Annotated in this window: 102 protein-coding genes, 2 tRNA genes, 1 other RNA gene and 2 riboswitches (2 of these 107 only partly in view); of the genes, 32 read left to right on the forward strand and 73 right to left on the reverse strand. The window is 72.5% G+C overall.

Going from position 1 to position 114,055, the window contains the following annotated elements:
• Positions 1–1,748 carry the 5' portion of an ATP-dependent chaperone ClpB gene (gene clpB / locus Q5722_RS06120; protein WP_305027321.1) on the reverse strand. Its footprint begins 862 nt before the window's first position, so only the first 1,748 of its 2,610 coding nucleotides appear in the window; the start codon lies at positions 1,746–1,748; the stop codon falls past the left edge of the window.
• A 328-nt stretch (positions 1,749–2,076) separates the two neighbouring features.
• Between clpB and Q5722_RS06125 the strand changes: the two genes are divergently transcribed.
• Entirely contained in the window at positions 2,077–4,299 is a 2,223-nt protein-coding gene (locus Q5722_RS06125; RefSeq protein WP_305027322.1) for a S8 family serine peptidase, read from the forward strand.
• A 64-nt stretch (positions 4,300–4,363) separates the two neighbouring features.
• Here Q5722_RS06125 and Q5722_RS06130 read toward each other — a convergent pair whose 3' ends face one another.
• From Q5722_RS06130 to Q5722_RS06165, 8 genes are all read right to left on the reverse strand, one after another.
• Positions 4,364–5,263, reverse strand: coding sequence for an Abi-alpha family protein (locus tag Q5722_RS06130; protein WP_305027323.1), 900 nt, complete (start codon positions 5,261–5,263; stop codon positions 4,364–4,366).
• Entirely contained in the window at positions 5,260–6,606 is a 1,347-nt protein-coding gene (locus Q5722_RS06135; RefSeq protein WP_305027324.1) for a DUF445 domain-containing protein, read from the reverse strand. Before Q5722_RS06135 ends, Q5722_RS06130 begins: the two co-directional genes overlap by 4 nt.
• 148 nt (positions 6,607–6,754) lie before the next feature.
• Positions 6,755–7,393 (reverse strand): DUF6230 family protein, encoded by a 639-nt coding sequence (locus tag Q5722_RS06140; protein ID WP_305027325.1) that lies wholly within the window; start codon positions 7,391–7,393, stop codon positions 6,755–6,757.
• A 62-nt stretch (positions 7,394–7,455) separates the two neighbouring features.
• On the reverse strand, positions 7,456–8,193 hold the full coding sequence (locus tag Q5722_RS06145; RefSeq protein WP_305027326.1) for a hypothetical protein: 738 nt from the start codon (positions 8,191–8,193) through the stop codon (positions 7,456–7,458).
• Entirely contained in the window at positions 8,190–8,630 is a 441-nt protein-coding gene (locus Q5722_RS06150) for a DUF6114 domain-containing protein (RefSeq protein ID WP_305027327.1), read from the reverse strand. The genes Q5722_RS06145 and Q5722_RS06150 overlap by 4 nt, the downstream gene beginning before the upstream one ends.
• Positions 8,627–9,391 (reverse strand): DUF6230 family protein, encoded by a 765-nt coding sequence (locus Q5722_RS06155; RefSeq protein ID WP_305027328.1) that lies wholly within the window; start codon positions 9,389–9,391, stop codon positions 8,627–8,629. The genes Q5722_RS06150 and Q5722_RS06155 overlap by 4 nt, the downstream gene beginning before the upstream one ends.
• Positions 9,388–9,852 (reverse strand): DUF6114 domain-containing protein, encoded by a 465-nt coding sequence (locus Q5722_RS06160; protein WP_305027329.1) that lies wholly within the window; start codon positions 9,850–9,852, stop codon positions 9,388–9,390. Before Q5722_RS06160 ends, Q5722_RS06155 begins: the two co-directional genes overlap by 4 nt.
• A 112-nt stretch (positions 9,853–9,964) precedes the next feature.
• Positions 9,965–10,621, reverse strand: coding sequence for a DUF6230 family protein (locus tag Q5722_RS06165; protein WP_305027330.1), 657 nt, complete (start codon positions 10,619–10,621; stop codon positions 9,965–9,967).
• A 259-nt stretch (positions 10,622–10,880) separates the two neighbouring features.
• Between Q5722_RS06165 and lepB the strand changes: the two genes are divergently transcribed.
• Entirely contained in the window at positions 10,881–11,504 is a 624-nt protein-coding gene (gene lepB / locus Q5722_RS06170; RefSeq protein ID WP_305027331.1) for a signal peptidase I, read from the forward strand.
• Between the two features lie 48 nt (positions 11,505–11,552).
• Positions 11,553–12,215, forward strand: coding sequence for a hypothetical protein (locus tag Q5722_RS06175; RefSeq protein WP_305027332.1), 663 nt, complete (start codon positions 11,553–11,555; stop codon positions 12,213–12,215).
• Between the two features lie 14 nt (positions 12,216–12,229).
• Here Q5722_RS06175 and Q5722_RS06180 read toward each other — a convergent pair whose 3' ends face one another.
• From Q5722_RS06180 to Q5722_RS06200, 5 genes are all read right to left on the reverse strand, one after another.
• A complete protein-coding gene (locus tag Q5722_RS06180) occupies positions 12,230–12,691 on the reverse strand; it encodes a heat shock protein transcriptional repressor HspR (protein ID WP_305028340.1) in 462 nt (153 codons plus the stop codon).
• 5 nt (positions 12,692–12,696) lie between these two features.
• A complete protein-coding gene (dnaJ, locus tag Q5722_RS06185) occupies positions 12,697–13,863 on the reverse strand; it encodes a molecular chaperone DnaJ (RefSeq protein WP_305027333.1) in 1,167 nt (388 codons plus the stop codon).
• Positions 13,864–13,896: 33 nt separating this feature from the next.
• On the reverse strand, positions 13,897–14,514 hold the full coding sequence (gene grpE, locus Q5722_RS06190) for a nucleotide exchange factor GrpE (RefSeq protein ID WP_305027334.1): 618 nt from the start codon (positions 14,512–14,514) through the stop codon (positions 13,897–13,899).
• Positions 14,511–16,352, reverse strand: a complete 1,842-nt coding sequence (gene dnaK, locus Q5722_RS06195) for a molecular chaperone DnaK (protein ID WP_305027335.1) — start codon at positions 16,350–16,352, stop codon at positions 14,511–14,513. Before dnaK ends, grpE begins: the two co-directional genes overlap by 4 nt.
• A 248-nt stretch (positions 16,353–16,600) precedes the next feature.
• Positions 16,601–17,209, reverse strand: coding sequence for a hypothetical protein (locus Q5722_RS06200; RefSeq protein WP_305027336.1), 609 nt, complete (start codon positions 17,207–17,209; stop codon positions 16,601–16,603).
• Positions 17,210–17,311: 102 nt separating this feature from the next.
• Here Q5722_RS06200 and Q5722_RS06205 point away from each other — a divergent pair, with 102 nt between their 5' ends.
• Positions 17,312–17,968: a hypothetical protein gene (locus tag Q5722_RS06205; RefSeq protein ID WP_305027337.1), complete on the forward strand. Its 657-nt coding sequence runs from the start codon at positions 17,312–17,314 to the stop codon at positions 17,966–17,968.
• Here Q5722_RS06205 and Q5722_RS06210 read toward each other — a convergent pair.
• Positions 17,943–18,833 (reverse strand): ferredoxin family protein, encoded by an 891-nt coding sequence (locus tag Q5722_RS06210; RefSeq protein WP_305027338.1) that lies wholly within the window; start codon positions 18,831–18,833, stop codon positions 17,943–17,945. The two genes, Q5722_RS06205 and Q5722_RS06210, sit on opposite strands and share 26 nt — an antisense overlap.
• A gap of 45 nt (positions 18,834–18,878) precedes the next feature.
• On the opposite strand from Q5722_RS06210, the gene Q5722_RS06215 reads away from it, so the two are divergent.
• Positions 18,879–20,075 (forward strand): hypothetical protein, encoded by a 1,197-nt coding sequence (locus tag Q5722_RS06215; protein ID WP_305027339.1) that lies wholly within the window; start codon positions 18,879–18,881, stop codon positions 20,073–20,075.
• A gap of 109 nt (positions 20,076–20,184) precedes the next feature.
• On the opposite strand, the gene Q5722_RS06220 is transcribed toward Q5722_RS06215, so the two are convergent.
• The 10 genes from Q5722_RS06220 to ffs form a co-directional block, all read right to left on the reverse strand.
• On the reverse strand, positions 20,185–21,237 hold the full coding sequence (locus Q5722_RS06220; RefSeq protein ID WP_305027340.1) for an aspartate-semialdehyde dehydrogenase: 1,053 nt from the start codon (positions 21,235–21,237) through the stop codon (positions 20,185–20,187).
• The gene (locus tag Q5722_RS06225; protein ID WP_305027341.1) at positions 21,234–22,511 is read right to left on the reverse strand and encodes an aspartate kinase; all 1,278 of its coding nucleotides are present in this window, start codon (positions 22,509–22,511) and stop codon (positions 21,234–21,236) included. Before Q5722_RS06225 ends, Q5722_RS06220 begins: the two co-directional genes overlap by 4 nt.
• A gap of 127 nt (positions 22,512–22,638) precedes the next feature.
• Positions 22,639–23,226, reverse strand: coding sequence for a DUF5063 domain-containing protein (locus Q5722_RS06230; RefSeq protein ID WP_305027342.1), 588 nt, complete (start codon positions 23,224–23,226; stop codon positions 22,639–22,641).
• A complete protein-coding gene (gene recR, locus Q5722_RS06235; RefSeq protein WP_305027343.1) occupies positions 23,219–23,818 on the reverse strand; it encodes a recombination mediator RecR in 600 nt (199 codons plus the stop codon). The genes Q5722_RS06230 and recR overlap by 8 nt, the downstream gene beginning before the upstream one ends.
• Positions 23,819–23,831: 13 nt before the next feature.
• The gene (locus Q5722_RS06240; protein ID WP_305027344.1) at positions 23,832–24,188 is read right to left on the reverse strand and encodes a YbaB/EbfC family nucleoid-associated protein; all 357 of its coding nucleotides are present in this window, start codon (positions 24,186–24,188) and stop codon (positions 23,832–23,834) included.
• A gap of 14 nt (positions 24,189–24,202) precedes the next feature.
• Complete coding sequence (locus Q5722_RS06245; RefSeq protein ID WP_369415013.1) at positions 24,203–26,572, reverse strand: DNA polymerase III subunit gamma and tau; 2,370 nt, start codon at positions 26,570–26,572, stop codon at positions 24,203–24,205.
• 54 nt (positions 26,573–26,626) lie between these two features.
• Positions 26,627–27,604, reverse strand: coding sequence for a glycoside hydrolase family 25 domain-containing protein (locus tag Q5722_RS06250; RefSeq protein ID WP_305027345.1), 978 nt, complete (start codon positions 27,602–27,604; stop codon positions 26,627–26,629).
• A gap of 9 nt (positions 27,605–27,613) precedes the next feature.
• Positions 27,614–28,672 (reverse strand): DUF2252 family protein, encoded by a 1,059-nt coding sequence (locus Q5722_RS06255; protein WP_305027346.1) that lies wholly within the window; start codon positions 28,670–28,672, stop codon positions 27,614–27,616.
• Positions 28,669–29,838, reverse strand: coding sequence for a cation:proton antiporter (locus Q5722_RS06260; protein ID WP_305027347.1), 1,170 nt, complete (start codon positions 29,836–29,838; stop codon positions 28,669–28,671). The genes Q5722_RS06255 and Q5722_RS06260 overlap by 4 nt, the downstream gene beginning before the upstream one ends.
• 13 nt (positions 29,839–29,851) lie before the next feature.
• Positions 29,852–29,941, reverse strand: an RNA gene (gene ffs / locus Q5722_RS06265) — signal recognition particle sRNA small type.
• 97 nt (positions 29,942–30,038) lie between these two features.
• Here ffs and Q5722_RS06270 point away from each other — a divergent pair.
• Positions 30,039–30,127: transfer RNA gene (locus tag Q5722_RS06270), tRNA-Ser, on the forward strand.
• A gap of 46 nt (positions 30,128–30,173) precedes the next feature.
• Here the strand turns inward: Q5722_RS06270 and Q5722_RS06275 are convergent.
• Complete coding sequence (locus Q5722_RS06275) at positions 30,174–30,800, reverse strand: TetR/AcrR family transcriptional regulator (RefSeq protein WP_305027348.1); 627 nt, start codon at positions 30,798–30,800, stop codon at positions 30,174–30,176.
• A 96-nt stretch (positions 30,801–30,896) separates the two neighbouring features.
• On the opposite strand from Q5722_RS06275, the gene Q5722_RS06280 reads away from it, so the two are divergent.
• On the forward strand, positions 30,897–32,345 hold the full coding sequence (locus Q5722_RS06280; RefSeq protein ID WP_305027349.1) for an MFS transporter: 1,449 nt from the start codon (positions 30,897–30,899) through the stop codon (positions 32,343–32,345).
• Positions 32,346–32,515: 170 nt separating this feature from the next.
• On the opposite strand, the gene Q5722_RS06285 is transcribed toward Q5722_RS06280, so the two are convergent.
• Positions 32,516–33,172, reverse strand: a complete 657-nt coding sequence (locus Q5722_RS06285; RefSeq protein WP_305027350.1) for an enoyl-CoA hydratase-related protein — start codon at positions 33,170–33,172, stop codon at positions 32,516–32,518.
• 15 nt (positions 33,173–33,187) lie between these two features.
• Positions 33,188–34,438 carry an NADH:flavin oxidoreductase/NADH oxidase family protein gene (locus Q5722_RS06290; protein ID WP_305027351.1) on the reverse strand — a complete coding sequence of 417 codons (1,251 nt, stop codon included), beginning with the start codon at positions 34,436–34,438 and terminating at the stop codon, positions 33,188–33,190.
• A gap of 91 nt (positions 34,439–34,529) precedes the next feature.
• Between Q5722_RS06290 and Q5722_RS06295 the strand changes: the two genes are divergently transcribed.
• Both Q5722_RS06295 and Q5722_RS06300 read left to right on the forward strand, forming a co-directional pair.
• Positions 34,530–35,096: a TetR/AcrR family transcriptional regulator gene (locus tag Q5722_RS06295; RefSeq protein ID WP_305027352.1), complete on the forward strand. Its 567-nt coding sequence runs from the start codon at positions 34,530–34,532 to the stop codon at positions 35,094–35,096.
• A gap of 138 nt (positions 35,097–35,234) precedes the next feature.
• Positions 35,235–35,684 carry a cyclic nucleotide-binding domain-containing protein gene (locus Q5722_RS06300; protein WP_305027353.1) on the forward strand — a complete coding sequence of 150 codons (450 nt, stop codon included), beginning with the start codon at positions 35,235–35,237 and terminating at the stop codon, positions 35,682–35,684.
• Between the two features lie 78 nt (positions 35,685–35,762).
• On the opposite strand, the gene Q5722_RS06305 is transcribed toward Q5722_RS06300, so the two are convergent.
• From Q5722_RS06305 to Q5722_RS06345, 9 genes are all read right to left on the reverse strand, one after another.
• Positions 35,763–36,965 (reverse strand): serine/threonine-protein kinase, encoded by a 1,203-nt coding sequence (locus tag Q5722_RS06305; RefSeq protein WP_305027354.1) that lies wholly within the window; start codon positions 36,963–36,965, stop codon positions 35,763–35,765.
• 67 nt (positions 36,966–37,032) lie between these two features.
• Positions 37,033–37,836: an alpha/beta fold hydrolase gene (locus Q5722_RS06310; RefSeq protein ID WP_305027355.1), complete on the reverse strand. Its 804-nt coding sequence runs from the start codon at positions 37,834–37,836 to the stop codon at positions 37,033–37,035.
• A gap of 134 nt (positions 37,837–37,970) precedes the next feature.
• Positions 37,971–38,699: an acyltransferase gene (locus Q5722_RS06315; protein WP_305027356.1), complete on the reverse strand. Its 729-nt coding sequence runs from the start codon at positions 38,697–38,699 to the stop codon at positions 37,971–37,973.
• A 22-nt stretch (positions 38,700–38,721) separates the two neighbouring features.
• A complete protein-coding gene (locus Q5722_RS06320; protein ID WP_305027357.1) occupies positions 38,722–39,183 on the reverse strand; it encodes a hypothetical protein in 462 nt (153 codons plus the stop codon).
• A 41-nt stretch (positions 39,184–39,224) separates the two neighbouring features.
• Positions 39,225–39,842 carry a TetR/AcrR family transcriptional regulator gene (locus Q5722_RS06325; RefSeq protein ID WP_305027358.1) on the reverse strand — a complete coding sequence of 206 codons (618 nt, stop codon included), beginning with the start codon at positions 39,840–39,842 and terminating at the stop codon, positions 39,225–39,227.
• Positions 39,843–39,915: 73 nt separating this feature from the next.
• Entirely contained in the window at positions 39,916–40,293 is a 378-nt protein-coding gene (locus tag Q5722_RS06330; RefSeq protein WP_305027360.1) for a (2Fe-2S) ferredoxin domain-containing protein, read from the reverse strand.
• Positions 40,290–41,093, reverse strand: a complete 804-nt coding sequence (locus Q5722_RS06335; RefSeq protein WP_305027361.1) for a CbtA family protein — start codon at positions 41,091–41,093, stop codon at positions 40,290–40,292. The genes Q5722_RS06330 and Q5722_RS06335 overlap by 4 nt, the downstream gene beginning before the upstream one ends.
• Complete coding sequence (locus Q5722_RS06340; RefSeq protein WP_305027362.1) at positions 41,093–41,278, reverse strand: CbtB domain-containing protein; 186 nt, start codon at positions 41,276–41,278, stop codon at positions 41,093–41,095. Before Q5722_RS06340 ends, Q5722_RS06335 begins: the two co-directional genes overlap by 1 nt.
• A gap of 22 nt (positions 41,279–41,300) precedes the next feature.
• Positions 41,301–41,469, reverse strand: a riboswitch (cobalamin riboswitch).
• A gap of 115 nt (positions 41,470–41,584) precedes the next feature.
• On the reverse strand, positions 41,585–41,782 hold the full coding sequence (locus Q5722_RS06345; protein ID WP_305027363.1) for a hypothetical protein: 198 nt from the start codon (positions 41,780–41,782) through the stop codon (positions 41,585–41,587).
• 196 nt (positions 41,783–41,978) lie between these two features.
• On the opposite strand from Q5722_RS06345, the gene Q5722_RS06350 reads away from it, so the two are divergent.
• Together Q5722_RS06350 and Q5722_RS06355 are read left to right on the forward strand one after the other, a co-directional pair.
• On the forward strand, positions 41,979–42,155 hold the full coding sequence (locus Q5722_RS06350; protein WP_305027364.1) for a hypothetical protein: 177 nt from the start codon (positions 41,979–41,981) through the stop codon (positions 42,153–42,155).
• A 57-nt stretch (positions 42,156–42,212) separates the two neighbouring features.
• A complete protein-coding gene (locus tag Q5722_RS06355; protein WP_305027365.1) occupies positions 42,213–42,803 on the forward strand; it encodes a DUF421 domain-containing protein in 591 nt (196 codons plus the stop codon).
• Here Q5722_RS06355 and cobC read toward each other — a convergent pair.
• Genes cobC through cobN form a run of 6 tightly spaced genes read right to left on the reverse strand, consistent with a single transcriptional unit; the run spans position 42,765 to position 52,218 of the window.
• A complete protein-coding gene (gene cobC / locus Q5722_RS06360; protein WP_305027366.1) occupies positions 42,765–44,216 on the reverse strand; it encodes an Rv2231c family histidinol phosphate aminotransferase CobC in 1,452 nt (483 codons plus the stop codon). The two genes, Q5722_RS06355 and cobC, sit on opposite strands and share 39 nt — an antisense overlap.
• Positions 44,213–44,509: a DUF1905 domain-containing protein gene (locus Q5722_RS06365; protein ID WP_305027367.1), complete on the reverse strand. Its 297-nt coding sequence runs from the start codon at positions 44,507–44,509 to the stop codon at positions 44,213–44,215. Before Q5722_RS06365 ends, cobC begins: the two co-directional genes overlap by 4 nt.
• Positions 44,506–45,918 (reverse strand): cobyrinic acid a,c-diamide synthase CobB, encoded by a 1,413-nt coding sequence (locus Q5722_RS06370; protein ID WP_305027368.1) that lies wholly within the window; start codon positions 45,916–45,918, stop codon positions 44,506–44,508. Before Q5722_RS06370 ends, Q5722_RS06365 begins: the two co-directional genes overlap by 4 nt.
• Positions 45,915–46,529: a cob(I)yrinic acid a,c-diamide adenosyltransferase gene (gene cobO / locus Q5722_RS06375; RefSeq protein WP_305027369.1), complete on the reverse strand. Its 615-nt coding sequence runs from the start codon at positions 46,527–46,529 to the stop codon at positions 45,915–45,917. The genes Q5722_RS06370 and cobO overlap by 4 nt, the downstream gene beginning before the upstream one ends.
• Positions 46,529–48,610, reverse strand: a complete 2,082-nt coding sequence (locus tag Q5722_RS06380; RefSeq protein WP_305027370.1) for a magnesium chelatase subunit D family protein — start codon at positions 48,608–48,610, stop codon at positions 46,529–46,531. Before Q5722_RS06380 ends, cobO begins: the two co-directional genes overlap by 1 nt.
• The gene (gene cobN / locus Q5722_RS06385) at positions 48,607–52,218 is read right to left on the reverse strand and encodes a cobaltochelatase subunit CobN (protein ID WP_305027371.1); all 3,612 of its coding nucleotides are present in this window, start codon (positions 52,216–52,218) and stop codon (positions 48,607–48,609) included. The genes Q5722_RS06380 and cobN overlap by 4 nt, the downstream gene beginning before the upstream one ends.
• Before the next feature lie 51 nt (positions 52,219–52,269).
• Positions 52,270–52,355, reverse strand: a riboswitch (cobalamin riboswitch).
• 113 nt (positions 52,356–52,468) lie between these two features.
• Here cobN and Q5722_RS06390 point away from each other — a divergent pair.
• From Q5722_RS06390 to Q5722_RS06405, 4 genes are all read left to right on the forward strand, one after another.
• Positions 52,469–54,328 (forward strand): CocE/NonD family hydrolase, encoded by a 1,860-nt coding sequence (locus tag Q5722_RS06390; protein ID WP_305027372.1) that lies wholly within the window; start codon positions 52,469–52,471, stop codon positions 54,326–54,328.
• 73 nt (positions 54,329–54,401) lie between these two features.
• A complete protein-coding gene (locus tag Q5722_RS06395; protein WP_305027373.1) occupies positions 54,402–55,550 on the forward strand; it encodes a ferredoxin-like domain-containing protein in 1,149 nt (382 codons plus the stop codon).
• On the forward strand, positions 55,550–56,182 hold the full coding sequence (locus Q5722_RS06400; protein ID WP_305027374.1) for a precorrin-8X methylmutase: 633 nt from the start codon (positions 55,550–55,552) through the stop codon (positions 56,180–56,182). The genes Q5722_RS06395 and Q5722_RS06400 overlap by 1 nt, the downstream gene beginning before the upstream one ends.
• Positions 56,179–57,708 (forward strand): precorrin-2 C(20)-methyltransferase, encoded by a 1,530-nt coding sequence (locus tag Q5722_RS06405; protein ID WP_305027375.1) that lies wholly within the window; start codon positions 56,179–56,181, stop codon positions 57,706–57,708. Before Q5722_RS06400 ends, Q5722_RS06405 begins: the two co-directional genes overlap by 4 nt.
• A 40-nt stretch (positions 57,709–57,748) precedes the next feature.
• On the opposite strand, the gene Q5722_RS06410 is transcribed toward Q5722_RS06405, so the two are convergent.
• A complete protein-coding gene (locus Q5722_RS06410) occupies positions 57,749–58,462 on the reverse strand; it encodes a cobalt-precorrin-6A reductase (RefSeq protein WP_305027376.1) in 714 nt (237 codons plus the stop codon).
• Positions 58,463–58,498: 36 nt separating this feature from the next.
• Here Q5722_RS06410 and Q5722_RS06415 point away from each other — a divergent pair, with 36 nt between their 5' ends.
• The gene (locus tag Q5722_RS06415; protein WP_305027377.1) at positions 58,499–59,623 is read left to right on the forward strand and encodes a cobalt-precorrin-5B (C(1))-methyltransferase; all 1,125 of its coding nucleotides are present in this window, start codon (positions 58,499–58,501) and stop codon (positions 59,621–59,623) included.
• Between the two features lie 20 nt (positions 59,624–59,643).
• Here Q5722_RS06415 and Q5722_RS06420 read toward each other — a convergent pair whose 3' ends face one another.
• Entirely contained in the window at positions 59,644–60,003 is a 360-nt protein-coding gene (locus Q5722_RS06420; RefSeq protein WP_305027378.1) for a hypothetical protein, read from the reverse strand.
• A 151-nt stretch (positions 60,004–60,154) separates the two neighbouring features.
• Here Q5722_RS06420 and Q5722_RS06425 point away from each other — a divergent pair, with 151 nt between their 5' ends.
• A complete protein-coding gene (locus Q5722_RS06425; RefSeq protein ID WP_305027379.1) occupies positions 60,155–60,496 on the forward strand; it encodes a hypothetical protein in 342 nt (113 codons plus the stop codon).
• A 13-nt stretch (positions 60,497–60,509) separates the two neighbouring features.
• Here the strand turns inward: Q5722_RS06425 and cobM are convergent, their stop codons facing one another.
• From cobM to Q5722_RS06460, 7 genes are read right to left on the reverse strand one after another with little or no spacing between them, the layout of a single operon-like run.
• Entirely contained in the window at positions 60,510–61,259 is a 750-nt protein-coding gene (gene cobM / locus Q5722_RS06430) for a precorrin-4 C(11)-methyltransferase (protein ID WP_305027380.1), read from the reverse strand.
• Positions 61,256–62,461: a precorrin-6y C5,15-methyltransferase (decarboxylating) subunit CbiE gene (gene cbiE, locus Q5722_RS06435; protein WP_305027381.1), complete on the reverse strand. Its 1,206-nt coding sequence runs from the start codon at positions 62,459–62,461 to the stop codon at positions 61,256–61,258. Before cbiE ends, cobM begins: the two co-directional genes overlap by 4 nt.
• Positions 62,458–63,939 (reverse strand): cobyric acid synthase, encoded by a 1,482-nt coding sequence (locus Q5722_RS06440; RefSeq protein WP_305027382.1) that lies wholly within the window; start codon positions 63,937–63,939, stop codon positions 62,458–62,460. Before Q5722_RS06440 ends, cbiE begins: the two co-directional genes overlap by 4 nt.
• Positions 63,936–65,000, reverse strand: a complete 1,065-nt coding sequence (locus Q5722_RS06445; RefSeq protein WP_305027383.1) for a cobalamin biosynthesis protein — start codon at positions 64,998–65,000, stop codon at positions 63,936–63,938. The genes Q5722_RS06440 and Q5722_RS06445 overlap by 4 nt, the downstream gene beginning before the upstream one ends.
• 42 nt (positions 65,001–65,042) lie before the next feature.
• The gene (locus Q5722_RS06450; RefSeq protein WP_305027384.1) at positions 65,043–66,272 is read right to left on the reverse strand and encodes an EsaB/YukD family protein; all 1,230 of its coding nucleotides are present in this window, start codon (positions 66,270–66,272) and stop codon (positions 65,043–65,045) included.
• A 3-nt stretch (positions 66,273–66,275) separates the two neighbouring features.
• A complete protein-coding gene (locus Q5722_RS06455; RefSeq protein ID WP_305027385.1) occupies positions 66,276–66,569 on the reverse strand; it encodes a WXG100 family type VII secretion target in 294 nt (97 codons plus the stop codon).
• A 10-nt stretch (positions 66,570–66,579) separates the two neighbouring features.
• Positions 66,580–66,900, reverse strand: coding sequence for a WXG100 family type VII secretion target (locus Q5722_RS06460; RefSeq protein WP_305027386.1), 321 nt, complete (start codon positions 66,898–66,900; stop codon positions 66,580–66,582).
• Positions 66,901–67,064: 164 nt separating this feature from the next.
• On the opposite strand from Q5722_RS06460, the gene Q5722_RS06465 reads away from it, so the two are divergent.
• Positions 67,065–69,806 (forward strand): FtsK/SpoIIIE domain-containing protein, encoded by a 2,742-nt coding sequence (locus Q5722_RS06465; RefSeq protein ID WP_305027387.1) that lies wholly within the window; start codon positions 67,065–67,067, stop codon positions 69,804–69,806.
• Here Q5722_RS06465 and Q5722_RS06470 read toward each other — a convergent pair.
• Positions 69,784–71,529 (reverse strand): helicase HerA-like domain-containing protein, encoded by a 1,746-nt coding sequence (locus Q5722_RS06470; RefSeq protein WP_305027388.1) that lies wholly within the window; start codon positions 71,527–71,529, stop codon positions 69,784–69,786. The two genes, Q5722_RS06465 and Q5722_RS06470, sit on opposite strands and share 23 nt — an antisense overlap.
• Positions 71,530–71,616: 87 nt before the next feature.
• The gene (locus tag Q5722_RS06475; protein WP_305027389.1) at positions 71,617–72,264 is read right to left on the reverse strand and encodes a LysE family translocator; all 648 of its coding nucleotides are present in this window, start codon (positions 72,262–72,264) and stop codon (positions 71,617–71,619) included.
• 54 nt (positions 72,265–72,318) lie between these two features.
• On the opposite strand from Q5722_RS06475, the gene Q5722_RS06480 reads away from it, so the two are divergent.
• Positions 72,319–72,615, forward strand: a complete 297-nt coding sequence (locus tag Q5722_RS06480; RefSeq protein WP_305027390.1) for a type II toxin-antitoxin system VapB family antitoxin — start codon at positions 72,319–72,321, stop codon at positions 72,613–72,615.
• Positions 72,616–72,627: 12 nt separating this feature from the next.
• Positions 72,628–73,140: a LytR C-terminal domain-containing protein gene (locus Q5722_RS06485; protein WP_305027391.1), complete on the forward strand. Its 513-nt coding sequence runs from the start codon at positions 72,628–72,630 to the stop codon at positions 73,138–73,140.
• Positions 73,141–73,171: 31 nt separating this feature from the next.
• Here the strand turns inward: Q5722_RS06485 and Q5722_RS06490 are convergent, their stop codons facing one another.
• Positions 73,172–74,677 carry a potassium/proton antiporter gene (locus Q5722_RS06490; RefSeq protein WP_305027392.1) on the reverse strand — a complete coding sequence of 502 codons (1,506 nt, stop codon included), beginning with the start codon at positions 74,675–74,677 and terminating at the stop codon, positions 73,172–73,174.
• 101 nt (positions 74,678–74,778) lie between these two features.
• On the opposite strand from Q5722_RS06490, the gene Q5722_RS06495 reads away from it, so the two are divergent.
• Positions 74,779–75,897: a glycerophosphodiester phosphodiesterase gene (locus Q5722_RS06495; protein ID WP_305027393.1), complete on the forward strand. Its 1,119-nt coding sequence runs from the start codon at positions 74,779–74,781 to the stop codon at positions 75,895–75,897.
• Between the two features lie 23 nt (positions 75,898–75,920).
• Here Q5722_RS06495 and Q5722_RS06500 read toward each other — a convergent pair whose 3' ends face one another.
• Positions 75,921–77,336, reverse strand: a complete 1,416-nt coding sequence (locus Q5722_RS06500) for a vWA domain-containing protein (RefSeq protein ID WP_305027394.1) — start codon at positions 77,334–77,336, stop codon at positions 75,921–75,923.
• A gap of 2 nt (positions 77,337–77,338) precedes the next feature.
• Positions 77,339–78,211: an AAA family ATPase gene (locus tag Q5722_RS06505; RefSeq protein WP_305027395.1), complete on the reverse strand. Its 873-nt coding sequence runs from the start codon at positions 78,209–78,211 to the stop codon at positions 77,339–77,341.
• A 90-nt stretch (positions 78,212–78,301) separates the two neighbouring features.
• On the opposite strand from Q5722_RS06505, the gene Q5722_RS06510 reads away from it, so the two are divergent.
• On the forward strand, positions 78,302–78,502 hold the full coding sequence (locus Q5722_RS06510; protein WP_305027396.1) for a hypothetical protein: 201 nt from the start codon (positions 78,302–78,304) through the stop codon (positions 78,500–78,502).
• Positions 78,503–78,508: 6 nt separating this feature from the next.
• On the opposite strand, the gene Q5722_RS06515 is transcribed toward Q5722_RS06510, so the two are convergent.
• Genes Q5722_RS06515 through Q5722_RS06525 form a run of 3 tightly spaced genes read right to left on the reverse strand, consistent with a single transcriptional unit; the run spans position 78,509 to position 81,757 of the window.
• A complete protein-coding gene (locus tag Q5722_RS06515; protein ID WP_305027397.1) occupies positions 78,509–79,348 on the reverse strand; it encodes an SDR family oxidoreductase in 840 nt (279 codons plus the stop codon).
• Positions 79,345–80,283 carry a patatin-like phospholipase family protein gene (locus Q5722_RS06520; RefSeq protein WP_305027398.1) on the reverse strand — a complete coding sequence of 313 codons (939 nt, stop codon included), beginning with the start codon at positions 80,281–80,283 and terminating at the stop codon, positions 79,345–79,347. Before Q5722_RS06520 ends, Q5722_RS06515 begins: the two co-directional genes overlap by 4 nt.
• On the reverse strand, positions 80,276–81,757 hold the full coding sequence (locus Q5722_RS06525) for a flavin-containing monooxygenase (protein WP_305027399.1): 1,482 nt from the start codon (positions 81,755–81,757) through the stop codon (positions 80,276–80,278). The genes Q5722_RS06520 and Q5722_RS06525 overlap by 8 nt, the downstream gene beginning before the upstream one ends.
• Positions 81,758–81,841: 84 nt before the next feature.
• Here Q5722_RS06525 and Q5722_RS06530 point away from each other — a divergent pair, with 84 nt between their 5' ends.
• The 3 genes from Q5722_RS06530 to Q5722_RS06540 all read left to right on the forward strand — a co-directional run bounded on the left by Q5722_RS06530 (position 81,842) and on the right by Q5722_RS06540 (position 84,175).
• The gene (locus Q5722_RS06530; protein WP_305027400.1) at positions 81,842–82,477 is read left to right on the forward strand and encodes a TetR/AcrR family transcriptional regulator; all 636 of its coding nucleotides are present in this window, start codon (positions 81,842–81,844) and stop codon (positions 82,475–82,477) included.
• A gap of 142 nt (positions 82,478–82,619) precedes the next feature.
• Positions 82,620–83,420, forward strand: coding sequence for a zinc metalloprotease (locus Q5722_RS06535; RefSeq protein ID WP_305027401.1), 801 nt, complete (start codon positions 82,620–82,622; stop codon positions 83,418–83,420).
• A 137-nt stretch (positions 83,421–83,557) separates the two neighbouring features.
• Entirely contained in the window at positions 83,558–84,175 is a 618-nt protein-coding gene (locus Q5722_RS06540) for a TetR/AcrR family transcriptional regulator (RefSeq protein WP_305027402.1), read from the forward strand.
• Here the strand turns inward: Q5722_RS06540 and acpS are convergent.
• Entirely contained in the window at positions 84,145–84,603 is a 459-nt protein-coding gene (acpS, locus tag Q5722_RS06545) for a holo-ACP synthase AcpS (protein WP_305027403.1), read from the reverse strand. The two genes, Q5722_RS06540 and acpS, sit on opposite strands and share 31 nt — an antisense overlap.
• Entirely contained in the window at positions 84,600–93,488 is an 8,889-nt protein-coding gene (locus Q5722_RS06550) for a type I polyketide synthase (protein WP_305027404.1), read from the reverse strand. Before Q5722_RS06550 ends, acpS begins: the two co-directional genes overlap by 4 nt.
• 149 nt (positions 93,489–93,637) lie before the next feature.
• Here Q5722_RS06550 and Q5722_RS06555 point away from each other — a divergent pair, with 149 nt between their 5' ends.
• Entirely contained in the window at positions 93,638–99,169 is a 5,532-nt protein-coding gene (locus Q5722_RS06555; protein ID WP_305027405.1) for an ATP-binding protein, read from the forward strand.
• A 6-nt stretch (positions 99,170–99,175) separates the two neighbouring features.
• On the opposite strand, the gene Q5722_RS06560 is transcribed toward Q5722_RS06555, so the two are convergent.
• The 3 genes from Q5722_RS06560 to Q5722_RS06570 all read right to left on the reverse strand — a co-directional run bounded on the left by Q5722_RS06560 (position 99,176) and on the right by Q5722_RS06570 (position 101,681).
• A complete protein-coding gene (locus Q5722_RS06560) occupies positions 99,176–100,054 on the reverse strand; it encodes an oxygenase MpaB family protein (RefSeq protein ID WP_305027406.1) in 879 nt (292 codons plus the stop codon).
• A gap of 1 nt (position 100,055) precedes the next feature.
• Positions 100,056–100,970: an oxygenase MpaB family protein gene (locus tag Q5722_RS06565; protein ID WP_305027407.1), complete on the reverse strand. Its 915-nt coding sequence runs from the start codon at positions 100,968–100,970 to the stop codon at positions 100,056–100,058.
• 78 nt (positions 100,971–101,048) lie between these two features.
• Positions 101,049–101,681 (reverse strand): TetR/AcrR family transcriptional regulator, encoded by a 633-nt coding sequence (locus Q5722_RS06570; RefSeq protein WP_305027408.1) that lies wholly within the window; start codon positions 101,679–101,681, stop codon positions 101,049–101,051.
• A 121-nt stretch (positions 101,682–101,802) separates the two neighbouring features.
• Between Q5722_RS06570 and Q5722_RS06575 the strand changes: the two genes are divergently transcribed.
• Entirely contained in the window at positions 101,803–103,851 is a 2,049-nt protein-coding gene (locus Q5722_RS06575; protein ID WP_305027409.1) for an SDR family oxidoreductase, read from the forward strand.
• A gap of 1 nt (position 103,852) precedes the next feature.
• Here the strand turns inward: Q5722_RS06575 and Q5722_RS06580 are convergent, their stop codons facing one another.
• From Q5722_RS06580 to Q5722_RS06600, 5 genes are all read right to left on the reverse strand, one after another.
• Positions 103,853–104,116, reverse strand: coding sequence for a hypothetical protein (locus Q5722_RS06580; RefSeq protein ID WP_305027410.1), 264 nt, complete (start codon positions 104,114–104,116; stop codon positions 103,853–103,855).
• A gap of 63 nt (positions 104,117–104,179) precedes the next feature.
• Entirely contained in the window at positions 104,180–105,373 is a 1,194-nt protein-coding gene (locus Q5722_RS06585) for an MFS transporter (RefSeq protein ID WP_305027411.1), read from the reverse strand.
• A gap of 130 nt (positions 105,374–105,503) precedes the next feature.
• A tRNA-Ser gene (locus Q5722_RS06590) sits at positions 105,504–105,590 on the reverse strand.
• 50 nt (positions 105,591–105,640) lie between these two features.
• Complete coding sequence (locus Q5722_RS06595; RefSeq protein WP_305028342.1) at positions 105,641–106,075, reverse strand: nucleoside deaminase; 435 nt, start codon at positions 106,073–106,075, stop codon at positions 105,641–105,643.
• 26 nt (positions 106,076–106,101) lie between these two features.
• Entirely contained in the window at positions 106,102–106,584 is a 483-nt protein-coding gene (locus Q5722_RS06600; protein ID WP_305027412.1) for a tRNA adenosine deaminase-associated protein, read from the reverse strand.
• A 71-nt stretch (positions 106,585–106,655) separates the two neighbouring features.
• Between Q5722_RS06600 and upp the strand changes: the two genes are divergently transcribed.
• The gene (gene upp, locus Q5722_RS06605; RefSeq protein ID WP_305027413.1) at positions 106,656–107,297 is read left to right on the forward strand and encodes a uracil phosphoribosyltransferase; all 642 of its coding nucleotides are present in this window, start codon (positions 106,656–106,658) and stop codon (positions 107,295–107,297) included.
• Between the two features lie 41 nt (positions 107,298–107,338).
• Here upp and Q5722_RS06610 read toward each other — a convergent pair whose 3' ends face one another.
• From Q5722_RS06610 to Q5722_RS06620, 3 genes are all read right to left on the reverse strand, one after another.
• Positions 107,339–109,507: a HelD family protein gene (locus Q5722_RS06610; protein WP_305027414.1), complete on the reverse strand. Its 2,169-nt coding sequence runs from the start codon at positions 109,505–109,507 to the stop codon at positions 107,339–107,341.
• A 60-nt stretch (positions 109,508–109,567) separates the two neighbouring features.
• Positions 109,568–110,320, reverse strand: a complete 753-nt coding sequence (locus Q5722_RS06615) for an enoyl-CoA hydratase family protein (protein WP_305027415.1) — start codon at positions 110,318–110,320, stop codon at positions 109,568–109,570.
• Between the two features lie 62 nt (positions 110,321–110,382).
• Positions 110,383–110,799 carry a GNAT family N-acetyltransferase gene (locus Q5722_RS06620; protein ID WP_305027416.1) on the reverse strand — a complete coding sequence of 139 codons (417 nt, stop codon included), beginning with the start codon at positions 110,797–110,799 and terminating at the stop codon, positions 110,383–110,385.
• 30 nt (positions 110,800–110,829) lie between these two features.
• Here Q5722_RS06620 and Q5722_RS06625 point away from each other — a divergent pair, with 30 nt between their 5' ends.
• From Q5722_RS06625 to Q5722_RS06640, 4 genes are all read left to right on the forward strand, one after another.
• Positions 110,830–112,383, forward strand: coding sequence for a molybdopterin-dependent oxidoreductase (locus Q5722_RS06625; RefSeq protein WP_305027417.1), 1,554 nt, complete (start codon positions 110,830–110,832; stop codon positions 112,381–112,383).
• 111 nt (positions 112,384–112,494) lie between these two features.
• Entirely contained in the window at positions 112,495–113,103 is a 609-nt protein-coding gene (locus Q5722_RS06630; protein ID WP_305027418.1) for a fasciclin domain-containing protein, read from the forward strand.
• 20 nt (positions 113,104–113,123) lie between these two features.
• Complete coding sequence (sigK, locus tag Q5722_RS06635) at positions 113,124–113,735, forward strand: ECF RNA polymerase sigma factor SigK (protein WP_305027419.1); 612 nt, start codon at positions 113,124–113,126, stop codon at positions 113,733–113,735.
• Positions 113,732–114,055 carry the start of an anti-sigma factor gene (locus Q5722_RS06640; RefSeq protein WP_305027420.1) on the forward strand. 378 nt of this gene lie beyond the right edge of the window, so 324 of the gene's 702 nt are visible here — the first part of the coding sequence; the start codon lies at positions 113,732–113,734; the stop codon falls past the right edge of the window. The genes sigK and Q5722_RS06640 overlap by 4 nt, the downstream gene beginning before the upstream one ends.

Below are 114,055 nucleotides of genomic sequence, written 5' to 3' on the forward strand. Positions count from 1 at the left end.
ACAGCCTGCTCCTGCCCGATCAGGCGCTTGCCGATCTCCGTCTCCATCTCGAGCAGTCGGGCGGTCTCGCCCTGGAGCATGCGTCCGGTCGGGATGCCCGTCCAGGCCTCGACGACGTCGGCGATCTGCTCGGCGCCGACCTCCTCGCCCACGAGCTTCTCGACCGGCGCGGCCTCGACCGCCTCGACGGCCTTGATCTGCGCCTCGAGCGCCGGGATCTGGCCGTAGAGGATCTCGCTGGCCTTGGCCAGCTCGCCGTCGCGCTGCAGCCGCTCGGCCTCGATGCGCAGCTGGTCGAGCTGGCGCCGCAGCTCACCCTCGCCCTCGAGGCTCGCCTTCTCGGCCTCCCAGCGCGCCTCCAGCCCACGCAGCTCCTCCTCGCGGTCGGCGAGGTCGGCACGCAGGTTGGCGAGCCGCTCCTTCGATGCGGCGTCGGACTCCTTGGCGAGCGCGAACTCCTCCATCTTGAGGCGGTCCACGGCGCGGCGGAGCTGGTCGATCTCCTCGGGCGAGGACTCGATCTCCATGCGCAGGCGGGACGCGGCCTCGTCGATGAGGTCGATCGCCTTGTCGGGGAGCTGCCGGCCGGTGATGTAGCGGTCGGAGAGGGTCGCCGCCGCCACCAGCGCGGCGTCGGTGATGCGGACGCCGTGGTGGGCCTCGTACTTCTCCTGGATGCCCCGCAGGATCTGGATCGTGTCCTCGACGCTGGGCTCGCCGACGTAGACCTGCTGGAAGCGGCGCTCGAGCGCAGGGTCCTTCTCGATCGACTCGCGGTACTCGTCGAGCGTGGTGGCGCCGATCATGTGCAGCTCACCGCGCGCGAGCATCGGCTTGAGCATGTTGCCCGCGTCCATCTGGCTGTCGCCGCCCGCACCTGCGCCGACGACGGTGTGCAGCTCGTCGATGAACGTGACGACCTGGCCCCCGGCGTCCTTGATCTCCTCGAGGACGGCCTTGAGGCGCTCCTCGAACTCGCCGCGGTACTTCGCGCCGGCGACCATCGCGGCGAGGTCGAGGGAGAGCACGCGACGGCCCTTGAGGCTGTCGGGCACGTCGCCGGCGACCACGCGCTGCGCGAGGCCCTCGACGACGGCCGTCTTGCCGACGCCGGGCTCGCCGATCAGGACCGGGTTGTTCTTGGTGCGCCGCGACAGCACCTGGATGACGCGACGGATCTCGGCGTCACGGCCGATCACCGGGTCGACCTTGCCCTCGGCCGCGGCCTTGGTCAGGTCGATGGAGAACTTCTCCAGCGACTCGTAGGTCGACTCCGCGTCCTGGCTCGTGACGCGCCGGTTGCCGCGGACCGCGGTGAGGCTGTCGCGCAGGCCGTCGGCGGTCAGGCCGGAGTCGGTGAGGACCTTCTTCGCGGAGCTCTCCACCGTCGCCAGTGCGATCAGGAGGTGCTCGGTCGCGACGTAGTCGTCCTTCATGCTGCTGGCCAGGTCGATGGCGCTGCCGAGGACCCGGGTCAGGGACGCGGAGGCAGTCGGCTGCTGGACCGTCGACCCAGTGGCGCGGGGCAGGTCCGCGACCAGGCGGTCGGCCTGGGCGGAGAGGGCGGCGCCGTCGACGCCGGCCTTGGCGACCAGGGTGCGCGCAGTGCCCTCCGGGTCCCGCAGCAGCGCGGCGAGGAGGTGTGCGGGCTCGAAGGTCGAGTTGCCCGCCGTCGTGGCGGCGAGCTGTGCGGACTCGATCGCCTCCCGGCTACGGGTGGTGAACGTGTCGGCTCCGAAAGTGCTCATGGGCGCTCCTTGAGTCGTGGCTTACCGATCATGTCCGGTCTGCGGCGGAGGTCAACAGGGCCGGATGTCATGTTCCACAACGCACCAAGAGTTGAGTCTGTTCCACTCAACTTTTGCCCACGGTGTTGCGTGGGTCACGCTCGGCGGCTGCCCGTGCCTCCGGCTCCTTCCGCCCGGTTCACCCTTCTCGGCGAGGCCCGCAGGGGTGCATGCTGTCAACGACCGGCGAAGCACAGGGTCTCCTGGAGCACGCCCCCTCACCCTCGGGACGTGGTCTCTGGTGCCCCTTGCCGGCCATCGGACTGTTCACCACCCCTCTGGAGGACCGATGTCACCGCAGTACCGCATTCCCGTCGCCGTTCTCGCGTCCACGGCCGCAGCCCTCGCGATCACGCTCGCGCCGGCCGGAGCGAGCACACAGCAGGCGGACCCACCGGGCAGCACGGGAGGCGACAGCACCGCCGTCGCGTCCCCGGACCGGTCGCGCGCGATCGTCCAGCTCGCCGGCGACCCGCTCAGCACCTCCGTGCGCACCCGGCCCTCGGGAGGTCACCGGATCGACTTCGGCAGCAGCGCCGTGCGCAACGAGCGCGCACAGCTGGCGTCGCAGCGCGCTGCGTTCAAGCAGTGGCTGCGCGCCCATGCCCCGGCCGTCCGCGTCACCGGCGAGTACGACATCGCCCTCAACGCCGTCGCGGTCCGCCTCAACGGCACCCCGGTGAGCACGCTGGCAGGCGCCCCGGGCGTCCGCGCCGTGCAGCTCCAGGGGACCTACCGCCCCACCGACGACCACGACCCCGACCTGTCGATCATCTCCGCGCAGTCCGCGTGGCAGGCGAGCCAGGTAGGCGGGTCGGCCGGCGCCGGTCGCGGCGTGAAGGTCGCGATCGTCGACACCGGCATCGACGTGTCGCACCCCTGCTTCGACGACGCCGGGTTCCCAGCGACCCGCCAGCTCGGCGACACCCACTTCACCAACAACAAGGTGATCGTGGCGCGGGTCTTCAACAACAAGGCCAAGGTGATGGGCTACACGCCCGCGGCGATGCAGGAGCACGGCACGCACGTCGCCGGCACGGTCGCGTGCGACCTCGACACCCCGGCCGACGTCAACGGCGTCACCATCCCCTACGGCGTCTCGGGCGTCGCGCCCGCGGCCCAGCTCGGCAACTACAACATCTTCCCCGCTGCCGTCGACGACGCCCGCAGCGAGGACATCCTCGACGCCCTCGAGCAGGCCTACACCGACGGGATGGACGTCGCGAACATGAGCCTCGGCGGCAGCGCCTCCGGCATCGACGACCTGCTCACGGTCGCGATCGACGACCTGGACCGCGCCAACATGGTCGTCGCCGTCGCCGCCGGCAACAGCGGCCCCGGCCACTACACGGTGGAGTCTCCCGGGTCGGCCCAGCGTGCGCTGACGGCTGGCGCCTCGACGGTGCCGCACTTCGTGGGCTCGCCGTTCAGCTTCGGCGGCGGCTCGACCGGCCTGGCAGCCGGCGACTTCGCGACGGTCTCGACCGACCTGACCGCGCCGATCGGCGTGGTGACCGGTTCGATCGGCGGTCTCGGCGACGCGTGCTCGGCGCTCCCGGCAGGCTCGCTCGCCGGGAAGATCGCGGTCCTGTCGCGTGGCGGCTGCGCGTTCTCGGTGAAGATCCGCACGGCCCAGGCCGCAGGAGCTGCCGCAGCGGTCGTGGTCAACAACGTGGCCGGCGACCCGGTCTCGATGGGCCAGGACGGCACCGCCGACCAGCCGACCATTCCGGCGTACATGGCCTCGCTGGCCGACCGCGCCGCGCTCGCGGCAGCCGATGGGGCCTCCGGCACCATCGGCGCCACCACGTCGTACATCTCCAGCACGAACGTCGACATCATGGCCGGGTTCTCGAGCCAGGGACCGACCGACGCCGACTTCCGCGTCAAGCCGGATGTCGTGGCTCCCGGCGTCAACGTGCTGAGCTCGATCCCGGCGTCCTTCTGCGACACCCCGCCGTGCTGGGCCTTCTTCCAGGGCACCTCGATGGCGACGCCGCACCTCGCCGGATCCGCCGCCGTCGTGATCGGGGCGCACCCGTCGTGGTCGGCTGCCGCGGTCCGCTCGGCGATCGTCAACACGGCAGACCAGGGCGTGCTGAAGGACTCGGCGACGGGCACGTCCGTGGTCGACGACGTGAACGTGGTCGGTGCCGGCCGGGAGGACCTGCTGAGCGCGGTCGGAGCCACGGTCGCCCTCGGCCCGGTGAGCACGAGCTTCGGCTCGACCGCTGCCGGCTCGGGCACCACGCTGACCCGCACGGTCACGGTGACCAACCTGGGCGGCTCCGCGGCGACGTACAGCCTCGCGGTCGACTCCACGACGGGCAGCGGCGTCACCTTCTCGGGGAGCCCCGCCTCCGTCTCGCTGGCACCCGGCGCGAGCGCCACGGTGACCGTCAGGATGGTGGCGGCCCGGGGAGCCGCGAAGGGCGACCACCAGGCGATGCTCCGGCTCAGCGCCGGAGGCACGGAGGTCGCGCACTCTGCGCTCTACGCCTTCATCAAGTAGTGCTCACACACGTGCGCCCCGGCTGCGAGCAGCCGGGGCGCACGTGTCGTCGGAGAACGCCGGGTCAGTCGAGGTCCTGCGGAGCCTGGTGCTCGGGGAGCTTCGAGGTGTCCTCGTCAGGCTCGAGCAGGCAGGTGCGGCAGAAGTCCTCGCCGAACGGCGTGAGGTGGATCGAGCGGCGGACCACCTTGTGCGAGCGCACGGAGTGCATCGCGGCCAGCACGTCGGGCTGCGCCTCGACGACCTGGTACTCGAGCGGGTCGCGCAGCTGCTCGCGCGAGAACCAGATCAGGCCCAGGCGGAACAGGTTGTTGAGGTACGACGGCACCTGGTCGAGGTAGCGCACGCCGGCACGCGGGCCGATCATGTTCAGGCCCGGCGCGATCAGCTGGGAGCTGACCATGCCGATCGCGCCACCGGTGCGGACGTCGACCGCGGGCTGCGGACCGCCGCGCAGGAGCAGCAGGAGGATGCGGCCCTCGTCGGGCGCCATCTCCGACAGGATCCGGGCGTACGCCGGATGGCCCTGCTCGTTGTTCCACACGTCGCGCGAACGCGCGAGCAGCGCCTGGCCCTGCTCCCGGAGCGACGCCTGCATCTCGAGCTCACGGCGTGCAGCCGAGGAGGTCGACGGCGCGAGCGCGGCGTGCGAGCCGTTGGAGCTGCCGAGCGAGGCGCTCACCTGGATGACGGCCTGCGGCAGGGAGACGCCACTGCCGACGGCCTTGGCGACGTCACCGAAGATCGAGCCGGCCTGCGCCACCCCCGCGACCAGGTCCAGCGCGCTGGCGGGGTTGGTCGCGACGGAGAGCACCTTGCGGGTGGTCCTCACGCCGGCGACGACGCTCCACTCCGCCGTGCGCAGCCACGAGGTGGCCGCGAGCCGGACCAGTCCGGGCAGGGCGTCCATCTTCGGCGAGGCGAGCTCGCTCGAGGGCGCCCGCTCAGGAAGGTTGTTGCTCACGACACACCCATCGCCTTGAAGATCCCGTAGTGAATGAAGCCGCCCGCGGCGCCCATGATCGCGCCATGAGCGTAGAGCATCCACTCGTCTTCCTTGATCGCCGAGCGCATCATCTCGACGAAGTCACGGGACGGGAGCTCCTTGGTGCGGGCGGCGATCAGCGTGCGGATCTTGCCCGACTGCTGGCGTGAGAACTCGGGGTCCTTGAACGGCGTGATCGTTCGACCCACCGCCTCTGCCGCGAAGCCGGCCTTGATCGAGTCGTAGGCGCGGACACCGATGGCGATCCGGGCCGCACCGCGCACCGGGCCGGCAGCCCGGTCGATGGCCGGCATCATCGCGGTGGCCAGCATCTGACGGGTGCGGTCGCCGCGGGGACCGTCCATCAGGAAGTCGCCGATGCGCTCGAGGGTGATGACGTCGTCGGCGATGATCGTCGCGTAGACCTCGGCGGCCTGGTCCTGGCGGCGCAGGAAGAGGCCGTGGAACTTGATGCCGAAGTAGCGCGTGGGCTCGGTCGGCTCGAAGATCAGCCACATGCCGAGGGCGTTGGTGATCCAGCCGACGCCGATGCCGAGGACGGGCAGCATCCACCAGGTGTGGAACCAGTGGTCGATGAAGGCGACGGGGATGCCGAGGATGAACCCGAAGAGGAAGCCGAAGGCGACCATCAGGTTGAGCTCGCGCTGGCCGATGTCCTTGAAGACCTTGATGACCAGGCCGGGGTTCTTCCGGAAGTGGTCGATGACCATGATCTTGGGGTCGAGCAGCTGGTCGATGTGCACGCCGATCTCGTCGGTGATCGAGTTGACCACCGACGGCAGCTGCGACTGCACCCGCGCGATGATCGCGCGCTTGCCGGCGGCCGGCAGGTCGCGCCAGAACGCCGGGTTGTTGGCGAGCATGACCTGCTCGACGATCAGCGGGATGTCCGGCTCGAACATCGTGACGATGTGCTCGGCGATCTTCTCCGGCTCGAGCTGCTGGTAGAACTCGGCCGGCGTGCCCAGCTTGGCGATCGCCTTGTCGACGGCGATCGAGCCCATCTTGGCGGCGCGGGCGGGGACGATGCCCTGCCAGCCCAGGCCGCCCTGGAGGATGCCCGGCACCTCCTGGATCTTGTGTGGCAGCAGGCGCGCGATGTCCTGCATGCCCGGGACCTTGAAGCCGTGGAAGTTCACCGGGTAGAAGAGCATGATCAGGCCGGTCCAGTTGATCAGCCAGCCGATGACAGCGGTGAACAGCGGGATCGATGCGAAGGCGAACCACTCCATCGGAGTGTTGAGATGGCTCAGCAGCCAGTCACGCTGGGACAGCCAGTCCCAGAAACCCTCGAGCGACACGTTTACCACCTAGCCCCTGACGTCCAGGGCTGTCGACCGCCCTGTGGTTTCCGTCACTGGGGTGAGGGTAGCGGCTGTCGCAGCCCTGGCGATACGGATCCGGATAACGGGCGGAAAGAGACACTCTCCGCGTCTGGCCTGCACTTCCTCAGTGCGGCAGCGGCGTCGCATCGCCCGGGGTCGTCCAGCACTCCGTGCCTCCGGCAGCCTTCGGCACCACACTGATCTTCAGGCCCGGCAGCTTGATCGGACCACCGATCTCGGCGTCGTACAGGTAGCCCTTGGCGCTGAAGATGTCGCCTGCGGTGGCGTCGATCCCCCACCATCCCGTGCCGGTCGGTGCTCCCAGCGGGTTGTCGACGCCGGGAAGCGTGGTGATGTCCTGGGTGGCCATGCCGATCTGCACGCGGCCGTCGAGGTTGATGCCCGTGCTCGAGCCGCGCAGCTGCGTGATGTCGAGCTGCACGTTGGTCGCCTGGATCTCCCGCGTCGAGCTGTCGCCGTCGCCCGCGGTCAGCTTGATCACGACGTCGCCGATCACCGGCAGGGTCTGCACCTGCGAGACGCAGAGCCCGTCGAGCGTGCCCGTCGCGAAGCCCGCCGCCAGGACGTTCTTCGTGCCGACACCGGCGACGTCGACCTGCGCCATGCCGAACCCGATGTCCTGACCGCTGACGCGCCCGCTGCTGAACTTCGCGGTGCTCCCCTGATACGTCACGACGGCGGCGAAGACATCCTGCCGCAGCAGGGTCAGCGCGCCCGCGACGACGACGAAGGCGAGCAGCATCAGCGGGGTCGTCTGCCTCCACCTGGTCCCGTACGCCGGACCGCCGGCCGTCCTCGCCCCCATCACGAGACCGTCAACAGGGTGTTGGGGAGGTTGACCGAGTAGGCACCGCTGATCTCGCCGTTGGCGCCGGACGAGGTGGTGACGGCGTACCGGATCTTGAGGTTCATGCCGCAGCCACCTGCGCTCACGTCGATGAAGATGTCGGCGATGGTCCACAGCGCGTTGTCCGGGCGCACGAAGTCGTTGCAGCTGAAGGTGAGGAAGGAGAGGTTGATCGTGCTGTCGGCCGTCACCCACAGGTCGGTGTAGATGGTCTGGCCGCTCGCGTTGCCGAGCTTCGCCGCGGCGTCGGGGGTGAGGGTCGTGGTGTACCCGGAGCCGCCACTGGTCGCCAGGCTCGCGCTCTTGTACACCTGGAACTGCTGGAAGGTCAGCCGGTAGAGGCCCGACTCCGTGGACCCGTCGGCGTACTTCAGGGTCTGGCCACTGGTCTTGCTCACCGCGGTGATCTGCCACTTCGTCTCGTAGCAGGGCTGCAGGAAGAGCGTTCCGCAGCCCAGGCTCGAGGTCTGGGTGCGCGGGATGACCATGTTGGTCGTCACCTTGGACAGGCAGGGATGCAGCGTGACCCCGCCCTTCGTGGTCAGGGTGGCGCGGTTGACGTCGCCGGCACCGCACGCCTGGACCGCCTGCGCGGCCTCGCGTGGGGAGTCCGGCCAGAGCCCGAGAGTCACGACGACAGCCAGCACGGCGAGGAAGACCCACGCCCGCTGCCATCGTCGCGCAGTGCCGCTCACGCCTCCGGTCCGGCGACACCGCGGCGCGCGCCCCGGCGGCGCGGCCGCAGCTCGCCCCAACCGAAGATCATCGAGCCGCCGATGATGCCGAGGATCGTGCCGATCAGGAAGCCGCCGAAGTTCGACCCGACGAACGCCGCCATGGCGGTCAGGACGCCCAGGAAGCCCACCAGCCGTGCGTAGAGCGGCGACGCCCAGGCGACGACCGCGAACAGCACCATGCCGCCACCGAGGATGTAGCCGGCGCTGCGGTTGAAGCCGCCGGTCAGCGCCATGCCCAGCGAGTAGCTGTTCAGCTTCATGATGACGAGGCCGCCGAGGGCGAGCCAGAGCCCACCCCAGAACGGTCGCGTGCGCCGGAAGGCGCGGAACCAGCGGACCGCCTCGGTCCCCGGGATGCGGCGGTTGGGACCGAGCCGGTCGGTCGAAGCGATCATGATGCGCAGTCCGCCTTCGTCTTGGCACCGGGCAGCACCCGGATCTTCAGGTTGGGAAGGTTGATCTGGCCCTGCAGGTCGATGCCGTAGGAGTCGGCGTCCAGGTTGGACACGTTGAGGGTCTGGGCCTGCAGGCCGAAGGCGCCCGGGGTGCCGGCGAACGGGATCGTGTCCATCATCAGCGTGTCCGCGGACTGGCCCAGGGTGAGCTTGGCGATCTGGTCACCGGTGCCCGAGAGGTTGTCGGAGGCGAGGTAGAGCTGCTGTGCCGCGATCGCCTGGCCCGTCGGGTTCGTGAGGGTGCCGTCCACCGGCTCCCCGGCCGTGACCAGCAGGGAGACGTCGCCGAGCACCGGCAGGTTCTGCTTCGCGATCGCGCACAGTCCGTTGAGCGTGGCGGTCTTGAAGCCGAGCTGGGCGACGGCCTTGTCGGTCGAGCCGTAGAGGTCCTGGACGTTGATGTAGCCGGCGGCGTTGAGGCCGGAGACCTTGTCCGTGTAGACCTTGTAGGCCGAGTTGGCGGTCGTGAAGTTCACCGCGAGCACGTCCTGGCTGACCGCGACGAACATGCCGGCCAGGCCGGCGAACGCCGTCAGGGCGAGCACGCCCGCCCGCTTGCGGGTACCGCGGCGCGGCCCCTCCTCGGCGCGCAGCAGCATCGCGTCGGAGGTGTCGCGCAGCGCGTGCAGGCGCTCGACCGCCGCAGCACGCCGACGGCGTACGGCCTCGGCCAGGCGCATCCGGATCGTCTTGCGCTTCATGCCGCGACCGGGTCCTTGGCCTGCTTGCCCTGCCGGCGCTCGAGGCGACGTTGGCGCTTCTCCTCGATCTTCGCCAGCTGCGTCTCCGAGTACGGCGTCCAGGCGAAGATCATGCCGCTGCCCGCGATGCCGAGGATCATGCCGATCAGCCACCCGCCGAGGTTGGCCAGCGGCAGCGAGGCGATCGAGAAGGCCATCGCCATCAGGGCCGGGAAGTGGCGCTGGGCCGGCATGAAGAACGACACCAGCGCGGCCGCGAGCATGCCGCCGCCGAGGATGTAGATCTGGGCTCCGCCGGTGCCGAGGTACGCGAGGAACTGGAAGGTGCTGTCCACCACCGGGCGCAGCACGAAGTAGGCACCGGCCGCGAGGACCAGGCTGCCCGCCGTCGGGCGGGTCTTGAGGTAGCGGTAGGTCGCGTGCCGGAGCGCCGCGATCCGCGAGGGTCGGGTCTGGTTCATGGTGTCCCCTCCCAAGGACGTGTCCCCCTCCCGGGGACGGATGGCGACCACGCCGGCGCCGGGGCGAAAGGGGGTCAGTGGAAGCCCCGGCGCCGACGCGGTCAGGTCCGGATCAGCAGGTCGCCGTACCGGTGGTCGGCGTGAGGGTCACGCCGGTCAGGCCGATGGACGCCAGGTTGACCTGGAAGACGTCGGCGTTGACGTTGTTGAGCGCGACGTTGCTGGTGTCGCCCACCGCGCCGCCGGCCGACTGGCCGGACTCGATACCGAAGCCACCCAGGTTGGCACCCTGCGTGACCGTCGACTGGTGGTTGAGCTCCTGCTGCGCGACACCGACGCTGACGTTCTTCAGCGTCGCGTCGGTGGTGACGCCCTGGGCGTTGAGGTCCACGGAGTTGCCCAGCGCGACCGAACCCGGGAGCTGGATCTTCAGCCCGATGTTCGGAATGATCGGCAGGCCCGTCGGCTGGTTCGCCGCGAGACACACCTGGTTGACCGTGCCGTTGGTCAGCGTGACGAAAGCCGACTGCTTGTCAGCAGCCGTGCTGTCCGTCTGCGACGCCGCGGCCTGGGCCGCACGGAGCGAGAGCTCCACGCCCGAGCCACTGCCGGACGCCGCGGTGACCTTGAACGGGTTCGTCGAGCTCAGCGACGCGGAGACCGCGCCCTGGAGCATCGCGACACCCAGGCCGACCGACACCACGGTGGCGGGCACCGTGACAGCAGCGAACCGGCCGAGCCGCACGCGGCCCATACCCTTTTCCTTCATGTTTCCCTCCCAGGAACATGCCCGCCCGCGCACTCGCGCGGACAGGTGGCAGCAGCCGCACACGCGGTCGCGATTTCCTCCCGAAGCCGTTGGTGTCGACCGGGCTCCCTACCCGGCCGGGTCCTCGCATTCGTCTCTCCCCAGACGAATCGGACCTCGGCTGCTTCTGGGTAACGTACGCCACAGTTCCTGAAGCGTCCAAGTGACCTAGGTCGCACCGGGACCCCCGACTTTCGTCTGCGACCGAGGAGCACAACCGATGGAGCCACCCCTGCGCACCGAGCGCGGATCAGCCGGACACGTGGTCGGCTGGACCGCACTCGTCGCGTTTCTCCTTGCCCTGTTGACGATCATCGCCGCGCTCGCCTTCTCCGTGCACGTCAAGGGGCACTCGATGGAACCCACGGTCCACCAGGGTGACCGGCTGCTGGTCCAGTTCTGGAAGCGCGGCGACCCCCGGCGGTTCGATCTCGTCGAGGCGCAGGTCGGCGTCGCGAAGACCCCGGTGGTGAAGCGGATCGTCGGCCTTCCGGGCGACACCGTGGCCGTCACCTTCGCGAAGGGAGAGCCGGTCGTGACGGTCACGCCGGCAGGGAGCGACACGACGTACGTCGTGGAGAACCCGCGCTGGACCGAGCAGGTCGGCGACCGCATCGCGCCGTGCTGCAACGCCGACGGCACGGCGGGAACGGCGCCGACAGAGGTCGTCGTCCCGGCCGACTCCTACTGGCTGCTGGGCGACAACTGGGGCGGCTCCGACGACAGCCGGACCTACGGCTTCGTGAAGAAGGCCGATGTCGGCGGCGTCCTCAACCTCCGGATCCAGCCGCTCAGCCGGTTCGGCACGGTCCCCAACCCGGCACGCCTCGTCGCGCAGAACTGACCGATCGGACGACACGAGGGCGGCGGCGGTTCCGTCAGGATGGCCGACGTGTCTGTCCGCATGAAGGTCCTGCTCGCCGTCCTCGGTCTCCTCGCCGCCGCAGTGGCGGCGCCCTTCGCCTACGGCTGGGTGACCAAGCACCTGAGGGTCGGCCTCGAGGCCGGGGAGGACCCGTACGCCGGCGTGCGGATCGTGCACCGGCAGCTGCCGCCGAGCACCGTCCCCGACGAGTGGGCGCGGCGCCTGGAGAAGCAGGCGGGCGAGGACCTCGGGATCAGCGTGCGGCAGGACTGGCGGCCCGGTCGCGGTGACGGCTCGTGGCTGCACGGCGTCGCGTTCCAGCGGCAGCTCGCCCGCACGGTGACGGTCCCGGACCCGCGCGACTTCCGCGTCATGGGTGTCCTCACGAACGCCGACGACCCGGCGGCCGTCGCCGCCCACGGGGCGATCTACATGATCTGGTTCCAGACGCCGGTCGACTCCGACCAGTGGATCCGCTCGCACCCGAAGGTCTTCACCGACCCGGCCCTGGAGAAGCACCACACGACGTGGTGGGCCGGCTTCGACGTGGTCGCCTACGCGCCGCCCGCCCGGGGCAAGGACCTCACCGACGTCGTGGACCACTGGGTCCGCAGCGTCACCTCGTGCCCCGACAGCGACCAGGGCTGCGTCATCCCGCAGCACATCGCGACGGCAGGCGCCACGCCCTGACCCGGCGCGCCGGGTCAGCCGCGGTCACGGCGCCAGACGACGACGGACGACGAGGTGTCCGGCCGCAGGATCGGCAGCCGGCCCGGTGCCGCGGCGACCGGTGGAGCCGGACTGGCCGACGCACGGTTGAGCACCTGGCGCAGCGCCTCCCGTGCCTGGTCGAGCTCCGCCTGCAGCTCGGCGTTGCGCTGGGCCAGCGCCGCGGCGCGGTCCTCGAGCTCGAGGATCCGTCGCACACCCTCGAGGCCGATCCCGGAGGACGTGAGCTCGGCGATCTGGCGCAGCAGGTCGATGTCGCGAGCGGAGTAGCGGCGGCCACCGCCACCGGTGCGGCCCGGCGTCACGAGCCCGAGCCGCTCCCAGGTGCGCAGGGTCTGCGGGTGCAGGCCGGTGAGCTCCGCGGCGACGCTGATGACGTAGACCGCCGCGTCGTGCGCAGGACGACCCGCCCCACCGTTGCGGCCGGACTCTGCCATCGGGGTCACGCCTCCTCGAAGAGCCTCGTGCGCAGCGGCTTGTCACTCGTCGCTGCACGATAGGCCTCGATCGCCTCCCGCGCAGCCGCGTCGAGCACCGCGGGCACGTGGACCTCGACCGTGACGAGCAGGTCACCCTGCGTGCCGTCGGCCTTCTTGACGCCCTTGCCACGCACGCGGAAGGTGCGTCCGTTGGGCGTGCCGGCCGGCAGCCGGAGGGTCACCGGTGCGCCCCCGAGTGTGGGCACCTTGATCTCGGCGCCGAGCGCGGCCTCGTCGAAGCCCACCGGGACCTCGAGCGTCAGGTTGTCGTCCTTGCGGCCGAAGATCGCGTGCGGGCGGACCTTGACGGTGACATACAGGTCACCGGCGGGGCCGCCGTTGTCGCCCGGCGAGCCCTTGCCACGCAGCCGGATCCGCTGGCCGTCCCTCACCCCGGCAGGGATGCGGGCCTGGATCGTGCGCGAGGACGTGCCGCGACCGGAGCCGTGGCAGACGGGGCAGGCCTCGTCGTACGCCATCCGGCTGCCGTGGCACGTCGGGCAGGTCTCGTTCATCGAGAAGCCGCCACCGGCGCTGACCGCGACGTAGCCCGTGCCCTCGCAGGTGGGGCAGACGTGCGGTCGCGTGCCCGGCTTGCCGCCGGTGCCGTGGCAGGTGGCGCAGGCACCGTCGCTGGCCAGGCGCAACGAGATCGTCACGCCCTCGAGCGCGTCCGTGAAGGAGATGGTCGCCGAGGTCTCGGCGTCCGCCCCCTTGCGCGGCCGCGGCTGCTGGCGCGCACGCCCGCCGCCCCCGAAGAGGTCGCCGAACATGTCGCCGAAGCCGCCACCGCCGCCGGTGCGGTCACGCAGCAGGTCGTTCAGGTCGAAGCCGCCCGCGGAGTAGCCCCCGGGGAAGCCGCCACCCGGGAAGCCGCCACCGGAGAACCCGGCCGGCATGGAGCGGAACTCGTCGTACTCCTTGCGCTTCTCGGGGTCACCGACGACGTCGTACGCCTCGGCCACGGTCTTGAACTTCTCGTGCTTGGCCGTGTCGCCGGGGTTGGAGTCGGGGTGGTTGGCGCGCGCCAGCTTGCGGTAAGCCTTCTTGATCTCGTCCTGCGTTGCGTCCTTCTTCACGCCCAGCTCGGCGTAGAAGTCCTTCGACGCCCAGTCAGCCTTCGCGCTCATGCGCGCACCTCCCTTCCCTGCTTCTTCTGGTTCTTACTCAACCGGGTCCACGACGAGGACCTGCGCCGCGCGAACGACGCGATCCCCGATCTTGTAACCGGTCTTGGCGACGTGCTGGCACGTCGTGACGTCCACCGCAGCGTCGGTGCCGAGGTGCGTCAGCGCCTCGTGGAGCTGCGGGTCGAACGGGTCGCCCGGAGCGCCGAACCGGGTCAGGCCCAGGTTGCTGACGACCCGCTCGAGCTGGTCGGCGACCGCCTTGAAGCCACCCTCGAGCTCGCCGTGCTCACGCGCCCGGTCGATCGTGTCGAGCACGTCGATGATCGGGCTGAGCACCTTGAACCGGGCGTTCTCGGCGACGACCTCGCGGTCGCGGTCGACCCGCTTCTTGTAGTTGACGTACTCCGCCTGCAGACGCTGGAGGTCGAGCGTGCGCTCCTCCAGGGCCATCCGTGCGACCGTCAGCTCGTCGGCCTCGGCCTGGTCCACGGGGACCTCGACCTCGGTCTCGTTGGCCATCTCCGCCGCCTCGTCACCGAAGCCGTGCGGCGCGGCCGCCGCCCCTGCCTCGGCGGCGAGGGCGTCGCCCTCCGGGGAGGGAGCCGCAGTCTCCTGCGGCTCCCCCTCGGGGTTGAACGGGGTCTCGGTCACTTGGACTCGTCCTCGTCGATGATCTCGGCCTCGACGACGTCGTCGTCGGCGTCGCCGGTCGCCTCGCTGGCGCCACCGGCAGCGGCCTGGTCGGCCTCGGCGGCGGCGTACATCGCGGCGCCCATCTTCTGCGAGGACTCCCCGAGCTTGGTCACACCGGCGGTGAGCTCCTCGGCGGTCGCGGCCTCGTTGGCGAGGATGGCCTTGAGGGCGTCGACGTCGGCCTGGACCTCGGTCTTGACCTCGTCCGGGACCTTCTCGCCGTTCTCGGAGAGGAACTTCTCCGTCGAGTAGACGAGGGTGTCGGCCTGGTTGCGGACCTCGACGGCCTCGCGACGCTTGGCGTCCTCCTCCGCGTACTGCTCGGCCTCACGGACCATGCGGTCGATCTCGTCCTTGCTCAGCGCCGAGCCACCGGAGATGGTCATCGACTGCTCGCGGCCGGACGCGTGGTCCTTGGCGGAGACGTGGACGATGCCGTTGGCGTCGATGTCGAAGGTGACCTCGATCTTCGGGACGCCACGCGGCGCCGGCGGCAGGCCCGTGAGCTCGAAGTTGCCGAGCGGCTGGTTCTGCGCCCACATCTGGCGCTCGCCCTGGGCGACCTTGATCTCGACCGACGGCTGGTTGTCGTCGGCGGTGGTGAAGATCTCCGAGCGCTTGGTCGGGATCGTGGTGTTGCGCTCGATGAGGGTGGTCATGACGCCACCCTTCGTCTCGATGCCGAGCGAGAGCGGGGTGACGTCGAGGAGCAGCACATCCTTGACCTCGCCCTTGAGGACGCCGGCCTGGAGGGCGGCACCGACGGCGACGACCTCGTCCGGGTTGACGCCCTTGTTGGGTTCCTTGCCACCGAGCAGGTCGCGGACGACGTCGCTGACCGCGGGCATGCGGGTCGAACCGCCGACGAGGACCACGTGGTCGATCTCGGAGACCGGGACGCCCGCGTCCTTCAGGACGTTCTGGAACGGCACCTTGGTCCGCTCGAGGAGGTCCGCGGTGATCTTCTGGAACTCGGCGCGGGTGAGCTTCTCCTCGAAGTGGAGCGGGCCGTCGGCACCGACCGTGATGTACGGCAGGTGGATCTGCGACTCGGACGAGGAGGAGAGCTCGATCTTCGCCTTCTCCGCGGCCTCCTGGAGGCGCTGCTTGGCCATCTTGTCGGCCGAGAGGTCGACGCCGTGAGCGGCCTTGAACTTGTCGACCATCCACTCGACGATGCGGTTGTCCCAGTCGTCGCCACCGAGGTGGTTGTCACCGGAGGTCGCCTTGACCTCGACGACACCCTCGCCGATCTCGAGCAGGGAGACGTCGAACGTGCCGCCGCCGAGGTCGAAGACGAGGATCGTCTGGTCGTCGCCCTTGTCGAGGCCGTAGGCCAGTGCGGCCGCGGTCGGCTCGTTGACGATGCGCGCGACGTTGAGGCCCGCGATCTCGCCGGCCTCCTTGGTCGCCTGGCGCTGCGCGTCGGAGAAGTACGCCGGGACGGTGATGACCGCGTCGGTCACCGGCTCGCCCAGGTACGCCTCGGCGTCACGCTTCAGCTTCTGCAGGATGAAGGCGCTGATCTGCTGGGGGTTGAAGGACTTGTCGTCGATCTCGACGGTCCAGTTCTCGCCCATGTGGCGCTTGACCGAGCGGATGGTGCGGTCGACGTTGGTGACCGCCTGGCGCTTGGCGACCTCGCCGACGAGGACCTCGCCGTTCTTGGCGAACGCGACGATGGACGGGGTGGTACGAGCGCCCTCGGCGTTCGCGATGACGGTGGGCTCGCCACCCTCGAGGACGGCGACGACGGAGTTCGTCGTGCCGAGGTCAATGCCGACTGCGCGGGCCATGTTGGTTCCCTCCGTGTGTGGTGTGGACCCGGGACCGGGGCCGGTCCGGGAAAGTTTCGGGGATTGCGGCCATCCTGCCGCCGTCGCGTCAGTCTGGCAAACAAGTTGAGCGTTATCAACTCAACTTTGTTCGTACGGATGAACGCAGGTAGCGCGACCTTGATTCCCGTTCCGGAAGTCTTTTTCCCGGATACCCGAAGCGCCCCTCCGGACGGCTCCGGAGGGGCGCTGCAGGCGTGGACGACGGGTCAGTCCTCGTAGTGCACGGTGACGATGTTGGAGCGGGTGTCGGTCTCGGGATCGCGCACCTGCCACTGGACGGTGCCGGTCTTGTACGTGGAGACGAAGGCCTGGAAGACGCCGCCGTAGACGTTGGTGCTCAGGTTGAAGGCCTGCCAGCCCTGGCCGTAGTCGTACCAGATGCCGAGGACCGCGCCCTCGCCTCCCTTGTAGGTGCCACTGAGCATGAGGTCGTCGCCGGTCGTGACCGTGCTGTCGCTGGCCTGCAGCAGGATGCCCCGCTTGCTGTCGGGGGTTGCCGAGGCGCTGTCGCTCGCGGCCGCTGACGGCGTCGCGGACTCGCCGATGCCGAGCGGGGCGCTCGACGACGTGGTCGCGGTCTGGGTGGGCGCGAGGGTGATCAGCAGACCCGAGTCGAGCTCGGTGGGCTCCAGCGGCGGGAGGGAGAGCGAGTCTCCCGCAGCGACACCGTCCGAGGAGGCCCCGCTGTCCCCCGTCAGCCCGACCAGGCGGGTGCCGAGCATCGCGATGATCGCCGCGAGCAGTCCGATGACGAGGGCGACGGCGATCAGTGCCACCAGCCCGTTGACGACCGGGCTGTCGTTCTCTTCATCCACGCTGGCTGCTCCAGATCTCGGGTCAGATGCCGGGCCATCGTCGCACAGCGACCCCGGTCTCCACGTTTCGGACGTACAGTGTCAGCAGGGAGGGGAGGCCCGATGGACAACCAGGTGAACCATGCCCGGGCAGGGATGGACGTGCTCGCGGCACTGCAGGGAGGACCGGCGACGCAGCCCGCGCCGGTCGCGGCGCCAGCAGCGCCCGCCACGCGCGCGCCGGGGCGACGGTCGGGACGCCGGACGGCGGACCGGGGCGCCCCCGCCCCCGTGGCCACGCCTGCGCGTGAGCCCCGGGCCGAGGCCCCGCCCGCTGCCCCCGCAGCACCGCTCGAGCAGATCGAGACCCGGCCACGCAGGACCGCGAAGCGGCTCGCAGGTGCCGCGCTGGTCCTCGCGTTCCCCGCGGCGGCCCTCACCGGGTGGGCGGCCTGGACCGCGCACGACGCGACCCTCGGCGGTCTGGCCCTGATCCTCGGCGCGCTGAGCGCCGGGCTGTGGTTCCTGCGCGTGGTCACCGTGCCGACCTACGTCTCGCTCCGGGGACCCCACCTCGAGGTCCGGCAGGCCGGCCGCCGCTACGCGTGGGACCTGTCCAGTCCCTACTCCCCCGTCGACCACGTCCGGGGAAAGCCGGGACGCAGCAACTGGCGGGTGTTCCTGCGCAACCCGGACGGCACGACGTTCGCGCTCGACGGGACCATGGTGCCGTCGCGGAGGTTCACCGAGGTCCTCAGTCGCTACCGGCCGGAGCTCTGACCGACGCGCGCCACGTCGTCGACGGCTTCGTGGTGAGGTCCGCACAGCTCTGCCGCGCGGGCACCTCCTCCCGGGCCCGCACGTCGACCACGTGCTCACCGTCCCCCGCACGGAACGTCACGACGCCCTGGCCCCCGGCCGTGGTGTCCCCCGTGAGCACGAACGCGTCAGCTGCAGTCACGCCGAGCTGCTCGTACAGAGCCACCTCGGCAGCCTGCACGTGCGGCGGGTACGACGTGCGGCCCCTCAGGTGCGCCGGCACCACCGCTCCGGCGCGCGCCGCCTCGCCGATCCGCAGCGCCGCCTCCGGGTCGACCCGCCCGTAGGACATGCCGTCGGGCAGGGTCAGCACCGCGACAGCGAACCGGTGACCACCGAGGTGCGTGGTCTCCCAGGTCTCCTCGGGCAGGGCGGCGGCCGCGGCCTGGGCGACCGGGCGCCCGAACTCGGCACAGCACACGTCACGGCGGCCGTTGGTGCAGACCAGCAGCAGCGACCCGTCGTACGGCTGCCAGCCGGCGCCGCGGACGTCGAGGGCCAGGTCGAGATCGGCGAGCGCCGCCCGGTCGTCGAGCTGCTGCACGTCGAGGCGACCCGAGGCCGGGTGGGCGAGGAAGACCCTGAACGCCGCGTCCGGCGCGCCGCGCTCGCCCGGGCGGCGGATGAGCTGCACGCGGATCCCGAGCGCGGACGTCGCCGCGGCGAGCGCGGCCCGCGCCTCATCGGGGACCAGGCGGCTCTCCGCGAGTGCCTTGTTGCCCCAAGGCCCCGGGTGCTCGACCAGCAGGAAGCCTGCGTCGGTGGCCGCTGTGCCTGCCATGGGCAGGCGGAGTGCCGCAGCGGAACAACGGAACGGCGATGTCATGCCGAACATCCTGCCGGAACGGTGTGATCTGGCAGACTCGCGGGCATGGGAGAGAAGCCTGGACTGGGAGATGACGGGGGCAAGCCGCTCGAGGTGAATCTCGAGCTCCCCTCCTTCGGACTGCGCCGCAAGCGCAAGGAGCGTGACGCCGCCTCGAGCACGGAGACCGCGGAGCCGACGGCCGGGGAGGCCGCCCCGCCCGCACCCGACGCGGCCGAGGAGGCGCCGGCAGCGGTCGCGCCGCCCGTTGCTCCGCCAGTCGCTCCAACGGCGCCCGTGGCCGAGGCTGTGCCGACGGCCCCGCAGGGGCCTGCCGGCGACACCGGTTCGCGGTTCGCACCGCCGACCTCCCCTGCACCCTCACCCGCGCCTGCTGCTCCCGCACCGGCGGCGCCGACGCCTGCTGCTCCGGCCGCCGCTGCCCCGGCTCCGGCCGCCCCCGCTCCGGCCGCCCCCGCTCCGGCCGCCCCCGCTCCGGCCGCCCCGGCGACCCCCGCACCGTTCACGTTCGGACAGAGGGCCAGCGCTCCGGCCACCCCGGCTGAGCCCCAGCCCGCGCCGGCACCCAGCCCGGCTCCTGCCGCCCCTCCGGCCGAGGCTGCGGTCGAGCACACCCAGGTCCTCCCGCCGGTCGCGCCACCCGCACCGGCACAGCCCCCGGCCGCGCCGTACACGCCTTCGGCCCCGGCGTACGACGCTCAGGCGAGCGCTGTCGAGTCCGAGCGCCCGATGTACGTCGAGGAACGGCTCGACGCCCGGCCCGCGAAGCAGCCGAAGCCGGCCCGGGCCAAGACTCCCAAGCCGTCGCCGGTCCCGAAGCCGCCCAAGGACCACGCACCACGGATCCCGGTGCCGCACCTCGACCCGGTCAAGGCAGCCGCGCTCACGGGCCTGATCGTCGGGCTGCTCGCCTGCGCGTGCACCTGGCTCGGCCTCCAGGGCTGCAAGGCGATCCGCGACACCAGCTCGTGTGGCGGACCGGGCTTCCTCGTCCTGGTGGCGATCCTGGTCGTGCTCGTCTTCGCCGGGATCGGCATCCTCCGCCTGCTGCAGGTGCCGCAGGCGCCGAGCACCAGCCTGCTCGCCGTCGGCCTGCTGTCGATGCTCACCCTGCTCGTGCTGACGAGCTGGATCTTCAACTGGTGGATGGTGCTGGTCATCCCGCCGCTCGCCGCAGGCTGCTACGTCCTCGCCCAGTGGGTGACCCGGCAGTCCTCCGACGAGTGGGGCCGCATCCCGTAGTCCCCCGCAACGCCGAGACGGGCCTCGTGCCGTGGAAGTCCACGGCACGAGGCCCGTCTCGTTGCGGCACAAGCCCCGTCTCGGCGCGGTGGGCGCCGGGGCCGCGGCGTCAGATCTGCGCGGCGATGATCTCCGCGAGCTGCACCGTGTTGAGTGCGGCGCCCTTGCGCAGGTTGTCGTTGGAGATGAACAGCGCGAGGCCACGGTCGCCGTCGACGCCCGGGTCCTGGCGCAGACGACCGACGTACGAGGGGTCCTTGCCGGCCGCCTCGAGCGGGTTCGGGATGTCGACGAGCTCGACGCCCGGGGCGTCCTTGAGCAGCTCGGCGGCACGGGCCGGGGTCATCGCGGAGGCGAACTCGGCGTTGACCGCGAGCGAGTGGCCCGTGAAGACCGGGACGCGCACGCAGAGGCCCGAGACGCGCAGCTCCGGGATGCCGAGGATCTTGCGCGACTCGTTGCGGAGCTTCTGCTCCTCGTCGGTCTCGTTGAGGCCGTCGTCGACGAGGCCGCCCGCGAACGGGATGACGTTGTAGGCGATGTTCTTCTTGTAGACGCCCGGCTCGCCGAAGTCGACAGCCGACCCGTCGTACGCGAGCTCGGTGGCCTTGTCGCCGGCGGCGGCGACGCCGTTGGCCAGCTCGGAGACACCGGCGACGCCGGAGCCCGAGACGGCCTGGTACGACGACACGATGAGGCGGGTCAGGCCGGCCTCGTCGTGCAGCGGCTTGAGCACCGGCATGGCCGCCATCGTGGTGCAGTTGGGGTTGGCGATGATGCCGCGGCGGGCCTCGATCACCGGCGCCATGGCTTCGGCGTTGACCTCGGCGACGACCAGCGGGATCTCGTCGATCTTGCGGAACGCCGAGGAGTTGTCGACGACGATGACACCGGCGTCGACAAAGCGCTGGGCGTGGGCCTTGGAGGTCGCACCACCGGCCGAGAAGAGGGCGATGTCGAGACCGGTCGGGTCGGCGGTCTCGAGGTCCTCGACGACGACCGTGCGGTCACCGAAGGGGATCTCCTTGCCCGCGGAGCGCGCCGAGGCGAAGAAACGGACGTTCTCCACGGGGAAGTCGCGCTCGAGCAGGATCTGGCGCATCGCGACACCGACCTGGCCGGTCGCGCCGACGACGCCGATGTTGACGGGACGGGGGCTCATCGGCCGGTACCTCCGTAGACGACGGCCTCGATCTCGTCCGAGCCGAGGTTGTACGCCGCGTGGGCGGCGTTGACGGCGGCCTCGACCTGGGACTCGGCGACGACGACCGAGACGCGGATCTCCGAGGTGGAGATCATCTCGATGTTGACGCCCGCGTCGGCCAGGGCCGCGAAGAACGTCGCGGTGATGCCGGGAGCGGTGCTCATGCCGGCGCCGACGACGGAGACCTTGCCGACCGAGTCGTCGTACTGCAGGCGCTCGTAGCCGACCTCGCCCTGGAGCTTGGAGAGCGCGGCCATGGCGGCCTGGCCCTCGGCGCGCGGGAGCGTGAAGGAGATGTCCGTGCGACCCGTCGCGGCCGCGGAGACGTTCTGGACGATCATGTCGATGTTCGTCTGGGCCTCGGCGACGGCGCGGAAGATCGCGGCGGCCTCGCCGACCTTGTCCGGCACGCCGACCACGGTGATCTTGGCCTGGCTGCGGTCGTGCGCAACGCCGGTGATGATGGCAGCTTCCATGTTTCCGTCCTTGTTGACGTCTTCAGCCTTCACGACCCAGGTGCCTTCCTTGTCCGAGAAGGACGAGCGCACGTGGATCGGCATGTCGTAGCGGCGGGCGTACTCGACGCACCGCAGGTGCAGGATCTTGGCGCCCTGCGCAGCCATCTCGAGCGTCTCCTCGTAGGAGATCCGCGGGACCTTGCGGGCCCGGGGCTCGATGCGGGGGTCGGCGGTGAAGATGCCGTCCACGTCGGAGTAGATCTCGCAGACGTCGGCCTGCAGCGCCACCGCGAGCGCGACGGCGGTCGTGTCGGAGCCGCCGCGGCCCAGCGTGGTGATGTCCTTGGTGGTCTGGGAGACGCCCTGGAAGCCGGCGACGATCGCGATCGCGCCCTCGCCGATGGCGGCCTGGATCCGGCCCGGGGTGACGTCGATGATCTTCGCCCGGCCGTGCTCGGCGTCGGTGATCACGCCGGCCTGCGAGCCGGTGAACGAGCGCGCGTCGAAGCCGAGGCTCTGGATCGCCATCGCCAGGACGGCCATCGAGATCCGCTCGCCGGCGGTCAGCAGCATGTCCAGCTCTCGGGCGGGCGGGAGCGGCGTGACCTCGTTGGCGAGGTCGATCAGCTCGTCGGTCGTGTCACCCATCGCGGAGACGACCACGACGACGTCGTGACCGGCCTTCTTGGTCGCGATGATGCGCTGTGCGACCCGCTTGACGCCGGCCGCGTCGGCCACGGAGGAGCCGCCGTACTTCTGCACGACAATGCCCACGGTTGTTCCCTCACTCCACTGCTGGACGAATCCCGGGCGCGCTGCAGCGCGGCCCACAGGCCGTGAGTCTACCGGCGGCGGGTCACGGCCCCGCCTGATATCTCAGTCACGCAGGACGGCGGGCGCCTCAGTCGGAGAGGAGCTCCTCGGCAGCCGCGATCTCCTCGTCCTCACCGGTGAACTCCGCGTCCAGGCGATCGTGCGTGATCACCGCGAGCAGCGCGTTGAGCGCCGCACCCGCGAGGTTGCCCCAGCTCGAGACGTAGGAGAACTGCCACCACCACAGCGCCTCGGCGACGTTGCCGCTGCGGTAGTGCCGCAGCCCGTTGTCGAGGTCCGCCGCGATGCTGACCATGTCGTCGGAGAGCTGGCTCTCGACCACCTCGGGCAGGTACGGGTCGAAGACGAAGCTGTAGGTGTCGAGGTTGTCGAGCAGCTTGGCCAGCGAGATGCGCAGGTCGTCGATGCCCTCGGGGTCCGGACCGACGTCCGGCTGGAACTCCTGGACCGGCGCGAAGTCCTGCTGGGCGCCGAGGCGGGCGCCCGCGAGCAGGATCTGCGAGACCTCCAGCAGCAGCATCGGCACGGCGACACCGGCGGACTCCTCGCGGGCGATCGCGTTGAGCGCGATCAGGAAGCTCTCGACCTGATCGGCGATCTGCGCGGCGAACTCACCGTGCTCGGCGTCGAGCGGTGTGAGGTGCTTGTCAGCCATCTGCGGACCTCCGTCCAGCGAATGCACGTCCCAGGGTCACTTCGTCGGCGTACTCGAGGTCGCCGCCCACAGGTAGTCCACTGGCAAGTCGGGTCACGCGCAACCCCAACGGCTTCAGGTTGCGGGTGAGGAACGTCGCGGTGGCCTCGCCCTCGAGGTTCGGGTCGGTCGCCAGGATGACCTCCTGGACGGTGCCGTCGGCCAGCCGCATCAGCAGCTCGCGGATCCGCAGCTGGTCGGGCCCGATGCCGTCGATGGGGCTGATCGCGCCGCCGAGCACGTGGTACCGGCCCTTGAACTCACGCGTGCGCTCGATCGCGGCGACGTCCTTGTACTCCTCGACGACGCAGATGACGCTCGGGTCACGCCGCGGGTCGCGGCAGATCCGGCACTGCTCCTCCTCGGAGACGTTGAAGCAGATGCTGCAGAACTTCACGCGCTGCTTGACCTGGATGAGGACCTCGGCCAGCCGGCGTACGTCCTCGGGCTCGGCCTGGAGGAGGTGGAACGCGATGCGCTGGGCGCTCTTCGGACCGACGCCCGGCAGGCGGCCGAGCTCGTCGATGAGGTCCTGGACGATGCCTTCGTACAAGTCCGGTGTGTCCTCAGGCCATGCCCGGGATGCCGCGGCTCAGGCCGCCGGTGATCATGCCGATCGACTCCTCGGACGTGGCGTCGGCCTTCGCCTTCGCATCGCGGTACGCCGCGACGATCATGTCGCCGAGGTCGGCCAGCTCGTCGGGGTTGGAGCCGTCGAACTCACCCGCCTTGACCTGGACGCCGAGCAGCTCGCCGTGGCCGTTGACGGTCGCCGTCACGGCACCTCCTGCAACCGTGCCCTCGAACCGGGTGTTGGCCAGCGCCTCCTGGGCGACCGCGAGGTCGTCCTTCATCTGCTGTGCCTGCTGGAGCAGGGCGGCCATGTCGAAGCCGCCCTCGCCCCCGAACGGGTTCTGCGTCATGTCTGTGTTCTCCCTCAGCCGTCGTGGCGGATCTCGTCGATGATGGTGGCGCCCAGCTCGCGCTGGAGCAGCTCGGCGCCGCTGAGCCCGACGGACTCGACGTCCGGGTCGTCGGGGTGTGCCTCGGCGTCGGCGGCGAACGGGTCGGGTCGCTGCGGCTGCTGCCCGGGCTCGGTGGCTGCCTGCCGCAGCGCCTCACGCGCGACGTGGGCCGTCGGACGCTCGCCCGCCGCCACGGACCCCGCGGCCTGCTCTGCGGAAAGGGCACGGCGGTCCTCGCCGGCGTCGTCGTCGGGCTCGTCGCCCATCGGCGGCTCGGGGACGCCCTGGACGGGCGCCGCACTCACGGAGGCCGTCGGACCACCCTGCGACACGATCGCCTCGACCCGCCAGGCGTGACCGACGACCTTGACGCCGGCCTTGCTGACCAGGTCGGCGTGGTCGCCGCGGGCGAAGCTGTCGCGCGCGCCCGCACTGTCGAAGCCCAGCGTGAGCGTCGTGTCGTCGACGGAGACCACCTGCGCGTTGTTGGTGAGCAGCATCCACGTGAGCCGGCGCATGCCCTTGATCTGGTCGACCATGTCGGGCCAGAGGCGGCGCACGTCCGGGAGGCCGAAGCGGGTGCCGGACGACGCGGGCGGGGCAGCGGCCGCCGGGGCAGCGGCCGCCGGGGCAGCGGCCGCCGGCGGAGCTGCGGCCGACGACGGGGCGGCAGGCGCCGAGGGCTGCGGCGCGGCGACCGCGACAGGCGGAGCCGCCGGAGCCGCCGGAGCCGCCGGGGCCACCGGGACTGCCGGGACTGCCGGGACTGCCGGGGGTGTGGCCTGCTCGGCAGGGCGTGCGCCGCCGGAGCCGGGACGCACGGCATCCCACCCGTGCCCTTCCACGGCGGGGGCGGCGGGGGCACTCGGTGTGACGGCAGCCGGGGCAGGCGCAGCCGGGGCAGGCGCAGCCGGAGCAGCAGGGACCGGCGCAGGCGCCTGGGCCTGCGGGCGCGCGGAACCCGGCACGGACCCGGCGACCGACCGGGCAGCGGCCCGCGCGGCGGCGAGGCCCGACTGGGCTGCGCCGACGCCGCGCTGGGCGACGGCAGCGCCGGCATCGGCGACCGCATGACCGGCCTCGGCGACGGCGGCACGCGTCGCGCCCGACGGCGCGTCCGCGGCACCCGATGCGGGGACCGACGAGGGGACCGCTGCCGGCGACGCCACACCCGTCATCGACGCACGGCGCTCGAGCCGGTCGAGGCGGGCGAGGACGCCGTCGGAGGTGTCGTCGGCACCGGGCAGCAGGACGCGGGCGCAGATCAGCTCGAGGAGGAGGCGCGGAGCCGTGGCCCCCCGCATCTCGGTGAGGCCCTTGGCGACCAGGTCCGCGGCACGCGAGAGCTCGATCGCGCCGAACCGCTGGGCCTGCGCCACGAGGCGCTCCCCCGCGTCCTCCGCGACGTCGATCAGGCCGGTCGCGGGGGCATCGGGCACGGCCGCCACGATCACCAGGTCACGCAGCCGGCGCAGCAGGTCCTCGGTGAACCGGCGCGGGTCCTGACCGGTCTCGATGACCTTGTCGACGACGCCGAAGACCCCCGAGCCGTCGCGGGCCGCGAAGGCGTCGACGACCTCGTCCAGCAGCGAGTCCGGCGTGTAGCCGAGCAGGCCGGCTGCGAGGTCGTAGGTCACGCCCGCGGGCCCGGCTCCTCCGAGGAGCTGGTCGAGGACGGACAGGGTGTCGCGCGCCGAGCCACCACCCGCGCGCACCACGAGCGGCAGCGCCGCGGGCTCGATCGCCACCCCTTCGGCCTCACAGAGCTGGCCGAGGTAGCCGCTGAGCAGCCTGGGCGGGATCAGCCGGAAGGGGTAGTGGTGCGTGCGCGAGCGGATGGTCGGGAGGACCTTCTCCGGCTCGGTCGTCGCGAAGACGAAGCGCAGGTGCGGCGGGGGCTCCTCGACGAGCTTGAGCAGGGCGTTGAAGCCCTGCGTCGTGACCATGTGGGCCTCGTCGATGATGTAGATCTTGTAGCGGCTCTTCACCGGGGCGAAGAACGCCTTCTCGCGCAGGTCGCGGGCGTCGTCGACGCCACCGTGCGAGGCAGCGTCGATCTCGATGACGTCGATCGAGCCCGGCCCACCGCGTGCGAGGTCACGGCACGACTCGCACTCACCGCACGGGTCGGAGATCGGGGCCTTCTCGCAGTTGAGCGCCCGGGCGAGGATGCGCGCCGACGTCGTCTTGCCGCAGCCACGCGGGCCCGAGAAGAGGTAGGCGTGGTTGACGCGGTTGTTGGCGAGGGCAGCACGCAGCGGCTCGGTGACGTGGTCCTGGCCGATGACCTCGGCGAACGTCTCGGGCCGGTAGCGCCGGTAGAGCGCGAGAGGTGCTTCCACGTCCCGAACCCTAGTTGCCGGCACTGACACGCACCATGACAGGTCGCCCGCCGGTCACGGTTCCAGCCGCGTGAACCAGCGGCCGAGGTGGCCGCCCTGCCCCGGGCACGTGACGTTGCGGTCACGCCCGTCCTCGACCCACTGGGCGAGGACACCGGGACCTCCGGCGTACGACCAGGAGGGGGCACACCGGGCGAGGGCGGTGGCCATCGAGGTCTCGCCGGCCGCACGCCACTCGGGGGCGCCCCCGGTCGTGTGAGCGCCGAGGACGCGGGTCCACAGCGAGCGGACCGAGTAGTAGCCCACTGCGAGTCCCGCGTCGCGGTAGCCGCGGACGGTGCCCTCGACCACGGCGGCGTTGTCCGCCGTGCTGCTGCTCCAGTCGAAGTCCGGCACCGGCTCGACGTCCACCCAGACGGCAGGGCTGTCCAGTCCGGCCGCCCGCATCACCCTCACGGAGTACGCCGCGGCCGCATAGCCCGCGTTGTGCAGGGCGCCGAGGCGGGTCCGCCCGTCGAAGGGACCGTCGTCCCTCACCTGCGCGAGCGTGCTGGCCGAGGGCCATGACACCACGGCGTACGCCGAAGCGAGCAGGCCATGCGAGCGGGCCCAGCCGACCTGGTCGGCCAGGCACGGGTTCGGCGTGAAGCTCGGCCCGTTGGTCAGCCCGAGCACGACGAACTCCGCGTCGTCGGTGGGCATCGGCGAGCCCTTCGACCGCTTCTGCGGGATGCCCATGCCCTTCGGGCACTGGGGCCAGCTGGCGTCTGCACCGACGACCCGGCGGTCCGGGCCGTCGGGAACGGCGGTGCGGGAACGGGCGTTGACCGAGGCGATGACGTCGTCGAGGTTCGCCGGCACCGAGATGTCCGGCCCACCGGGCGTCGAGGCGGACGGCCGCGCGGGCTCCACTGCCTGCGAAGGCCGGTCAGGCGCACCCGCGGCACCCGGCGTGGGCGTCCCTCCCCCGCACCCGGCCAGCAGCGCGGCGACGGTCACCAGGACGGCGGGGAGAGCGGGGCGGAACGGCACACGCCGAGCCTAGGTCGCGTAGGCCCGGTGGTCGTCGAGAACGGCCTGCTTCATCGTCGCCACGGCGTCGGCGAACCGCCCGGGGTCGAGCTCCCTCGCCTGCGCACGTGCCTCGTCCTGCCCGCCCCGGTCGACGCCGTGGATGTCCACGGTGGCTGCCGCCATCGAGCCGAGCAGGCGCGCACCGTCCTTGCGACCGAGCCCCGACAGGGCGATCCGCGCGAGGTCGGGAGCCAGGTCGCGCACCTGCCATCCATCGACCCGGACCGCGTCGGGCGAGTAGTCGAGTGCCCGGGTCACCTGCGCGAACAGGGAGCGCACCGGCACCGGCACGCCGTCGGCCTGCGTGGCCGCCCACGCGGCCGTGCCCGGTCCGGTCTCCTTGGCCTCCCGCGCGTGCCAGGCATCGGACGCGTCGCGCCCCACCCCCACGACCCGCCGATGGCCCAGCGAGCCGGTCCCGGCCTCGTGGACGTGCCACGTCGGCTGCCAGCCCGCCGGCACGGTCGCCGCAGCGGCTGCCGCGACCGTCGCCGGCACCGAGGCACGATCGCCCGCGCGCAGCTTCGCGTAGAAGCGGTCGACGTCCGCCGGCTCCGGCAGGAGGGCGCGCAGGTGCTTCGCGTCCTTGCCGTCGACGGCGATGCCCGCGGCGGGCCGCGCCGCGACATAGGCCTCGAGGAGCAGCCGGCAGACGTCGTCGTCGGCGACCTTCACGTGCGGCGCGACCTGGGCCGAGACCGCCAGCCGGAGCAGGTCGATGAGCCAGGCGCCACGGGCCAGCTCGTCGAGGTCGTTGACACCCCAACGGGTGGTGCCCGCAGCGTCGCGCCAGGTCCCGAAGTTCTCGACGTGCAGGTCACCCACGACCGGTACCTGCACGGTCGCGAGCACCCAGGGCACGCGCTCCGCCAGCCGCACCAGCCACAGGTAATAGGTGCCGCGCAGGAACCGCAGCGGGTCCGCGGCGAGCTGCTCGTGCTTGGTCGCGACGGCATCCGCGACGACGTCGATCCGGTCAGCCAGCCACGCGTCGTACGCCGCGGTGAGGGCGCGAGCGCTCCTCATGCGACCGGCGCTTCCCGGGACTCTCGCGGCGGGGTCGCGACCATCCCGGCCCGGACGGCGAGTGCACCACCGGCCACCGCGATGCCGATCGTGACGAGAGCGCCGAGCATCAGCGCGGCCGACTCGCCGGGACGGAGCACCCCGAGCTGGGTGCCGACCGTCGCCGCCGCCACGGGTACGCCGAGCTGTGCCGCCGCCAGCAGGCTGAGGGCCAGCGGCTGGCCGAGGGCCCTGGCCACCAGGTGGGTGGCCGCCGCGCCGAGGCCCAGCACCAGTCCGAGCACGACCATGTCCGGGTGGGCACCGAAGGCCCGCAGGTCGAGGGTCGCGCCGAGCCACACGAAGAAGAGCGGACCGAAGAAACCCTCGGTGAGCGCGAAGAGCTGCTTGGCGAGCCGACGGGGCTCGCCCACCGCCGCGACCCCCAGACCGAACGCGAAACCGGCCAGCATGATCGAGACGTGCATCCGGACCGCGAGCGCGGCGAGCGCGCAGAGCAGGGCCAGCTGGATGCGCAGCTCGAGGGCGAAGAGCCGCTCCTCGGAGACGTCGTGGACGGCATCGCGGAGTCCGCGGCGCTCCAGCCAGCGGAGCACCACGAACAGGGCGGCGGCGGCTCCCACGACCGTCGCCGCCCCCAGCGCCGCATGCCCGGCGTGCACGGGGTCGATCACGAGCGGGAGCGCGACGATGCAGGCCGCGTCCGCGACGGCGACCTGCGGGAGCAGGCCGATGACCGCCGGGCCGCCGAGGCCGAGCGAGTCCACGACGGGCAGGATCAGCGCGGCGGACGACGACGCCATGAGCACGGCGTACAGCGCGGCGTGGTCGACCCCCGAGACCGCGGCCGCACCCCAGCCGAGGGCTGCTGCAGCGACGCCGACGAGCACCGCCCGGACGACACCGGACCGCAGGGCCGGCCGGAGCGCGGGGTCGCGTACGGGGACGTGCGTGCCGGCCACGAACATCACCAGCGCGAAGCCGATGTCAGCCAGGAACGTGAACGTCGGGTCCGACGCGTCGACGTAGGCCAGCCCGGTCCGACCGATCGCGATGCCGGCGAGCAGCTCGCCGAGGACGACCGGGAGGTGCCACGACCGGCGCAGCGCGAGGAGCGGTCCGGCGAGGGCCACGGCACCGATCACCGCGAGCTGGGTGAACGTCATGGCCAGAACATACAAAGGCCCCCCGTGCACCCGACAGAGCTCACCTGCCCTTGCTGCCTTCCGGCCCTGGGGGATTCAGCGAGATGCCGCCGCACGGGGGGTTGCCCCGAAGTCTAGAGGGCCTGCTGCGCGCGCCCAAATGGCGGGTCGCCGGGAGCGCGATTTCCTCCGGACGCACGGCGACCGGTAACCTCCTCCACGGATCTGTCGCCTAGTGGCCTATGGCGCACGGCTGGAATCCGTGTTGGGTTAATAGCCCTCGGGGGTTCGAATCCCCCCAGATCCGCCAGTCGGGACGCCGCCCTCCGGGGCGGCGTCCTGCATTTCGGGCCGGCTCAGGCCTGTGGGGCCGAGCCGTAGACCATCCGCAGGACGACCTCGGTCAGCTCGTCGAGCCCCTTCTCGAGCTCCGCCCCCGTGAGCCGTGCCATCACGCGGAACCTCGCGGTGCGCAGGTCGGAGACCATGTCCGCGAGCGCGTCGGCATCGATGCCGTCGGTCGCCAGGCCCGCTGCGCGGTCGCGCCGGATCTTCGCAGCCAGCGCCTGGTCGTAGCGGGCGCGTGCCTTCTCCACCCACTCCACCAGTGGCTCGTAGCCCACCGGCCCCATCGTGCAGGTGAGGATCTCGCGGTGCTCCTGCCACACGGCCGCGGTCTGGCGGTGGTGCTCGCGCAGGTCGGCAGGGGCGGGGCCGGTCGAGGCGAGCCAGGCATGGGTCGTCCCGAACTCCTCCCACAGCCCGTCGAGCATCGCTGCGACGACGGCGTGCTTGGTCGGGAAGTAGAAGTAGAACGCCGTGCGGGACACGCCCGCCGCCTTGGCGATGGCGTCGACCGTGAGGTCGTTGACGCTCCGGTCGCTCAGCAGGCCGCGCGCCGCCTCGAGGATCTGCGCCTCGCGCTGGTCGCCCTTCGTGGGCCCACCACGACGACGCACGGGCGTGGTCGTCTCGGTCGTCATGCCCACCAGTGTACGAGGGACGACGCGATGTCAAGGGTGCTTGACGTCACGTCACTACTTTTCGACACAGTGTCAATTCTGTGTCACCCTCGATCCATGACCACTCACCTCGACACCGCCGTCGAGGCGCCCTCGGCCCCGACCGGCCCCGCGACGTACTCACGGCTCGTCCTCCCCGCCATGGCGGCGAACGTCTTCCTGCTCTCGCTGATCCAGACCGTCGTCATCCCGGCGCTGCCCCTCATCGGCCAGCAGCTGCACACCTCTGCGACGACCGTCGGCTGGGTCGCCACCGCGACCATGCTCACCGCCTCCGCCGTCACCCCGCTCTTCGGCCGGCTCGGCGACGTCTTCGGCAACCGCCGCGTCATCCTGGTTGCCCTCGCCCTCACGCTCGTCGGCTCGCTGGTCGCCAGCCTCGGCGACTCGATCGGCGTGCTCATCGCGGGCCGCGCGCTCCAGGGCGCGAGCTTCGGCCTCTTCCCGCTGGCGATCTCCGTCCTCCGCCACGAGCTGCCGGCGGCGAAGGTCGCCCACGGCATGTCCATCGCCGCGTCGGCGCTCGGCTTCGGCTCCGGCTTCGCCCTCGTCGCCACCGGCGTCCTCACGCAGAACGACGGCGACTACCACCGCATCTTCTGGCTGACCGTCGTCGCGACCGTCGCCATGCTCGGCCTCTCGGCCAAGGCACTCCCCCGCCGCGCCGGCCTCGGCGGCCGCGTCGACTACGTCGGCGCCGTCGTCCTGGGCGCAGGCCTCGTGGCCCTGCTCCTCCCCGTCTCGCAGGGCCACGAGTGGGGCTGGACCACCGGCCGCACCATCGGCCTCTTCGTGGCCTCGGCCGTCGTCCTCCTCGGCTTCGGCCTCCTGCAGGCCCGCACCAGCAGCCCGCTCATCAAGCTGTCGGTGCTCGCCCACCGCGACGTGCTGGCCACCAACCTGGCCTCGGCGTTCGTCGGCTTCGCGATGTTCAGCGTCTTCCTCGGCGCGACCTACTTCGTGCAGGCCCCCGAGGCGCTGACCGGCTACGGCTTCGGTGCGAGCATCCTGCGCACGAGCGTCGTGTACATGCTGCCGGGCACGCTGCTCGCGATCCCGCTCGGACCGATCGCCGGTCGCTACGTGGTCCGCCACGGCGCCCGCCGCGTGCTCCTCGGCTCCGCGCTCCTGGGTGTCGCGTCGATGGCCTCGCTGGCCCTCTTCCACGCGCACAGCCTCGAGTTCATCGTGGCCCTGGTCGCGGGCAACGCCGCCATCGCGGTCGCGTACGCCGCCATGCCGGCGCTCCTGGTGCAGCACGTCGCCCCTCAGGACACCGGCGTCGCCAACTCGGTGAACTCGATCATGCGCACCGTGGGCGGTGCGATCGGCTCGGCCGTGGTGATCTCCATCCTGGCCGGCTCGGCCGAGGTGTTCCAGACCCCGGTCGGCCCCGTCGCCCTGCCGACCGAGAGCGCCTACGTGACGGCGTTCGTCCTCGGCGGGATCGGCTTCACGCTGGCCGCGCTGCTGGCGGCGTTCGGCCTGCGTCGCGACACACACTGAGCCCGCAGACGAGCCCCGGCAGGTCGGTCGACCCGCCGGGGCTCGTCGCATTCGTCGGCCGGGTCAGCCGCTGCGCGCGAGATCCACTCCCCGGGCTCGGCCAGCAGGTCGCGGCAGCTCTGCACCCAGGACCGGCGCGGAGCCGTCGGACGCCACGTCGCGCGTGGTCGTCAGAGGTCGACCTCCGACAGCGCCGACACGGAGTCGGCGAACATCGTCGCCTTGATCCGGCCCAGGGTCTCGGCGGACTTCCCGGCCAGCGGGGCGACGAGGGCGGTCGCCGCCGCGAGGAGGTCGCCCTCGGCCGCGACGGCATCGACGATCCCGGCCTCCCGGGCCTCGAGACCGCCGAACCGCCGTCCGGTCGTCATCGTGTCGACGGCCGCGCGCGGTGTGAGCTTGCCCTGGATGAGGGCCGCCATGCCCGGCGTGAACGGGATCTGGATGTCGACCTCGGGCAGGCAGAAGAAGCCACGGTCCTCCCGCATCACCCGCCAGTCACAGGCCAGCGCGAGCATCGCGCCGGCTCCGAAGGCGTGCCCGTTGAGGGCGGCGACCGTCGGCACCGGGAGGGTCAGCACGCGCGCCAGCAGCGCCTGGACCCGGGCCGTGTACGCCGGCAGCTGGTCGGCGTTCTCCATCACCCAGGCCAGGTCGAGGCCGTTGGAGAAGAACTTGCCGGCGCCGAGGGCGACGAGCGGGGCAGGATCCGCGACGACCGTGTCGAGCGCCGCTTCGGCCTCGGAGAGCCAGACCGGACTGAACCGGTTCTCGGAGTCGCCGAGGTCGAGCACGTGGACGCCGTCGACACGCGTGAGCTGGGGCATGGAGCTCTCCTCCGTTCAGGCCCGCGGAGAGCGCAGGCTCTCGAGGCCGTTGTTGAGCAGGTACTGGGCGACGTTGAGGGCGGCATGGCGGTCCGGCGCCGGCTCCTTGCCGGCCGCCATCCGCCACATCTGGACGCTGTAGTAGGTCAGCTCCGTCAGGTTGTCGAGGAGCCGGATGCCGCTGCGGCGCGGGTGCACGACGCTGGCATCCGCACGGCCGGCGAGGAGATCCGCCGGGAAGTCCGGCTGGACTGCGAGCGGCCGGCCCAGGCCGACGAGGTCGATCGCGCCCGACGCGAGCGCGTCGAGCATCCCCTCAGCCGTGCGGAAGCCCCCGGTGAGCATCAGCGGCAGGTCGGGACGCTCGGCACGGACCCGCTCGGCGTACGCCAGGAAGTAGGCCTCGCGACGCCGGGTGCTCTCCTTGAGGGAGTCGTCCACTCCCAGCATCGCGGCCGACGTGTAGGTGCCCCCGGAGACCTCGAGCAGGTCGAGGCCCTCGGCAGCCAGCGCGTGCACGACCTCGAGCGACTCGTCCTCGGAGAAGCCGCCCTTCTGGAAGTCGGCGGAGTTGAGCTTGATGCCCACCGGCACGTCGGCATCGACCTGCTCGCGGATGGCACGGAAGACCTCCACGACGAAGCGGCGGCGCTTCTCGGGCGTCCCGCCCCAGTCGTCGGTGCGCTGGTTCGCGAGCGGCGAGAGGAACTGGCTGACCAGGTAGCCGTGCGCGCCGTGGATCTGGACGCCGTCGAAGCCGGCCTCCGTCACGATCGACGCCGTCGTCGCGAAGCGCCGGATGATGTCGACGATCTCGGCGTGGGTCAGTGCGCGCGGCTGCGCGAACATCTTCGCCGCACCCGGCAGCGCGATCGCCGACGGCGCGACGGGACGCGGCACCAGGGTCCGCGGAGCCTGGCGACCGGGATGGTTGATCTGCACCCAGACCTTCGAGCCCCCGGATTTCGCGACAGCGGCCCACGCGGCGAGGTCGTCGAGGTGACGGCGGTCCTCGACCACGACGTTGCCGGGCTCCCCCACAGCGGCACGGTCGACCATGACGTTGCCCGTGATGGAGAGGCCGACTCCGCTGGCCGCCCAGCGGCGGTAGAGGTTCCGGACCCGCGTCCCGGCGGTGAAGTCGCGGCGACCGAGGCCCTCGCTCAGCGCCGCCTTCGCGAGCCGGTTGGGGAGGACGAAGCCGTTGGGAAGCACGAGGGGCTCCGCGAGGAGCGCGCGCGAGGGTGCCACGATGTCGGGAGTCATCAGCAGGTCCTTGGTAGACTGAATGGTCTACAGATCTCAACATGCCTGTGACACCAGGTCTAGGTAACGTGCGACACATGAGGAGGTCCCGATGAGCCAGGGTCCCCGTTCGCGCCTCATCGGGGCGGCGATCGAGCTGGTCCGCGAGAAGGGCGTCGAAGGCACGGGCCTCGCCGAGCTCCTCGAGCGTGGCTGCACCGCCCGCCGTTCGCTGTACCAGCACTTCCCCGGAGGCAAGCACGAGCTGATCGAGGCCTCGACCCTCGCCGCCGGCCGCTTCATCGAGTCCGGGATCCGCGGAGCCGAGGGAGCCACGGTCGCCGGCTCCGTGGCCGACTTCCTCGACGCCTCCATCGCCAACGCGACGGCGACCGACTTCCGGCTCGGCTGCCCCGTCGGCGCCGCCGCCCTGGCCCCCGCCGATGCGGCGATCGTGATCGGCGCCGCGGGCACGACGTTCGCGTCATGGTCGGCGGCACTCGCCGAGCACCTGGTCCGCGAGGGGCACGCCCCCGACGCCGCCGCCTCGCTCGCAGGATTCGTGGTCAGCAGCTACGAGGGGGCGCTCCTGCGGGCCCGTGCCGCCCGCTCCACCGAGCCGCTCGAGCAGGCCAAGCAGCACCTCCTGCCCCTCCTGACGGCACCCGACCGCCGGTAGCCCGTGCGGCAGGTCACAGGGCAAAGACGCAGGTCACACCGCGTTTTGCTTGCCCTGGACAGCATGTCGGAGGAGAGTTTCAGTGAACGGGTGATCACTGAGTTCATCCGCTGTTCACATTCACAAAGGAGTGAACCCATGAACGCTGCAAACCGTGCCCTGCGCTCGCAGGGAACCCCCGACCTCAACGCCGACGCGTCCCGCATCGCCTCGCGACTCGGCACCTTCGAGCTCTTCCGGGATGCCGACCGCGGCGACCTGCTCACGATCGCCGCCTCCGGCGTCGAGCTGAGCGCTCCCGCCGGCTGGTCGCTGATCTGGGCGAAGACCCCGGCCGACAAGGCCTACGTCATCCTCTCCGGCGAGGTCGACATCAAGCTGACCGACGGCCGGACCGTGCGCCTGGGCGCCGGCGACGTCGTCGGCGAGAAGGCGATCCTCGAGCACAAGCTGCGCACGGCGACCGTCGTCGCCGCGACGCCGCTCGAGGTCCTGCACTTCACCGCGGACGCCGTCACCCGGCTGTACGCCGACGTCCCGGCCTTCCGTGCCGCGCTCGACACGACGCTGGCCAAGCACGCAGCCTGACGCGTCACGCACCACCGCCGTCCCCGCGCCCACCGCTTCCTCTGCGAGCACCGGACGCGGGGACGTGTGCGTCACGGGCTACTTCTTCGTCCCGCCCTGCGACTTTCCGCCGCTCTTGCCGGCGCCCTTCTTGCCGGCGCCCTTCTTGGCGGGCGCGTGGTGCTGCGCCGGCTGCTTGGAGGGCGTGACGCCTGGCCCGCTCGAGGCGCGGGTCGGGGTGGTCGTCGGCGTCGCCATGGGAGTCGTCGTGTGCCGCGGAGCCACGGGCTCGGGATCTCCCCGCAGGGCCAGCCACAGGACGAGCACGATCAGGAGGGCGAGCAGGACCGCAGCGACCGCCCACAGCCCGCGGGGCACCGCGGCGATCACGGACCGCCGGCCGGTGGCCCCGTCCGGCGCCACCGCCAGGAGCTGCGTCTCCCCGGGGTCGGGAGCGGCGACGAAGGCGGCCGTCGCGTCCGGGTCGGGCGGCAGGTCCACGCCGTCGAATCCGGCCAGGCGCACCGCCACCACCTCCGCCGGCACGCGGTCGGCGGGAGCGAGCGCCGTCATCGCACGCAGCAGGGCTGCCCAGCCCGGCGGCAGGCTCGGCGGCACGACCGGCGCCGCCGCCAGCCGGGCGTGCACCAGCTCCGTCGGCGTTCCGGTGAAGGCGCGCTCGCCGGTCAGCGCCTCCAGCAGCACCAGTCCCAGCGAGTAGACGTCACTGGCTCCGGAGACGCCCTCCCCGGCCGCCTGCTCGGGCGCGAGCCAGGCGGGTGACCCCACCGACTGCCCCACAGCAGTGTGCCGCGTCGCGCTGTCGAGCGCGTGGGCGATGCCGAAGTCCGCGAGGAGCGCGCGTCGGTCGGGGGCCAGCAGGATGTTGCCCGGCTTCACGTCACGGTGGACCACCCCGGTCGCGTGCGCGTAGGCCAGGGCCTCGGCGACCTGCTGGCCGACCAGGGCGACCTCGGCGGCCGGGAGCGGCCCCGATCCGAACCTGCTGCCGAGGTGCGTGCCGTCCACGAGCTCCATGGCCAGCCACGGCTGGGCCTCCTCGAGGCCGGCATCGAGCAGGGTGACGATCGACGGGTGGTCGAGCCGGGCGAGGGTCCGTGCCTCGGCGGCGAACCTGGCGCGATCAGAGCCCTCGTCGGCACGGAGCCGCAGCACCTTGACCGCCACCTCGCGCCCGAGCCGCTCGTCGGTCGCGCGGTAGACCTCGGCCATCCCTCCCTGGCCGAGCAGGTCGCCGACCCGGTAGCGGCCACCCAGGAGTGATCCCGTTCCGACTGTCATGCCCTCGACCCTAGGCGCACCGAAGCCCCGGACGGCACGCCGTCCGGGGCTCCGTCGTACGTCGGGGTCAGGCGGCGGCGCCGGTGCCCTTCCCGGCGCGGGCGATGCTGTCGAGGATGACGCGGGCGACCAGCTGCGGGTCGTCCGACATCGGCACGTGGCCGACGCCCGGGATGACCGTGTGGAACGCCTCGGGCAGGCGCTGCTGCGCGACCTTGGCCTGGTAGGGCAGGAGGACCTTGTCGTGCTCGGACCAGGCGATCGTCGCCGGCACCGGGAGCGGCCCCTCGAACATGTAGGCACCCTTGAACAGCTGCGCCACCGCAGGGCGGGCCTTCAGCATGTTGCGGAAGTCGCCGAGGGCGTGGTCCGCGGGGATGCGGCTGGGGTGCTGCACCAGCCACGAGAAGCCGAGCGCCTTGCCGACCGTGTACCTCATCAGCAGCGGAGCCACCGGCGCGAGCAGCCCCGCGGCCGTGATCATGGTCCGGAAGAGGCCACGCACGTAGAGGAAGTCGCGTCCGCCCTTCCAGAAGCCCGCCGGCGAGAGGCAGGTGACCGAGCCGGCGTTGCCGTTGACGGCCCCCTGCAGCGCGATCAGGCCACCGAGGCTGTTGCCCACGACGTGCGGGCGGTCGATGCCGAGGTGGGCGTAGAGCTCCTCGAAGACCTCGTGCAGGTAGTCCTTCACGTCCTTGCCCCCGGCGTCGTACGCCGGCGACTCGCCGTGACCCGGCAGGTCGACGGTGATCACCTCGTGGCCTTCGGCGACCAGGAGCGGGACGATCGGGTCCCAGCCCTGGCGACGGTGGCCGATGCCGTGGATGAGGACGATGGGCGAACCAGCGCCATGACGTTCGTGGGCGAGCATCGGACCAACCTTCGCGTGCGGGAACCGGTCGGCGATGACCGGCTCGACGACGCTACTCGCGACGTGGCGTCACAGACAGTGGTTGAGGCCACTCCGGGTGCGTGACGTGCACCACGCCCGGCCTCGAGCCACGCTCAGGGCGTGTCCTCGCCGCGCCACGTCACACCCTCGCGGATCACCCGCGCAGGGGTGCCGGCGACAGCGGTGTGGGCGGGCACCTTCTGGTTGCGCACCAGGCTGCGCGTGCCGACCACGGCGCCCTCGCCGATCTCGACGTGACCACTGACGATCGCGTCGCGACCGAGCCAGACGTGGCGGCCCAGGCGGATGTGGGCGCCGTAGGGGTTGAGACGGGCGCCGGTCTCGAGGTCCTCGAGCCGGTGCATGTCGTCGGTGACGACGTAGGCCCCCGCCGCCCACAGCTGGTCCGGCTGCGCGACGACCGAACCGCCGTTGCGGGCGTCGACGATCGCCTTGCCCGTGGCGACGACCTCCGCGTTGAGCACCAGGACAGACCCGGCACCGCAGTAGAGGTCGGCGGCGGTCATGAACGTGTTCGGGCCGACGAAGATCGTCGCGCCGTCGCCGCCGACCAGGACACTGGAGAAGAACTCCATGCCGGTCGCACACGCGATCAGGGCGTCGCGGAAGGGGTAGGTGGTGAGCACCTCGACCATCGCCTGCGGGATCGACATGCGGTCGGCGACGTAGAGGGCGTTGCCCTGCTCGTGCCACCACGAGGGCAGCGGCGCGGTCACCTCCCGCAGCGGAAGGTCGTCGAGGACCTCCGCGAGCACGCCGCACGCGAGCAGGCGCGTGCGGTGCGCTGGCTGCAGGGCGTCACCGCGCGTGGTCCAGGGCATGCGCGTCAGGATAGGGGTCCGCTCAGGCGGAGCTGTCGTCGTCGCCGCAGGAGGACGACCAGCCGCCCTCGCCCGGCGGAGTCCCGTTCCAGAACGCGTCGTGGGCGTGGTGGCCGGCCAGCCGGACCACCACGAGGAGCACGACGCCCGCCACGCCGGCTGCGACGGCCACCCGGCGCCAGCCCGCAGCTGCGGCGACGAACACCACGATCGCGGCGACCACGACCGCAGCCCCCACGCCCGCCTGCGCCACGTCGCCATGCCTCAGCCAGAACCGGTCGAACCAGCCCAGCGGATAGCCACAGACCCCCGCCCCGAGACGCTCGAACGGCCCGGCGTCCATGCCCAGCCGGTCCAGGTCGGACACGCGGGTCCCGGCGATCCAGGCGATCCCGTCGCCGAGCGTCCAGGCACCCCGGACCAGCAGCACCTCCGCGGCGATCACGGCCGCGACCCAGGCCGCGGCGCCGCGCGACGACCTCACCGACGAGCTCGCCGCCCCCACGTCCACCTGCACCCTCCCGATCAGGCCGACCCGGCGGCGCCGCTGCGCTCGGCCGCGTCCACGATGAGGTCGACACAGTGGGCGACCAGGGTGTCGCGGGTGACCGCCAGGGACCCCGCGAGGAACTGCGTGAAGAGGGACGTCAAGGCACCCACGAGGCCGATCGAGGTGAGCTGCCGGGCCTCGGCGCCGACGGACTCGGGGATCGCGGCAGCCACCACCGCGAAGAACTCGGGCATGTGACCCAGGCCTGCCTGGGCCAGGGTCGGCTCACGATACGGGGCGAGGAGCAGGACCCGACCCATGTCGGGGCGGTCGATCATCAGGCCCACGAACGCCTCGACCGAGCTGGTGGCCAGCGCCCGGAAGTCGCCACCACCCGACGACGCCTCGGCCAGGGCAGCGGCGGCCTGGGCACAGACGTCGTCGTAGACCGCGCGCACATAGGCGTCGCGGGTGCCGAAGATGTCGTAGAAGTAGCGCTCCGTCACGCCCGTGGGCCGGCAGGCGGCGCGGACGTTGACCGCACCCGCCTCCTCGGCGCCGAGCAGCGTCACGCCGGCGTCCAGGAGCAGCCGGCGTCGTTCGGCGTTGCGGTCGCCGTTGCGGTCAGCGGCCGCCTCGGTAGCGGAGGTCACCAGTGAAGGTTAAACGGTGCATGCTGCACGTGTACGGGATGTGCCCCAAGTCGCGGGCCACGTGAGGACGGGGTCAGAACGGGTCGGACTCCCAGAAGCCGGGCCGTGGCGCGACCTTGCCCAGCAGGCGTGTCGGCACCTCGACGACGCCGGGACCGCCGGCGTTCACCCAGTCGATGACGGCCTGGGTCTCGGCCGGGAAGAGGATGCGCGAGAGCCACACCGGCTTCGCGCCGGCCCTGCGGGCAGCGGGCGTCGGAGTGACCACGACGACGTTGGAGCGCTCACAGGCGAGGAGGCACTGCGAGACGACCACCCGACCGGAGTCGGACAGGCCCTCCCGCAGTGCCTCGACCTGGGCGTCGTGGTCGACACCCGGATGCTTGCGCGCCGTCCCGCAGCAGCAGTCACGGCAGAGCGTGACCGTCGGACCTGCGGAGGCGGAGCTCACGCGGAGACGGTCTCCCGGTCGGCCGTCAGCGACTGCTCGGCCTTGCGGGTGATGAGCGCGCCGAAGAACGCCGCCAGCGCGCCCCACAGGACGACGTACTGACCGAGGGAGGCCATCCGGAAGTTCCAGATCAGCTCGGGCGACGCGTTCAGCGACAGGTTGCCCTGGAGCGCGAAGTCCTTGCTCTGGATCGCGTCCGGCGTGTTGGGGATCAGCAGCTGGAGCCCGGTGCCCGCGAGTACGACGAACGCCAGGACGAGCACCGTGCGCAGGCCGCTGTGGACCTGACCGACCAGCGCCTTGTCGAGGGCGAATGCCGCCAGCACCAGCAGGATGCCGAGCGAGATCGCCCCGAGGTAGATCACCGTGCGCTCGTTGATCGTCGAGGGGTCACCGACCGCCGGCGGGTTGCCCGGGATCGCGATGAACGGGAAGAGCGTCACCGCGAAGAAGGCGATGCCTCCGAGCGCGAGCGCCTTCGTCGTGTCGTGGTAGCCGGGCAGCCGCGTGCGCGCGGCGGCGTACACGACGGCGAAGACCAGCCCGAGCAGGGCTCCCACGACGACGAGCGCGAGCACGGCGAAGACGATCTGCTGGTCGTGCGTGACCAGCTCGTCCTCGGCGTGGACGTGTCCCTGGTGGGCCTTCATCGTCGCCTGGGCGAGCGCGTTGCGCGCGTCCTCGATCCTGAGGGCGGCCTTGATCGAGCGCTCGGTGATCAGCAGCAGCCAGACTGCAGCAAGGCAGCCTGCAGCGGCTCCGGCCGCGAGTCCGCGGCGGAGCAGGTCACCGATGGACATCAGTGGCAGGGAACGCCGAGGGCGTGACGCGCGTCGTGCGTGAGCTCGTGGAGCCACATCGCCTTGTCGGAGCCGAGGACGACGTCGTTGGCCTGCAGGGCGAAGAGGACGGCGAACGCGGCGAGCGCGAGCAGGGCCCAGGCCCAGGCGGGGACGCGGATCGCGGAGAGCTGCGTGGGGGTCATGGTGATTCCTTCCAGAAACCTCGTGGACTGTCCTGCTGCAGCCGGTCTCCTGGCTTCCGGATCAGTGCTCCCGTCTCGCCTTCCCAGCCTGGCGGCCAGTGGCATGTCGAGGGGGAACTCCTCGGTCACAGTGGCGAGGACCACGTCGGAATCGCACCGACTTCCCGTGCACTGCAGCTTGGCAGCACCCTCTCACGAAACCGGCCTGCATGACAGATCCGTCCGGCGTACGACGAGCGGCCGGACGTGGGACGAGCCGGGGACCCGCAGGGTCACCCGGCTCGTCACCGATGGCGACCGGCTGGCTCAGGCGCTCCAGCGCACCGCGTCGTCGAGGAAGTCGGCCATGGCGTGGACGCCGCGCAGCTCGTTCTTGCGCTCGAGCAGCTCCACGATCTCGCGGGAGTGGCGGGTCTCGAGGCGCTCACGGCGGGTCAGCGCCTCGGTCGGAGCGGCGGTCTCGGCGGTCGCAGTGGTCGTGCGACGGATCTGATGGATAGTCATCATGTGCCCCCTTCGTGCGATGTCTCGGTGTTGACTCCTTGAGCCTCCACCCCGCCCGTGAGCAGTACGTACACGGCGGGTTACAGGACGGTAAGAGCGACTGAGTCCTCCATCACGTCGAATTGTCTATCAATTCGGTATAGATTCCCGCCATCGCTCCCGGAACCGTCCGGGCGCACCCGCCAGGAGGGACACGATGACCATCCACCCCATCGACGACGCGGGCACGTCGCGCGACGCGCCCACCCGTCGCGAGCGCCTGGAAGCCCGGCGCGAACGCGACCTCGTCCAGCTCCTCGAGACCAAGGACTGGCTCCGCGGGGTGCACCCCGTCGCCGACTTCCTCGACGACGCCGTGCGCTGGACCGCCTGATCTCACGAACGCACGGCGTGGACGGCCGGGCGCGGTGACGACGTACGGTCCTTGTCCATGTCGCCTTCCGGTCCCGACTTCCTCAGCGAGCTCAGCCAGCACCAGTTCAGCGCCGACCTGGGCACGGACGTGGTGGTCACGGTGCTCATGGCGATCGCCGCCACCGTCGTCATCTACCTCGCGCTGTTCAGCCTCGTGCGCGTCCTCGGCACGCGGACGCTGGCCAACCTGTCGACGTTCGACTTCGCCTGCATGATCGCCGTCGGGGCCGTCGTCGGCCGTACCGCCGTGCTCGGCCGACCGAACCTGCTCACCGGCGTCGTCGCCCTGCTGACGCTCTTCACGCTGCAGGGCGTCTTCGGCTTCGCCCGGACGCGGCGTGGCACGGGCCGGCTGCTCACCCCTCGGGCCGTCGTCATCGTCCGCGACGGCGTCATCGACCTCGACGCCCTCCGCCGCGTGCGGATCACGCAGGACGAGCTGCGACTGGCCGTACGCCGGGCAGGCCTGCCGGGGCTGGCAGCCGTCGGCCTCGTCGTGCTCGAGCAGAACGGCACCCTCAGCGTGGTCCGCGCCGGTGACCGCGAGGCCTGGCTCGAGGCGGACCTGTCAGTCGCCGAGCCGGTCCAGGACCGCGCCGAGCGCTGACACCTCCGCGGCACCCCGGGCCGCGAAGCGCAGCCAGGTCTCGTCGAGGCCCGGGAAGGTGTCGGCCCGGCGGACCGCGACCCTCGCCGCGCGCAGCCGCTCGCGGATCCGCGCGGCCTCCGGGTGCCGGGCGAGCACGAACGGACCACGCGGGTCCTCGACGACCGCGAAGCCGCGGCTGCCCAGCACCTCCTGCAGCGCCACGAGCCGCGACGGGAGATCGGCGCGCACCTGCGCGGCGTACGCCAGCCCCTCGGGGCTCACGCACGCCTCGGCCGCCGCGGCCGCCAGCGTGGAGACGGGCCACGGGCTGCGCCGCACCGCGAGCCGGCGGAGCACGTCGGGGTGGCCGACCAGGTAGCCGATCCGCAGCCCGGCGATCGAGTAGGTCTTGGTCAGGCTGCGCGTGACGAGGATGCGCGGGTCACCCGCAGCGAGCGGCACCAGGGAGTCGACGGGCGCCTCGATGCCCTCGACGACGTCGAGGAACGCCTCGTCGACGAGGAGCGTGGCGGTGTCGCCGAGCTGCGCGACCTCCGCGCGCGGGTGGAGTCGGCTGGTCGGGTTGGTGGGGTTGCCGACCACGACCAGGTCGGCATCCTGCGGATCGAGGCCGGCCAACCGGAACCCGGCCTGCGCCGTGAGGATCAGGCTCCGCGGGTCGTGACCGTGCGCACGCAGCGCCGCCTCGGGCTCGGTGAACTGCGGGTGCACCACCGCCGGTCGCAGCCACGGCTGCTGCGCGACCAGGCCGAACGCCTCCGCCGCACCGTGGGTCAGCAGGACGCACTCCGGGTCGATGCCGTGGGCAGCGGCGACCGCCGCCGTCGCCCGCGCGGGATCCGGGTAGCGGGCAAGGTCGGCGATCGCGGCATGCAGCGCCCGGCTCAGGAACGCCGGCGGCTCGTCCGCATGGACGTTGACCGCGAAGTCGACCATGCCCGGCTCGACCTCGACGTCGCCGTGGTGCAGCAGGCGCTCCGGAACCGGAGGGAACCAGCCCGGGTCACGGCCCGCTTCCTGCCCGGCCTGTCCGGGTCCGCGGACGGCGGCGACGCGACCGACCGCGACCACCCAGTCGTCGGCCTTCTCCGGCGGCCCGAGCGGCGTCGCCCCGGCGGCCAGCACGGCGGCCTCGGCGACGCTCGGCGTACCGCTGTGGGCGGCGACGACCGCGCTCGGGTGGGCGACAGCCTGCCCGGCCAGCTCCGCGGCCGTGAAGCCGCGGATGCCCGCGTCAGCGCTGACCGCGAGCAGAGCCAGCCCTGCGTGGCCGGTGCGGTGGTCGATCGTGGCCAGCACGTCGACCTCGGCGAGGGTGAGGCGATGCCCGGAGAGGACCTGCTGGACGAGGGTCACCAGCGCCTCCGGCGCGGCCGACGCGCGTCCTCCGACGCCCACGACGACGCTCACGCCTGCTCCAGCGCGATCTCGACGCTCACCAGGTCTCCGTCGTCGAGGTCCTCGGCGGCCCGCACGGCCTTCTTGACCGGGAGCACGTAGGCGCCGGCACTCTTCTCCGGGAAGAGGGAGGTGGCCCAGCGGCTCGCACCGATGCGGACCTCGACCCGCACCGAGCCGAATCCGCCCGGCGGACCGGTCAGGCTGTCGCGGACCTCGTCGCTCAGCTCCTGGGGCAGGCGGACGAAGAACCAGGAGGCGTTGGCATCCCAGCGGAAGAGCTCGGCGTCGAAGGTCCAGCTCACGCCGGCACGCTCGCGGCGTACGACCTGGCCAGGGCGACGAGCCGCTCGGCGTGCTCCGGGTGCCCCGCCCCGTGCACGTGCAGGTACGACGCGTGGACGTTGCTGCTGACCCAGCCCTCCGTCGCGCTCGTGCCGTCGTGGAGCTCCCACCGCCAGCTCTCCTGTCCGGGCGCTGCGTAGGTGACGGCGGTCTTGTGGAACTCGTGACCGGTCACCTGCTCGCCGGCACGGACCAGCGGACCGTCGGCGAGAGCGGTGGCGCGGCGGTAGCCGAGGGTGAGGCGCTTCGTCATGGCAGCCGTCATCGGCACGACCCCGGCCATCTCGACGCCGTCGAGCACCTGACCGAGGTAGAGCAGGCCCGCGCACTCGGCGACCGTCGGGCCACCAGCGGCGGCGAACGCACGGACCTCCTCGAGCAGCTGCGCGTTGGCGGCCAGGGCGTCGAGGTGCATCTCGGGGAAGCCGCCGCCGATCACGACCGCCGCCGTCCCGACGGGGAGCCGGTCACCGGCGAGCGGGTCGACGGTCACCACGTGCGCGCCGGCGGCGGTGAGCTGCTCGACGTTCTCGGCGTAGGTGAAGGAGAAGGCGGGGCCACCGAAGACCGCGACCGTCGGGCCGGGGGTGCGCAGCTCGTCGCTGTCATCCCACGCCTCCGCACGCACGGCGCGACCGGAGGGCGACCAGGGCTCGACGTCGAGGGCGGGGGCGCTCCCCGCGAGCTCCAGCAGCGCATCGAGGTCGACGTGGGTGCTGATCAGGTCCGCCAGCGCATCGACGGCGGCCAGGGCCTCGGGGGCCCGCTCGGCGACGGGGATCAGGCCCAGGTGGCGCGAGGGCACCACGATCTCGGGCAGGCGCGGGACGACACCGAGCACCGGGATGCCGACGATCGACGCGCGCACCTCGGCCTCGTGGCGGGGCGAGGCGACGTTGTTGAGGATGACGCCGGCGACGCGGACCTCGGGGTCGTACGTCGTGAAGCCGTGCACCACGGCACCGACGGAGCGCGACGCGGCCGCGCAGTCGACGACCAGCACCACCGGCGCCTGGACCAGGCGCGCGACGTGGGCCGTCGAGGAGAACCCCGCACCGCCGAGCTGCCCGTCGAAGAGGCCCATGACGCCCTCGATGACCGCGACGTCGGCAGGTGTCGGCGTGAGGGCGCCGTGGAGCAGCAGCGGGACGATCCGCTCCTCACCCTGCAGCATCGGGTCGAGGTTGCGCCCCACGCGCCCCGCGGCCAGCCCGTGGTAGCTCGGGTCGATGTAGTCCGGACCCACCTTGTGCGGCGACACCTCGAGGCCCCGGGCGCGCAGCGCCGCCATCAGGCCGGTCGCGATCATCGTCTTGCCGTGGCCGGACCCCGGCGCGGCGACGACGAAGCGCGGGAGGGTGGTGGTCACCACTCGATGCCCTTCTGGCCCTTCTGGCCGTTGTCCATCGGGTGCTTGATCTTGGTCATCTCCGTGACCAGGTCCGCGACCTCGATGATCTCCGGCGCGACGTCGCGGCCGGTGATGACGACGTGCTGGTGGCCCGGGCGGTTCTTGAGGAACTCCGCGACCTCGGCCGCGTCGACCCAGCCCCACTTCACGGGGTAGGCGAACTCGTCGAGGATGTAGAGGTCGTGCTCCTCGGCGAGGATGCGGCGCTTGATCTCCTCCCAGCCGTCGCGCGCGACCTGGGCGTGGTCCTCGTCCTCGCCCTTCTTGCGCGACCAGGACCAGCCGTCGCCCATCTTGTTCCACTGCACCGGGCCGCCCTGGCCGGTCTGCTCGTGGATCGTGTTGAGGGCCAGGTAGGCGTTCTCCTCGCCGACCTTCCACTTCGCCGACTTCACGAACTGGAAGACCGCGACGTTCCAGCCCTGGTTCCAGCCACGCAGGCCGAGGCCGAAGGCGGCGGTGCTCTTGCCCTTGTTCTCGCCGGTGTGGACCATCAGCAGCGGCCGGTTGCGGCGCTGGCGGGTGGTCAGGCCGTCGTCCGGGACGTTGGTGGGGACTCCCTGGGGCATTACGCGATCTTCCTGTCCGTGACGATCTGCTTGAAGGTGGACGCGGCGACGTCGCCGAGGGCCAGGTGCTCCGCACCCAGGCGCGTGGCCAGGTCCTGCGCGAGGCCCAGGCGTACGACGGCCCGCGGGTCCTCCGCGTCCACGACGACCCACGGGGTGCCGTGGGTGCCGAGGACGTCGGCGACCTGGCGGGCGCGCGCGAGGGCTCCCTTGCCGGACGTCGCCCGGCCGTCGGTCACCAGCACGACCAGCGGCCGGCGCTGCGGGTCGCGGGCACGCTCGCGGCGTACCACCTGCTCGGCGGCGACCAGCGCCTCCGCCAGCGGGGTGCGCCCGCCGGTGGGGACCTCACCCAGCATGCGCTCCGCACGGTCGACCGAGCTGGTCGGCTCGAGTGCGACCGTCGCGCGGTCACCGCCGAAGGTCACCACGGCGACCTTGTCGCGGCGCTGGTAGGCGTCGAGCAGAAGGCTGACGACGGCCGTCTTGACCTCGCGGACACGCTTCGCGGCGCCCATCGAGCCGGACGTGTCCACGACGAAGACGACGAGGTTGCCCTCCTTGCCCTGGCGCAGGCTGCGACGCAGGTGCCGCGGCGCGAGGCCGAGGCCGGCAGTGGTCGTGTCGGTGGCCGCAGCCAGGAGGGTCCCGGTGGCACTGAGCCCCTGGCCGCGCGGGTCGTCCATCGCGACCGCGCGCAGGTGGCGCCCGACCGTCGTGATCGCCGTCGACCGCTTGCCGGTGACACCCTGTCCGACACGGTCGACCTGGATCAGGCGGGCCTGAAAGGGCTGGCCCGCCGCCTCACGGGTGCGCTCGGAGGCGTCGCTGCTCAGGTCCGCTCCCGCCGAGACGGGGCTCGTGCCGGCGTCGGGTGCGGCGTCCGGCGCAGGCGGGGTGGCCGTCGGCGGCACGGGCCCCGTCTCGGCGTCCTGCGGCGCCTGCGACCCGGAGCCGTCGGGGCCGTCGGGGCCGTCGGGGCCGTCGGGGCCGTCGGGGCCGTCGGAGCCGTTGGGGCCGTCCTCGGGCGGCGTCGGGTCGTCGTCGGGATCGGTCTCGGGCTGCTCGGGAGCGTGCTCGTCGAGCAGCTCCTCGAGGTCCTGCCCCTGGTCGTGGGAGTCGAAGGGGTTGCGGCGACGGCGGTGCGGCAGCGCGAGCCGCGCGGCGACGCGCACGTCCTCCGCCGTGACGACCGTCCGGCCGGACCACGCGGCGTGCGCCACGGCGGTGCGGGCGGTGACCAGGTCCCCGCGGAGGCCGTCGACGTCGTACGCCGCGCAGAGCGTGGCGATCTGGACGAGCACGTCGTCGGGCAGCTCGACCGACGGGAGCAGCGCCTGGGCCTTGGAGATCCGGTCCGACAGCTCGCTGTCGGCCTCGGAGAAGCGGGAGGCGAACCCGTCCGGGTCGGCCTCGAAGGCCATCCGGCGGCGGATCACCTCCACGCGCTCCGAGGGCTCGCGGGAGGCGACCACGTCGACAGCCAGGCCGAACCGGTCGAGGAGCTGCGGGCGCAGCTCGCCCTCCTCCGGGTTCATCGTGCCCACGAGCACGAACGACGCGGCGTGCGAGACGGAGACCGCCTCGCGCTCGACGCGCGCGCGACCCATCGCGGCGGCGTCCAGGAGCGAGTCGACCAGGTGGTCGGGGAGCAGGTTGACCTCGTCGACGTACAGCAGGCCGCGGTGGGCGCGGGCCAGCAGGCCCGGCTCGAACTCCACGGAGCCGGCGCCGACCAGCTTGTCGAGGTGGAGCGAGCCGACCACGCGGTCCTCGGTGGCACCGACCGGCAGCTCCACGAGGGCGACCGGCCGGGTCTGCACGAGGCCCGTCCCGGCGCTGGAGTGAGGGCCGTCCGGGCAGTCCGCGTCGGGAGACGCCGGGTCGCAGGAGAACCGGCAGCCCGCGACCACGTCGATCGGCGGGAGCACGGAGGTCAGGCCGCGCACCATCGTGGACTTGGCGGTGCCCTTCTCGCCGCGCACCAGCACGCCGCCGATGCCGGGGCTCACCACCGCGAGGGAGAGGGCCAGGCCGAGGTCGTCCTGGCCGACGACGGCGGAGAACGGGAAGGTGCTCACGAGCGCCCCTCGATCTCGCCCTCGGTCTCGAGCAGGATCTCGGCGAGCGCCTGCTTCATCTCCGGGCTGGGCTGCTCCCACAGGCCACGACTCTGGGCCTCGAGCAGCCGCTCGGCCATGCCGTGCAGCGCCCACGGGTTCGCCTCCTCGAGGAACGCCCGGTTGTCGGCGTCGAGGACGTAGGTCTCGGTGAGCTTCTCGTACATCCAGTCGGCGATGACACCGGTGGTGGCGTCGTAGCCGAAGAGGTAGTCGACGGTCGCGGCCATCTCGAACGCGCCCTTGTAACCGTGGCGACGCATCGCCTCGATCCAGCGCGGGTTGACGACGCGGGCACGGAAGACGCGGGAGGTCTCCTCGACCAGCGTGCGCGTACGGACCGACTCCGGGCGGGTCGAGTCGCCGATGTACGCCGCCGGCGCCTGGCCGGTCAGCGCACGCACGGTCGCCACCATGCCGCCGTGGTACTGGAAGTAGTCGTCGGAGTCGGCGATGTCGTGCTCGCGGGTGTCGGTGTTCTTGGCCGCCACCGCGATCCGCCGGTACGCCGTCTCCATCGCCTCGCGGGCCGGCTCGCCGTGCTGGTCGCGGCCGTACACGTAGCCGCCCCAGGTCGTGTAGACCTCCGCCAGGTCGGCGTCGGTGCGCCAGTCCTTGGAGTCGATCAGCTGGAGCAGGCCGGCGCCGTAGGTGCCGGGCTTGGAGCCGAAGATGCGCGCCGTGTTGCCGCCGTCCTCGGCGACGTGCTGGCGCACGTAGTTGGACTCGGCCGGCTCCTCCTGCGCCGCAGCGAGCTTTACCGCGTCGTCGAGCAGCGCCACGACGTGCGGGAAGGCGTCGCGGAAGAAGCCGGAGATGCGCATCGTGACGTCCACGCGCGGGCGGCCGAGCTCCTCGAGCGGGATCGGCTCCAGGTGCGTGACCCGGCGGCTCGCCTCGTCCCAGACCGGGCGGACGCCGAGCAGCGCGAGGCACTCGGCGATGTCGTCGCCGGCGGTGCGCATCGCGGAGGTGCCCCACATGGAGAGGCCGACGGACTTCGGGTACTCGCCGGTGTCGGCCTTGTGCCGCTCGACCAGGCTGTCGGCCAGGAGCTGGCCGGTCTCCCAGGCGAGCTGGCTCGGGATCGCCTTCGGGTCGACGGAGTAGAAGTTGCGGCCGGTCGGCAGCACGTTGACCAGGCCACGCAGCGGCGACCCGGACGGGCCTGCCGGCACGAAGCCGCCGCGGAGCGCGTTGACGACGTTGTCGAGCTCGGCGGTGGTCTGGTCGAGGCGCGGCGCGACCTCGGCGATCGCGAACTCGAGCACCCGGCGCACCTCGACCGCGTCGGCACCGGACGGCACCAGCTCGAGGGCCTTGTCGATCGCGGCGTCGGACCAGCCGCCACCGTCGATGGCGAGCAGCATGTCGCGCGCGATCGCCTCGAAGCGGTCGGCACCGGCCCGGTCGCGAGCCGACTCGTCGAGGCCCAGCGCCTCGCGCAGGCCCACGACGTGGGCGTTGCCACCCCAGAGCTGGCGCGCCCGGAGGATCGCGAGGACCAGGTCGACCTTCGCCTCGCCCGCCGGCGGCGCGCCGAGGACGTGCAGGCCGTCGCGGATCTGGGAGTCCTTGATCTCGCAGAGCCAACCGTCGATCTGCATGATCATGTCGTCGAAGCGCTCTTCGTCCGGCTTGTCGATCAGACCCAGCTCGCGGTCCATCTTGGCGGCCTGGAGCAGCGTCCAGATCTTGCCCTGGAGCGCGGGGACCTTGGCCGGGTCCATGGTCGCGACGTTGCCGTACTCGTCGAGCAGCTGCTCCAGGCGGCTGATGTCGCCGTACGACTCGGCGCGCGCCATCGGCGGCACGAGGTGGTCGACGAGCGTCGCGTGGGCACGACGCTTGGCCTGCGTGCCCTCGCCCGGGTCGTTGACGAGGAAGGGGTAGATCACCGGCAGGTCGCCGAGGATCGCGTCGGGCGCGCAGTCGGCGGAGAGGCCGGCGTTCTTGCCCGGAGTCCACTCGAGGTTGCCGTGCTTGCCGAGGTGGATGATGGCGTCGGCGCCCCAGCCGCCGTCCTCCTGCTTCGCCTCGAGCCAGCGGTACGCCGCCAGGTAGTGGTGGCTCGGCGGCAGGTCACCGTCGTGGTAGATCGCGATCGGGTTCTCTCCGAAGCCGCGCGGCGGCTGCACGAGGACGACGACGTTCTTGCTCTGGATCGCGGCCAGCACGATGTCACCGTTGTCGACGAAGAGCTCGCCGGGCGCCTCGCCCCAGTGCTCGACCATGTCGCCGCGGAGCCCCTCGGGGACCTTGGCGAACCACTCCCTGTAGGTGGCCGCGGGGACGCGGTTGGTGTTGGCGTCGAGCTGGCCCTGGGTCAGCCAGTCCTGGTCGTAGCCGCCGGCGGCGATCAGGGCGTGGATCAGCTTGTCGCCGTCCTTCTCCTTCACGCCGGGGAGCTCGTCGGCGCCGACCCAGCCCTCGTCGGCGAGGCGCTGGAGCAGCGCCATCGCGGACGCACCCGTGTCGAGGCCCACCGCGTTGCCGATGCGGGCGTGCTTGGTCGGGTAGGCGCTCAGGACGAGCGCGATGCGGTGCTCGCTCGGGTCGACGTGGGCCAGGCGGCCGTGGCCGATCGCGAGACCGGCGACGCGGAGCGCCCGCTCCGGGTCCGCGACATAGGCGGGGAGGCCCTCGGAGTCGAACTCCTTGAAGGAGAACGGCACCGTGATGATGCGGCCGTCGAACTCGGGCACGGCGATCTGGGTGGCGGCGTCGAGGGGGCTGACGCCCTCGTCGTTCTCCTCCCAGGTCTCGCGGCTGCTGGTGAGGCAGAGCGCCTGGAGGATCGGCTTGTCGAGGCGGGCCAGCGCGCCGGCGTCCCACGACTCGTCGTCGCCGCCGGCCTGGGCCTTGGCGGGGGTCGAACCGCCGGCCGCGAGGACGGTGGTGACGATGACGTCGGCCTCGCCCAGGGCCTCCAGGAGCGTGGCGTCGGCGTCACGCAGCGAGGCACACCAGATCGGCAGGGCGACGCCGCCCTTGGCCTCGATCGCGTCGGCGAGGACCCCCACGAAGGCGTTGTTGCCGGACATCTCGTGGGCCCGGTAGTAGAGGACCGCGACCTTCGTGGGTCGTCCGTGTGAGCCCTGCCCATGGCTAGGGCTGGTGCGGACGACCTCGCGCTCGTAGCGACCCCACGCCGGCGACGCGGCCGGGGCGTCGAAGCCCTCGCCCGTCAGCAGGACCGTGTCGGAGAGGAAGCGGGCGAGCTGGTCGAGGTTCGCCGGGCCGCCGTGGGCCAGGTAGGCGTGCGCCTGCGCGGCGACGCCGGCGGGCACCGTGGAGTGGCCCATCAGCTCGGCGTCGGGGGCCTGCTCGCCCGTGAGGACGACGACAGGCTTGCCGCTCGCGAGCAGGGTGTCGAGGCCCTCGGCCCAGGCCTGGCGGCCGCCGAGCAGACGGACGACGACCAGGTCGGTGCCGTCGAGCAGCGCGGGCAGCTCGTCGAGCGCGAGGCGGGCCGGGTTGGCGTACCTCCACGTGACCGGGGCTCCGGTGGCGTTGGCGGCGCGGGCGCTCATCAGGTCCGTGTCGGACGTCGACAGGAGCAGCAGCATTGCGATCCCTTCGTGGGGTTTCCTCGCCCCGGGTACAGGGTGGGGTGACGGGAGTTCCTGACTTCGCTGCTCCTGATCGGGACCAGGCTGCGGCGTACACAGTGGCGGGACCGTGCCGGAGTCGCACCGGCTTCCTCGCTCGTCACCCGACGAACTGGAGGTGCGCCCGGCCGGGCGCACGCCCGACGAGCATAAACCGGCCCCCCGGCCGCACGCCTAACCCGATCGCCCCCTCGGTCGTTGACCGACCGTGACCTCGCTTCGTCTCCGCCGCGCCAGCCGGCCCGCTGCCGGACTCCTCATCGCCGCGCTCCTCGCCGTCGCTCCTCCGGCGGGACCCGCTTCGGCCGCCACGCCGACGCCGTTCGGCCGCTCCTGCACGCCGACCGACGGCGTGCGCTTCTGCACCGGCGACCGGGTGCCCAGCTTCGACGGCACCCCGATCGACGTCGACGTCACGCTCCCCGCGACCGGCAGCGGCCCGTGGCCGACGATCGTGCTGCTGCACGGCCTCGGTGGCGACAAGTCCGCCCTCGAGCCCAACGTGCCGCAGACCTCCACGCTGGCGCCGCGGATCCTCCCGCTCACCGAGCACTACAGCAACCTCTGGTACGCCCAGCACGGCTACGCCGTGATGGCCGCGTCGGCCCGCGGCTTCGGCAGCTCCTGCGGAGGCGGCGGCACCCCGCAGGCGTGGACCCAGACCGGCGCCTGCGCCAAGGGCTTCATCCGCCTCGCCGACCAGCGCTACGAAGCGCACGACACCCAGCACCTGCTCGGCATCCTCGCCGACGAGGGGATCACCCAGCCCACGAAGATCGGCGTCACCGGCTTCTCCTACGGCGGTGGCCAGGCGCTGCAGCTGGGCGAGCTCAAGGACAAAGTGCGCCAGACCGATGGCACCTTCGTCCCCTGGCGCTCCCCGCAGGGCAAGACCATGCGGATCGGCGCGGCGTACGGCGAGTGGCTGTGGTCGGACCTCATGTCGGCCGTGATGCCCAACGGCCGGTTCCGCGACGATGTGACCGCGAGCGGCGCGACGACGCTGTCACCGCTCGGCGTGATGACCCAGAGCTACACGCACGCGCTCTACGCCCTGGCCGCCACGACCGGCTACGTCGCCGACCCGCTGGCGCCCGGCACCCACCCGTGGGACCTCACCGGCGCGGTCGCCCAGATGGACCTGGGCGAGCCCTACGGCGCGTCCCTGGAGACGATCGCGACGGAGTTCCGGAAGTACCACGGCTCGGTCGACATCCCCGGCTCCCCCGCTCCCCTGCTCCTCGAGAGCGGGTGGAACGACGACTTCTTCCCCGTCACCGAGTCGCTGCGGGAGTACAACTCCGTCCGCACGGAGTACCCCGGCTCGTTCGTCTCGATGATGCTCGGCGACGTCGGCCACTCCCGTGACGCCAACCGCCACACGGCGAGCCTGGCCTTCAACGACACGGCGTTCCGGTTCTTCGAGCAGCACCTCAAGGGCGTGGCAGGTGGCCCCGCCAACGGCTCCGTGCTGGCCTACACCACCACCTGCCCGGCGCTCGGCGCGACCGCGGTCGATGACGGCGGCCCCTACCGCGCCGCGTCGTGGAAGGCGATCCACCCCGGCACCCTCACCTTCGGGTCCGCGGCGGCGAAGAAGGTCGACCCCCTGCTCGGCGACCTGACCATCGGCCCCCGCTTCGACGCGATCCCGAGCACCGACCCGCTCGGCACCGCCGACCCGTGCACGTCGATCGCGGGCATCAACCCGAAGGGCAGTGCGATCTACACGCGGGCCCTGTCGGCGCCCCAGGTGATGCTCGGCCGGCCCACGATCCGCGCCACGGTCACGACCCTCGGCGGTCCCGGCCAGCTCGCGGGACGCCTCTGGGACGTCGCCCCCGACGGCACCCAGCGCCTCGTCACGCGCGGCGTCTACCGGCTGACGCCCGGCCAGACCGGGCCGATCGGCTTCCAGCTCAACGGCAACGGCTACCGGTTCGACGCCGGACACACGATCAAGCTGGAGATCGCGCCGAGCGACGCCCCGACGTACCGGGCGAGCACCTCGCTCTTCACCGCGACCCTGACCGGCCTGACGGTCACCCTGCCGCTCGCCGCGTCGTGAGCGGTCCGGTGCGCGCGTTCCGGCGTGCGCACCGGGGGTCGGGACCAGCCGCGGGAACGCATACCCTTCCGGGGTGCCCCGCGCTTCCGCCGACGACCGCTGCCCGGGTGCAGTGCGCCTCCACGAAGCCGCGGACGGCTTCGTCGGGCGGGTCCGGATCCCCGGGGGTCGGGTCTCGGCCGCGCAGCTGCGGGCACTCGCGACGCTCGCGTCGTCCCTCGGCGACGGGCACCTCTACCTGACCTCGCGCGGCAACGTGCAGCTCCGTGGCCTCGGCTCCGGCTGCGGGCAGGAGCTCGCCGACGGCCTGCACGACGCCGGCCTGCTGCCGTCCCTCACCCACGACCGCGTGCGCAACGTGGTCGCGTCGCCACTCGGTGGCCTGACCGGGCACCCGGCGACGGAGGCGGTGCTCGACGAGCTCGACACCGAGCTGCTGGCGGACGACGGGCTGGTCGCCCTCTCCGGCCGCTTCCTCTTCGGCATCGACAACGGCACCGGCGACGTGCTGGCGCTCGCGCCCGACGTCGCGGTGGTGCTGGAGTCCGCCGACGTCGCGCGTCTGGCGGTCGCGGGCACGCCGACCGCGGTGACCGCACCCGTCGACCTGGCCGCCGACCTGCTGATCGGCGCTGCGCACCGCTTCCTGGGGCTGCGCGCCTCCCACGCACCCAACGCCTGGCGGGCGAAGGAGCTGCCCGCGGAGGCGCTGGCGGAGCTGGCGCCCGGCCGGCCCGGGCCGGTGCTCTCCTCCGCGAACCGGCCAGTGAGCACGGGTCCGGGCCATGAGGTGGTGCTTGCTGCTCGGTCCACGGGGCCCCGGCTGGGCACCACCGAGGGCGCGATCGTGGCGGGAGTGCCGCTCGGCAGCGCGCCGGCGGAGGCGTGGCTGGCGATCGCGGGGCTCGCCGGGCAGATCCGGTTCACGCCGTGGCGCTCGGTCGTCCTGGTCGACCCCGCGCCGGGGGCCGAGGCGGTGCTCGCGACGCACGGGTTCCTGCTCGACGGCGCCGACCCGCTCGCCCTCGTCACCTCCTGCATCGGCCAGCCCGGCTGCGCCAAGGCACTCGCCGACGTACGCGCCGACGCGCCGACACTCGCCGCAGCCCACCCCGGCGTACGACTCCACCTGTCCGGGTGCGACCGCCGCTGCGGGCACCCGACCACTCCCCATCTCTCCGCCGTCGCTGACGGCACCAGCTACACCCTGGAGCAGCACTGATGCAGTACGAGAAGGACGGCAACGCGATCTACGAGGAGTCGTTCGCGATGATCCGTCGCGAGTCCGACCTGGCCCGGTTCGACGAGCTCACCGAGCCGGTCGTCGTCCGGATGATCCACTCCTGCGGCCAGACCGACCTGCCTGCCGACGTCGCCCACACGCCCGGCTTCGCGCGCGCGGCCCGCGAGGCGCTGAAGGCCGGTGCGCCGATCATCACCGACGCCAACATGGTCGCGTACGGCGTCACCCGCGCCCGGCTGCCGAAGGACAACGAGGTCATCTGCCTCATCCGCGACGAGCGCGTCGCCCCTCTGGCGAAGGAGCTGGGCACGACCCGCTCCGCCGCGGCGTTCGAGCTGCTCCGCGACCGGCTCGAGGGCTCGGTCGTCGCGATCGGCAATGCCCCCACCGCGCTCTTCCACCTGCTCGAGATGATCGAGGCGGGTGGCCCGAAGCCTGCGGCGATCCTCGGCATCCCGGTCGGCTTCGTCGGCGCCGTCGAGTCGAAGCAGGCGCTCGCCGACTCCGACCTCGGCCTGGAGTGGCTCGTCGTGCACGGGCGCCGCGGCGGTTCGGCCATCACCGCGGGCGCGCTCAACGCGCTCGCCTCGGACGTGGAGATCATCCGATGACTGGAAACCTGTACGGCGTCGGCCTCGGCACCGGCGACCCGAAGCTCATGACGCTCCGCGCCGTCGAGGTGATCGGCCTCGCCGACGTCATCGCCTACCACTCGGCGAGGCACGGACGCTCCAACGCGCGGCGCATCGCCGAGCAGTGGATCCGCGAGGACCACATCGAGGAGCACCTGGTCTACCCGCTCACCACCGAGACCACCGACCATCCCGGTGGCTACCGCGGCGCGATCGAGGAGTTCTACGAGGAGGCCGCAGCCCGGCTCGCCGCGCACCTCGACGCCGGCCGCTCGGTGGCGATCCTCTCCGAGGGTGACCCGCTGATCTACTCGTCGTACCAGCACATGCACAAGCGCCTGGCGCACCGCTACCCGACGGAGACGGTGCCGGGCGTCTCCTCGATCCAGGCGAGCGTCGCTGCCCTCGGCGTCCCGCTGACCGAGGACCGCGAGGTGCTCACCGTCCTGCCGGGCACGCTGCCCGAGGAGGAGCTCGCCGCACGCATCGCGTCGACCGACTCCGCCGTGATCCTGAAGATGGGCCGCACCTTCCCTGCGATCCGCGCCGCGCTCCAGACCGCCGGCCGGCTCGACGACGCCTGGTACGTCGAGCGCGCGACGATGCCCGAGCAGCGCGTCGAGCCGCTGGCCGACGTCGACCCGTCGACGGTCCCCTACTTCTCGATGGCCGTGCTGCCGTCGAAGGTCGCCGGTCTCGCCGTCGAGGAGTACCTCCCGACCCGGTCCGGTCAGTCGTTCGCGGAGAAGCCGGCGAAGCCGGGGCGCGTGACGGTGATCGGCACCGGGCCCGCCGGTCCGCTCTGGCTGACCCCGGAGGTCAAGGGCGCGCTGGCCGTGGCCGACGACCTCGTCGGCTACACGACGTACATCAAGCGGGTGCCCGAGCGTGCCGGCCAGGTCCGCCACCTCTCCGACAACAAGGTCGAGTCCGAGCGCGCCGAGTTCGCGCTCGACCTCGCGGCGCGCGGACGCAACGTCGTCGTGGTCTCCTCCGGCGACCCCGGCGTCTTCGCGATGGCGACCGCGGTGCTCGAGGTGGCCTGCGAGGAGCAGTACTCCGGCATCGAGGTGAAGGTCATGCCGGGCATGACCGCGGCGCACGCCGCCGCCTCCCGCGTCGGGGCGCCGCTGGGCCACGACTACGCGACGATCTCGCTCTCCGACCGCCTCAAGCCGTGGGACGTCATCGCGCGCCGCATCCGGATGGCCGCGGAGGCCGACCTGGTGCTCGCGATCTACAACCCCGCCTCGAAGGAACGCCGCCAGCAGGTCGTCGACCTCAAGCAGCTGCTGCTGGAGATCCGCAAGCCGGAGACGCCGGTCGTGCTCGCACGCGACATCGGCGGCCCGACCGAGGTCGTCCGCATCGTCGAGCTCGGCGGCATGGACCCCGACGTCATCGACATGCGGACGCTGATCCTCGTGGGCTCGAGCCAGACGCAGAAGGTCGACCGGGCCACCGGCGAGACCGTCGTCTGGACGCCGCGCCGCTACCCGGACTGAGCGCCTGGGCCCTGCGGGGTCGGCGCCAGCTTGGATCGGCTCAGCCGGCGAGCTCGTGCATGACCTGCTCGACCGTCTCCACGACGGCCGCACCCTCGGGCACGCCCGGACGCGCCACGACGATCACGCTCAGGCCGAGCTGCGCGGCCGCCTCGAGCTTCGCCGCGGTCGCCGCTCCACCGGAGTCCTTCGTGACCAGCGTGTCGGCGCCGTGGCGCTGGATCAGCTCGATCTCGTCCTCGAGGGAGAACGGACCCCGCTCGAGCAGCAGGACGTGGTGGGGCGGCAGCACCGACGGCGGGTCGATCGCACGGATCACGAACTTCGCGTCGACGTGGACGAACGCCGCCACCTGCTGCCGTCCGATGGTCAGGAAGACCGTGGACCCCGGCTCGATCGCCTCCGCCGCCGCGTGGACGTCGGGGACCACGGCGTACTCCGGGAGCAGGGGGAAGCCGGGACGCCGCAGCAGGAGGTGCCGCGTGCCGGTCTGCGTCGCGGCCGCGTGGGCGTTGGCGGAGATGTGCTCGGCGAACGGGTGAGTGGCATCGACGAGGGCGTCGACCTTCTCCTCGAGGAGGTACGCCGCGAGGCCGTCCGGGCCACCGAAGCCACCGACACGGACGTCACCGTCGGGGAGCTCGGGGCTGCTGACGCGCCCCGCCAGGGAGCTCACCACCTCGTGGCCGCTCTCCGCGAGCCGCGTGGCGAGCTCGCGGGCCTCCGACGTACCGCCCAGCAGCAGGATCCTCACGCTCGCCACCCTAGTCACCTCGTTAGGCTGGCGAGCGTGACGAGCGAGCAGGCAGGCGAGGCAACGCCCAGCGGGCGCCCCGCGCAGCTCGAGCGCACCGGCCTGCGCCCGGGGTGGACGACCGGCGCCTGCGCCACCGCGGCGACCACGGCGGCGTACACCGCGCTGCTGACGGGTGAGTTCCCGGACCCGGTGACGATCACGCTGCCGACGGCGTCACCGGCGTTCGCCGTGGCGGTGGAGTCGCTGGACGACGGTGTGGCGATGGCCGGCATCGTCAAGGACGCCGGCGACGACCCCGACGTCACGCACCTCGCGCTGGTCCGCTCGACCGTCCGCCGCGGCGCCCCCGGCACCGGCGTCACGTTCGTCGCCGGTCCCGGCGTGGGAACGGTGACCAAGCCCGGCCTGCCACTCGCGGTCGGAGAGCCCGCGATCAACCCGATGCCGCGAAAGTTCATCACCGAGCACGTGGCCGCGCTGGCCAGCGCGCACGGTGACCCCGGCGACCTCGTGGTCGAGATCTCCATCGACCACGGCGAGGAGCTCGCCCGCAAGACCTGGAACCCGCGCCTGGGCATCCTCGGCGGCCTGTCCGTGCTCGGCACGACGGGCATCGTCGTGCCCTACTCCTGCTCGGCGTGGATCGACTCGATCCGCCGCGGCATCGACGTCGCCCGGGCAGCGGGGCACACCCATGTCGCGGGCTGCACGGGGTCCACATCCGAGCGGGTCGCCGTCGAGGCCTACGGGCTGCCCGAGGACGCCCTGCTCGACATGGGTGACTTCGCCGGCGCGGTGCTGAAGTACCTCCGCCGGCATCCCGTGCCCCGGCTGACCATCGTGGGCGGCTTCGCCAAGCTCTCCAAGCTCGCGGCCGGCCACCTCGACCTGCACTCCGGGCGGTCCCAGGTCTCGCTGTCGCACCTGACCTCGATCGCCGCAGATGCCGGCTTCACCCTCGACCTCGACGACTGCAACACCGGCCTGGAGGCGCTCCAGCGCGCGCAGGCCGTCGGCATACCGCTCGGGGACCTGGTGGCGGCGCGGGCCGCTCGCGAGGCGCTGGAGGTGCTGCGCGAGGCACCGGTCGCCGTCGACGTGGTCTGCATCGACCGCGCCGGCACGATCGTCGGTCGTTGCGAGCCGCTCAGTCGCTGAGCCGCGGTCCGGACCCGGGCCTACGTGAGCCAGACGGCGAGCGCCGAGAGGCCGTTGAGGAGCAGGAAGGTGCCCGCGACGGCGAGCGCCACGACCATCGGGGTCCGTCCGCGAGGGTCCCCCAGGCGGAGGGCGCGGCGCCCGAGGAGCGTCGCGGCGACCGCCGGCAGGGCGAACACGAGCAGGGCGGGAATCGCGGCAGCGGCCACGGCCCACACGGGTGCCTGCTCCCCGCCTGCGCCGGCTTGCCCCAGCGCGGCGAAAATGCCCTCGCCGACGACGAAGGCCAGGACGAAGCACGGCACGAACCCGGTCAGTGACCACCACGCCCGGTGGGTGGCCCTCGTCGCGGCGTCTCCGGCTGTGGGGGTGTTGGTCATGCGGCAGCCCTCCTCGGTCCGCCTCCATCGTCCCGCGGCGGCCGCGGCCGCGACACGGTCGAAGGGCCGGGACCCGCCGCACCCGAGGGCGCACCTCCCACGGGACCTCGTGCCCTACCGTGGCGCACCCGTGGCGAGGGATGGTCGGGACGTGAGGACCCTCCAGACGCTCCCCGGCTGGATCCACCCCGGCACCGCCGGCCCCCAGTCACTCCGCACGGCGCACTACGCGTGGGGCACCCTGCTCGCCGCGGCGGCCCTGTTCGGGGCCGCGTGGACGGTCGGCGGCGAGGACGCGGTCTCCGACAACTGGGTCGGCATGACCGTCATGCTGCTCTTCCTCCTGGGACTCATCGGCTCCACCGCTGCGCTGGCGATGGCGACCTACGCCGGCCTGCACGGCGAGCCGTGGCGCCGGGTGTGGCCCGCCCTGGCCACCCTGCCAGCGGTGCTGGTCACGGTCGTCCTGCTCGAGCTGCTGGTCTTCGAGTAGGACGTCACCGGCATCAGCCGATCGAGCGGTCCCGGTCGCAGCTGTAGAGGTGGGAGTCGCGGAAACCTGCGGCAGCCAGGGACCGGCCGACCATGATCACGGCCGACCGCTTCAGGCCCGCGTCCTTCACCTGCTGGGCGATGTCGCCCAGCGTGCCGCGCAGGATCAGCTGCTCCGGCTGGGAGGCCTGGAAGACGACGGCAGCGGGGCAGTCGAGGCCGTAGTTGGGCTCGAGCTCCGCGACCACGTCGTCGACCAGGTGCGTGGCGAGGTGGAGCACGATCAGCGCCCCCGCGGAGCCGAGGTTCTTGAGCGTCTCCCGCGGCGGCATCTTGCTGGCCTGGCGGGAGAGCCGCGTCAGCACCACCGACTGGTTGACCTCGGGGACCGTGAGCTCCAGGCCGAGCGCGGCGGAGGCCGCCGCGTAGGCCGGCACACCCGGGCAGAGGTCGTAGTCGATGCCGAGCGCCTCGAGGCGCCGCGCCTGCTCGGCGACGGCCGAGTAGAGCGACAGGTCCCCCGAGTGCAGCCGTACGACGTCGTGCCCGGCCTGCTCGGCGGCGGCGTACTCCGCGACGATCTCCTCGAGGTCGAGGTGCTGGGTGTCGACCCGCTTCGCGTCCGCCGGCACCTCGGCGAGGAGCTCGTCGGGCACCAGCGCGCCGGCATACATGACGACCTTCGCCGCCTGCAGCAGACGCAGTCCGCGCACGGTGATCAGGTCGGGGGCGCCCGGTCCGGCACCGACGAAGTGAACGGTCACTGCTTCTCCACACTCCACTGCACGACCGTCATGGCCGCGCGCCATCCGGTGAACCCGCCGACGGCAGTCGTGCGGGCCACGTCGATCTTGACCAGCTCGCCGCCGTGCTCCTTCTGGAGCCGCATGACGAGCGCCTGGGACTCGAGGGTGACCGCGTTGGTGACGAACCGGCCGCCCCGGGGCAGAGCCGACCAGCAGGCGTCGAAGACGCCCGCTGCGGTCAGGCCGCCCCCGACGAAGACGACGTCGGGCGTCGGCAGCTCCGCGAGCACCTCGGGCGCCGCACCCTCCACGACCTGCAGCCGCGGGACGCCGAGGACCGCCGCGTTGCGCACGATCCGCCCGATCCGCTCGGGGTCGCGCTCGACGCAGAGCGCCCGGGTGGTGGGGTGGGCACGGAGCCACTCGATGGCGATCGAGCCGGAGCCGCCCCCGACGTCCCAGAGCAGCTCGCCCGGCCGCGGCGCGAGGGCCGCCAGGGTCAGCGCGCGCACGTGGCGCTTGGTCAGCTGTCCGTCGGTCTCGAAGAGCTCGTCGGGCAGGCCCGGGGTCTCCTGCACGCCGCGGGGGCCGGCGAACTCCACCGCACTGATGCTGACGCTGTCCGGGAGCTGCCCTGACCAGTAGTCGGCCTGGTCGGCGAAGCCCCTCAGGCTGCGCTCGCGACCCCCGAGGTCCGCGAGCACGGTGATCCTCGAACCACCGAAGCCGTGCGCGGTGAGGAACGCCGCCAGCGCCGCCGGCGTCGAGGCGTCGCGGTTGAGGACCAGGACCTGCGCACCGTCCCCGGCGTGGCGCATCACGGCGCCCAGCGGTCCGGTCAGGGTCGAGACGACAGGGGTCGTCTCGACGGGCCATCCCATGCGGGCGCAGGCGAGGCTGACCGAGCCGGGATGGCTGATGACCTTCACGGCGGGCGCACCGAGCTCCTCGACGAGGGTCCGGCCGATGCCGTGGTGCATCGGGTCGCCGCTGGCGAGGACGACGAGGCCTCGCTCGCGGTGCTCGTCGGCGAGCGGGCGCACGGCGGGCCTCAGCGGCACGGGCCAAGTGATCCGCTCCGCGGTCACGGTGTCCGGGAGGAGGTCGAGCTGGCGCTGGCCGCCCACGACCACGCCGGCCGCGTCGACCGCCTCCCGCGCGGCGCCGGTGAGTCCGGCGTACCCGTCGGCGCCGATGCCGACCACGACCACGCGGTTCACGGCTGCACCCCTGCGTCGACGAGGTCGATGAGCGGCTGGAAGCCGACCGCCTCGTCGAGTGCGTCGGCGAGCCGGTCGAGCATGTCCTCGCGGCGGTCGGCGTAACCGGGCGCATCGGGCTGCGCGGTCCACGGCGCCCCGGTCCGGGAGGCGACCTCGGCCAGGAACGCGCGCCGGAAGCCGTCGGACTCGAACGCTCCGTGCCACGTCGTGCCCCAGACCGCGCCCATCGTGAAGCCGTCGAGGAACATCGAGGCGTCCCATGCCCGCAGCGCGTCGCCGTCGAGCGTCGTCACCCCGTGGTGGATCTCGTACGCCGCGACGCGCTCGCCCCGCCACTCACCGGTGGGACGCCCCAGGATCTTCTCGACCCCGAAGTCGACGCGGGTCGGCAGCAGGCCGAGGCCGTCGACCGTGCCGCCCGACTCGATGCCGTGCGGGTCGTGGATCGTGCCGGCGAGCATCTGGTTGCCGCCGCAGATGCCGAGGACGGGCTTGCCCTCCGCGACCCGACGGGCGATCACCGTGTCGAGGCCCCGCTCACGCAGCCAGGCCAGGTCGCTCATGGTGGCGCGGCTGCCCGGGAGGACGACGAGGTCCGCATCGGCGAGCTCGGCGGCAGAGGTCGTGAACGCGACCGCGACACCCGGCTCGGCCGCGAGCGCGTCGAGGTCGGTGGCGTTGGAGATGCGCGGGAACCGCACCGCGGCGACCCGCAGCGTCGGGTCCACCCGGTGCTGCCAGCCGGCGATCGCCAGGGCGTCCTCGGAGTCGAGCCAGAGGTCCGTCAGCCAGGGGACGACACCGAGCACGGGACGGTCCGTGCGCTGCTCGAGTGTGCGCAGGCCGGGACGCAGCAGCTCGACGTCGCCGCGGAACTTGTTGACGATCCAGCCCTTGAGGTGGCGCTGGTCGTCGGGCTCGAGCATGCCCAGGGTGCCGTACATCGCGGCGAGGACACCGCCGCGGTCGATGTCGCCGACCACCACGACCGGAAGCCCCATCTCGCGGGCCAGGCCCATGTTCACGTAGTCACCGGAGCGCAGGTTGACCTCCGCCGGGGAGCCGGCGCCCTCAGCCAGGACCACGTCGTACCGGCTGGCGAGGTCGCGGTAGGCCTCGAAAGCCGCCTTGGCGAGGTGGGCCCGGCCGGTGGCGAACTCTCCCGCCTCGAGGGTGCCGGCCGGCTTGCCGAGGAGGACGATGTGGCTGCGCCGGTCCGAGCCGGGCTTGAGGAGCACCGGGTTCATCGCGGTCTCCGGCTCGGCGCCTGCCGCGACGGCCTGGAGCCACTGCGCGCGACCGATCTCGGAGCCGTCGGAGCAGACCATCGAGTTGTTGCTCATGTTCTGGCTCTTGAACGGCGCGACCTTGACACCGTTGCGCGCGAAGAGCCGGCACGCCGCCGCCGTCACCAGGCTCTTGCCCGCGTCGGAGGTGGTGCCGGCGAACAGGAGCCCGCGCGTCGATGCGTTCACGCGGTCATTCTCGTCCATGACGACCGGGCGAGCGACCGGCGAGCCGGCCCGTCCGGGACGCGAGCGCGGGAGGGATCCCGGTCTCGGGTCGGCCCGCGTGTGCCGAGGGCGAGCGCGGTGCCCGCCGCGACGACCACGGCGGCTGCCGAGACACGGCGCGAGAGCCGGTTGGCGCGGGCGACGTCGGCGACCTCCACGGGTCGCCCGTCGCCGAGCACACCGCGCGACTCCGCCTCGCCGTCGTAGGTGTTCGTCCCTCCCAGCCGTACGCCGAGTGCTCCCGCGGTCGCCGCCTCCACCGGGCCGGCGTTCGGGGAGGGGTGAAGGTGCGCATCGCGACGCCAGACGACGAGTGCGTCCCGGCGCCCCGTGACCACGAAGACCAGCAGTGCCGCCATCCGGGCCGGCAGGAGGTTGAGCAGGTCGTCGAAGCGGGCGCTGGCCCAGCCGAAGTTGCGGTAGCGCGGGGAGCGGTAGCCGACCATCGCGTCGAGCGTGTTGGCCGCGCGGTAGCCGAGCAGACCCGGCGCGCCGAGGAGGCTGCCCCACACGAGAGGCGCGACCACGGCGTCGGAGGTGTTCTCGGCCAGCGACTCGACGGTGGCACGGGCCAGGTCGGCGGGGCCGAGCTCCGAGGCGTCGCGGGCGCACAGGTGCGCGAGGCGCTGTCGCGCGCCCGGAAGGTCGCCCGACTCGAGCCGCCGGGCCATCACGTCACCCTCGCGTACGAGGGATGTGCCTCCCAGTGCCGTGAACGTCGCCGCGGTGACGGTCGCGAACTCCGTCACGGTCCGGGCGACATCGCGGCTCGACACCGTCGCCGCGCTGGACCGGACGGCCCGCTGGACGAGAACAGTGCCGAGCACCGTGCCGCCGACGAGGACGCCCGTGTAGCCGACACCGGCGAGGCGCGTGTCGGCGTACAGGCGGCGCTCGAGCCGACCTGCGCCGGCACCGAAGAGCGCGACAGGGTGGTGGCGCTGTGGGTCGCCGAGCCGCACGTCGAGTGCATAGCCGACCAGCAGTCCCGCGGCGCGTGCCGCGCCCGTCCTCCCCTTCACGGGGCGCGAGCCTAGCCGTGATCACCGGCCCCGGCCCCACGCTCACCCGTGGACCAGGTGCCTGACGACCGTCACGGCGTCGGCCACGGTCAGCAGGAGCGGCACGATCGCGAGCAGGGCCACCGTCTCGATCCGGTCGATCGCCAGCACCAGACGCGGGTCCTGGTCGCCCTCGCCCGCCATGTCGCCGCCGGCGACGACCGCCAGCCCGAGGCCGAGCACGACAGCGATCACCCCCAGGCCACCCGCCGCCTGCGGACGGGTGACCACGACGACACCGGCGGCGAGCAGCATCATGGCTGCTCCCACGGCGAGACCGGTGACGACCTCCACGGCGCCGTGGTGCCGGGACCCCAGGCACACGACATGGAGCGCTACCGCGCCGACGAGACCGGCGCCTGCTACGCCGTGCGCGGCCGTGGGCACGGTCAGCACCAGCATCACCACCGCGACAGCCGCCATGAGCGCACGCATGAGCTCGCGTGCCACTGCTGTGTCACCACGTGCGGAGGCGAGGGCGGCTCGGGGAAGCCCCACGGACGCGAGCCCGACGCCCACCAGACCGAGCGCAGCGAGCAGTCCCGGATCGACCTGAGACCAGGTGGCCAGCGCCGTGAGGCCGGCGAGGACGACAGCCGCGACAGCCGCGGGCACGAGAAGGAGTCCCACGCCCCGCACGACCCGGGCGAGCAGGACGGCGGCAGCAGCCGCAGACCCGCAGGCCGCAACGGAACCGGCGTACTGGCCGCCGGCCACCGCGGCGAAGCCGACCGCGGCCCATCCGAGGGCCGCTGCCATCAGCCGGTCGTGGCGCCGGCGCACGGCGACCACGGCTGCGCCGCCGAGGCCCACGGCGGCAGCCGCCGCGACACTCCCCGACCAGCCCGGGCCGGTGGCGAGAGCCCAACCAGCCAGCGCCAGGAAGAGCCCGCAGCCGAGCCGTGCGACCGGAGCGACCAGGCGGGGGTGCCAGCCCAGGACGCCGGACCGCACGACGGCAGCGACCGCCTCGGCCGGGTCCTCGGAGGGAACATCCACCGGCGCCGGCCCCACGAGGGCCAGCACGGCGCCGTCGGCGATGCCCTGGTCGCGGAGCCCCACGTCCGGACGGACCTCGTGGCCGGTCACGGTCACGAGCCGCGCCGCACCCGGGGCGCCGAGCAGCCGGACCAGCTCGGGCAGCATCTCGGCGACCGCGACCCGGTCCGGCACCGCGAGGTCCGTCGCGTCGCCCGACTCCGGCACCACCGAGATCCGGCACAGGCCAGCCACCGCTCAGCCGCCGAACCTGCGGGCGTTCGCGGCCTCGGCGTGCCGGTACTCGTCGTTGGCTGCCGCGACAGCGACACCCATCGCGTGCAGGACCTCCTGCATGTCTCGCATGGCGGTGTCCCACCGCAGGCGCGCGCGCTCGAAGGCCTCGGAGGCCGCGCCCGTCCACTCCGGCGAGCGCGACCTGAGCCGTCGGGTGAGGTCGTCGAGCGTGCCCTCGATCCGGGAGGCGCCTGACCGCAGGCCGGTCGCCGCGTCGTCGAGTGCTGCGTGGCCCACTCTCAGCATGCCGCTCATCGGGCCCACCTCAGCCCCGGGCCGCGAAGCGGCCCAGCGCGGCTGCCACCTGCGACTCGGCCTCGTCGTAGGTCGACTCCGTGGCGCGCAGCTGTGCCTCGAAGTCGTCGAGGCTGTGCACGATCCGGTCGGCGGTGGACTGCCAGGCCGCGATCGCGTTGACGAACGCCGCGTGTCCCCTGCCCTCCCACTGGCCCGACAGGTGATCGAGCTGGCTGCGCAGCGCCGCCAGATCACCGTCCAGCCGCGCCCTCGTCTCCCCCACGTCCGCTGCTGCGGCGAGGACCACCCCGTCCGCCTTGCCGATCCCGGCCCCGGCACCTGTCGTCATCGCTTCTCTCCTTCGTCCGGCCACCACACGTGGCGTCATGGATGGATGCCCGCAGCGGCGCACCTCGATCCCGGCCCGCCCACAGGCCGGTCCCGGGCGCTCCTCCTCCACAGGCCCATCGGACGACCGGGCACGAGCCCGTCGGCCGACCTAGCGTCGTCGCCATGACCATCACCGGGACGCGAACCACGCTGCGCCTGCCGGCAGCGCCGCCGCAACGGCCCCCCGAGGGCGGCGGCCTCCTCATGCTCCTGCCCGCCCTGGGCGGTCTCGGGTCCGTCGCGCTGGTGGCCGGCAACGGGCTGGGCAGTGGCGGTCCGATGCGGTTGCGGAGCCTGCTCGCAGCCGGCCTCTTCCTGCTCGTCACGGTCGCGTTCGTGGTCCTCCAGGTCGAGAGGCAGGTCCGCCGACGCCGCGCCCACGCGGGGCAGAGCCGGGACGACCACCGACACCACCTGGCCCGCGCGCGCCAGTCCGTGGTCCGCGCGGCCGACCTGCAGCGGGCCGAGGCACTGGACCGTCACCCCGCACCGGCCACGGTCGTGGCCCACAGCCCCGACCCGGGCGAGCATCTGACGGTCCGCATCGGGGTGGGGACCGGCAGGCTCGGCCTCGACCTGGAGCTGCCCGAGCCGATCCCCGGCCAGCCATCCGACCTCGCCGCCCAGCTGGCCCTCGAGCGCTTCGTCGAGCACCACCGTCACGTGCGCGACCTGCCCGTCGCCGTCGACCTGGCAGAGACCGGCGACCTCGTCATCGACGGACCGGGCGAGGCTGCACGCGCGGTCGCGCGCGCGTGGGTGTGCTCCGCGGCGCGCATCGACCCGGCGCGGCTGCGCATCGCCGTGCTCGCCGACGACGCGGAGGCGTTCGCCGCGTGGGAGTGGCTGAAGTGGCTTCCTCACCACGGGTCGCCCACCGACCGCGACGACGTCGGCCCGGCCCGGCTCCGGGCAACGTCGCTTCAGGATCTGCTCCCGGCAGCCGGCACGCACCACCTGCTCGTGATCGACGAGCGGCGACCGGCCCCCACCAGCCCGACCTCCGGCCCGGCCACCACGATCCGGCCCGCCGGTGGCCCCGTCGCCGGAGCCACGACCGTGTCGACAGGGCCCGCTGCACGCGTGCGACGCGGCGGAGCCGACGTGACGCCGGCCGACTTCCGGCCCGACACCTGCGACCTCGCCACAGCCACTGCCTCCGCGCGACGACGCGCGGCGCTGGTCCCGCCCTCCGGTCCCGGTGACCTGGCCGCACTCCTGCGCGGGTCGCCCCGCATGCACCTCCGCGTGCCGATCGGCACCGGCATCGAGGGCGCGCCGGTCCATCTGGACCTGCGCGAGACGGCAGAGGGCGGCCACGGCCCGCACGGTCTGGTCATCGGCGCCACGGGCAGCGGCAAGTCCGAGCTGCTGCGCACCCTCGTCACCGGGCTCGCGATGACCCACTCCCCCGAGGAGCTCAACCTCGTGCTGGTCGACTTCAAGGGCGGAGCGACCTTCAGCTCCCTCGGCGCGCTGCCTCACACGGCCGCCCTGATCACCAACCTCGAGGACGACCTCACCCTGGTCGACCGCATGCACGACGCCGTGGCCGGCGAGCTCGTCCGACGCCAGGAGGTGCTGCGCGACGCGGGCGACGTCGCACGTGTCACCGATCTTCCTCGCGGTGGACAAGCGGTCCCGTCACTGCTCGTCGTCGTCGACGAGTTCACGGAGCTGCTGGTCACCCGGCCCGACCTCGCCGAGCTGTTCGCCAGCATCGGGCGGGTCGGCCGTTCCCTCGGGGTCCACCTGCTGCTCGCCTCCCAGCGCCTCGACGAGGGGCGCCTGCGCGGGCTGGAGTCGCACCTCGGTTTCCGGATCGCGCTCCGGACGCACACGGCGGCCGAGTCGCGGGCGGTGATCGGCTCGGCCGACGCCCACGAGCTGCCGCCCCGTCCCGGAGCAGGGCTCCTCGCGACCGGCCCCGGTGCGGTGACGCGGTTCCAGACCCTGCTCGTCTCCGCCCCTGAGCCGCGCCGCACAGTCGGTCGGACCGTCCTGCCCTTCACCTCCGCCCCGGTCAGGGACCCGAGCAGCAACGAGCACGTCGAGCCGGCCCTCCTGGAGCGCGTGGTCGCGGAGGCCCGGCACCGCGCCCACGACGGCCGGGCCGCCCGCCGCATCTGGTTGCCGCCCCTGCGCGAGGCGCCCGAGCTCCCCCGGCTCCTCGCGAGCGTCCCGGACCCCGGGGTACGACGGCTGCCGGTCGGCCTCGTCGACCTCCCACGCGCCCAGCGCCACGCACCGCTGCTGCTCGACCTCGCGGGGGCGGGCGGTCACGTCGCGATCGTGGGCGCGCCCCGGTCGGGCCGGACGACGCTGCTCCGCACGATCGGCGAGGCGCTGGCCGCCAGCGCACCGACGCGTACCCGCCTGGCGTTGGTCGACCTCGGCGGAGGCCTCACGCGACTGGCCCGGCTTCCGCAGGTGTCGTCGTGCGTCGGCCGCGGTGAGCCGGAGGAGCTGCGCCGCCTGGCAGACGACCTCATGGCCGAGGCCGCCCGGCGTCGCAGGGATCGTGCGAACGATCCCGACCTGTTCGTCCTCGTGGACGGGTGGGCGGCGCTGCGGGAGGGCTGGCCCGACGTGGAGGCCGCGCTCGCCGGCCTCGCCCAGGAGTCGCTGTCGTTCGGCATCCACCTGGTTCTCACCGCGACCCGGTGGGCAGACCTCCGGCTGCCTCTGCGCGACGTGATCGGCACCCGGCTCGAACTGCGCCTCGGCGACCCGGTGGACTCCGGACACGGCAGGGCTCGTGCCGCCGCGGTCCCGACGATGCCGGGCCACGGACTCACCCCGGACGGCCACCCGTTCCTGGCGGCCGTCCCGGGCGAGGCGGTCAGCGACGGAAGACGCCCTTGAGGATGTTGGTCACCTGGCGCGCGAGCTGCTTCTTGCCCCGCGGTGCCAGCGCGGCGGCGATGTCGTCGGCACTGTTCCACGCCGCGTCCGCGATCGCCCCGCTGCGCTTCGACTTCGCCGGCTTGGGAGCCGCCTTCTCCTGCTTCGCGGCGGTTGCCTGCTCGGCCGCGTCCTGCGACGCCTTCGCGGTGGCCCCCTCCTGGGCGCCGAGCTTGTCGGCGGCCGACTCGGTGTCCTGGACGGCGGAGTACTTCGCGAACAGCGCGCTGCCCTTCACGGCTGCCTCCATGCCCGCGGCAGGGGCGGCCGCCATCAGCGACTCCGGCGCGCGGAGACGGGTCCACGCGACGGGCGTCGGCGCACCTCGCTCGTTCATGACGGTGATGACCGCCTCACCGATGCCGAGCGACGTGATCACCTCACCCAGGTCGGCGTACTGGCTGTCGGGGTAGGTGTTGACGGTCGCCTTGAGCGCCTTGGCGTCGTTGGGCGTGTGTGCCCGCAGCTGGTGCTGGACCCGGGAGCCCAGCTGCGCCAGCACGTCGTCCGGAACGTCGGTCGGCGACTGGGTCACGAAGAAGACACCGACACCCTTCGAGCGGATCAGGCGGACCGTCTGGGTGATCAGCGCCAGGAAGTCCTTCGACGCGTCCGCGAAGAGCAGGTGCGCCTCGTCGAAGAAGAAGACCAGCTTGGGCTTGTCGACGTCGCCGACCTCGGGCAGCGAGCGGAAGAGCGCCGCGAGCAGCCACATCAGGAACGTCGAGAAGACGGCCGGCCGGTCCTGGAGGTTGGGCAGCTCCATGAGCGAGACGACGCCCTTGCCGTCGCGCAGCTGGAGGAAGTCGGCCACGTCGAACTGCGGTTGGCCGAAGAACTGGTCGGCACCCTGGTCGGAGAAGGCGATGAGCTCACGCAGGATGACGCCGGCGGTCGCCGACGACAGTCCGCCGAGGTCCTCCAGCGCAGGCTTGCCCGCGTCGCTGGTCAGGAACTTCACGACAGCGCGGAGGTCCGCGAGGTCGACCAGCTCGAGACCCGCCTGCTCGGCATAGTGGAAGACCAGGCCGAGGCTCGACTCCTGGGTTGCGTTGAGCCCGAGCACCTTCGCGAGCAGGGTCGGGCCGAACTCCTTCATGGTGACGCGCACGGGGATGCCGGTGCCCTGGCCCCCGAGCGCGAAGAACTCGGTCGGGAACGCCGTCGCCGTCCAGGACTGTCCCACCGAGGCGGCACGCGCGGTGATCTTCTCCCCGCCTTCGCCCGGCTGCGAGATGCCCGAGAGGTCGCCCTTGATGTCGGCAGCAAAGACGGGCACGCCGTTGGCGCTGAGCTGCTCGGCGAGCAGCTGCAGCGTCTTGGTCTTGCCGGTGCCGGTCGCGCCGGCGACGAGCCCGTGCCGGTTGAGCATGCCGAGCGGGATCCGGATGTGGACGTCGGTCAGCGTGGTCGCATCCGCCATCAGGCCACCGAGCTCGAGCGCAGCGCCGTCGAAGGCGTAGCCGGGCCGGATCGCGTCCGCGATCGCGTTGCCGGCCGTCGGCGCAGCTGCCGGAGCGGCTGCTGGGGCGGCTGCTGGGGCGGGAGCGGGCACCTCGGCTGACGGTGCGGCCGGTGCGGCCGGTGCCTCCGTCGGGGCAGGTGCGGGGGCCTCGGCCGCCGGGGCGACAGGCTGCTCGGAGATGGGCTGCTCGGCCGGCGTCGCGGCAGGCGTCTCGGTCATGGCGCGAAGCCTAGATCGGGCGACCCCGACAATCCACGGATCCGGGGCCGCGCCGCTCCGGGTCGGCCGGGCAGCCCGTGAGCGCCGTCAGTGCGAGCCGGCGCCGGTGGTCGCGAGGGTGGCGCCGAGGCCGATCATCATCACGCCGCCGGCGGCGCCCATGCGGTCCAGGCGCTCCGGCTTGCGGGCGAACCAGTCGCGAGCCCGTGAGGCGACCAGCACCCAGACGGAGTCGGAGGCGACGGCCATCACCGAGAAGACGCTGCCCAGAAGCAGCAGCTGTGGTGCAGCAGGCGCCGACTCGTTGACGAACTGCGGCAGGAAGGCAGCGAAGAAGACGATCGTCTTCGGGTTGGTGGCGCCGACCACGAGACCGGTGCGCACCGACGCAGCGGCGGAGGTACGCCGCGGCACCGCACCGGCGGCGACCAGCGCCGCCCGCGCGTCCCCGCGGTGGCGGATCGCCTGGATGCCCAGCCACACGACGTACACGGCGCCGACGAGCTTCAGCACGGTGAACGCCGCGGCCGACGCGGCGACGAGCGCCCCGAGGCCGAGCGTCACGCCGAGCACCTGCACGACCAGGCCGAGCGCGTTGCCGACGACCGACCACAGCGCGTCTGCCCGACCCACGGTCAGCGCCCGCCCGATGGTGAAGAGCAGCGACGGCCCGGGCACCTGGATGAAGAGGATCGAGGCGACGAGGAACGTGGTCAGTGGGCCGAGCTCGGGCATGCACCGATTGTCGGCGCCGGTCCCCTGCCCGGCAATCGGATTAGGATCGCGCTCGTGATCTTCAAGCGCGTCGGCGACGGTCGGCCCTATCCGGAGCACGGGACCACGTCCCAGGCCTGGAGCACGGTGCCGCCGCGTCAGGTGCGCCTCGACCACCTGGTCACCACGAAGGACACGCTGCGGCTCAACTCCCTCCTCGACGAGGACTCCACGTTCTACGGGGACCTCTTCGCGCACGTCGTGAAGTGGCAGGGCGAGCTCTACCTGGAGGACGGCCTGCACCGTGCTCTCCGGGCCGCGTTGCAGCAGCGCCACGTCGTCCACGCCCGGGTCCTCGAGCTCGGGGACTGATCAGGAGCAATGATGGAAACCCGCGAGACGTCCGGCCCCACGCTTGCCTTCCTGGTCGGCACGACGCTGCTGATGCTGGTGGTCGGCTTCATCTGGGCGACGAGGCCGTTCCCGTCGCTGTCGTCGTACAGCGACTCCTCGCGCTGCGTGGACACGCAGGTGGCCGCCGGGCAGAAGGTGCATCCGAGCGAGGTGCTGGTCAGCGTCTTCAACGCGGGGCGGAAGTCGGGCGGCGCGGGCACGGCGATGAAGAAGCTCATGCGCCGCGGCTTCGCGCCGGGTGACACCGGCAACGCCGGCACGGCAAGTGTGCGCAAGGTGGAGATCTGGGCCGACCCCTCGAGCCCCGCAGCCCAGCTCGTGGCGGCGCAGTTCGGCTCGGGGACGCCGATCGTGTCGGGCAAGCCGGTGCTCGGCGACGGCATCGTCGTCGTCGTCGGCGACGGCCTGCGCGCCTGGCACCCGAAGGTCGCCGCCGTCACTGCGGAGGCCGACACCTACATCTGCGGCCCGAAGGTCCCCTAGCCCCCGGTCACCCGGGGCCGGCCATCCGCGCTCAGTCCCCGGGCTCGGTCCCGAGCCATTGCGCGAGGCGACCACCCCTGGCGACGAGGCGCAGCCTCTCCTCGGTGGCGTGCCGCTGCTTGCGCGGGGTGACGACGAGCAGCTCGTCGCCGTGACGCAGCACCATGCGGAGCGGCGGCACCAGCAGCTCGCCGTCGCGGATGACGAGGGAGACCGAGGCACCGTGGGGCAGGCGGAGCTCGCCCACCTCGACGCCGTGCATCCGCGAGCGGCTGCTGATCCGGACCTGGAGGAGGTCCGCGGCGATGCGCTCGAGGGGCGCGGCCTCGATCGCGACCTCACGGGGCTCGGAGCGCTTCGCGACCCGCAGCACCTTCGCCACCCACGGCAGGGTCGGCCCGGTGAGCAGGGTGAAGACGACGACCATCACGAAGACGATGTCGAAGAGCCGCGGGGCACCGGGCACGCCCTCGGCGAGCGGGATCGTGGTGAAGACGATCGGCACCGCGCCACGCAGGCCCGCCCACGACAGGAAGACCTTCTCGCGGCGTTCCAGGCGTGACCCGAGCGCCGAGACGAAGACGGAGACCGGACGGGCCACCAGGGTGAGGAGCACCCCCGCGGCGAGCGCGAGGGCGACGGTCGACACCGTGATGCGCCCGGGCGACAGCAGCAGGCCGAGCATGACGAAGAGCCCGATCTGCGCCATCCAGGCGATGCCCTCGGCGAAAGACTTGGTGGTCGCTCGGTGCGGCAGCTCGGCGTTGCCCAGCACCAGCGCAGCGACGTAGACCGCGGCGAAGCCGGAGGCATGGAGGGCGGCACCGGTGCCGTAGGCGAGGATGCAGAACGAGAGCACGGCGAGCGGGTAGAGACCGGAGGCCGGAAGAGCCGCGCGGCCCATCACCCATCCGCCGAGCCAGCCCACGACGAGTCCCAGCAGGACACCTGCTGCGAGCTCGTACAGGACGAGTCCGAGCATCGCCAGGATCCCGTGCTCGCTCGCGGCCCCGGACGACACGAGCACCACGAGGACGACGACGGGCGCGTCGTTCAGGCCGGACTCGGCCTCGAGGGCACCGGTCAGCCGGCGCGGCAGCGGGACCGTGCGCAGCACGCTGAAGACGGCCGCGGCGTCCGTGGCCGACGTGGCGGCACCCAGCAGGAGCGCGAGGCGCCAGTCGAGCCCGAGGAGGAAGTGTCCGGAGAGCGCCATGAGTCCGACCGACACGGCGACACCCACGGTCGCCAGCGACACCCCGAGCTTCATCGTCGGTCTGATCGACTCCCACGACGTGGTCAGACCACCTTCGGCGAGGATCAGGACGAGTGCTCCGAAGCCGAGCGCGTGCGCGACCTGCGCATCGCTGAACTCGATGCCGATCACGGACTCGCCGAGCACGACGCCCATGAGCAGGTAGAGCAGCAGGGACGGCAGGCCGAAGCCGGCGGAGAGACGCACCGCGAGGATCGCCAGCAGGGTGATGACCGAGCCCGCCAGCAGCACGTTGTCGAGCTGGTGGGCGTCGAAGGTCAAGAGGTCACCTCGGCGTCGTGGTCGGCGGGATCGCAGTCTAGCCGGGCAGCGTTCATCGAGGCGCGGCGCGCGCGTCACCCACGACCGCTTGCATGCAGCACATGACCCTGCGCATCTCGGGCGCCGTCGCCGCCCTCGTCACGCCACTCGCCCTGACCACCCTCGTCCCCGTGTCGGCGCACGCGTCACCGGGCGCAGCACCGACCGGCACAGCCGCCACGACGACCCCGGTGGTGATCGGCCACCGCGGCGCGTCCGGCTACCGCCCCGAGCACACGCTCGCCTCCTACCGGCTGGCGATCCGGATGGGCGCCGACTACATCGAGCCCGACCTGGTCTCGACGAAGGACCACGTCCTCGTCGCGCGGCACGAGAACGAGATCGGTGGCACCACCGACGTCGCCGACCACCCCGAGTTCGCGGACCGCAGGACGACGAAGACGATCGAAGGCCAGCGGGTCACCGGCTGGTTCACCGAGGACTTCACGCTGGCGGAGCTGAAGACGCTGCGCGCCAAGGAGCGCCTGCCGCAGGTGCGCCCGGCCAACACGGCGTACGACGGGAGGTTCGAGGTGCCGACCTTCCAGGAGGTGCTCAACCTGGCCCGCGCGGAGTCGCGCCGCTACGGCCGCACGATCGGGGTCTACCCGGAGACCAAGCACCCCTCCTACTTCGACTCGATCGGGCTGAGCCTCGAGGAGCCGCTGGTGGCGCTGCTGCACAAGTACGACCTCGACGACGCCGACGACAAGGTCGTGATCCAGTCCTTCGAGACCGGCAACCTGCGGGAGCTGGACCGCCTGGTCGACACCCCGATCGTCCAGCTGGTCGACGCCTCGGGCGCGCCGTACGATCTCCAGGCAGCCGGCGACCCGCGCACGTACGCCGATCTGGTCACCCCCGCGGGCCTGGCCGACATCGCGACCTACGCCGACGGCATCGGGGCCAACAAGAACCTGGTGATGCCGCGCACCTCGGGCGCGATCACGTCGCCGTCAGGGCTCGTCGCCGACGCGCACGCCGACGGCCTCCTCGTGCACGTGTGGACGATGCGGGCGGAGAACCAGTTCCTCCCCACGAACCTCCGGGTCGGCACGGACCCGAACGCCCACGGCGACCTGGCCAGCGAGGTCACTGCGTTCCTCGACGCGGGCGTGGACGGGGTCTTCTCCGACCAGCCCGACATCGCGGTCGCAGCACGCGATGCCTGGCTGGGCTGACGGCGGACCGGGCTGACCGCGCATCACAGGATGTCGTGCACGAACTCCGAGAGCTGGGTCAGGTTGCGGCACTCGACCATGGGGACGACGTCGTTGTAGCGCGTGGCGACGGAGTCGCCGGTGTCCCAGTTCCGGCGCACCTCGGGGTTGAGCCACCACTGCTTGCGCGTGCCCTCGACGATGGTCTTCAGCGCGTCCAGCTTGAGGTCGGAGTAGTTGGACCGGGCGTCGCCGAGGACCAGGAACGACGTCTTCGGGCCGAGCGCGTCGGGGTACTTCTCGAGGAACCGCGTGAAGGCCCGGCCGTAGTTCGTCCGGCCGAAGCGGGCCGTGTGGGCGGACTGCTCCACGAGCCCGGTCATGATGTCCACCAGGTCGCCGCCGGGCACGAACTGGTCGGTCACCTCGGTGACGTCGTCGACGAAGGTGAAGGCGCGGACCTTGCCGAACTGCTCGCGCAGCGCGAAGACCAGCAGCAGCGTGAACGAGGCGAAGTTGGCCACGGACCCGGAGACGTCGCAGAGCACGACCAGCTCGGTCTTGTGCGGCCGCTTCGGCTTGTGGTGCGTCTCCAGCGGGACGCCGCCGGTGGCGATCGAGGCCCGGACGGTACGCCGGAAGTCCAGCGGTCCGCGCCGGCGCGCGTGGTGCTCCTGGGTCAGCCGGGTCGCCAGCCGCCGCGCGAGCGGGTAGATCTGGCGGCGCAGCTCCTCGACGTCGGCCCGCCGCATCGAGAGGAAGTCGAGCCGGTCGAGCGTGGGGCGGACCACGATCTCCTGGATCTGCTCGACGCCCTTCTCCTGCGCGATGCGCCGGTTGGCGTCGGCCTCGGCGAGGCCGACGAAGGTGCCGATCCGGCGGGTGGCGACGGCACGCGCCTCCTCCTCGCCGAAGCCCTGGCCCTCGAGCCCCTGCATGATCCGGAAGGCCAGGTCCTCGGGGCGGATCCGCTTCATAGCGGTGTAGGAGCTCCACGTCGACCGGCCCGGTCCCTGGCCCGGGAGAGCTCCGAACTGACCCACGCCGAAGATCGCCAGCTCGGCCATCCGCTGCCGGTCGTCGGACTCGAGGGCTGCGCCCAGCTCGGTGCGGAAGTCCTCGAGGCTCTGCGGACCGTCGTCGCGCATCTCCTGGGCGAGCTCGTTGTCGCCCTCCTTGGTGGCCAGCTCGTAGCCCTCGGTCGCGCCTGCGGCGATGCCCGCGCCCATGCGGCCGTCCCCCACGAGCGCGGGGAACCAGAGGTCGAAGAGGGCGTCGAAGCCGGGCCGGTGCCCTTCCCGCTTGCAGAGGGTGGCGGCGTACACCGCCCGGACCGTCTCGCGGTCGTCGAGCGCGACGTGGCCGAGCGCGCGGGCGGCGTCGATGTCCTCGGCCAGGCTCACCGTCAGGCCGGCCGCGCGCAGCGCCTCGACGAAGCCGATGTGCCGGTCGAGGAGCATGGTCAGCGACCCAGCTTGAGCTCGCGGACCGCGCGCTCCTGGTCGGAGCGGTGCTTGAGCACCACACCGAGCGTGCGGGTGATCGCGGCGTCGTCGAGCTTGCCGATCTGCAGCGCGACCAGCGTGCGGGCCCAGTCGACGGACTCGGCGATCGAGGGCGACTTCTTCAGCTCGAGGTCACGCAGGCGGCCGATGGTGTCGACGAGCTGGCCGGCGAGCCGGTCGGAGACACCGGGGACCTGCGAGAGGACGATCTCCTTCTCGCGCTTCGACTCGGGGTAGTCGAGGTGGAGGTAGAGGCAGCGGCGCTTGACCGCCTCCGACAGCTCGCGCGAGGCGTTGGAGGTGAGGATGACGAACGGCTTGCGCACCGCCGACACGGTGCCGAGCTCGGGGATCGTCACCTGGAAGTCGGAGAGGATCTCGAGGAGCAGGCCCTCCACCTCGACGTCGGTCTTGTCGACCTCGTCGATGAGCAGCACGGTCGGCTCGCTGCGCCGGATCGCGGTCAGCAGCGGCCGGGTCAGCAGGAACTCGTCGGTGAAGATGTCGTCGTGGGTCTGCTCCCAGTCCTGCGAGGTGTCGGTCGCCTGGATGCGCAGCAGCTGCTTCTTGTAGTTCCACTCGTAGAGCGCGCGGGCCTCGTCGAGGCCCTCGTAGCACTGCAGCCGGATCAGCTCCGCGCCCGTCGCCCGGGCGACCGCCTTGGCCAGCTCGGTCTTGCCGACACCGGCCGGACCCTCGAGCAGCAGCGGCTTCTCCAGCGCACCGGTCAGGTACGCCGTCGTGGCGGTGGGGATGTCGGTCAGGTAGCCCACCGCATCGAGCCGCTTGGCGGCGTCGTCGGGGCTCTGGAACCAGGCGTTCGTGCTCACCTTCGGGATCCTAGGGGCGTCGTCGCCCGTCGTGACCGGTCCGTGATGGGCATCGCAGTAGCCAAATGCCTCGCGGCGCGTTGACCCAGCGTGATCCTCCGTGGCCAGCGCTCCCTCGCGCAGTCGATGACCTTCGCCGTGGCGAAGGCCGTCGTCGTGACCTTCGCCTTCCTGGCCGGCCACGTCACGCTCTCGGTCGCGACCGACCTGTACGGCTTCGCCGCCCCGACGCCGGCGCCACCGACGCAGGTGGTCGAGGTCCAGCAGACCGATCTCGTCACCGCTCCCTGACCGGCGTCACTGGTTCTCGACCCGGTCGAGGTAGCGACGGCGTACGGCGTCGTCGACGCGGTTGATCGCCGCGTCGTCGTGCACCAGCTTGCGGAACGCCCGGAAGACTCCTTCGGGCACGAAGGGCACGGTCTTCGTCGCGAGCCCGACGTACGACGGCACCGCGATCTCGGGCGCCCGCGAGCGGACCGAGCCGACGATGGCATCGGCGATGTCCTCGGGGTCCACTGTCGGCAGCAGGCCGAGGTCGATGCCGGAGCTGAGCTCGGTCCGCACCGCGCTCGGCAGCACGCAGGTGACGCTGACACCCGTGTCGGCGGTCTCCAGGCGCACGGCGGCAGTGAGGCCGACGGCGGCGAACTTCGTGGCGTTGTAGACCGCGAGGCCCTGGAGGGGGAACTTGCCGGCGAGCGAGGCGACGTTGACGACGTGGCCGTGGCCCCGTTCGATCATGGCGGGCAGGACGATGCGCATGCCGTGGATCGGACCGTGGACGTTGACGTCGAACTGCAGGCGGTCGATGCGCTCGCTGCCCTCGAGGAACGCCCCGTTGGGCATGATGCCCGCGTTGTTGACCAGGATGTCGACCGGGCGACCGTGGGCCTCCTCGGCTGCGACGACGAACGCCCGGAACGACTCCTTGTCGGCCACGTCGAGCGCATGCGCGGTGACGCCCGCCCCCAGCTCGCGCGCCGCCTCGGCGGCCAGCGCGGCGTCGAGGTCGCCGATGGCGACCCGGGCGCCCTTCGCGACGAACGCCTTCGCGGTGGCGAGACCGATGCCCCGGGCGCCTCCGGTGATCAGGACGAGCGCACCGGAGAGATCGATGCGGGGGTAGCGGCTCATGCGAGGGCCCTCTCGATGGTGACGGGTACGGCGGCGCGCGCGGCCGCCAGGGTGGCCGGGACCCGGCGCAGGTCCATGAAGTTCGGGCCCATGGCAGCCAGCTCGGTCGCGCCGGGCTCGATCCGGATGACCCGCGTGCCCTGCTGCTCGAGCAGCGCGACCTCGCGGTCGAGCACCTTCGTCATGGGCGAGCGGAGCAGCCGTTCGGCGCGGGCCAGGCCACGGGCCGGCAGCCCGCCGGCGGTCGTCATCGGGGCGATGACGACGACCTCGTCGAGACCGAGCCGGGCGAGGAGGTCGGCGGACCCGGTCGAGACCGCACCGCCGTCGAGGTAGCGCCGTCCCGCGATCGGGACCGGCGGGAACCAGCCGGGGATGCCCCAGCTGGCCGCGATCGCCTCGCCGAGCGTCGCCGTCGGAGCACCGGGCGACCCGAAGGCGACCCGCTCCCCCGTGCCGGCGTCGGCCGCGACCAGCCAGGTGGCCGGGTGCGCGACCCAGCCGTCCGGACCGGCGAGCGCGTCACCGAAGTCGCGCAGCCAGGTCGCGTCACCCCGCCCGCGGGGAGCCAGTCCGGCCAGCGCCGCGAGAGGGTCACCGCGCCGCACACCTGCCGCGACCGCGCGCGGGCGGGGCAGTGCCGGCGCCGGGACCGGCGGGACCATGCCCGGGTGGATCGCCAGGTGGGCGGCGAGCACCGGTTCGGCCCCCGGCTCGCCGTCGAGGGCGGCCAGCACCTGCGCGGTGCTCCTCCCCGAGCCGAGGGCGGCCGCCATCTCGGCGCCGGCGGACGTGCCGACCAGGACCTCGGCGGTACGGACGTCCCAGTCCAGGGTCTGCTCGAGCCCGGCGAGGGCGACGGCGCTCCACGCGAAGCCGAGCGTGCCGCCGCAGCCGAGGACGACGCCACGCCGCGGCGTACCCGGCTCAGGCATAGGTGTAGTCGGTCAGGGGGAAGCGCCCGGCCTCGCGGAAGGCGCCGAGCGTCGACGTGGGACGCAGCAGCGTCGCCTCGCCGTGCTGGTTGAAGTAGTAGCTGTTGGCCGAGGCGCACGAGCCCAGCCGGAAGACCGAGTCCTCGAGGTTGCGCGTCATCCGGTCGAGGAAGCGGTCGTTGGCCTCCTGCGTGACCTCGAAGACCGTCGCGCCCTTCTTCTGCATCTCGGTGACGAGCCGGTCCATGTGCTTCATCTGCGACTCGATCGTCGTGAAGTAGGACAGGCCGCTGTACGAGTACGGGCTGTTGAGGGAGAAGAGGTTCGGGAAGCCCGGCATGGTGATGCCCTCGTAGGCCTGGAAGCGGGTGTCACGCCACCACTTGCCCAGGTTCTTGCCGTCGCGGCCGATGATCTCGATGGCGGGGAAGTTGACGTCCCAGAGGTTGAACCCGGTCGCCAGCACCAGCACGTCGAGGTCGGTGCGGTTGCCGTCGGAGGTCACGATCCCGGTCTCGTCGATCGAGGCGATCGAGGTCGTCTCCAGGTGCACGTGCGGCTTGTTGAAGGTCGGGTAGAAGGTGTTGGAGAAGGTGGGGCGCTTGCAGCCGAAGGTGTAGTCCGGCGTGAGCTTCGCGCGCGTCTCCGGGTCCTTCACCTGGCGGCGCAGGTGGGCCTTGGCAACCGCCTCCGCGACCTTGCCGAAGGGGCGGAACTCCTTGTACTTCAGCACGCCCGCGACCATCAGCACCTCGAGGATCGAGGAGCCGCCGAAGCGCGCGACCTTCTGCGTCAGCGGCAGCCGCGCGAACAGCGTCTGCACGGCCTTCGGCACGTCGAAGTCGGGCTTCGCGGTGACCCAGATCGGCGTGCGCTGGTAGACGGTGAGGTCGGCGACCTCCTTGGCCAGCTCCGGGATCAGCTGGACCGCGGTGGCACCGGTGCCGATGATCGCGGCGCGCTTGCCGGCGAGGTCGTAGGAGTCGTCCCACGCGGTGGTGTGGATGACCTTGCCGGCGAACGTCTCGATGCCCGGGATGTCGGGCATCTTCGGCTGCGAGAGGAAGCCGGTCGCGGTCAGCAGGTAGACCGCCGACACCGTCTCCCCACCGGCGAGGCTGACCCGCCAGAGCTGGGCTTCCTCGTCCCAGCGGGCACCCTCGACGACCGTGCCGAACCGCATGTGGCGGCGCAGGTCGTAGGTGTCCGCCACGTGCTCGGCGTACTTCTTCAGCTCGGCGCCGGGCGCGTAGAGGCGCGACCAGTACGGGTTCGGCTCGAAGGAGTAGGAGTACGTCGCCGACGGGATGTCGACCGCAAGGCCCGGGTAGCGGTTCACGTGCCACGTGCCGCCGAGGTCGGACTCGCGCTCGAGGATGACCAGGTCGTCGTAGCCCAGGCGCCTGAGCTGGATGGCGGCACCCATGCCGCCGAAACCCGCGCCGACGATGATCGCGTCGTGATGGCTGCGCATGGGGGGTCTCCTCAAGAACGGAATGAAACGTCAGTGCCGGAACGGTATGTCATTTTCCGGGCGTCGGCAATAGACTCACCTGCCATGACCGCCGAGGAGATCGCCCCGCTGAGCCGCGTCGAGCGACGCAAGGCCGAGCTGCGCCGCGAGATCATCGACGCGGCGTTCGACTGCTTCGCCGAGGCGGGCTACCACGCGACGGGCATCGCCGACATCGCCGCGCGACTGGGCATCGGCCACGGCACCTTCTACCGCTACTTCGCCAACAAGCGGGACATCGTCGAGCACGTCATCACCGACCTCACCGAGCGCGTCATCGGGGCCCTCACCGCCGAGAACGCGCCGACGGCTCCGCACTCCCTGGAGGAGTACCGCGCGCAGACGGTCCGGATCGGCGACGCCCTGGCCGACGTCTTCGGCGAGGACCCGCGCGTGCCCCGCATGCTGCTCCTCGAGGCCCCGGGCATCGACAAGGAGATGGGCGAGCGGATCCTCGACTTCTTCGCCCTGGCGACCACGCTCACGGCCGCCTACGTGCAGCACGGCGTGGACGAGGGGTACCTGCCCGGCGACCTCGACGTGGACAACACCGCGCGCGCCATCAACGGCATGATCCTGGCCTCGGTCCTCGCCGCCCTGCACGACCCGACGCTGGACCACCAGCGGCTCCGCGCAGCCATCCAGCGGGTCATGTACGACGGCATCGCCGGCCGTCGCTGACCCTCGACCGCGCTGTGATCGGCGCGTGACATGCACGTTCCTGCATTGCAGAAACGTGCATGCCGGATTCCCTTCCAGCAGCCAGCGGCCGTTCCTACGGTGACGGCACCTGCCACCGCAGGCACCGACACTGGAGGACCACATGAGCCTTACCCGGAAGTGGAAGCTGACCCTCGCCGCCACCCTCGGCACCACCGCGATCGCGGGCACGGCGTACGCCGCCGACGTGCCGAGCTGGCAGCAGTTCGAGGCCGCGACCTACACGGACCCGACGGGGGTCCGTGTCGTCAACGGCGACGAGGCGATGGCGACCACCGGAGACCTGCACAAGTTCTACGACGAGCTCACCAGCACGCCGAAGAAGGGCCTCGACGACGGCCTCATCGTCAACACCGTCAACGGCGCCGACGACAAGTGGTCGGCGAGCCAGGTCGGCAACCTGACCTACTGCGTCAGCGACAAGTTCGGAGCCGACAAGGCCGGCATCGTCGCCGCGATGAACGGCGGCGCCGCACTGTGGGAGAGCGCCTCCTCCGCGATCGACTTCGTCTACGTGCCCTCCCAGGACGCCAGCTGCACGACGCGCAACACCAGCGTCCTGTTCTCGGTCGAGCCGGTGCAGACGTCGCAGTACATCGCCCGGTCGTTCTTCCCCTCGACCCCGAAGCGCTCGCGCAACGTCCTCGTCGACGACTCGATCTGGAGCTCCGGCTCCTGGACGCCGTCCAACATCCTGGGCCACGAGCTGGGCCACGTGCTCGGCTTCCGCCACGAGCACACCCGCCCGGAGGCCGGCACCTGCTTCGAGGACAACAACTGGCGTCCGCTGACGCCGTACGACTCGGTGTCGATCATGCACTACCCGCAGTGCAACGGCGGGTCCACGAACCTGCAGTTCAGCAGCCTCGACGCCCAGGGCGTGGCGGCGCTGTACGGCAACTAGGTCAGGCCCACCCCGGTCTGAGACCCGCAACCCCTCCCCCGCGGGCGAGGCCCGTCCGGCACTGCCGGACGGGCCTCATGGGCGTCTAATATGAGGTTTTCCTCATCTTACCGATCGGTTCAGTTATCCTCACGCCCATGACCGACCTCCTCGAGCCCCGCCGTCGCCCCACGCAGGAGCGGTCCCGGCTGAAGTTCGACGCGCTGCTCCGGGTCTCCCGCGAGCTCCTGCTCGAGGTCGGCTTCGAGGCGTTCACCTGCGAGGAGGTCGCCCGGCGGGCCGGTGTGCCCATCGGCACGCTCTACCAGTTCTTCGCCAACAAGTACGTCATCGTGTGCGAGCTCGACCGCCAGCAGGCCGTCGCGGTGCACGAGGAGCTGGCCGAGCTCGCCGCGCAGATCCCGTCGCTGGACTGGCTCTCGGTGATGAACCGGCTGCTCGACCACATGGCCACCCTCTGGCGGGAGGACCCCTCCCGCCGCGCGGTGTGGCATGCCGTGCAGTCGACCCCGTCGACGCGCGCGACCGCCGCGGTGACCGAGCGCGAGTTCGCCGCCGAGGTCGCCCGGGTGCTCGCGCCGCTGACCCCCAACACCCCGCGCGAACGCCGTCGCGTGGTGGCCGAGGTCGTCGTCCACGTCGTCTACTCGATGCTCAACTTCTCCGTCCGCGACGGCCAGGAGCACGCCGAGGCGGTCATCGAGCTCAAGCGCCTGCTGTCGGCCTACCTGCTGGCGGCCGAGAGCACCACGTAGGCGACCGCGTAGTCGCCGTCGTGCGAGAGGGAGAGGTCGGCACGGCACTCCCCCAGGTACGCCGCGACGTCGCCACCGAGCAGCAGCCGCGGCCGGCCCCACGCATCGCATGCGACCTCGATCTGGCGCAGCGCCTCGTCACCGAGCAGCGGCGGCTCGCCGTAGACCAGCTGCGACCAGGCCTTCACCAGCGCCTCCCTCGCCGCCCAGCGGGCGGCGAAGTGGCGGGCGTGCCCGCCCCGGGCGGCGACGTCGCGCCGCTCGCCCGGGGTGAAGACCTCCGCGAAGCGCGAGCCGGGCTGGGCCAGCTGCTCGGCGAAGGAGGGGACGTGGACCAGGTCCACGCCCACCCCCTGCACCGGCAGGCCGGTGGCCGGGAGGTCCCGGAAGAGCTCCTTGAGGACGGCCAGGTCCGCGTCGCTGGTCATCGGCACTCGAACCTTCCCGCCTCGGAGAGCCGCGCATCCTGGTCGAGCAGCAGCGCAGCCTCGCGCTCCTTGCGGCCGGCCCCGTGGTCGGTGTCGGCACCGAGGCGGCGGTCGGAGGTCTTCACGAAGCCCGGCTCGCCGAGCATCGTGCGGGTGATCCGGAGCCGCCCCTCGACCTCGCGCTGCCGCGCCCGGGCGACGTACTCCTCGCGGTCCCCGGCCGGCAGGGCCTGGACGAAGACCGCGGGGTGGGCGATCGCCAGCAGGCCGGCCACGTGGCCGAAGCCGAGGCTCGTGACCAGCCCCGCCTTGAGGGGACCGGTCGCCAGCGGCTGGCGCAGCCACACCAGGTGCGGGTGCTTCTCCAGCTCGGGGTCGACGCAGTCGAGGCTGCGGTTGGGCGGGAGGACGCCGGCCCGCAGCGTCTGGCACAGGCCGATCACCTGGAACGCCGCGGCGCCACCCTTCGCGTGACCGGTCAGGCTCTTCTGGCTGACCACGTAGAGCGGGTTGCCCTCGCTGCGACCCAGCGCTGCGGCGAGCCGCTCGTGCAGGTCCGACTCGTTGGGGTCGTTGGCGTTGGTCGAGGTGTCGTGCTTGCTCACCACGGCCACGTCGTCGGCGGTCAGGCCCAGCTGCCCGAGCGCCTTCGCGAGCGGCGACTGTTCCCGGCCGAGGCCGGCGGCGAGGGCACCGATGCCGGGCGCCGGGATGGAGGTGTGGATGCCGTCGGCGAAGCTCGCCGCGTACGCGACGACACCGAGCACCGGCAGGCCCATGCGGGCCGCGACATCACCGCGGGCGAGCAGGATCGTGCCGCCACCCTGCGACTCCACGAAGCCGCCACGACGACGGTCGTTGGCCCGCGAGAGGTGCCGGACGTCGATGCCCTGCGCCTCCATGGCCGCGGTGTCCGCGGTGGCGGACATCGCCGCGAAGCCCTGGACACCCTCCGTGCCGAGGTCGTCGAAGCCACCGGCGACGACGAAGTCGGCCTTGCCGAGGCGGATCTTGTCGACACCCTCCTCGATGCTCACCGCGGTCGTCGCGCAGGCGGCGACCGGGTGGATCATCGCGCCGTACGAGCCGACGTACGACTGGACGACGTGGGCGGCGACGACGTTCGGCAGCGCCTCCTGGAGCAGGTCGTTGGCGACCGGCTCACCCAGGAAGTTGTCGAGGTAGAGCGACTGCATGGAGGTCATGCCACCCATGCCGGTGCCCTGGGTGTTGGCGACGCGCGCCGGGTGCACCCACCGCATCAGCTCCGCCGGCGTGAAGCCGCTGGCGAGGAAGGCGTCGACGGTGCAGACCAGGTTCCACAGCGCCAGGCGGTCGACGGACTCGATCATCTCGGCCGGGACGCCCCAGACCGCCGGGTCGAAGCCGGTCGGCACCTGGCCGCCGGCCGTGCGGGTCATCTGCACCCGGCGCGGCACGCGGATCTCGGTGCCCGCGGTGCGGGTGACCTGCCAGCCGCCGTCCGGCAGCGACGCGATCCGGGTGTGGGCCGGGTCGGCGTCGAGGAAGGCACGCGCCTCGCCCTCGCCGTCGACGCGGAAGGTCATGTCCTGGTCGAGGAAGACCTGCGCCATCAGCGGTGCCGTGTGGTCGACCATCGTGCCGTCGTCCTCGTAGGAACGGATGCCGCAGCGCTCGACGACCGCGTCGTGGAAGCGCTCCCGGATCTCGTGCTCCTCGACCGACTCGTCCGAGGCCGTGTCGACCCAGGCGCCGGCGGCCGCGTCCCAGCGGACCAGGCCGGTCAGCCAGGCAAGCTCGAGCACGCCGGCGGCCGACAGGCCGTCGACCTCCACCTCGTGACGGGTGCGGGCCGAGCCCCACGGGCCGAGCTCGCCGGCACCGACGATGACGACCAGGTCCTCGGGCGCGGCCGGGACCTCGCCCACCTCCGGGGCGGCGTACGACGGCAGCTGGGCGGGCGAGGCGGGCAGCGCCTCGATCGTGGCGACCGTCTCCGTGACGTCCGCGGCGGAAGCGCTCGTGTTGCGTTGCGCCTCGGCGGCGATCGCCTTCAGGTCGATGCCCTCGAGGCCGGCGGCGAGGTCGAGGTGGAGCGGCGCTCCCAGGGCCTGCTCGCGTGCCTCGGCAGTGCACAGGTCGAGCAGCGCGCGGGCCATGAGCTCGGGGCTCCAGACCATGACGCCGGCCTTCTTGACCGCCTCGACCATGGCGTCGTTGCCGCCCATGAGACCGGTACCGGCCACCCAGCCGATGATCGCGTGGGCCAGCGTGACCCGCGAGGACCAGCCGGACTCGGCCTTCCACTTGGTGACGAGGGCGTCGAGCGCGGCCTTGGCCTCGCCGTAGGCGCCGTCACCGCCGAAGAGGCCGCGGTTGGGCGAGCCGGGCAGGACGACGTGGACCCGCTGCGGTCCCCAGTCGGCACCGACCAGGCGCTCGACGGACCAGAGCAGGATGCGGGCCTGCACCTCGGTGCCGCCGTCGACGTCCTCGAGGCCACCGCGGGCCGGGCCGGCCGCGAACGGGAAGAGGAGCGTCGGACGGAGCGCCGGCTTCACGACCTCGGTGGTGGGGCCGAGGCGGCGTACCTGCTCGGTGGTGACCCACGCGACCAGGTCGTCGACGTCGGCGTACGACGCCATGTTGGCGGGCACCAGCCAGAGGGCCGCACCGACCGTGGCGCGGCTGCGGTAGAGCTCCTTGAAGAAGGCCAGGCGCTTGCCGTCGAGGTTGGACGTCGTGGCGATGACGGTGGCGCCACCGGCCAGCAGGTCGCCGACGACAGCGGCGGCGATCGAGCCGTTGCTCGCGCCGGTGACGACCGCCACCTCGTCGGCCCAGGCCCCGGCCGGAGCCGACTCGGCGGCAGCCGCGGCGTCCTCGAGGCCGTACCAGCGGGCCTGGGCGGCGACGACCGGACCGGCACCGGTGAGGTCCACGTCGAGGTCGTCGCCGATGGCGATCCGGGCGAGGTCCTCGCGGGCCGAGGCCCAGCGGTCGTCGAGCAGCACCGCACGGCGGGCGTCGAAGGCGGGGGCGGTCGCGCCGAGCCAGTCGGACCCGAGCTCGGCCTCGACCTGGTCGAGCTGCGCCCGCAGCGCCACTGCGTCGTCCGTGGCGACCTCCGCCGCGGCGGCGTCGTCGAGCTGGGCGATCAGGTGCCGCGCGGTCGAGACCAGCGCGTCCGTGATCCCGCCGGTGATGCCGGCCAGCGCAGCGGCGTCGACGGTGAGCTCACCACCACCGGAGGACGGAAGGGAGACCTGGACGCCGGCCCGCGCCGCGACCGCGGCGACCGCGGCGTCGATGAGGGCGTCGAGGTCGGCGGCGGCCTTCGGCAGCGGCAGGGTGGCCAGGTCGCCGCCGCGGACGCTGGCGCCCTCACGGGTGCCGGCCGCCACCTCGGCGGTGACGTGGTGGGCCCAGCCGGGGCCGAGCTGCCACACGCCGGTGACGCGGTCCGCGATCGCCGCCGGGCGCGCACCGACCGGGCCGAGCACCTTGCGCAGGTGGTCGGAGACCGCGGCGGAGAGGACCGGACCGAGCGGCTTGTAGCCACGGGCCAGGCCGTTGACCTGGGCGGTCAGCGAGGCGAGGTCGGCCTCGGCCGCGCCGTCGATGGCACCCAGGCCGAGCTCGGCACCGAGGTCGACGAGGAGCTGGTTGCGGCGCGACGAGGCACCGTCGGTGAGCGACTCGATGGAGTCGGCCGCGCCGAGCTGGTCGGGACGGACCTTGGTCCACCAGGTCAGCAGCAGGCGGGTCGCGTCTGCGCCGGAGAACGGGAGATCCTCCGGACGCGGCCCGCCTGCTGCCTGGTTCGTGGAGGGCGCGGAGGCGGCTGCCCGAGGGGAGGGAGCAGCGGCCTCGACAGCGGTCTCGGCCGAGGACTCGCCGGCATCGGGGTCTGCCGGGGCAGGGTCCTCGTCGCGGCCGAAGACGACGGCTGCGTCGCGTTCCACGTTCTGCACCTCGACGGGGCCGCCGAGGGTGCGTCGCACCTCGGGCAGCTTCAGCGTGGCCGAGGCGAGGTTGGCGACCGTCGGGGCACGGCCGACGCCGACCTCGACGATCCGCTCGACACCGAGGCCACCGTCGGCACGGTCGGCGACGAGCAGGTCCTGGGTCTCGATCCAGCGGACCGGGCTGGCGAACTGCCAGGCCAGCAGCTCGATCAGGACGAGGCGGCACAGCGCCTCGGGCTGCTGCTCCCACGCCGTCCAGTCCGCGAGGACCGCCTGGACGCGGACCGACGGCGCGACCTCGAGGATCGAGGCGACGAACTCCTTGTCGAGGGAGAACGGCCGGGCCACCAGGTTGGGGACGTAGCGACCCACCAGCGGAGCTGCGTCGATCCTCTGGGGGAGCAGGTCGTTGAGCTTGGCGCGGAAGTCGTCCACACCGCCCCGCAGGACGCCCGAGTGGAAGGGGACGTCGACGCCGGGGACGAGGATGTAGGAGGCCTTGCCGCCGAACGCCGCACGGCGGCGCTCGATCTCGGACTCGAGGGCCTCGAGCCCGGCGACGGTGCCGGCGATGGCGTACTGCGAGCCGCGGAGGTTGTAGTTGGCGACCTCGAGGAACTCACCGGTCTCCGCCGCGACCTGCTCGACGAAGCCCCGCACGTCGGCGTCGGCGAGGCCGAACTGCGCGGGACGGATCGCCGCCAGGCGGTAGTTGCTGCGGCCCTTCTCGTCACGCGGGACCAGCGTGTGCATGACCGAGCCGCGCTGGAAGACGACCTCGACGACCGCCTCGAGCGAGAGCACGTCGGAGCAGGCAGCGAGCGCGTTGTACTCACCGACGGAGTGGCCGGCGATGACGGAGCCCTCGACGAACACGCCCTCCTCACGGAGCTCGGCGACCTGGGCGGCCGCGAGGACGGCCATGGCCACCTGCGTGAACTGGGTCAGGAAGAGGACGCCCTCGGGGTGGTGGTGCAGGGTGCCGTTGGCCTCGAGGTCGGTCGGGTTGTCCCGGACCACCTCGAGGACGGAGAAGCCGAGGACGGCGCGGGTGTGCGCGTCGGCGCGGTCCCAGATCGCCTTCGCCGCCTTGCTGCGGCGGTAGCCCTCCATGCCCATGCCGGCGTGCTGGATGCCCTGCCCCGGGAAGACGTACGCCGTGCGGGCGGCACCCAGGCGGGCCGTCGCGCTGAGGACCGGGGTGCCACCGACGCGGGCGGTGACGTCGATGACCTCGTCGCCGTCGACCACGCCCACGCGGTGCGCGGCGACCTCGACCACGTCGCCCGGGCGCACCGGGGCGAGGAAGCGGGCGGTCCAGCCGAGCAGTGGACGACGCGTGTCCTCGACCAGGACGCGCTGGGCGACGGCGGAGAGCCACATGCCGTGGACGATCGGGCCGCCGAGGCCGGCGAGCTGCGCCGCGGCATCGCTGGTGTGGATCGGGTTGTGGTCACCGGTGACCTGGGCGAACGGGCGAAGGTCGAGCGGGGAGGTTACCTTCCGCGCCGCGCGGGTACGCCGGGTGGTGGCCCGCTCCGTTCCATCCAGTCCCCCGGCACGGAGCGGGTCCTCCAGCGCCGCGGCGCCGGTGCGGCCACGGATCGCGAACCGCTCGACGAGCGTCGCGACGGTCGCGCCGGCGTCCGTGGTGAGGGAGACGTCGACGGTGACGACCCGGCCCACCTCGGTGTCCTCGACGTCGCGGACGACCGCGTCGACCGTGAGGTCCGTGGCGTCGGCGGGCACGGTGCCCTGCAGCGCGTGGTCGAGGTGGACCAGGTCGAGCATGCCCTCGACGACGTCCTCGCGCTGGGAGAGGGCGCCGAAGACGGCCGGCCAGGCCAGGCCGACGAGCGCGTCCGGGACGCCGTCGGCGGCGGGGGCGCCGGCGGCCGTGACGGCCGCGTGGGCCGATCCCTGCGCGGGCTCCCAGCGGGTGATGTCGGCGGTGCCGGCGGCGAGGGCGAGGAGGACCCGCATCTGCTGCGACGGCTCCAGCACCGTCGGCGCTGCGCCGCTGGCGACGTCGGCGCCGGCGGCGATGCGGAAGCGGAGCTCCGCCGCACCCACGGGGACGACGAGGAGGGCGACGTCGTCGCTCTCCGCGGTCAGCACGGCGCCGGTGGCGCTGTGCTCGGCACGGTGCGGGTCGACGGCGATCCAGCCGCTCGTTCCGACCAGGCGGACGACCGGGTTGACGACGGTGCGCCCTGCCCAGACGGCGTCCGGCGCACCGAGGACGAGCGAGACGGCGCCCGTGGTGTCGGCCGCCCGGCGCAGGCCGGGGACGACGGCCGGCGAGGCGCACTCGATGGCGTCCAGGATGCCGCGCTCGAAGCGGGCCAGGAGCTCGGCGACCGGCTCGTCGACGCGGGTGATGCCGGCGACGGACACCGGTCCGGGGATCACCGAGACGGCGTCGGCCGGGAAGCGCGGGTCGTGCGACTGCCACAGCGAGTCCGAGCGCCACCAGCGGCGGACGTCGGCGTCGATCACGGGGACGAACGGCACCGGCTTGCCCGGGCGCTTGCAGACCTGGACGAAGAAGGCGTGGTCGGCGGGGTGCAGCACCACCGTGGCGGCGTCGGGGTAGGCCGCGACCAGGCGCTCGAGGGCGGCCAGGCCGTCCTCGACGTCGGCCGGCTCGGCGAAGAGGGTCGGGACCGGACCGTGGTCGGCGGCCGCCAGGCGGGCCTCGGCACGCTGCAGCATCGACTGGAAGCGGTCGCGCAGGGTCACGTCGAGCCAGGCCGGGTCACCGGCGAGCTCGACGAAGCGGCGCAGCCACCCGGCGTAGGTCATCGGCGCGAGGTCGCCGAAGTACGGCTTCGCGGTCTGGTCAATGAGGGCGAGGATCTCGTCGCGCCGCCTGGCGACGGCCTTGGCGTCGCCGGCGACCTCGTCGAGGAGGCGGCCGAGGCGGGCCGAGGTGTTCTCGACCTCGTAGAGCGCCGCACCGAGCTGGCTCTTGCCGGAGGTCATGCCGCCGTCGACGGCGCCGTCCTTGAGCCAGGCGTCGGAGCCCGGCGTCTCGACGAGGAGCTGCTTCACGGCCGGCGAGGTGGTCGCCTCGAGGCATGCCATCGCGGCGGTGCCGACGAGGACGCCGTCGAGCGGCATCGCCGGGCGGCCGTGGACGGTCGCCCACTCACCGGTGACGTAGTCGGCCGCGGCCTCAGGCGTGCCGATGCCGCCACCGACGCAGACGACGACGTTGTCCCGGCGGCGCAGGTCGGCGTACGTCGCGAGGAGGAGGTCGTCGAGGTCCTCCCAGCTGTGGTGGCCACCGGCCTTGCCGCCCTCGACCTGGACGATCAGCGGGGTGGGGGCGACAGCGTCGGCGATCGCCAGCACCTGCTTGATCTGGTTGACCGTGCCGGGCTTGAAGACGACGTGGGCGATGCCGGCCTCGCGCAGCTCCTCGACGAGCGCGACGGCGTCGTCGAGCTCCGGGACGCCGGCGGTCACGATGACCGCGTCGATCGCGGCACCGGCCGCACGGGCGCGCTGGACCAGGCGCTTGCCGCCGATCTGGAGGCGCCAGAGGTACGGGTCGAGCAGGAGCGTGTTGAACGCAGCGGTGCGACCCGGCTCGAGCAGCTCGCCGAGGCGACCGATGTTGGCGGCGAAGATCTCCTCGGAGACCTGGCCGCCGCCGGCGAGCTCAGCCCAGAACCCGGCGTTCGCGGCGGCGGCGACGATGGCCGGGTCGACCGTGGTGGGCGTCATGCCGGCGAGGAGGACGGGCGAGCGGCCCGTGAGGCGCGTGAACCGGGTCTCGACGCGGCGGGTGCCGTCGGGGAGGGCGACGACCTCGGGCGCGTGGGCCGACCACGGCAGCGACTTCCTGGGCGCGGCGCCGGCGACGGTGAGCTCGCGGAGGCCACGCGAGGTGGTCGGCGCGACGACGCCGATGCCGTGGGCACGGAGGGCGTCGGCGGAGATCTGCGCGGCGAGGTTGACGGGGCCGAGGTCGAGGAGCCAGCGGGCGTCCGCCTCGGCGACCTCGGCGAGCGCGGCCGGCCAGTCGATCGGGGCGACGAGGCAGCGGTGCGCGAGGTCGCGCGCCCACGCCTCGTCGAGGCCGCACTGCACGGCCCAGGCAGTGGCCAGCTCGACGGCCTCGGCCAGCTCCGGGTGGTGGAAAGCCGCGCGGGCCAGCACCGCGTCGGGCTCGACGTCGTCGCCGAGCGCGGTGCGCAGGCGCTCGAGGCCGACGACGGGGCCGGAGACGACGGTCGCGGAGACGCCGTTGACGATGCCGGCGGCGAGGCGGCTGGAGGCGGGCAGCGCGTCGATCGCCTCGGTGACGGCGGCGTGCGGGAGCGAGAGGGAGACCATGCAGTCGCCGAGGAGGCCGCGGCGCGTGCCGACGACCTCGGTGGCGGCGCCGATGAGGCGCGAGAGGGCCAGGACGTCGGCCTCGTCGGCGCCGGTCAGCACCTCGATCGGGAGGCAGCCCTGGGAGTGACCGATCCGCGCGACCGCACCGCGCGGGTCGAGGCCCAGTCCGGCGAGCGCCCGGAGGCCTGCGAGCTGGGCGAGGGTGATGCCGGGGAGCGAGCGGCTCGGCGCGAGCAGTCGCTCGACGTCGGGGACCTCGGGGAGGTCGTCGGACTCCGCCGAGTGCGAGGTGACGACGGCGTCGAGCCACGCCAGCGGTGCGAACTCCGCGTCGGCGGCGAGCAGCTCGCCGGTGACGGGCGCGAGCCGGGCGTCGGCCTCGCGGACCAGGCTGCCGAGCTCGAGGGAGTGCACGCGCACGAGCTCGGCGAGCGGCTCGAGCCAGGCGACGCCCTGGCCGCCGAACGCGAGGGCGAACGGCGTGCCGGCAGCCAGCTGGTCGAGCAGGCGACGAGGCGAAGCGGGCGCTGCAGAGGTGCGGGTCTGGTGGGGGGCGCGGGCCGGAGTCTCGATGGTCACGAGATCCATGAGACCAGAAACATGAGGCTCTTCTCAAGTTTTTCTTGAGTATTTCCTCATGTTTTTGCAATGATCGTCGTGCTCCCCCGTTCGCCGCCCAGCGACGGCCCTCTCTGCCCTTTCGACGCGCCACCAGGGCGCCCACCCCGGAGGTACTGGTGTTCTCCCGAATCGCGATCGTGAACCGCGGCGAGTCGGCCATGCGGCTGATCCACGCCGTCCGCGACCTCACGGCGGCCGGTCAGGACCTGACCACCATCGCCCTCTTCACCGACGTCGAGCGGCACGCGATGTTCGTCCGCGAGGCCGACGAGCCCTACGGGCTCGGCCCCGCGTCGGCACGCCCCTACCTGGACCTCGCCGTCCTCGAGCGCGCCCTGACCGAGACCCGGGCGGACGCGGTCTGGGTCGGCTGGGGCTTCGTCGCCGAGGACCCCGCCTTCGTCGACCTGTGCGACCGGCTCGGCATCACCTTCATCGGCCCCAGCGCTGCCGCCATGCGCCAGCTCGGCGACAAGATCGGCTCCAAGCGGATCGCCGAGCAGGTCGGCGTGCCCGTGGCGCCGTGGAGCAACGGACCGGTCGACACCCTCGAGGACGCGCTCGCCGAGGCGGAGCGGATCGGCTACCCGATGATGCTCAAGGCCACGGCAGGTGGCGGCGGCCGGGGCATCCGCAAGGTGGGCACGCCCGCGGAGCTCACCGACGCCTACCAGCGCACCCGCGACGAGGCGGAGCGCGCCTTCGGCAGCGGCGTCGTCTTCCTCGAGCGCGTCGTCACCGGCGCCCGCCACGTCGAGGTCCAGCTGATCGCCGACGCCCACGGCACCGCCTGGGCCCTCGGCGTACGCGACTGCTCGGTGCAGCGCCGCAACCAGAAGGTGATCGAGGAGTCGGCCTCCCCGCTGCTCGCTCCCGAGCAGGTGGCGCTGCTCAAGGAGTCGGCCGAGCGACTGGCCCTCGCCGTCGGCTACGTCGGCGCCGGCACGGTCGAGTTCCTCTACCAGCCGGAGGAGCGCTCCTTCGCGTTCCTCGAGGTCAACACCCGCCTGCAGGTCGAGCACCCGATCACCGAGGTCACGACCTCCGTCGACCTGGTGAAGGCGCAGGTCCACGTCGCCCGCGGCGGACGCCTCGCGGACCTCACCGGCTCCGGTCAGTCGGTCGAGCGACCGGCGGAATCCGGCCACGCCGTGGAGGCGCGGCTCAACGCCGAGGACCCCGACCGTGACTTCGCCCCGGCCCCCGGCCGCGTGGCCCTGCTCCGCCTGCCGAGCGGTCCCGGCGTGCGCGTCGACACCGGTCTCGGCGAGGGCGACGTCATCCCCGCCGACTTCGACTCGATGATCGCGAAGGTCATCGCCTACGGCCGCGACCGCGACGAGGCACTCGCGCGCCTGCGCCGCGCCATGGCCGACACGACCGTGGTGATCGAGGGCGGCACGACCAACAAGGGCTTCATCCTCGACCTCCTCGACCAGCCGGAGGTCACCGTCGGCGAGCCGGCCTGGGCCGACACGGCCTGGATCGACCGCGCCCGCGCCGAGGGCCGTCTGGCCACCGACGCCCATCGCGAGGCCGCCCTCCTCGTCGCCGCCATCGCGGCGTACGACGAGCAGGTCGCCGTCGAGCGGGCCCGCCTCCTCGAGACCGCCCACGGCGGTCGTCCGCAGGCCCAGCACAAGGTCGGCGAGCCCGTGGAGGTGAAGCTCCGCGGCACGACGTACCGGCTGACGGCGCTGCAGCTGGCTCCCGGCCGCTACCGGATCACCCTCGACGCCGGCGCGGGCAGCGCGACGGCCGACGTCGCCATCGAGTGGCTCGACTCCTTCCACGCCCACCTGGCCGTCGGGGGCCGTCGGCACCGCGTGGTCTCGGCCGTCCACGGCCCGGTTCACCTGGTCGAGGTCGACGGCGTCACCCACCGGATCAGCCGCGACGAGGGCGGCGTCGTCCGCTCCCCCGCCCCCGCGCTGGTCGTGGCGACCCCTGCTGCCGTCGGCGACATCGTCCCCGCGGGTGCACCCCTGCTCGTGCTGGAGAGCATGAAGATGGAGACGGTGATCCCCGCGCCGTTCGAGGCCCGGGTCCGCGACCTGCAGGTGACCACCGGCAGCCAGGTCGAGACCGGCGCCCCGCTGCTGCGCGTCGAACCGGTCTCCGGCGACGTCGCGACAGCGGCCGCCGCCACGGACGGGCCGGCGATCGACCTCCCCGGCAGCTCCGAGCCGGCCACCCTCGAGGAGCGGGTCGAGCGGGCCTGCGCGACGCTCACCGCGCTCCTTCTCGGCTACGACGTGCCACGCGGCGACCGCAGCGCGGCGCTCAAGGAGTACCTCAGCGCCCGCGACGAGCTCCGCGCTGCCGGTGGCGGCGTCCTCGCCACCGACTCGGCCCTGGTCGACCTCTTCACCGACGTCGCCGACCTCCACCGCGACCGCCCGGCAGAGGAGGAACGCCGCACCGAGCTGCGCGTCCACAGCTCACGCGAGCACTTCCACACCTACCTGCGCAGCCTCGACGCCGACCGTGGCGGCCTGCCGGACGCGTTCCGCGAGCGCCTCTGTCGCGTGCTCCGCCACTACGGCGTGACCGGGCTGGACCGCACGCCGACCCTCGAGGACGCTGTCTTCCGCATGTTCCTCGCCCAGCAGGGTCCCGCCGCCGACGCCGACCTCGTGGTCGCCGTGCTCCAGCGCTGGATCGACGAGCCGGCACCGTCGGGTGCGGAGGCGTCGGAGGTCCGCGACCGGCTCGAGCGCCTCAAGGGCGCCAGCCAGCGTCGCTTCCCCGTGGTCGGCGACCTGGCGCGCAGCATCCGGTTCCGGTGGTTCGACCAGCCGTTGGTCGACGCCGAGCGCGCGGCGGTCGTGGCCGGCGTCCGCGACGAGGTGGCGGCCCTGGCCGCCTCGCCCTCCGCACCGGACCGGACCGCCCGGGTCGAGGCCCTCGCCGCCATCCCCGAGAAGATCGTCAGCTTCCTCGGCGAACGCATCGCCGCCGGCGCGGGCGCGCCCGAGCCCATGCTCGAGGTGATGACCCGCCGCCACTACCGCGAGGCCCTCGGCGAGCTCACCGCCGCGGCGCGGGACGGCCGGGAGATCCTCCACGCCGGCTACCAGCTCGACGGCCAGGACCGCCTGCTCCTCACCACGACCGGCACGTGGTCCGAGCTGGCGACGCCGGGCTCTGCGCTGGTCCGCGACCTCGACGTCGCGCTGACGACGGCCTCGGCCGGCCCGGACGTCGCGATCGACCTCTTCCTGCACTGGGCGGAGGCCCCGTCGACGTCCGCCGAGACCGCCGATCGCCTGCGCGACGCGCTCGCGGCGACCGGGCTGGTCGCCCGTACCCGACGGGTCACGGTCGCGGTGTGCCCGCCGGATGCCGGTCGCGTCGACTACTTCACCTTCCGGCCCGGGGCCGACGGCGTGGTCGTCGAGGACGACCTGGTCCACGGCGTCCACCCGATGGTGGCCCGCCGTCTCGACCTCTGGCGACTCCGCGACTTCCGGATCACCCGTCTCGACGCACCCGAGGACGTGCTCCTCTACGAGTGCGTCGCCCGGGAGAACGCCGACGACCGCCGCCTCGTCGCCCTCGCCCAGGTCCGCCAGCTCGCCGTCGTCCGGGACGAGGACGGGCGCGTGAGCGGCGTGCCGCACGCCGAGCGGGCGATCGAGAACTGCCTCGAGGCCGTGCGCCGGGCCCGCACCGCGCGGGGGGCCACCGGCGTCAGGCTCGACCTCAACCACGTGTGGGTCCACGTCTGGCCCGTCGTCGACGCCGACGTCGACCAGCTCACCGCCCTGCAGCGGAAGATCACCCCGCTGACCGATGCAGCCGGCATCGACGAGGTCGCGGTCAGCGGCCGGCTCGCCGGCCCCGACGGGTCGGCCCACCCGGCCTGCATCCGCTTCTCGCGGGGCCCGGGCGGCCGGGTCGTCGCCGCCGTCGAGGCCCCGCCGACCGAGCCCCTCAAGCCCCTCGACGAGTACGACGGCAAGGTGCTGCGCGCCCGCCGCCGCGGCCTGGTGTACCCCTACGAGCTGCTCCCGCTGCTGACCGGCGCGACCGGCTCGTTCATCGAGCACGACCTCGACGACTCCGGCGCCCTGGTGCCCGTCGACCGACCGCGCGGCCTCAACCAGGCCGGCATCATCGCCGGCCTCGTCTCCACCCCGACCACGCTGCACCCCGAGGGCGTGCAGCGCGTGGTCCTGTGCGGCGACCCGACCAAGGCACTCGGCGCGGTGTCGGAAGCGGAGTGCACCCGCGTCATCGCCGCGATCGACCTCGCCGAGCGTCTCGGCGTACCGCTGGAGTGGTACGCGCTCTCCGCCGGTGCCCGCATCTCGATGGAGTCCGGCACCGAGAACATGGACTGGGTGGCAGCCGGCCTGCGCCGGATCATCGAGTTCACCCAGGCGGGAGGCGAGATCAACGTGGTCGTGGCCGGCATCAACGTCGGCGCCCAGCCCTACTGGAACGCCGAGGCCACGATGCTCATGCACACCCGCGGCATCCTGGTGATGACCCCGGACAGCGCGATGGTGCTGACCGGCAAGCAGTCGCTCGACTTCTCCGGCGGCGTCTCGGCCGAGGACAACTTCGGCATCGGCGGCTACGACCGCGTGATGGGCGCCAACGGCCAGGCGCAGTACTGGGCGGCCGACCTGCCGGGCGCCTTCGACGTCCTGATGGCACACTACGAGCACACCTACGTCGCCCCGGGCGAGGCCGGTCCGCGCGCAGCACCGACCACCGACCCGGTCGACCGCGACGTGCGGCCGTTCCCGCACAGCGACCCGTCGAGCGACTTCACCACGGTCGGCCAGATCTTCTCGCGGGAGCACAACCCCGACCGCAAGAAGCCCTTCGACATCCGTACGGTCATGCGGGCTGTGGCCGACCAGGACCACGCGACGCTCGAGCGCTGGGCGGGCATGGCCGATGCCGACACGGCGGTCGTCCTCGACGCGCACCTGGGCGGCCAGCCGGTCTGCCTGCTCGGCATCGAGTCCAAGCCCGTGCCGCGTCGCGGCTTCCCGCCCGCCGACGGTCCGGACGTCTACACCGGCGGCACGCTCTTCCCGCGGTCGTCGAAGAAGGCGGCGCGCGCGATCAACGCCGCCAGCGGCAACCGTCCGCTGGTCGTGCTGGCCAACCTCTCCGGCTTCGACGGCTCGCCCGACTCGATGCGCAACCTCCAGCTCGAATACGGCGCCGAGATCGGCCGCGCGATCACGAACTTCGACGGCCCGATCGTCTTCGTCGTGATCTCCCGCTACCACGGTGGCGCGTTCGTGGTCTTCTCCAAGGCCCTCAACCCGCGGATGACGGTGCTCGCCCTGGAGGGCTCGTTCGCCTCCGTCATCGGCGGCGCCCCGGCAGCCGCGGTCGTCTTCTCGGCGGACGTCGACAAGCGCACCGCCTCCGACCCGCAGGTGGCCGAGCTGGAGCAGGCGGTCGCCGACGCGGCGCCTGCCGAGCGAGGCCGGCTGGCGGTGGAGCTGACCCGGCTGCGCTCGGCGGTCCGGGCCGAGAAGCTGGGTGAGGTCGCAGCCGAGTTCGACGGCGTGCACGACATCCACCGCGCCGTCCGCGTCGGGTCGGTCGACGCGGTCATCTCGGCCGAGCGGCTCCGTCCGGAGATCATCGCCGCGCTGGCGCGCGGCCTGGAGGGCTGAGGCCGCTCACGCCTCGCGTGCGAGGCCCGGCACCGGGCCGGCTTCGACCCGTGCCATCGCGGCGTCGAAGCCGGTCCGCCCCTGGCGCCGGTACGCGGCCCGTGCGCGCGGCAGCAGCCGCACGCGCTCCGGGACGTGCGGCCAGACCACCCGCATCGACGTCATGAACGCTGCGTGCGAGGCGGCCTGGGCGGGGTTCCACCCGAAGCCGCAGCGCTCGCGCAGGACCGGCGGGAGGCAGCCGGCCGCGATGTCGCGGGCCGGCAGCCCGCCGAGACGGGAGCCGAGCTGCCAGAGCGGACCCGGCAGCCAGGGCTGTTCCATGCGCCACGGCTCGTTGAGGAAGTCGATCAGCCCCTGGGCGGCCGGCGTCACCTCGAGCACGTTCTCCACGTGGTGGTCCCAGTACTCGAGGAAGTCGCCGTAGGTCCGCGGCACGACGCGCATCGTCATCCCGTACATCCGCCACCAGTCGACGGTCTCGGCGTAGTACGCCTCGCGGACGGTGCGCGACATCCGTCGCCGGACCAGGTCGTCGACCCGGAACGCGACGTCGACGAAGGTCGCGTGAGCCCAGAAGAACGTCTCGGGATCGAGTGCGTGGTAACGCTCGCCGCCCGGCATCGTCCCCTTGATGTCACGGTGGAAGTCGCGCACCCCGTGCGCCTGCTCGCCTGCGCGGTCCCCGTCGAAGATCATCCCGAGGATCTGGGGCACGGACCGGACCAGCCGGGCGAAGGGCTCGTCGTAGAAGGCCGAGTGCTCCTCGACGCCCTTGCCCAGTGCCGGGTACATCAGCTGCATCAGACCGGTGGCCGGGGCGAACACGAAGCCCGCGCGGTCGCCGTACGACTCGTAGAGCAGCGACCCGGGTCCGAAGCCCATCTCAGGCCCCTTCCCCGACGGCCTGCGCTGCGCCCGCGTCCCGGGACCGCTGCAGCGCCGCGCCGTGCGGCACGGGGCAGCCGGGTGCGAAGGTGCCCATCTCCTCCACGACGTAGCCGTCGGGGTAGCTGCGGATCCGCCGCATGTCGGCGACGTGCTGCGGCCGGCGCCGCGGCGGCAGCAGGGCGACGAAGCGCGCCCGCAGGCGCAGCGCCAGCCTGGCCAGGCGGCGCGCGACCCGTCCGGGCTCGGCCAGCCCGAACGCGGCCAGCAGCTCCGGCTCCATGAGCGACCGGCTGACGACGTCGACGAGGGGACGCAGGGGTCGGGGGTAGAAGGTGCGGAGGAGCGCAAGCGTCGAGGCGGCGACCCGCGCGGCACCCTCGTCGTAGGCGAAGTGGGCCGCCTCGTAGTCGTCCATGAGCCGAGCGAAGTCGTCGTACGTCGTCGGGACGTCGCGGATCCCCAGGTGGCGCCCGAGCTCGCGGTAGTAGCGGACGACCGCACGGACCTCGAGGTCGGTCAGGTCACGCCAGCCGAAGTCCGCGATCCACCGGCGCGGTACGACGACGAAGGTGGCGAGCACGTAGCGCATGTCGTCGTTGCCGATGTCGTACATGTGGTGCATCTGGTTGATCCGGCGGATCGCGGCCCTGCCCCGCGGGGTGTCGAAGCCCTCGATGAGCGGCACCTCGAGCAGGATCCCCGTGTCGTCGTAGCGCTTCTGCGTCGCGCCCATGAAGGCGCCGGTGCGGTCCAGCAGCCCACCGATCGCGGGCACCGCGTAGGTGCGGAAGAGCGCGAGGCTCAGCGACTGCAGGGTGTCCCACGGGAACTCGTACAGGGACAGGTTGCGGGCGATCTCGACGAAGTCGACGTCCGGGTCCAGGCCGACACTGCGGCTGCGCTTCGCCATGGTCCAAGGAAACGCCTGACAACGCCCGTAGTCAATGCCTGGGAAGGACTTTCCCGGGCTGCGCGGGGGCGCCGGCGGTCAGTCGGCGAGGGCGCGGACGGCGATCGCCGCAGCGTCGTCGACCACGGAGGCCAGGGCGGAGACGTCGCCGCCCTGACGGATGTGCCGGCTGAGGAGGTGCTCGAACCCGGCCACGAGGGCGACCCCGACGTCTTCCGGGACCCCGCCACGGTCGCCGTCGCCGAACCGCGCCGCGAGCAGCCGCTCCCCGATCGCCTCCATCAGGCGGTCGTGCTGGGCCCGCACCTCGTCGGTGGCGCGCACCATCTCGATGTGCAGCGCCCGGGTCGCGCCCGGCGTGACCTCGAGCAGCTGCAGGTAGTAGCGGAGGAAGCGGCGCACGCGCGCCTCGAAGTCGATCTCGCCTGCCGGGTCGGGCTCGTCCAGGGCCGCCGTCAGCAGGTCGAAGCCCGCATCGACCGCCGCCATGAAGCAGGCCTCGAGCCCGCCGAAGAGCTCGTAGAAGGTACGCCGCGAGACAGCCGCCGCCGCGACGACGTCGGCGATCCGGGTCTCGCTCCAGCCGCGCTCGCCGACGACCTGGATGACGGCACGCATCAGGCGCTGGCGCTGGGAGGCGGCGACGACCTCGGCGTCGATGCCGTGCCGCCCGCGCGGGAGGCGGGCGGGTGAGACGTGGGGCACAGACACGCGGAAACCCTATCCGGAGAGGGGTGGTTGGACCTATCTTGGTACTACAGCGTACCCAAAGACGTCCTCACCCGCCTCCCCGACCCTTGACGGGCTCCCAGCAGAACGGCAGCGTGCACCCATGTCCGATTACTTCGTCACCGGCGCCACCGGCTTCATCGGCCGCTTCCTCGTCCGCGAGCTCCTCGCCAACCGCGAGGGCACCATCCACGTCCTCTGCCGCGCTGGTTCGCTCAAGCGCCTCGATGCGCTGATCGCCGAGTGGACCGCCGGGGGCAACGAGGGCCGCGTCGTCCCCGTCGTCGGCGACCTCTCCTCCCCCGGCCTCGGCGTCGACTCCGCCTGGATCGCCAGCAACACGGGGAAGATCGGCCACTTCTTCCACCTCGCCGCGATCTACGACATGACCGCCGACGACGCGACCAACGACGCGATGAACATCGACGGCACCCGCAACGCCCTCGTCCTCGCGGGTGCGCTCGGCGTCGGGACGTTCCACCAGGTCTCCTCCGTCGCCGCGGCCGGCGACTACAAGGGCGTCTTCACCGAGGACATGTTCGACGAGGGGCAGCCGCTGCCCTCGCCGTACCACCGCACGAAGTTCGAGTCGGAGCGCATCGTGCGCGAGGAGTCGCCGGTGCCGTGGCGCGTCTACCGTCCGGCGATCGTGGTCGGCGACTCGCAGACCGGCCAGATGGACAAGGTGGACGGCCCCTACTACTTCTTCCCGCTGATCAAGCGCCTGCGCGACACCCTGCCGGGCTGGATCCCGCTGCTCGGCCTCGACCTGCGCGACACCAACGTCGTGCCGGTCGACTACGTCGCCAAGGCGATGGACCACATCGGCCACGTGCCCGGCCAGGACGGCCAGGCTTTCTTCCTCACCAACCCGGAGCCGCAGGGCGCGATCGAGATGATCAACCTCTTCTGCAAGGCGGCGCGGGCACCGAAGTTCGCCATCCCGCTGGACCGCCGGGTCTCCGACTCGCGCGCCATCCAGGCGCTCCCTGCCGGCCTCCGCCCCGCGTCCCTCTTTGCAGCTGCGGTCCACTCCAGGCCGGCCACGCTCATCTTCGACCAGACCATCGGCCGCCTCGGCATCCCCTCGGAGGTGCTCGGCCACGTCAACTTCACCGCGGTCTTCGACTCCTCCAAGGCCCAGGCCCTGCTCGAGGGCTCGGGCATCTCCGTGCCGCCGCTGGAGTCCTACGCGGAGCTGCTGTGGAACTACTGGGAGGAGAACCTCGACCAGACCACGGCACACGACAAGAAGGCGCGCAAGGCCCTCGAGGGCAAGTACGTCGTCATCACCGGCGCCTCCTCCGGCATCGGCGAGGTCACCGCGAAGAAGGTCGCCCAGGCCGGCGGCATCCCGGTGCTCGTCGCCCGCGGTGCCGAGAAGCTCCAGGCGCTGCAGCGCACGATCCAGATGCGCGGCGGCCAGGCCTACGTCTACCCGTGCGACCTCTCCGACTACGAGGCCATCGACGCGCTGACCGCGAAGCTCTCCGCGGACCTCCCGCGGATCGACTTCGTGGTCAACAACGCCGGCCGCTCGATCCGCCGCTCGGTGAAGCTCTCGCTCGAGCGCTTCCACGACTTCGAGCGCACCATGCAGCTCAACTACTTCGGCGCGATCCGCCTGGTCATGGGCCTGATCCCGAAGATGGCGGAGACCGGCGGCGGCCACGTCGTGAACCTCTCCTCGATCGCCGTGCTCACCAAGATCCCGCGCTTCTCGGCGTACGCCGCGTCGAAGGCCGCCCTCGACTCCTGGTCGAACGTCGTCGGCAGCGAGCTGCACGGCGACGGCATCTCGTTCACGACGATCCGCATGCCACTCGTCCGGACGCCGATGATCGCCCCGACCAAGATGTACGAGAAGTTCCCGACCATCTCCCCGGCCCAGGCCGGCGACATCGTCATCCGCGCGCTCGTCGAGAAGCCCGAGGCGATCAACACCCTCTCGGGCCAGATGGGCGCCGCGATGCACGTCGCCGCCCCGAAGACCGCCCACAAGGTGCTCAACCTGGCCTACAACGCGTTCCCGGACTCGGCCGCCGCGCGTGCGCACGCCGAGTCGTCGGACGCCGCGCACTCGGGCACCGAGACCAGCTCGCAGAAGGAGATGGTCGCCCGCCTGCTGAAGGGGCTCCGCTGGGGTCGCTGAGCTAGCGCGCCGCACTCGGGTGCAGGAGCATCTCGCTGCGCGGCCGCGCGAACGTCAGCACCGCGGCGCCGTACGTCGGCGGCTCGATCGGGAGGCGGAGCCGGGCTGCTCGCCGGAAGTCGACGGTGACGACGGTGCTGTCGACGTTGACCACACCGTCGTCACCGGGCGACACGGGCGCGGGGCTGCTCGGGGCGACGCCACCGTGCACCCGCTGCGCGAGGACGTGAGCGAGGCGGAGAGGACCCCGTCGAGTGGTGCCCATGAGCGTTCTCCCGTCGCCGTCGTGTCGTGGAGACCACTCAACCGCGCGCAGGTTTCGGGGGCGTCACACAGGGTTGACGACCTGGTGACCCGGCCCGGTCGGCTCACCGTCGAGGACCTCGCGCCGCGGGACCAGGGGGAGGGCGACCGCCGTGATCGCGGCGAGGAGCAGGAACGCCGCGGCAGGGGCGTCCAGCCAGAGCCCCGTCACGCCGGTGACGACCAGCGCGCCCGACTGCCCGGCGAGCCAGACCAGCCCGGCAGCGGAGCCGGCCACGAGCGGCGCCGCGCGCTCGCTCAGCTCGAGCACGATCGGGAGCGACGGCAGCAGGAGGGCGCCGACGGCCAGCAGGCCCACCATCCCGACCGGGAACGAGGGCCGCACCGCGAGCGCGACACAGGCCAGGACCGCCACGACCACCCCGACGAGCAGCGTCACGCGGCGACGTCCGTGGGCCGCAGCCCAGACCGGCAGGACCGCGCAGGCCACGACGCCTGCCACGACGTTCGCCATCAGCATCAGGCCGGTCTGGTCGGCCGTGACCCCCGCGGGTGAGAGCAGCGGCTCGGCCCAGGTGGTCAGGGCGGTGAACGTGCCGAAGGGCACCGGCACGAGCAGGCACATCCGGCGTACGACGGGACTCCCCCAGGCCGCACGGAAGTCGGCGAGGGCAGTGGCCGGACGGGGCGCCTCGACGGCTGCCGGCTCGGCGCGGAACGCGACGGCGAGGAGGCCGGCGGCGAGCAGCGCCACCACTGCCTCGATCCCCAGCAGCGGACCGAGGTCGACGGTGGTGGCGAGCACGAAGGCGGCGATCATGCCGGCGAAGGTGCTCGCGGTGGCCAGCGCGATCGCCTTCGGCCGCTCCGCCTCCGGCAGGTAGCGTGCCGCGACCGGCGTGATGGCGGTGACGACGAGCGGCTGGGCGATCGCCGTCAGCGTCTGCCCGGCGAAGGCCCAGCCGTAGCCGTCGCCCAGCCGGACCAGGCACCCAGCCGCCAGGACGAGTGCGCCGACCAGGACGGTCCCGCGCAGCCACCGGTCGAGGGCCACCCCGACGGGCACGGCCAGCAGGACGTACCAGAGCGGGAAGATGTTGGCGAGCCACCCGATCGCCGAGGTCGAGACCTCGTAGTGGCCGGCGGCCTCGTCGGTGATCGGGGCGTAGGTCAGCCAGACGAGCTGGGTGACCGCACCCACGAGCGAGAAGGCACCGACGACGCCCCAGGCGCCGCGGGTGGTGACGTAGCCGGGCATGCGCCCACGGTGCCGCGTCCGGACTCACACGTGAAGCGCCTGTTTCGACCGGGATTCACAGCCGACGGTTGTGGATCCCCGTCCAGGAACGGATCAGGGCGGGCCCCGGAGGACCCGCCCTGACCAACCGCGGTGTCGGAGGGATTTGAACCCTCGGTGGAGTCACCCCCACAAACGCTTTCGAGGCGTTCTCCTTAGGCCGCTCGGACACGACACCGTGGGGAACCTTACCGGAGCAGCGCCGCCGGTCGAAAATCGGGTCCGGACTCAGCCGCGGTGCGTGCGGAAGAAGTCGTCGAGCAGGCTGGACGCCTCGCGGGCGAGCACACCCGCCACTACCTCGGGACGGTGGTTGAGGCGACGGTCACGCACGACGTCCCAGAGCGAGCCGACCGCGCCGGCCTTGTCGTCGTACGCCGCGAAGACGAGGCGCGACAGCCGCGAGAGGACGATCGCGCCGGCGCACATCGTGCAGGGCTCGAGGGTGACCAGCAGGGTGCAGCCGGACAGCCGCCACTCCCCGACCGCTCCCGCGGCCTCGCGAATCGCCACGACCTCCGCGTGTCCGGTCGGGTCCCCGGTGGCCTCGCGCGTGTTGCGGCCACGGCCGATGACCTCACCGGTCGGCGACAGGACGACGGCGCCGATCGGCACGTCCTCGGTCGCGAGCGCGGCGCGGGCCTCGTCGAGGGCGAGCCGCATCGGGGCCACCCACTGCTGGTGCGGGATCACGCGTTCGTCAGCCCGACCAGGTCGTCGAAGTCGTCGCCGAAGCCGAGCCGGTCGGCGATGTCGGAGAGCATCTCGTCAGGGTAGAGGTCGAAGTCGTCGATCAGCTCACCCATGTCACCGGCGCGCACGCCGAGGTCGGACAGGATCGCGAGGTCTCCGGCCGGCGCCGGCTCGTCGTCCTCCTCCGGGTAGGGCAGGCCGAGGTGCTCGATCACCTCGCGGGCGAGGTCGTAGATGTCGGCGGCGGTGACGTCGGAGAGCAGCAGGCGCACCTGCGGTCCCGCCACCCGGACGACGAGGAAGACGTCCTCGTCGAGCGCCAGCAGGCCGATCGCGCCCCCGTCGCCGGGGAAGCGGCGCAGGCCCGAGATGACCGCGTCGAGGCTCGTGAGCACCGGGTCCGCCAGCTCCTGGAGCTGCCAGACCCCCTCCTCGCGGTACGCCGCCAGCGCGATGTCGACGTCGTCAGGACTCGCCATGCGCCCAGCGTGACAGGTTCGTGACCTCGCTCCAACCCCGTTCGTGTTGCCGTCATGCAAAAGTTCCCTGCATGCAGACCGTCGTCGTCGACCACCCGCTCGTCGCCCACAAGCTGACCACCCTCCGCGATGTCGGCACCGACTCGCCGACCTTCCGTCGCCTCGCCGACGAGCTGGTCACCCTGCTCGCCTACGAGGCGACCCGCTCGGTGCGCGTCGAGCCGCGGGCGATCTCGACTCCGGTCGCCGACACCGTGGGCACCGCCCTCGCCTCCCCGAAGCCGCTCGTCGTCCCGATCCTGCGGGCGGGCCTCGGCATGCTCGACGGCATGATGCGCCTCCTCCCGACCGCGGAGGTCGGCTTCCTGGGCATGGTGCGCGACGAGGCGACGCTCGAGGCGGCGACGTACGCCGAGCGCCTGCCCGCCGACCTGTCAGGTCGCCAGGTCTACGTGCTCGATCCGATGCTCGCCACCGGCGGCACGCTCGCGGCGGCGATCCGCTTCCTCGTCGACCGCGGCGCCGACGACATCACCTGTGTCGTCCTGCTGGCGGCGCCGGAGGGCTGCGCCAACCTCGAGGCCGGCCTCGAGGGAGTCGACGTCCCGGTCACCGTCGTGACCGCTGCGATGGACGAGCGCCTCAACGAGAACGGCTACATCGTCCCCGGCCTGGGCGACGCGGGCGACCGGCTCTACGGCGTGGCCCACTGACCGAGCCGCCCGCTCGCCTGCGGAGGTGAGCTCCTCCGGCGTCAGGAGACGACGGAGAGGAGCTGCGTCGCGCGGGTGAGCACGACGTAGAGCGTGGCCTTGCCGGTCGACGCCTCGTCCTCGATCTCCTGGGGGCGGACGACGACGATGCCGTCGAACTCGAGGCCCTTGGTGTCGAGGCCGGTGAGCACCACGATGCGGTCCGCACTGGTGTCGCGTCCCGTGGCGGCGTTGGGGGCCTCCGCGGCGACCTCGTTCCACGAGGCGAGCCAGCGCTCGACCTCGGCGCGCCGCGCCACCGGCACGACGATGCCGACCGTGCCCTCGACCTCGCCGGCCAGGCGCACGACCTCCGAGCGGACGCCCGCCTCGAGGTCGTCCACGCGCATCTGCACGGGGTCGACGCCGGTCGAGCGGACCGCCGTCGGGAGGTCCGCGTCGAGGCCGACCCGGGCGGCGTACGCGGCGGCGTAGGCGTAGATCTCCGACGAGTTGCGGTAGTTGGTCGACAGGTGGAACTCGTGCAGGTCCTTGCCTGCGAGCGCCTCGGCGCGCGCAGCGTCGGCCTCGGCGCGGACCGGCCAGGAGGACTGCGCCGGGTCGCCGACGATGGTCCACGAGGCCGTGCGGCCACGGCGTCCGACCATGCGCCACTGCATCGGGGTCAGGTCCTGGCACTCGTCGATGAGCACGTGGGCGAACGGGTCGTCCTCGATGCGGTGCGTCGGCGGGGTCCAGGCACGCGACGAGCGGAACTCGCGGTCCCCCGCGGTCGACAGCTCCTGGATGTCGGAGCCGACGAAGTCGCCGAAGCCCGAGTCCTCGTCGGTCTTCAGCGGCACGTCACCGATGGCGTAGCGCAGCTCGTCGAGCAGCGGGACGTCCTCGATGGAGAGGTCGTCGGCGACCGCCCAGGACTTCAGCAGCAGCGCCTGCTCGTCGTGGCTGAGGATGCCGTCGGAGACGCGGGCCAGGAAGTCGGGGTCGCGCAGCCAGGTGAGCACCTCGCGGGCCTCGAGCGGCGGCCACCACTCGGCCGCGAAGTCGAGGAAGTCGTGGTTGTCGAGCAGGTCGTCCTGGAACGCCTGGCGACCGCGCTCCCTGCCGCGCTCGGACTTCACCTGGCGCCACAGGGCGTCGAGCAGAGTCGAGGCGACGCGCGGGATCTGCTTGTTGCGGCGGCCCTGGCCCAGCAGCTGGCGACGCAGCTGGCCGAGCAGCCGGTTGTCGAGCAGCAGCACGTTGTCGCGGTAGAAGAGCCGGAACTCGCGGGGCGCACCCGGCACGGCCTGGCGCGCGGCGCGGCGGAGCACCTCGGCCATGCGCGCGCTGCCCTTGACGTCGGCGAACGCCGGGTCGTCGTGGCGCGAGGCCTTCACGCCGTCGACGACCTCGCCGAGGCTGCGCAGCGCGATGGCGGTCTCGCCCAGCGACGGGAGCACCCGCTCGATGTAGCGCATGAAGACGCCGGACGGGCCGACGATGAGGACGCCACCGGTCTCGTAGCGCCGACGGTCGGTGTAGAGCAGGTACGCCGCGCGGTGCAGTGCGACGACGGTCTTGCCGACGCCGGGACCACCCGAGATCGACGTGACGCCCTTGCCGGGAGCGCGGATCGCCTTGTCCTGCTCGGCCTGGATGGTCGCCACGATCGAGTGCATGCGGCGGTCGCGGGCCCGCGAGAGCTGCGCCATGAGGGCGCCCTCGCCGACGATCGGCAGCTCCTGGGCGCGCGGGTCCGACGCGTCGATCAGCTCGTCCTCGACACCGAGGACGGTGGTGCCCTTCGACCGCAGCACGCGGCGGCGTACGACGCCGTGGGGGTCGGCCGCGGTGGCCTGGTAGAAGACCGCGGCGGCCGGGGCGCGCCAGTCGATCAGCAGCGAGTCACGGTTCTCGTCGCGGAGGCCGATCCGGCCGACGTAGCGCGGCTCGGGGTCGAGGTCGGCGGACAGGTCGAGCCGGCCGAAGACCAGGCCCTCGGCGGCGGCGTCGAGCTGCGCGATGCGCTTCGCGGCCTGGTAGACCATCGCGTCGCGCTCGACGAGGCCGCCCTCGTGGCCGAGCTGGCCACGGCCGCGCCCCTCGCGCGCCAGCTCGGCAGCCTGCTGCTGCGAGGCGGTGAGCTGCGCGTGGACGCGGTCGACGAAGGCCTGCTCCGCCGCGACCTCGCGGGCGGCGATGTCCTCGGCACTGGTGTCAGTCGACACGGGATCCCCTGGGTGACTCGAAAAACGGAAGCGTCCAAGCCTACGGGATCACCCGACCGCTTACGTGCTGCGGGTGAGGAACGCCATCATCGCCTCGCGTGCCTCGTCGGTGGCGAAGAGCCGGGCCGAGAGCTGGGCGAGCTCCTCGCCCCGGGCGTCGATGCCCGCCAGCACCTCACGGTTGAGCAGCTTCTTCGTCTCTCGCAGGCCTTGCGGGTGGCCGGTCGCGAGGCTCGCGCAGACCTCGGCGACACGGTCCGCGACGCGTTCGGCCGGGACCGCCTCCGTCACCAGCCCGTACGCCGCGGCCTCGGCCGCCGAGAACTTCTCGCCGCCGAGGAAGGTCAGCGCCGCTCCGCGCGAGGACATCTTGGGGAGGATCGTCAGCGAGATGATCGCCGGCGTCACCCCGAGCTTGACCTCGGTGAGCGCGAAGTGGGCGTCCTCGGAGGCGATGCAGACGTCGGCGGCGGCCACGATGCCCGTGCCGCCCGCGCGCACGGGACCGTCGAGCTGCACGACGACCGGCTTCTCCGAGGCCACGATGCGCCGCTGGAGCTCCACGATCGCCCGGGTGCCCTCCTCCATCGGCGTGGTCGCCGCCTCGGAGAGGTCCGCGCCCGAGCAGAAGACCCGGTCGGCCGAGCGCAGCAGGATCACGCGGACGGCTGCGTCGGCCTCGGCTGCGGTCAGTCCCTCGAAGAGCTCGGTCACCAGCTTGCGCGAGAGCGCGTTGCGGTTGTGCGGGGAGTCGAGGGTCAGCGTCGCGACGGCACCGTCGACGGCGTACTGGACGAAGGGCGTCTCGGTCATGGCGCCACTCTGCCGGGTACAGCCCGTTCCCGGAAGGGGGCGCGCGGGAGCGGCAGCGGAGGTCAGGCGGCCCTGACCATCATCAGGTTCGTCCTGCCGGCGTGCTCGAGCTCGCCGACCTGCCGGTAGCCGCGCAGGCGATGGAACTCCAGTGACGGCTCGTTGGTGTCGTAGACCTCCAGGGCGACAGGGAGGTCGGCCTCCACCGCGTCGTAGAGCCGGCGCGCCACACCCTTGCGACGGTGCGCGCGGGCCACCACGATCCGGTCGAGGTAGACGTAGTCGTCGAGCCGCGCCTCGAACCAGTCGTAGCGGCTGGAGTCGTAGACCGCCCCGGGCGGCAGGGTGATAACGAAGCCCGCGATGTCGCCGTCGTCCTCGAGGACCAGGGCGTGGTCGGACTGCTTCACGAGCAGTGCCAGCCCCTCGTGGTCGAGCCGGCCGGGCCGTACGCCGGGCGTACGCGTCGCGGGTCCCATCCGGAACGCGGCCCGCGACGAACTCCCTCCATGGAGCCCTCATCCCGGACGTCGTACGCCGCAGCCGGCCTGCTCTCGACCGGGGCCGGTGTCGCAGCCGGCCACCTCGTCGCTGCCCTGACCGATCCCGCCGCCTCGCCCGTGCTGGCGGTCGGCTCGACCGTGATCGACCTGACCCCGACCCCCGTCAAGGAGTGGGCGGTGCGCGAGCTCGGCACTGCCGACAAGCCCGTGCTGCTGGCCTCGGTCGCGCTCGGCACGCTCGCCCTCGCGGGTGGCGCCGGCCTCCTCGCGCGGCGCTCGGCGCGACTCGGCGCACTGGTCCTCCTCGGCCTGGTGGCGCTGGCGGGTGTCCTCGCGATGCGTCGCCCGGCGGCGACCGCGGTCGATGTCCTGCCGGCGCTGGTCGCGGCCGTCGTCGGGCTCGCCGTGTTCGCGCTCGCCGTGCAGGCCCTGCGCCGGGCCGGCGACGCGCGCACGACCGACGCCCTCGAGCCGGGCTCGGCCGAGGCGGTCGTGGCGGCCCGTGCCAGCCGCCGCGGCCTCCTCCTCGGCGCCGGCACCGTGGCCGCACTCAGCGCCGCGGCCGCCGCCACCGGCCAGTGGGTGATCCGGACCGGCACGCAGATCGGCGACATCGTCCTGCCACGTGCCGCGAAGCCGCTGCCTCCGCTCCCGACCGGCCTCGAGGAGGCCCACGACGGCATCTCGCCGCTGCGCACCACCAACGCGCGCTTCTACCGCGTCGACACCAACCTCGTCGTTCCCCGCGTGGACGTCGACAGCTGGCGGCTCCGGATCGACGGTGACGTCCGGCAGGAGCTCACCCTCACCTACGACGACCTGCGGAGCATGCCGCTCGTCGAGCGCGACATCACCCTCACCTGCGTCTCCAACGAGGTCGGCGGCAAGTACGTGGGCGCCGCCCGCTGGCTCGGCGTACCGCTGAAGGACCTGCTGGACCAGGCCGGTGTCGGGACGAAGGCCGACCAGCTGCTGAGCACCGCCGTGGACGGGTTCACCATCAGCACCCCGCTCGACGTCGTACGCGACGGGCGCGACGTGCTGGTCGCGATCGGCATGAACGGCGAGCCCCTGCCCGCGGACCACGGCTTCCCCGCACGTCTGGTCACACCCGGCGTGTACGGCTTCGTCGGCGCGACCAAGTGGCTGACCCGGCTGACGCTGACCACCTACGCCGCGAAGCGCGCCTACTGGACCAAGCGGGGCTGGGCCACCGACGCCCCGATCAAGGTCTCCGCGCGCATCGACACCCCGCGCCCGCTCTCCACCATCAAGGCAGGCAGGACCGTCATCGGCGGGGTCGCCTGGGCCCAGCACCGCGGCATCCGACGGGTCGAGGTGCGCATCGACGGTGGTGCCTGGCAGACGGCGCGACTCGGCCCCGACGTCGGCGTCGACTACTGGCGCCAGTGGTACCTGCCGTGGGACGCCCCCAGCGGTCGGCACCTGGTGGCCGTCCGCGCCGTGACCCTCGACGGCGACGTCCAGACGGCGGTGCGGCGCACGCCGTTCCCCGACGGGTCGAGCGGGATCCAGGAAGTCGTGGTCACGGTCGCCTGACCTGACGGCGGCCCTGACGGCGGCCCGGAAAAAAACTGCACGGATCTCCCATCCGCCCGGGGCTCCGCTCCGAATTCCCATCACAGTCCCACCCGACCGAAAGGCAGCACCATGAACCTCCGTCGCACCGGCTCCGCACTCCTCGTGATCGGCGCCCTCTCGCTCTCCGCCACCGCCTGTGGCTCCGACGACAGCAACGACATGAAGGCCGAGCCGAAGGCCTCCGCCTCCGACACGATGAACGCCGGCGCCCAGACGTTCGGCCCCGGCTGCGCGGGCGTCCCGAAGACCGGCGCCGGCTCCTTCAACGGCATGGCCACCGCCCCGGTCGCCACCGCCGCGAGCGCCAACCCGCTGCTCAAGACCCTCGTCGCCGCTGTCGGCGCCGCGGACCTCGGTGACACCCTGAACAGCGCCGACGGCATCACCGTCTTCGCGCCCACCGACGACGCCTTCGCGAAGATCCCGAAGAAGACCCTCGACGGCGTCCTCGCGGACAAGGCCACGCTGACCAAGATCCTCACCCACCACGTCGTGGCCGGCCAGCTCTCCCCCGACGAGCTCGCGGGCACCCACAAGACGCTCGAGGGCGACAGCATCACGGTCAAGGGCTCCGGCGAGAACTTCACCGTCGGCAAGGAGAACGCTGCGGTCCTCTGCGGCAACATCCCCACCGCCAACGCGACCGTCTACGTCATCGACACTGTCCTGATGCCCTGATTCCCGCAAGGATGAACGACATGACAGGCCTTCGTGCCGTCCCCTCCGGCGATCCGTCGCCGGAGGGGGCGGCCTCCCCCTCGGCAGCGCCCGACCTCGCGGCGCTGCTGCGCCGCTCCTCACGGGGCGACGAGACGGCCTTCGCCGCGCTGTACGACGCGATGGCGTCGCGCGTCTACGGCCTCCTGCTCCGCGTGGTGCGCGACCCCGCCCAGGCGGAGGAGGTGACCCAGGAGACCTTCCTGGAGATCTGGCGCACCGCGTCCCGGTTCGACCCGGCTCGTGGCAGCGCGGTGGCCTGGATGCTGACCATCACGCACCGCAAGGGCGTCGACCGGGTCCGCTCGGCCGAGGCCGCGACGCGGCGCGACACGACGTACCACCGCGAGACGCAGCCCGTCGAGCACGACGTCACCGCCGAGGAGGCGACCGCCTCCCTCGAGGCCGGACGCGTCCGCCAGGCACTTCAGACCCTCACCCCCACCCAGCGCGAAGCCGTGGAGCTCGCCTATCTCGGTGGGTACACCCACACGGAGGTGGCCACCATGCTGGACCTGCCTCTCGGGACCGCAAAGACACGCATACGCGACGGGCTGATCCGTCTGCGCGACACGATGGGAGTCGGACAATGAGCGAGATCCACGCCCTGTCCGGGGCCTACGCGATCGACGCACTGGACGAGCACGAGCGCGCGCTCTTCGAGCGCCACCTGGCCGAGTGCGCGGACTGCCGCGCCGAGGTCGACAGCCTGCGCGGCGCCGCCGCCTCGCTGGCCGAGACGACGATCGCGACGCCGCCGCCGGCCCTGCGCGCCGACGTCCTGGCCGCGATCTCCACCGTCCGCCCGCTTCCTCCGCTCCCGGCCCAGGAGAGCGGTGTCCACGCCGGTGGACGCCGGTTTCGCCACCTCCTCGTGGCAGCAGCGGCGGTGGCCGTGGTCGGCACCGGGGCC

This window comes from Nocardioides jiangxiensis (assembly GCF_030580915.1).
Classification (GTDB): Bacteria; Actinomycetota; Actinomycetes; order Propionibacteriales; family Nocardioidaceae; genus Nocardioides; species Nocardioides jiangxiensis.

Bases quoted from the DNA above. Each gene is read 5' to 3' on its own strand.
- Q5722_RS06125 (WP_305027322.1), top strand. From the start codon at position 2,077: ATGTCACCGCAGTACCGCATTCCCGTCGCCGTTCTCGCGTCCACGGCC.
- Q5722_RS06140 (WP_305027325.1), bottom strand. From the start codon at position 7,393: ATGCTGCTCGCCTTCGTCGTCGTCGCGGGCGCGCTGACCCTGCTGCGG.
- Q5722_RS06150 (WP_305027327.1), bottom strand. From the start codon at position 8,630: ATGATCGCTTCGACCGACCGGCTCGGTCCCAACCGCCGCATCCCGGGG.
- Q5722_RS06155 (WP_305027328.1), bottom strand. From the start codon at position 9,391: ATGAAGCGCAAGACGATCCGGATGCGCCTGGCCGAGGCCGTACGCCGT.
- Q5722_RS06160 (WP_305027329.1), bottom strand. From the start codon at position 9,852: ATGAACCAGACCCGACCCTCGCGGATCGCGGCGCTCCGGCACGCGACC.
- Q5722_RS06165 (WP_305027330.1), bottom strand. From the start codon at position 10,621: ATGAAGGAAAAGGGTATGGGCCGCGTGCGGCTCGGCCGGTTCGCTGCT.
- lepB (WP_305027331.1), top strand. From the start codon at position 10,881: ATGGAGCCACCCCTGCGCACCGAGCGCGGATCAGCCGGACACGTGGTC.
- Q5722_RS06180 (WP_305028340.1), bottom strand. From the start codon at position 12,691: ATGGCAGAGTCCGGCCGCAACGGTGGGGCGGGTCGTCCTGCGCACGAC.
- dnaJ (WP_305027333.1), bottom strand. From the start codon at position 13,863: ATGAGCGCGAAGGCTGACTGGGCGTCGAAGGACTTCTACGCCGAGCTG.
- dnaK (WP_305027335.1), bottom strand. From the start codon at position 16,352: ATGGCCCGCGCAGTCGGCATTGACCTCGGCACGACGAACTCCGTCGTC.
- Q5722_RS06205 (WP_305027337.1), top strand. From the start codon at position 17,312: ATGGACAACCAGGTGAACCATGCCCGGGCAGGGATGGACGTGCTCGCG.
- Q5722_RS06210 (WP_305027338.1), bottom strand. From the start codon at position 18,833: ATGACATCGCCGTTCCGTTGTTCCGCTGCGGCACTCCGCCTGCCCATG.
- Q5722_RS06215 (WP_305027339.1), top strand. From the start codon at position 18,879: ATGGGAGAGAAGCCTGGACTGGGAGATGACGGGGGCAAGCCGCTCGAG.
- Q5722_RS06220 (WP_305027340.1), bottom strand. From the start codon at position 21,237: ATGAGCCCCCGTCCCGTCAACATCGGCGTCGTCGGCGCGACCGGCCAG.
- Q5722_RS06230 (WP_305027342.1), bottom strand. From the start codon at position 23,226: ATGGCTGACAAGCACCTCACACCGCTCGACGCCGAGCACGGTGAGTTC.
- Q5722_RS06240 (WP_305027344.1), bottom strand. From the start codon at position 24,188: ATGACGCAGAACCCGTTCGGGGGCGAGGGCGGCTTCGACATGGCCGCC.
- Q5722_RS06255 (WP_305027346.1), bottom strand. From the start codon at position 28,672: ATGAGGAGCGCTCGCGCCCTCACCGCGGCGTACGACGCGTGGCTGGCT.
- Q5722_RS06260 (WP_305027347.1), bottom strand. From the start codon at position 29,838: ATGACGTTCACCCAGCTCGCGGTGATCGGTGCCGTGGCCCTCGCCGGA.
- Q5722_RS06275 (WP_305027348.1), bottom strand. From the start codon at position 30,800: ATGACGACCGAGACGACCACGCCCGTGCGTCGTCGTGGTGGGCCCACG.
- Q5722_RS06280 (WP_305027349.1), top strand. From the start codon at position 30,897: ATGACCACTCACCTCGACACCGCCGTCGAGGCGCCCTCGGCCCCGACC.
- Q5722_RS06285 (WP_305027350.1), bottom strand. From the start codon at position 33,172: ATGCCCCAGCTCACGCGTGTCGACGGCGTCCACGTGCTCGACCTCGGC.
- Q5722_RS06290 (WP_305027351.1), bottom strand. From the start codon at position 34,438: ATGACTCCCGACATCGTGGCACCCTCGCGCGCGCTCCTCGCGGAGCCC.
- Q5722_RS06295 (WP_305027352.1), top strand. From the start codon at position 34,530: ATGAGCCAGGGTCCCCGTTCGCGCCTCATCGGGGCGGCGATCGAGCTG.
- Q5722_RS06300 (WP_305027353.1), top strand. From the start codon at position 35,235: ATGAACGCTGCAAACCGTGCCCTGCGCTCGCAGGGAACCCCCGACCTC.
- Q5722_RS06305 (WP_305027354.1), bottom strand. From the start codon at position 36,965: ATGACAGTCGGAACGGGATCACTCCTGGGTGGCCGCTACCGGGTCGGC.
- Q5722_RS06310 (WP_305027355.1), bottom strand. From the start codon at position 37,836: ATGCTCGCCCACGAACGTCATGGCGCTGGTTCGCCCATCGTCCTCATC.
- Q5722_RS06315 (WP_305027356.1), bottom strand. From the start codon at position 38,699: ATGCCCTGGACCACGCGCGGTGACGCCCTGCAGCCAGCGCACCGCACG.
- Q5722_RS06335 (WP_305027361.1), bottom strand. From the start codon at position 41,093: ATGTCCATCGGTGACCTGCTCCGCCGCGGACTCGCGGCCGGAGCCGCT.
- Q5722_RS06340 (WP_305027362.1), bottom strand. From the start codon at position 41,278: ATGACCCCCACGCAGCTCTCCGCGATCCGCGTCCCCGCCTGGGCCTGG.
- Q5722_RS06345 (WP_305027363.1), bottom strand. From the start codon at position 41,782: ATGACTATCCATCAGATCCGTCGCACGACCACTGCGACCGCCGAGACC.
- Q5722_RS06350 (WP_305027364.1), top strand. From the start codon at position 41,979: ATGACCATCCACCCCATCGACGACGCGGGCACGTCGCGCGACGCGCCC.
- Q5722_RS06355 (WP_305027365.1), top strand. From the start codon at position 42,213: ATGTCGCCTTCCGGTCCCGACTTCCTCAGCGAGCTCAGCCAGCACCAG.
- cobO (WP_305027369.1), bottom strand. From the start codon at position 46,529: ATGCCCCAGGGAGTCCCCACCAACGTCCCGGACGACGGCCTGACCACC.
- cobN (WP_305027371.1), bottom strand. From the start codon at position 52,218: ATGCTGCTGCTCCTGTCGACGTCCGACACGGACCTGATGAGCGCCCGC.
- Q5722_RS06400 (WP_305027374.1), top strand. From the start codon at position 55,550: ATGCAGTACGAGAAGGACGGCAACGCGATCTACGAGGAGTCGTTCGCG.
- Q5722_RS06405 (WP_305027375.1), top strand. From the start codon at position 56,179: ATGACTGGAAACCTGTACGGCGTCGGCCTCGGCACCGGCGACCCGAAG.
- Q5722_RS06420 (WP_305027378.1), bottom strand. From the start codon at position 60,003: ATGACCAACACCCCCACAGCCGGAGACGCCGCGACGAGGGCCACCCAC.
- Q5722_RS06455 (WP_305027385.1), bottom strand. From the start codon at position 66,569: ATGAGCGGCATGCTGAGAGTGGGCCACGCAGCACTCGACGACGCGGCG.
- Q5722_RS06460 (WP_305027386.1), bottom strand. From the start codon at position 66,900: ATGACGACAGGTGCCGGGGCCGGGATCGGCAAGGCGGACGGGGTGGTC.
- Q5722_RS06465 (WP_305027387.1), top strand. From the start codon at position 67,065: ATGACCATCACCGGGACGCGAACCACGCTGCGCCTGCCGGCAGCGCCG.
- Q5722_RS06470 (WP_305027388.1), bottom strand. From the start codon at position 71,529: ATGACCGAGACGCCTGCCGCGACGCCGGCCGAGCAGCCCATCTCCGAG.
- Q5722_RS06475 (WP_305027389.1), bottom strand. From the start codon at position 72,264: ATGCCCGAGCTCGGCCCACTGACCACGTTCCTCGTCGCCTCGATCCTC.
- Q5722_RS06485 (WP_305027391.1), top strand. From the start codon at position 72,628: ATGGAAACCCGCGAGACGTCCGGCCCCACGCTTGCCTTCCTGGTCGGC.
- Q5722_RS06495 (WP_305027393.1), top strand. From the start codon at position 74,779: ATGACCCTGCGCATCTCGGGCGCCGTCGCCGCCCTCGTCACGCCACTC.
- Q5722_RS06500 (WP_305027394.1), bottom strand. From the start codon at position 77,336: ATGCTCCTCGACCGGCACATCGGCTTCGTCGAGGCGCTGCGCGCGGCC.
- Q5722_RS06515 (WP_305027397.1), bottom strand. From the start codon at position 79,348: ATGAGCCGCTACCCCCGCATCGATCTCTCCGGTGCGCTCGTCCTGATC.
- Q5722_RS06520 (WP_305027398.1), bottom strand. From the start codon at position 80,283: ATGCCTGAGCCGGGTACGCCGCGGCGTGGCGTCGTCCTCGGCTGCGGC.
- Q5722_RS06525 (WP_305027399.1), bottom strand. From the start codon at position 81,757: ATGCGCAGCCATCACGACGCGATCATCGTCGGCGCGGGTTTCGGCGGC.
- Q5722_RS06530 (WP_305027400.1), top strand. From the start codon at position 81,842: ATGACCGCCGAGGAGATCGCCCCGCTGAGCCGCGTCGAGCGACGCAAG.
- Q5722_RS06535 (WP_305027401.1), top strand. From the start codon at position 82,620: ATGAGCCTTACCCGGAAGTGGAAGCTGACCCTCGCCGCCACCCTCGGC.
- Q5722_RS06540 (WP_305027402.1), top strand. From the start codon at position 83,558: ATGACCGACCTCCTCGAGCCCCGCCGTCGCCCCACGCAGGAGCGGTCC.
- acpS (WP_305027403.1), bottom strand. From the start codon at position 84,603: ATGACCAGCGACGCGGACCTGGCCGTCCTCAAGGAGCTCTTCCGGGAC.
- Q5722_RS06550 (WP_305027404.1), bottom strand. From the start codon at position 93,488: ATGGATCTCGTGACCATCGAGACTCCGGCCCGCGCCCCCCACCAGACC.
- Q5722_RS06560 (WP_305027406.1), bottom strand. From the start codon at position 100,054: ATGGGCTTCGGACCCGGGTCGCTGCTCTACGAGTCGTACGGCGACCGC.
- Q5722_RS06565 (WP_305027407.1), bottom strand. From the start codon at position 100,970: ATGGCGAAGCGCAGCCGCAGTGTCGGCCTGGACCCGGACGTCGACTTC.
- Q5722_RS06575 (WP_305027409.1), top strand. From the start codon at position 101,803: ATGTCCGATTACTTCGTCACCGGCGCCACCGGCTTCATCGGCCGCTTC.
- Q5722_RS06580 (WP_305027410.1), bottom strand. From the start codon at position 104,116: ATGGGCACCACTCGACGGGGTCCTCTCCGCCTCGCTCACGTCCTCGCG.
- Q5722_RS06585 (WP_305027411.1), bottom strand. From the start codon at position 105,373: ATGCCCGGCTACGTCACCACCCGCGGCGCCTGGGGCGTCGTCGGTGCC.
- Q5722_RS06595 (WP_305028342.1), bottom strand. From the start codon at position 106,075: ATGCGGCTCGCCCTCGACGAGGCCCGCGCCGCGCTCGCGACCGAGGAC.
- Q5722_RS06600 (WP_305027412.1), bottom strand. From the start codon at position 106,584: ATGGCGAGTCCTGACGACGTCGACATCGCGCTGGCGGCGTACCGCGAG.
- upp (WP_305027413.1), top strand. From the start codon at position 106,656: ATGCAGACCGTCGTCGTCGACCACCCGCTCGTCGCCCACAAGCTGACC.
- Q5722_RS06615 (WP_305027415.1), bottom strand. From the start codon at position 110,320: ATGACCGAGACGCCCTTCGTCCAGTACGCCGTCGACGGTGCCGTCGCG.
- Q5722_RS06620 (WP_305027416.1), bottom strand. From the start codon at position 110,799: ATGGGACCCGCGACGCGTACGCCCGGCGTACGGCCCGGCCGGCTCGAC.
- Q5722_RS06625 (WP_305027417.1), top strand. From the start codon at position 110,830: ATGGAGCCCTCATCCCGGACGTCGTACGCCGCAGCCGGCCTGCTCTCG.
- Q5722_RS06630 (WP_305027418.1), top strand. From the start codon at position 112,495: ATGAACCTCCGTCGCACCGGCTCCGCACTCCTCGTGATCGGCGCCCTC.
- sigK (WP_305027419.1), top strand. From the start codon at position 113,124: ATGACAGGCCTTCGTGCCGTCCCCTCCGGCGATCCGTCGCCGGAGGGG.